A 115,343-nucleotide genomic window follows, 5' to 3' on the forward strand; every position below is an offset into this window, starting at 1 on the left:
TTCCACATTGTTGGATATACCTTCTGATTTTGCAGGAATCACACCCATTGATGCATTGGAAAAACCTGAGGCTGAGAAATTGATTATCCCTATCACGTGATGGAAAATCATATGAGAACATATGGCTATATCATTTTTGATAAAAAAATGCAATTAATGAGTCGGCAGATTTTTTAGTAAGATGAAACCGTAAATAGAATTTATTATGGACAAAATCATCATGATATTAAACTTTCTGGGCTGTCTTCCGGCAGCCCTTTTTGACATACTGGAATCTGCTGCATAATGAAAACAAAGGGTGACGACCGAAAGACGATCTCACCCATGGAAACTAATGGTACATCTTATACCGGCTTTTGGCGTCTACAAAGACTTTGAAGCGGTCTTATTAAGCAGAATCCCCTGCAGATCAAACCGCTGGTGTATCATTGCCTAGTAATTATTTCTTCATGGATCCAGGTATTCCATCAGAAAAAATTACATTTAGATTTCATATAACGAAAAAATAGTGTATCATTAACGATAATTATAACCTATAAAAAAATAGCGTTCCTTATTATAGTATTGGTAGATGGTATCAAATGTTTTCTACTGAAAATGGGGAGGGAATGAGAAAAATATGAGTAAAAAACTTTTTGAAAGGTGTTACCGGAATTACGTTACCAGCTTCAGAATCAAAACAGCTCTTTTTATATCGGTTCTTATCGTATATATCATAGCCAGATTGCTTTAAATCAGGAACCCCAAATAACTAAGGCGTACATTATAAAACACTGATTGATGTAATAAGTAACCGGGAAATTTACAGGAATTTTCTAATGGTGGAGGGAAGCTTCTTCGCTAAGATATTTTTTTGCTAAAGGAATGAGGCTTCCCCCTGCTAAATTTCCTGCAGAAATAACCAGGATATACAGGAGTGCTTTTTCATTCCAGGCATTTCCCACGGTAAAATAAAACATATCTGCTATGCTGTGTTCATAACCGGAAAGAATAAATACCATGATCGGCATGATCAAAGATAAATATTTTCCAATACCGTCTTTAACGGTTTGATAGCCAATAACTGCAATACACATCATAATACCGCACATAACAGCCATGATAAAAGTACTGAACAGAGTATCTGAGAGTTTCATATTCACAAGTTCACTTGTATGATCTGCCAGCCTTACCAGTTTGGTATGTCTGAATATAATCCCGGTTCCCACCGTTCCTGCAAAATTCCCTATGTATACAATAAGTATTGTTTTTAAATAAGAGAGTTTTTCGTTAACAATATAACATACCTTTCCTGTATACAGATTAAATCCAAAGGTATATATGGTAAATAATCCGATCGAAAATAAAAAAGATCCGGCTATATGATTCTCAAGAGTTAAATAAATCACTCCGCCTATACTGATGGCAATTCCGGCTATAATCGCGTTAATAAATGTTTTCATTGGTGAATGCTCCCTTTTCTTTTTTAACTTTTGCCTTGGCTGCAAAAAGCCTTTTTGCATGGCCACGTCATATTATAGCATAAGAAAAGGGGTTTACAAGATCAATCTCCTTATTGACACAATTTATCAGTCACAATGCCCGTGGATTAACGGATAAGGGGAAAAGACATAAAAGAAGGCCAGCGCCTTCTGGCGCTGACCAGTATGTTCCGGCCTTTCAATAAGCGGCCGCGAGTCAAGCGGATATTCGCAATGACCAATGGGTCACAGCGCGCCCCGTATCACCAGGTGGACCCTCCGCGACCCTTACTTGATTCGGTTAAATACATTTCTATACATTAAAGCGGAACAGGACAACATCGCCATCCTTTACTACGTATTCCTTGCCTTCCAGGCGAACCAGGCCTTTTTCCTTAGCCGCATTGTAGCTTTTGCAATCCAGAAGATCCTGGTAATTTACAACCTCTGCGCGGATAAAGCCCCGCTCAAAATCGGAATGGATCTTACCGGCCGCCTGTGGTGCCTTGGTTCCTTCCTTAATGGTCCATGCTCTTGTTTCTGTAGGACCGGCAGTTAAGTAGCTGATGAGCCCCAGTAAATGATAGCTGGCTGCGATCAGTTTTTCCAGACCGGATTCTGTAAGCCCCAGATCCTCTAAGAACATCTTTTTTTCGTCTTCTTCCAGTTCTGCGATTTCCTGTTCGATCTGCGCACAGATCACAAAAACTTCACTGTTGTTTTCTTCTGCGAATCTACGTACCTTTCCCACATAATCATTGGAAGCTCCGTCATCCGCCAAATCGTCCTCGCAGACATTGGCAGCGAAGATCACAGGCTTAAAGGTGAGAAGATTAAGGGTGGAAATAAATTCTCTTTCATCCTCATCCTCAATTTCCATACTTCTAGCCAGATTTCCATCCTCTAAGTGAGCTTTGATCCTCTTTAAAATTACCAGCTCCTTTGCAAGAGACTTATCATTCATGGCGCCCTTGGTGGACTTGGAGATACGGCGGTCTAAGATTTCCAAATCGGAAAAGATCAGTTCCAAATCTATGGTTTCAATATCACGCAGCGGATCCACGCTTCCATCCACATGGATTACATTGGTATCCTCAAAGCAGCGGACAACGTGTACGATGGCATCCACTTCACGGATGTTGGAAAGAAACTGGTTGCCCAGGCCCTCCCCCTTGGAAGCTCCTTTTACAAGTCCTGCAATATCGACAAATTCTATTACGGCAGGGGTGATTTTTGCGGAATCATAAAGGGCGGCCAGCTGGCCTAAGCGCGCATCCGGAACGGGAACAACTCCTACATTGGGATCAATGGTACAAAAAGGATAGTTCGCAGATTCCGCACCAGCCTTTGTAAGAGAATTGAACAGGGTGCTTTTCCCTACGTTTGGCAATCCGACAATACCTAATTTCATAGCAATTACCTTCCTAATATTGTTTATATTCATGGTTGATTTTTATCTGCAACTAATATAGAATAGCATATTATCCGCAAAAATAAAAGAGAAAAACGCAAGAATCAAAGCTTTGTCGAATTATAGTTGAATATGTCGGGCGAATATGTTTGATTTTTGTGTTTTCACGGGGTAAAATAAAGAAAACATCGAAAGGAGAAGACGAATGGCAAATACGGCAGATATTAGTTTTGTTCATTTGGGTATTACAATCGACCATTTGCAAAACAGTATCTCAATATTTGGATTCCGCATTGCATTTTACGGGATTATCATAGGGATTGGAATATTGGCAGGTCTCTGGGTTGCAACAAGGGATGCAAAACGCAGAGGGCAGGACCCGGATATTTATCTGGATTTTGTTCTGTATGCAATCATAATTTCTATTATGGGAGCCCGAATCTATTATGTAATATTTGATTGGGACAATTATAAAGATGATCTGCTTCAAATTTTAAATCTCAGGGCAGGAGGGCTGGCCATCTATGGAGGTGTCATAGGGGCTGTCATAACTCTAACTGTTTATGCCAGGGTGAAGAAACTTTCCTTCTTTTCCTTGGCCGACACTGGATGCCTTGGATTGATAACCGGGCAAATTATAGGAAGATGGGGAAACTTCTTTAATTGCGAGGCGTTTGGCGGATATACCGACAGCCTGTTTGCTATGAGAATCAGAAGAGCGCTGGTTAACGAGAATATGATATCAAGAGAGCTTTTGAACCATTTGATCGTAAGAGACGGAGTGGAGTATATACAGGTGCATCCTACCTTCCTTTATGAGTCAGTCTGGAATCTCTTTGTACTGGCATTTATGCTTTGGTACAGAAAACGTAAGAGATTTGATGGGGAGATGCTTTTTATTTACCTGCTTGGCTATGGTTTGGGACGAGTGTGGATTGAAGGACTTCGCACGGACCAGCTAATATTCTTTAGTACTGGCATTCCGGTGTCTCAGGCACTGTCATTAATTTTGGTAGTGATATCTACTCTTGTGCTCTTCTGCAAACACAGACAGATACGAAAAAAGAGCAAAGGAGAAGTAATAAAATGATGATGTCAAAAGAAGAGTTAATACATGATATTGAAGAAGCAAGGGAAAGATTAAATAAAAGCATTGAGCATGATGAAGAAGATATTATTTATCACAGAAGTGTAGAACTGGATAAATTGATTGAACAATATATTGCCGCAGGCTATTGATACCGTAAGCCTGTGATGCGTTTTATGCAAGTTTAAGATAAACACGGAAGGAGATGGAGCTCTTTCCGTGTTTTTTTGTCCCTTTTTGACGATATTATCATAATTAAAACACTATGGATGTAAAAGAAGTGTAATACATGATTACAGCAAAAGCAATTTGACACAATTCACAGAGGGATGTAATATTTATCTAGGAATTGTCGAAAACTGTTACAAAGACAGTAACATGTGACCGGAGGTGGGGAAATGAAGCATTTGTCGTTCCGAATGAAATTGACTCTGGTGTTTATCATAACAGCCATGATCGAAGGGGCTATTATAGGGAGTCTCTCCTTTTCCCATAGCAAGGCCATTGTTGTTAAGAATAAAAAGCAGGAAATGTCGGATACCATTAACCGCATTGATATCAATATCAATGTTAAGGTCCGCTATATCATGGAGATCCTTGACAATGCGGTTGCCAGCCAGCTTGTCCGTGATGCATGCACCCCCGGCTGGGATGATGGGGATAAAGGGGTCAGCCGCACTTATCTTGATGATTACTGCAGAAGCCTCATCAAATCGGTTGGGGAACAAATGGATATTTCCATCATCAATGCCTCCCGGGTGATGTATACAACGGTCGATACCAATGGGGGCAGCTCTGAGGATATTTCGGGAGAAATATTCAAAAGCTATGATGATGCGGTGGGCGTCAGGAATAATAAGGCTGTCTGGACAGGCATTATGCCAAAGCTTTTTTCTGATCCAGGGGAAAAACGTCAGGCAGTTACCGTGGTCAGGGCCATTCGGGACAGAGAGGAAGGAAAGAATCTGGGGATCATGGTGATTGAGTTGGATCCGGACATGTTCAGCAATCTGCTTTTAGGAAATCAGGGGCTGTTTCAGTACCAGTACTTATTTATCTTAGACCAGAAAGGACAGGTGATCTGCAGCAATCCCAAGATAAACAATGGGTGGCAGGAAGAAATTAATGACCGGTTTGAGCGGGGGATCCGGCGCTCCACGCTGATGTGGAACGGTAAGGAATATTATGTCTGCGGGCAATATAACGGGATCACGGGCTGGAGATCCTATTCAGCCATACCCTTTGAAGGGCTGTTTCCCCAGGCAGGGGATTTATATAAAGCCATTTGGCTGGTAGGAGTTGTGAGTACCTTTGGTATTGCCGGGGTCATCGTTCTTCTGGTTTATACCATGGCAAGTCCGATCAAGCGTCTTTCAAAAGCAATGGGACAGGTACAGAAAGGAGATTTTGCCGTCCGGGTTCCAAATAAGAGAAAGGATGAAATCGGGGAACTGACAGAATCCTTTAATTACATGTTGGAAGAGATCAACACCCTGATCAGGCAGGTTTATCAGGAGAAAATCGCCCAGAAGAATGCGGAGGTACAGGCGCTTCAGGCACAGATCAATCCTCATTTTCTTTATAACACCCTGGATTCCATCAACTGGATGCTCATTGACAGGGGGGAATATGATATCAGCGATATCATCCTTTCCCTGGCAGGCCTTATGCGCTACAGCATAGAAGATGAAAATGCCTTTGTGCCTCTTGAAAAGGAAATCGGATATGTGCTTTGTTATTTAAAAATTCAAAAGAACCGTCTGGAAGAGCGGCTGGAATATTCTGTGGAAGCAGAGGAAACTCTGGCGGCTGAGCAGGTTCCAAAGCTTATTTTGCAGCCCATTGTGGAAAATGCCATCACCCATGGAATTGAGCCGAGGAACCGGAAAGGGAATATCCGCATTATCATAAAGGATTTTGGAGATGAAATGCTTATTTCGGTTGAAGATAATGGAATCGGCATGACCTCTGAACAGCTTGACCACCTGACAGATAAAGTTCCTGATATAGAAAAGGAAGGGCATACCGGAATCGGGGTCAGGAATGTGGACCGGCGTATCCGGCTCCATTACGGAGAATCCTACGGGGTTTCCATAGAAAGCACCTATGGAAAAGGAACCATTGTAAGCCTGCGCATTCCCAAAGACCATGAAACTCTGGCGGAAGCCGGAAGAAAGAAAGGAGAAAGCGATAGACATGAAGCTGATCATCGTGGATGACGAACCTAAAATCAGAAAAGGGCTTTTTAAGCTGCTGGATGCCCAGGAAAGCTTTCAGGTGACAGGGGTATTTGAAGACGTCCGGACGGCTCTTAAGGCCCTGTATGAATTGGAAGCCGACGTGATCATTACGGATATAAAAATGCCGGAAGTATCAGGTCTTGAGCTGATCCGCCAGATCCGGGAAAGAAATTTAAATATCCGCATCATCATTTTAAGCGGGTACAGCAATTTTTCCTATGCCCAGAAAGCCATTGAACTGGGAGTGACCAGGTATTTGTTAAAACCCACGGACCCGAGGGAGCTTCTTTCTGTGTTAAGAGAAGTGGAACGGGAGCTTTTTCCGGAAACTTCTGAAAAAGAAGAAGAGCAGGGCAGCCGGCAGGAGGGGGAAAATGAGGTTGGAAATTTATTGGTTTTAAAAGCTATCCAGTATATTGCGGTTCACTATGGAGGCAGAATTACATTAAAAGATATGGCAGGGGAGCTTCACCTCTCCCCCAATTACCTGTGTGAGCTTTTTAAGCGTCATACAGGAAAAAACCTTATGGAATACGTAACCGAATACCGGATGCAAAAGGCAAAGTCATACTTAAACCATGTGGAATATAAGGTGGCAGATGTGGCTGAAATGGTAGGTTACAAAGAGGCGAAATATTTTAGCAGTGCTTTTAAAAAAGCATATGGGATCACACCGCTGGAGTACCGGAACAGGCGGCAGAACCATTTGATATAGTTTTAACCGAATCAAACAGGTAGGCGGATTTTGAATATCTGCTTGATAAAAGACGGGAAAATGACTAAAAAGTCTCTCCTGTCTTTATTTTATTTGGTCATAATAACAAAAAACATAATATTTTGGTATAAATAGTAATCTGATAGAATTGCGATGCCAGCCAGAAAATGATAATCTATTATCATAAACAATTCACAAACATCTGTGAATAATACAAGTAACGGATAAGTGTCAGACATTATCGCGGACGTATGCAAAAAAGGAGGAACTTAGTATGAAGAAAAAATTTGGCGCATTGCTCATGGCGGCAGTAACGGCAGCAGCACTCGTACTCAGCGGCTGCAGTACTGGCGGGAAAACAGATGGCGCAGCGGAAACAAAGAATCAGTCAGGAGGGAAAAGCGCGGCAGATTATAAAATTGTCCTCATCCTTCCGGGGCCCATCAATGACCAGAGCTGGAATGCCACAAACTATGCCGGCTTAACAGCCTGCAATGAAAAGCTGGGCACTAAAATGGAATACGTAGAGAACGTGCAGGCATCTGATTATGAGTCAACCTTCCGTGAATATGCGGAACGGGGCTATGACCTCATTATGGCGGCTGGTTCCCAGTTTGATGAAGCGGTGGCAGCAGTAGCCCCCAATTATAAGAACACCACGTTCTGTGCGGTAAACGGTTCCAAATGTGTCGGAGACAATGTGGCCCCGATTTTCCCCAAGGAATATGAAGCCAGTTATATTGCGTCCATTCTTGCAGGAAATGTAACAGAAAATGGAAACTTCGCAACCATCGGAGGCTTCCCCAATGAGCCCATGGAGCATTTAATGGATGTGTATGAAAAGAATTCAGTTAAGATCGCAGAAAGCCGCGGAATTACCGGTGCAAAGGCTACAAGAGCCTATGCCAACAGCTGGAACGACGTAGCCCTTGGCAAACAGATGGCAGAGCAGATGATTGATAACGGAGCTGATACCATGTTTGTATACGCCAACGAAGTAGGCCTTGGAAGCATTGAGGCAGCTAAGGCAAAAGGCGCTAAATTTATTGGTTTTTCCAGTGACCAGACTACCATTGATCCCAATACCGTCGTAGCTTCTGTAAATTTCGATTTTAAGAATTTCTATATCTGGGCTCTGGGCCTTTATATGGATGGCAGGCTTTCCGGAAATATGGTTCATGAAGCAGGTATTAATGAAGATATCTTTGTACCGGTATATACCGATAATATTTCCCAGGAAGTAAAGGATGCGGTAGACCAGGGAATTAAGGATTTCAAGGATGGCAAGGTAGATTTACAGGCAATGTTTGAGAAGTAGGACATAACCGGAGGGCTGACGCAGGAGAAAAACAGGATTGTTTGAACCGCGCGGCCCTCATCGTTTGCGCGGGCAATGAGCCGGACGAATATGCTTGCATATTCATTTGGCGAATGCCGCATCAACTAAGAAAAAACCGCAAAGCGTGTTTTTCTTAGTAGGAAAAGGAGGAGCTTCGTGAATACACCATTTTTTGAATTAAAGAATGTATCAAAATATTTTGCCAGGGTGGTGGCAAACAAGGATATTTCTTTTTCTGTAAACAGGGGAGAGGTGCTGGCACTATTGGGAGAAAACGGGGCAGGAAAAAGCACGGTTATGAAGATCCTCTATGGCCTTTACCGGGCAGATGAGGGGCAGATCCTGATGGATGGAAAGGAACAAAGGATCACCTCCCCGAAAGACGCCATGGCTTTGGGAATTTCCATGATCCAGCAGCATTTTTCCCTGGTATCCGCCCATACGGTTACGGAAAATATTATTTTGGGCAATGTGAGCGGAGTCATTGATTACGAAAAATGCAAAAAGGAAGCAGAAGAGCTGTCGGCCCAGTACGGATTTCAAATTCCTGTGGATGCAAAGGTGGAGGAACTTGCAGTGGGAGTGCAGCAGAAGGTGGAAATTCTTAAGGCCCTCTATTTAAAGACAAGCCTGCTGATCATGGATGAGCCTACGGCAGTGCTGACGCCCCAGGAGGCTGAGACGCTGATGGAGTTTGTAAAAGAATATACATCCAGGGGAAATTCAGTTATCTTTATCACTCACAAGATGAAAGAGGTCATGGAGGTGGCGGACAGGATCATTGTTATGCGAAATGGAAGGCTTACAGGAGACCTTTCTGCAAAGGAGACCAATGAGGTGGAGCTGACCAGGCTGATGATGGGGAAAGAAATGGTGCCCCCAAAGCGGGAGCAGACAGAAGAGCAAAAAGAAAAAAAGGTCTGTCTGGAACTGTCCTCCGTCACCGTGCAGCGCAAAGGAGAACCACCTCTTTTAAGTAATCTGTCATTTCAGATTATGGAAGGTGAGGTCTTTGGAGTGGCAGGAGTGAGCGGAAACGGGCAGGAAGAGCTGTGCGAGGTGGTCTGCGGCGCCCTGCCTGTGACCTCGGGAAAAGTGCTTTTAAATGGTACGGATATTACCTCAACTTCTATAAGAGAACGCATTGACCTGGGAATCGGATACGTTCCGGTAGACCGTTACCGGGATGCCATGGTGGGAGAGATGACCCTGGCTGAAAATATGATGCTAAAAACAAGCTTTGATAAAAAATGGATCACCCACGGCTTTTTAAATAAGAAGAAACTTCAAAATGACACACAAAAAGCCATCAGTGAATTTGATATCAAGGCGCCGGGACCTGATGCCCAGATCAAGGGATTATCCGGAGGAAATCAGCAGAAGGTTATCCTTGCCAGGGAAGTAGGAAACGCAGGAAAAGTGCTGATCATGGACCAGCCCACCAGGGGACTGGATCTGGGGGCCATCAATAACATTCATAATAACATTCTGGCGGAGAGAAAGAATGGAAAGGGAATTCTTCTGGTATCCACGGAATTGTCGGAGATTTTCCAGCTTTGCGATAGGATTGCCGTTATTTACAAGGGCTCCTTTATGGGAATTTATGACCATGACCAGCTTAATACAGAACGAATCGGTCTTTTAATGGCCGGCTACAAAGAGGAGAAGGAGGCGTAAAGCATGAATACAAAAATCAGGGACATGATTGTGACAAATGCTGCTGCCATCATTGCCGGCCTGCTCTTAAGCGGCCTCATGCTTTTGCTGCTGCATATCAACCCGGTCGAAGTATTTGTATATTCCATCCATACCATGTTTACGGACAAATATACCATGGGGGAAGTGTTCTTAAAGGCAACACCCCTTATATTTACGGCACTGGCCTTTGCGTTTACGTTTAAAGCAAATCTGTTTAATATCGGCGCCCAGGGCCAGTTTTATATGGGCTCCATTGCCGCTATTGCCCTGTCCCTGCGGCTTGACGGAAAGGTCCCCACAGCAGTCCTTTTGATTCTTGTGTGCCTGACTGCGGCACTTTCAGGAGGGCTTATGGGCGCTTTGATCGGATTTTTAAAGGCGCGCTATAAAGCCAATGAATTCCTGGTCAGCATGATGTCCACCTATGTTGCTCTGGCTGTCATGAATTATCTGCTGCGTACATTTTTAAAAGAATCCAAGGGAGAGTATCCCCAGACAGACGCTTTAACAAGGGCGGCATGGCTTCCTGTTATGGTAAAAGGGACCAGGCTGCATATCGGATTTGTGCTGGCGGTTCTGTCTGCCGTTGGTATCTGGATTCTGCTTTATAAAACACCTCTGGGATACAGGATCCGGGCAGTGGGAAGCAATGCTTCTGCAGCCAGGATGTCAGGAATTGCTTCAAACAAAATCTTTGTGACCGCATTTTTTATCAGCGGCGCTCTGGCAGGCGCTGCCGGATTTACGGAAGTAAACGGTGTTCAGCATATGCTGATCCAGGACTTTAACAGCGGGGTCGGCTCCGCCGGTCTGGGTATTGCAATACTGGCAAATGCCAATCCCATTGGAATTATATTTGCTTCCATTCTGTTCGGCGCTCTGGGAGTCATGGGAAATTTAATGGGGCGTATGCCGGGAGTCAATGTTCCTGCAAGCATTGTTGATCTGATGCAGGGATTCGTCATGCTGTTCGTTATCATATCCTATTTCTTCCGGCATTATCTGGAAAACAGGAGAGAGAAGCGCAGACTTCAGAAAGGAGCGTGAAACAGGTTATGATCATAAGCTTATTAAAACGTGCACTGATGATGAGTACGCCCCTGTTGTTTGGTTCCATTGCGGAAGTCATAGCGGAGCGTTCAGGCATGATGGTTACCGCCATCGAAGGGATCTTCCTTATGGGAGCCTGGGGTGGATTTGTGGGAACCTATTTGACCGGCAGTGCATTTATCGGAATCCTTGCCGCCATCCTTTCAGGACTTGTTGCGGCAGCCGTATATGGCGTGGTTTGTATTTATCTGAAGCAGCACCAGGTTGTAACAGGCACGGCCATTAATGTGTTGGCAGCCGGAATCTGTACCTATTTACAGAGAGTGTTGTTCGGAGTCCCCACCGCGCCCCTTAAAATCAGCCCATTGCCTGAGATAGCCATTCCCCTTCTCAGTAAAATCCCTGTTATGGGCCCGGTGTTTTTCCAGCAGAATATATTGACTTATGTGGTATATCTGCTCATCCCGGCAGCCTATTTCCTTTTGTTTAAGACTTCCTTTGGCCTGACCATCCGTTCTACCGGGGAAAATCCGGAGGCAGTGGATGTGGCCGGCATCAATGTAAATGCGGTACGGTTTTTTACTGTCCTGCTGGCAGGAGTTATGGGAGGAATTGCAGGTGCATTTTATTCCGTAGGATATTTGGGAATGTTCACCACAAATATCATTGGCGGCCGCGGCTGGATCGCATTTGCCATATGCTTTTTGGGCAACTGGAATCCCAAAGGAGCTGTTGCAGGAACCGTGGTATTCGGACTTACGGAGGCCATCGCCATTTATATGCAGTCAGTGGGGGGAGGAAGCTACTTCCCCAATGAATTATTCATTGCCATGCCCTATCTGCTGACCATTATACTGACCGTTTCAAGAAGAAACTTTAATGTACCGGCTAAGCTGGGAGTTGCATACAGCAAAGAAAATTAATAGTGAAAAAAAGGCATTCCCTGATCAGTGTGTTACCGCTCACTGCCTCAGAGGATGCCTTTTTTCCATTATATGGAAATCCCGAAAAAAACAGCCATCCGCAGTTACATGAAAGCCAAATCAAATTAAAATTCTTCGAAATTGTTCTTGCTATTTCACTGTAAATGTACTAGAATTAAACCATAAGTGGAGGAAAGTGGTGTAAAGTGGTAGAAAATGGTGGGATAGTGGTCCAAAACTCTACCGCTGTACAAGCAGGTGATTGGTATGTTCATGGGTGAATACAATCATACAGTCGATGCAAAGGGGCGCCTCATTGTCCCGTCGAAGTTCAGAGAGCAGCTTGGAGAAGAATTCGTTGTGACGAAGGGTCTGGATGGCTGTTTATTTGTGTATGATAATGAAGAATGGACTGCCCTTGAAAATAAATTGAAAAGCCTGCCGCTGACCAACACCAATGCCAGAAAGTTTTCCAGATTCTTTCTGGCCGGAGCCAGCTCCTGTGAAGTGGATAAGCAGGGAAGAATCCTGCTTCCGGCAGTATTAAGGGAACATGCGGGAATTGAAAAGGATGCGGTTCTTGTAGGAGTGGGAAGCCGTATTGAAATCTGGAGCAAGGATGCATGGATAGCAGCCAATACCTATGAAGATATGGAAGAAATCGCGGAAGCTATGGAAGGACTTGGTATATGATGTTTGAACACAAGTCAGTGCTGCTTTATGAGACCATTGACAGCCTGAATGTTAAACCAGACGGAATCTATGTAGATGGAACGCTGGGAGGAGGCGGACACGCTTTGGAAGTGTGCAGGCGCCTTGGAACTTACGGAAGATTAATCGGAATTGATCAGGATGAGGCTGCGATTCAGGCGGCCACAGAACGGCTGAAGGCTTATGAAGATAAGGTGACGGTCGTAAGAAGCAATTACGAAAATATACAGACAGTATTAAAGGATTTAGGAATTGAAAGAGTGGACGGAATTTACCTGGACCTGGGGGTATCCTCTTACCAGCTTGACATGCCGGAAAGAGGATTTACCTACAGGGAAGATGATGCGCCTTTGGACATGCGTATGGATCAGAGGAATGAACAGACGGCAGCCGATATCATCAATACCTACAGTGAATTTGACTTATACCGGATCATAAGAGATTACGGAGAAGATAAGTTTGCAAAGAATATTGCAAAGCACATTGTAAGGGAAAGGCAGATAAAGCCTATCGGGACAACAGGGGAACTGACGGAGATCATTAAAGGAGCGATTCCGGCAAAGGTGAGGGCTGTGGGGGGACATCCTTCCAAGCGGACATTCCAGGCCATACGGATCGAACTGAATAAGGAACTGGAAGTTTTAATGAAGTCCCTTGATACCATGATCGATCTGTTAAACCCGGGAGGACGGCTGTCTATTATCACCTTTCATTCCCTGGAAGACAGGATCGTGAAAACCAGATTTAAGATCAATGAGAATCCATGCACTTGTCCGACCAATTTTCCGGTCTGCGTCTGCGGAAAAAAGAGCAAGGGCAAAGTGATTACAAGAAAACCCATTGTACCATCGGAAGAAGAAATTGAAGAAAATAAACGTTCAAAGAGTTCGAAACTTCGGGTATTTGAACGAATTTAACCTCATCCAGTAAGTCCCTGCTTCAATGCTGGAAAAGCATAAGTGGTGGGTGAGGACTTACTTGTATCAGAAGGGGTGCAAGCCCCTTCTGATAAGCTGCGATAGCAGCTATGAGGTTATGACCAAGTAGTGGAGCGGATTGCGAATATCCGCTTGACAAGGGAGGAAGAGAGAGTGGCTGCAAGAAAGAATGTGCGTTCCTATGGGAGCTCTGCTTACGTACAGGGTAATACTGTCCGTAAAGCCATGCCGGCGCCGGTGCCGGTCCGTACACCAGAAGAAAAGCGTCGTCCATCAGTAAACCATCAAGTCAGAAGAAACCGTGAAAAAGCCTTGCAGATGGATCTGCCTTATGTGATCATGCTGACCATTGCCGCAGTCTGCACCCTCTGCCTGTGCGTGAATTATCTGCATTTGCAATCCTCTATTACCGCCAGCATTCATGGCGTTGAGCTTTTAGAAGCAGAACTGGAACATTTGAAAACTGAAAATGATGCATTGGAAATGAACATCAATACTTCCGTCGATTTGGATCATGTGTATAAAGTGGCTACTGAGGAACTTGGTATGGTCTATGCGAATAAGGACCAGATCCTTCACTATGATAAGACGGAAAGTGAGTATGTAAGACAGAATGAGGATATCCCGAAGCACTAAAAAAAACAGGAGTAAAAAGAGTAAGGTGTTTCCCCGTTATATGCAGGAAAAGCTGGCGATTACTGTTCTGGTAATTACGCTGGCTTTGTTTGCATTAGTTATGACGCTTTATAATCTGATGACAAACAAAAAGGAAGATTACAACCAGATTGTGCTGTCCCAGCAGGAATACGACAGCCGCACCATTCCTTTTAAGCGCGGGGACATCATGGATCGTAACGGAACCTACCTGGCTACCAGCCAAAAGGTGTACAATTTGATCCTGGATCCCAAACAGATCATGTCGAATCAGGATTCCTATCTGGAACCAACAGTAACGGCCCTGGTGGAATGCTTTGGCTATGACCGGACGGAAATCATGAATCTGATACAGGAAAAAAAAGATAAGCAGTATGTGCGCTATGCAAAGCAGCTGGCTTATGACGATAAACAAAAGTATGAAAAGTACAAGGCAGAGCAATCGGCTGCACTGAAAAAAAGCGGGAAGTCCATTAAGGGAATCTGGTTTGAGGATGAGTATAAAAGGGTGTATCCCTATAATTCCATGGGCTGCAACGTTATTGGCTTTGCCAACGGTGACGGCATGGATGGGACAGGAGGGATCGAGCAGTTTTATAATACGACCCTTATGGGAACCAACGGAAGGGAATACGGATATTTAAATGACGACTCCAATTTAGAAAGAGTCATAAAACCGGCTGCTAACGGCAACACTGTGGTTTCCACCATAGATGTCAACATACAGAAGATCGTTGAAAAATATATTAATGAGTGGGAACAGAATACAGGAAGCAAACGGGTAGGCGTAATCGTTATGGATCCCAATAACGGCGAGGTCCTGGCCATGGCAAATGACAAGGCATTTGATTTAAACAATCCAAGAACCTTAAGGCCGGAGTACACCGATGATGTGCTGCGCCAGCTTGGGATCAAGGAAGCCATGGACGATTACAAGAGAAAGAATAAGGAGGCCCAGCCTTTAACGGAAGCAAACGTTTCAGAGCACTATACAAACGAAGAGATCATGTCCCTGGGTACCCAGGTGGCATGGAACCAGACCTGGCGTAATTTCTGCATAAGCGATGGATTTGAGCCGGGGTCAACAGAAAAGATCTTTACCATATCCGCAGCCCTGGAAGAAGGGGCCATTACCGGAAATGAAACCTATGAGTGCAATAAGTTCCTTGAGGTGGGAGGACATAAGATCAACTGTGTCAGCAGGTATGGACATGGCCTTATCACTGCTGAGGAAGGTCTGATGAAATCCTGCAACGTGGTCATGATGCGGATTGCCCAGCAGATGGGAAAAGAAAAATTCTATAAGTATCAGCAGATTTTCGGCTTCGGCTCCAAAACCGGGATCGATCTGCCTGGTGAAGCAGATAACAAGACTCTTGTCTACACCCTGGACACGGCTGGGCCTACGGATCTTGTGACCAACGCCTTTGGACAAAACTTCAGCACCACCATGATCCAGATGGCTGCCGCCTATTGCTCCGTGATCAACGGAGGCTCCTATTATGAACCCCATGTAGTGAGACAGATCCTTAACGAACAGGGTTCTGTCATTAAAAAGGCAGAGCCGGTCCTTGTCAGGGAAACGGTATCGGAATCAACCACCAAATTCATCAATGAAGCGTTGTTTAAGACCGTTAATGCACAGGGCGGAACGGGAGGAGCAGCAAAGGTGGAGGGATATAAGGTTGCCGGGAAAACCGGTACTGCGGAGAAGATCCCCCGTGATAAGACCAATTACGTGGTATCCTTCTGCGGCTATGCTCCATCAGACAATCCTCAGGTTTTAGTTTACGTTGTGGTTGATGAGCCTCATGTGGAGGATCAGCCTCACAGTACCTATGCCAGCCAGATTTTCCAGAAGATTATGAATGAGATTCTTCCTTATATAAATGTGTTCCCGGATACAGATGCAGGGGACTCACCATCGCCGGAGGATACGGCAAAGCTTCCTGAGCAGGAAGGCATAACAAGTGAAACAGAAAACTCTTCCCAGGAAGAAGCCGGGGCAGAAGAAACAGGCACAGAAGAAACCACAGGGCAGGTCCCTACCATGGAAGATGGAAAGCCGATTCCTGATGAGTATTTAAACCCTTCGGAAGAATATGTCAACAGGGAAGAAGGGGATGGCGGCTCCAATCTTCCGGCCGCACTTCCGAGCGAAGAGACCACGGCCCAATAAGGAACTTTTTTTAAAGAACTCATAAAAAGTCCTGAAATTCATATACTGTAGAAATAATGGTGATGGAGCAGTGCATGAGTTCAAATAAGACACATCACAGAGAAAAAATAGCCATCCTGTTTTTCCTGTTATTTCTTGCCATGACAGGACTTATGGGGCGGCTTATTTTTCTAATGATCTTTCGTTCTGAACATTACAGTGCCATGGCATTAGACCTTCATGAACGGGAAAGGACCATAAAAGCCGCCAGGGGAAATATCATTGATGCCAATGGAACTGTCATCGCCACCAACCGGACGGTGTGCACCATATCGGTCATACACAACCAGGTCAGAAAAAAGGATGAGGTTGTGGCAGTTCTTTCTAAGGAGCTGGGTCTTCCGGAGGAGGAAGTTCGGAAAAAGGTAGAAAAGTACAGTTCAAGGGAAATTATTAAGACCAATGTAGACAAGGCTATGGGAGATTTGATCCGGTCCTACCATCTGGAAGGCGTAAAGGTGGATGAGGATTACAAGCGTTATTATCCCTATGACACCCTTGCTTCCACGGTTCTTGGCTTTACGGGCGGAGATAATCAGGGAATCATCGGTCTGGAGGTAAAATACGAACAATATTTAAAGGGCCTTAACGGAAAAATCCTGACCATGTCCGACGCAGCCGGAATCGAAATTGAAAATGCGGCGGAAGACAGGATCGAGCCTGTGGCAGGGCAGGATTTATATATCAGCCTGGATGTTAATATCCAGCGGTATTGCGAGCAGGCCGCTTATCAGGTTCTGGAGAAAAAGGGCGCGAAAAGAGTGTCGATTATTGTTATGAATCCTCAAAATGGGGAGATTATGGCAATGGTCAATGCACCTGAATTTAATTTAAATGATCCGTTTACACTAAGTGCAGACGCCGGAGTTCCCGCATCTGACAAAGAAAAGCAGGATATGCTAAACAAAATGTGGAGAAATCCCTGTATTAACGACACCTATGAACCAGGCTCCACCTTTAAGATCGTTACCGCGGCCGCGGGGCTGGAATGCGGAGTAGTGAAGCTTGAAGATCATTTTTCCTGTCCGGGTTTCCGGGTCGTGGAGGACCGTAAAATCAGGTGTCACAAAGTGGGAGGCCATGGCTCGGAAAACTTTCTCCAGGGCATGATGAATTCCTGCAACCCTGTTTTGATTGACGTAGGACAGCGCCTTGGCGTGGATAATTATTATAAATATTTTGAGCAGTTTGGCTTAAAGGGAAAAACCGGGATCGACCTGCCAGGTGAAGCGTCCACCATCATGCATAAAAAAGACGATATGGGGCTTGTGGAGCTGGCAACCGTTTCTTTTGGCCAGTCCTTTCAGATTACTCCCATGCAGTTGATCACAACCGCTTCTGCCATAGTAAATGGCGGAAACCGGGTCACGCCCCATTTTGGAGTGAAGTCAGTGAGCACCGACGGAGCTTCGGTCCATAACTTTACCTATCCGGTAAAAGAAGGGATCCTGTCTCCGGAAACCAGCGAAACCATGCGCTACATCCTGGAACAGGTTGTGGCAGAGGGAAGCGGAAAAAGGGCGCAGGTCGACGGCTATCGGGTGGGAGGAAAAACAGCCACCTCCGAAAAACTTCCAAGAAGTCTGAAAAAGTACATTTCATCCTTTATAGGCTTTGCGCCGGCGGATAATCCTCAGGTGATTGCCCTCATTACCATAGATGAACCTCAGGGGATTTATTACGGCGGAACCATCGCAGCACCGGTGATTGCCGACATTTTTAAGAATATTCTTCCATACCTGGGAATAGAGCCAACCGAGGAAAAAACTGTTTCTGCGTTTCGAATCTATGGTTGATTATTCAGGCAAAAAGACGTATACTACTTACTGTGTACTTTTGAAATACAAATACATAAAATATTGAGGTGTGACATGATTAACGAAACGATTCTGGCAATCATCATAGCATTTGCCATCAGCGCCATGCTGTGTCCCATTGTAATACCATTTCTTCACAGGTTAAAATTTGGCCAGGAGGTCCGCAAGGAAGGGCCTGAAAGCCATTTGAAAAAGCAGGGTACTCCCACCATGGGAGGGCTTATCATATTGACCAGCATTATCATTACGTCGCTGTTCTATGTGAGGGAATATCCGAAGATCATTCCTGTGCTTTTTGTGACAGTTGGATTTGGTATCGTTGGGTTCCTTGATGATTACATTAAGATCGTGATGAAGCGGTCAGAGGGGCTTACGCCTGTTCAAAAGATGGCAGGGCAGTTAATCATTACAGGCATCTTTGCCTATTATCTGCTGCATTCAAAGGACGTTGGAACGGGAATGCTGATTCCCTTTACCGGAGGTTTTGAAAAAGGGCTGTATCTGAAATTGGGAATACTATTTGTACCGGCGGTATTTTTTCTTGTAATAGGGACTGATAATGGTGTGAATTTTACCGATGGCCTTGATGGCCTTTGCACCAGCGTGACCATTCTGGTGGCGACCTTCCTGACTGTGGTTTCTATCGGGGAAAATACCGGCATCAGTCCTATTACCGGAGCTGTTGTGGGAAGTCTTTTGGGATTTCTGCTGTTTAACGTTTATCCTGCCAAAGTATTTATGGGGGACACCGGTTCCTTAGGGCTTGGAGGATTCGTTGCTTCCAGCGCCTTTATGATGCAGATACCGATCTTCCTTGCCATTATCGGTTTTATTTATATGATGGAAGTATTATCCGTCATCATTCAGGTGACATACTTTAAGAGAACAGGCGGAAAGAGGTTTTTTAAGATGGCCCCCATCCACCACCACTTTGAGCTTAGCGGCTGGTCGGAAACACGGGTAGTAGCTGTGTTTGCAATCGTGACTGCGGTTCTTTGCATGCTTGCATACCTTGGATTATAGGAGAGAAACCATATGAATCAGAAAATATTAGTTGCCGGCAGCGGAAAAAGCGGCATCGCCGCATCCAGGCTGATTCTTAAAACGGGCGGTGAAGTAATTCTTTATGACAGCAATGCTGCCCTTAAAAAGGATGAGCTGCTTCATCAGTTTGATGAGGGAAGGATTTCAGTTTTATTGGGGGAACTTAAAAAGGAAGACCTTACAGGCGTAAGCTTATGCATCATAAGCCCTGGTATTTCCTTAGATGCCCCCTTTGTGGCTGTCCTTAAGGAAGCGGATATCCCGGTCTGGAGTGAGATTCAGCTGGCTTACCACCATGCCAGAGGAAAGCTGGCAGCAATTACGGGAACCAATGGTAAGACAACCACTACAACCCTTACAGGGGAAATCATGAAGGCATTCTATGAACAGGTATTTGTGGTGGGCAACATTGGAGTTCCATATACAGAGGAAGCACCAAAGACAACTGATAATTCGGTAACGGTTGCAGAGGTCAGCAGCTTTCAGCTGGAGACGATCACAGACTTCCGGCCGGATGTGAGCGGGATTCTTAACATAACGCCGGACCACTTAGATCGTCATAAAACCATGGAATGTTACATAAAAGTAAAAGAAAGCATCACATCAAATCAGAGTCCCCGGGATGTTTGTATATTAAATTATGACGATCCTGTTTTGCGTGAGTTTGGAAAAACCATCAAACCCAAGGTGATCTATTTCAGCAGCTGCCAGATATTAGAAGAGGGCTACTGCATGGATGGGGACAGGATTATCCGAAACCATGAGGGCGAGAGAACAGAGATCGCAGACATTCACGAGATACAGCTCCTGGGCCGTCATAACCATGAGAACATCATGGCTGCAGCCGCTATCTCTGCTGAAATGGGAGTGCCCATGGAGATCATCAGTCAGGTAATCCGGGAATTCAAGGCAGTGGAGCATCGAATTGAATTTGTTGCGGAAAAGGCCGGAGTAAAATATTACAATGATTCCAAGGGAACCAATACCGATGCAGCGATCCAGGCAATAAAAGCCATGCCAGGGCCTACGCTGCTCATTGCAGGGGGCTACGATAAGAATTCCCAGTATGATGAGTGGATCCAGTCTTTTGACGGCAAGGTGAAGTATATGGTGCTTCTGGGGCAGACCAGGGAAAAGATCGCCGAGTGTGCGGCCAGACATGGTTTTACCAACGTGATGTATGCGGAGGATATGCAGGAGGCGGTAAAAGTCTGCGCTTCTTATGCCAACAGAGGCGATCATGTACTCCTGTCACCGGCCTGTGCCAGCTGGGGGATGTTTAAGTGCTATGAAGAGCGCGGCGAAATCTTCAAGGAGTGCGTCCGAAGTTTGTAGAAGCAATGAGCCATGCAGAAACATATGTAAAATTTATGCGTGGGAGCTTGCTCACAAAGCAAAAATTTTACATATGTTTCTATAGGGCGAATGCCCGTCATGAATAATTTGGCGGCGCTTTTTTGCCAAATTATGAATGGCATGGCGGATGATATGAATGAATAGCAGTTGGCGAGGAGGAATGATATGGCAGAAAAAAGGCCAGTGAGGAAAAAAAATAAACCGCGCCGTTTTTATGATTACAGTCTTTTGTTTACTGTAATATTTCTGTCTGTTTTTGGTTTGGTCATGATTTACAGCGCCAGCTCTTACGCAGCCCAGCTTAAATTCGATGACGCCGCTTTTTTCATGATGAGGCAGGCCAAGATAGCCCTGGCGGGCTTTGTTATCATGATTGTGATATCCAAACTGGATTACCATTGGTATGCCAGGTTCGCTGTATTTGCTTACGCTCTTTCTTATGTTCTTATGATTGCCGTATCCCTGTTTGGGCGTAAGGTAAACGGAAAGAGAAGATGGCTGGGAGTGGGAAGCCTTTCTTTTCAGCCTACGGAATTTGTAAAAATTGCCCTTATTGTCATGCTGGCGGTTTTAATCGTCCAGATGGGAAGGAATATTAATACGAGAAACGGCGTACTTCTGGTGATTGTGACGACTCTTCCCATAGCGGGAATCGTGGCCGCAAATAACCTAAGTTCCGGAATCATTATCGTTGGAATCGCTTTTGTCATGCTGTTTGTGGCATGCAAAAAGAAATGGCCGTTTTTTGCCTGCGGTTTTGCAGGTGTAGGCCTGCTGGCTTTTGCCGGACCGATGGCTACTGTACTGGAAAAGCTTAATATCCTTCATGATTACCAGCTGAGCCGTATCCTGGTATGGCTGGAGCCGGAGGCTTATCCCTCCACCGGAGGCTATCAGGTGCTTCAGGGCCTTTATGCCATAGGCTCCGGCGGCCTGGTGGGCAGAGGCTTGGGAGAGAGCATACAAAAGATGGGATTTGTGCCGGAGGCACAGAACGATATGATTTTTTCCATTATCTGTGAAGAACTTGGTCTTTTTGGAGCAGTTTCCGTGATCCTGATATTCCTCTTTATGATTTACCGGTTCATGCTCATTGCCGATAATGCGCCGGATTTATTTGGGGCTTTGCTGGTTGTAGGCGTCATGGGACATATTGCCATACAGGTTATCTTAAATATTGCAGTTGTAACCAATACCATACCCAATACCGGTATTACCCTTCCGTTTATCAGCTATGGAGGTACCTCAGTCCTTTTTCTGATGATGGAGATGGGCATAGTCTTAAGTGTTTCTAACCAGATAAAGCTGGAAAAATAATGGGATGTGAAAACATTCTCTCACTTTTAACATAGGATAGTATATAAGAAGCCATGGGAGGTACCGGATTGTCAGTCATACAGGTCCAGGGGTTACGATCCTTAAAAGGTGAGATAAAAATTCAGGGTTCCAAAAATGCTGTTCTGCCCATGATGGCAGCAGCGGTTCTCCATAAAGGTACAACAGTGATTCATAATGTCCCCAGGATACAGGATGTGTTCTGTATGCTGGGGATACTTGAGCATATTGGTTGTATATGCAGCTTTGACGGCCATTCTTTGACAATTGACGCGAGGGATTTGACACAAGCGGAAATACCGGAGGAGTATATAAAAAGCATGCGTTCTTCTATCATGCTCTCTGGTCCGTTGCTTGGAAGAACCGGCAATGCGGTCACCAGCTTTCCTGGTGGGTGTTCCATAGGAGAGCGCCCCATTGACCTGCACTTGTCTGCCTTTCGGAAACTTGGTGCAAGCATCGAGGAGGAGGGGGATAAGCTCTTGGCGTCCGCAAATCGATTGATGGGCGCCGATATTTATTTTCCTTTCCCCAGCGTGGGAGCTACGGAAAATGCTCTGATGGCAGCCGTATACGCCCATGGGGTGACCGTCATCCATGGGGCGGCTAAGGAGCCGGAGATCATCACTCTATGTGAATTTTTAAACAACATGGGGGCTAAAATACATGGAACCGGTACTTCCAGGCTGGCAGTCACAGGCGTAAGGGAGCTTTGTGATTCGGAATTTACTGTGGCAGGAGACCGGATTGTTGCAGGAACTTATTTAATGGCTGTCATGGCAGCTGAGGGGAATATTGTAATACAGGGAATCCAGCCAGGTCATTTAACGTCTGCCTTCTCTCTTGCCGAAAAAATGGGCGGGTCGCTGAAGCGGTATGATAACATGGTTGAGGTATCCATGATCGGCCGTCCCGACTGCGTGGATGTTATGACGGAACCCTATCCGGGATTTCCTACGGACCTCCAATCCCAGTTAATGGCAGTCATGGCATCGTCAAAAGGTACGGGCAGGATAAAAGAAACTATCTTTGAGGGCCGGTTTGGGACTGCAAAGGAGTTGCATAAGCTTGGAGCTGATATTATAATAAAAGGAAAGCGGGCCGACATACATGGGCTTTATCCTCTGAAGGGAAACCGGGTTACGGCTACGGACTTGCGGGGAGGCGCGGCCCTGGTGGTTGCGGGGCTTGCATGTGAGGGTTTGACTGAGATTCATGAGTGCCATCATATTGAACGGGGATATGAAGACATTTGCCGTGACTTGAGCAGTCTGGGCGCAGCAATCAGAGGGATGGAATGAAAGATTTAAAAAGAAGCAGAAGAAAAATTAAATTTGGAATCGCAGCCGCCGTGATCTTTCTTGGAATTGTCATTTTTTTGTCGCTGCAGATCAGGGATATTACGGTGTCCGGTAATAAAAAATACACATCGGAGCAAATCGTTAATATTTTATTTAAGGACGGATGGGACCGGAATGCGGTTTTTTGTCTCTACAAGGATCGTTTTAAGAAGCATGAACAGATCCCCTTTGTGGAAGATTATAAAATCGTATTCCAGAGCCCGGTGAAAGTTGAGGTGATCGTTTATGAGAAGTCTGTGGTAGGCTATGTTTCCTATATGGGCAGCTATATGTATTTTGACAAGGATGGAATCATTGTGGAGAGCTCCAACGGAAAGCTTGAGGGAGTTCCGTGGATTACGGGTCTGCAGTTCGGGCATATAGCCCTTCACCAGCCCCTGCCGGTGGAAAAGGAAAAGATTTTTAGTGAAATACTGAACCTGACCGACGTTTTGTCAACAAAAGAAATTCTTGTTGACGAGATCCGGTATGATTCCCGGGGAGATGCCACACTTGTGATGGGAGATATCCGGGTTTTCCTTGGAAGCAATAACCAGATGGATGAAAAAATCTCTGAATTAAAGGACCAGCTTCCTGTTTTGGGAGGTTTATCAGGAACCCTTTATCTGGATACGTATGATGAGGCGGAAACAGTCACATCCTATCGATTTGTGAAAGATTAATGAATTTACATAATTTGCTTGGAATTTTGTTTAAAAAGTGGTTGATATTTTCGACGAAATCAAATATTATATTAATTAGGTTTATAGAGTAAGCTGTTTATGGTTAAAGGAGGATATAATCTTGTTAGAGATTAAGATAAATGAGGCGGACAATGCCGCAAGAATTCTGGTAATCGGTGTAGGCGGTGCCGGAAATAATGCGGTTAACCGCATGATTGATGAGAATATAGCTGGTGTGGAATTTCTGGGAATCAACACGGACAAGCAGGCCCTGCAGTTTTGCAAGGCTCCTACAGCCATGCAGATCGGAGAGAAACTGACCAAAGGTCTTGGTGCAGGTGCCAAGCCGGAGATCGGTGAAAAAGCGGCAGAGGAGAATGCGGACGAGCTGGCTCAGACCATGAAGGGTGCGGATATGGTATTCGTTACCTGCGGAATGGGAGGCGGTACCGGTACCGGAGCTGCTCCTGTTGTAGCTAAGATCGCAAAAGATATGGGAATTCTCACTGTGGGTGTTGTAACAAAGCCTTTCCGCTTTGAAGCAAGAACCCGTATGAGCAATGCCGTTGCAGGTATTGAGCGTTTAAAAGAAAGCGTAGATACATTAATCGTAATCCCTAATGACCGTCTTCTGGAAATCGTGGACAGACGTACTACCATGCCGGATGCATTAAAGAAGGCAGATGAAGTCCTTCAGCAGGCCGTACAGGGAATTACCGATCTGATTAATGTACCTGGACTTATTAACCTGGACTTTGCCGATGTTCAGACAGTCATGACGGATAAGGGCATCGCCCATATCGGTATCGGCAAGGCAAAAGGTGATGAGAAGGCTTTGGAGGCTGTGAAGCAGGCGGTTTCCAGTCCATTGCTTGAGACTACCATTGAGGGTGCTACTCACGTCATCATTAACATTTCCGGTGATATCAGCCTGGTTGAGGCCAATGAAGCGGCCAGCTACGTTCAGGAGATGGCAGGAGATGAAGCCAATATCATCTTTGGTGCAATGTATGATGAGAATGCTCATGATGAAGCCAGCATTACCGTGATCGCCACCGGGCTGGACATGCAGTCTGAGACTCCGGTATCCAAGGTTATGACGAATTTTTCCAATCCAAACTTTAAACAGCCGAAAGCAGCACCTCAGACCCAGGCCGTGAATCAGGAGGCAGCCGCAACTGCAGCAACCCCTGGATATAACCAGAATTATAATCCTAATTACGGGAATCCAAACTATTCCAATCCAGCTTACAGCAATCAGAATTATCCTAATAATAACAGCGGCTATAATAACCAGAGCTATGGAGCAGGAAACGCAGGAAACTATACGAAGCCAAATTATGCGGGCCAGAATAATGGTCAGGGTGCTTCCCAGGGAGGCGGACAGCCTTATCGTCCAACTGTGAATAAGGAAGTTCAGATCAATATTCCGGATTTTTTAAGGAATAAAAGATAAAACTTATCAGATTACATAATCAGGCAGGTTCCGATGAACCTGCCTGTTTTTGGAACACTATACGGGTATACCTATATGCAAAAAAACATGGGCAGGAAAGATGAAACACCCTGCGGGTATACCTATATGCCCAGAAAGCATGGGCAGGAAAGATGAAAGGAGTGGCAGAATGTCAGAGAAAGAACTGGATTGGGAGATCTCGGAGGATTATTATAACAGCGGGGAAAATGAAAGAAGCTTGTCTTTGGAAGACTTTATTACAGAATCAGACAGTCAGGCCTCCGGCCTAGAGCCTTCCGGTCAATCCGATGAATTGTTAAAAAAGACAATCGCAGATGTTCATCAGGTACTGGCGCTTGCTCAGGAAGGAAAAAACATTACTGAAATTGCTTTCATTACCGGCCTTCAGGAGAAATATGTTTATGATATACAGGTTTGTGCCCAGGGATTCAGAGAGGATGATGAGATTGCAGTGGCTCATCTGGTGCTGGGATAAAAGGAGGAATTTGGGATGATGAAAAAGATTTGTCCGGTATGTGATCTTCCGGTGAATGAGGTAAATTACTGTCCACGGTGCAGGAGGGTAATCCGCCAGCCCCTTTTGTGGAACTTAGATTATTATTTGAATGAGAGACGCCCGTCTTATGAAAACAGCCGTGATTTTCCCAAACCGGCTGGACCGGGAAACCAGCAGAAAGGGAATGTGCAGGGAAATCAGCAAAAAGGGAACCCGCGGGGGCCGGCCAGGCAGATGAATGTGCCTCAGAGGCCGGCAGCCCCCATGCGTCAGGAGGGGAGAACAACCGCCCCGCCCGCCTCGGGCCAAAATCCTTCCATGCCTTCCCAGCCAGGCCAGGCAAAAAAGAGGAGGAATCCCCTGGCACCTCTGGCAGGGTTCATTACTGTGATGGTTGTTTTAAATGGCATACCAAGAGTTATTGGAAGCCTGGCCCGGTTCGTAGAGGAAAAGAGCAATTACAGCAATTATGAGACTGCGGTCCCATACGATGATTCCGGTTTCACTGAGCTTGAAGAAGAGGAAGTAAAGGCTTCCGGAGAACCTTGTACCGGTTATGTCCATTTTCCGGTTGACGGAAGGCAGGTCGCAGCTTCCATGGGACAGTTTTTTTATGAAACAAACTATGGCTATGAAATAGAAGAGGGAGCTGTTTATTCTGACAATTACATGTTTGAAGAAGAGGACGGTCCTATATCCTATTATGAGACCGTAGAAAGTTTCTCTTTTGAGGATGAAGTAACCAGCCAGCTGGATACAGGCGATGATAATTACGTATACCAGTATGTGGATGTCAATTATGACACTGCTACCGGAGAACTTCATGATTATATCTCTTCCCTGAAAGACCGGGAAAATTCCCTTGTATTTTTAGAAGAGTTCTTAAGGCTCGTGGAAGCAGAGGCAGGAATTCCTCAGGAAGAAAGCAGCATTCCGGCCATTATGGAGCAGGCCGGGACAGGAGAATGGCAGGAAGATGGAGCATTCATTACGGAAGGGCTGTTTGATATCAACCTTTATCTTACCAAAGATGGGGTCAGGATTTACGTTTCTTACAGTAATCCTCAGGTAATGGAAAACCAGGAAACGTAAAAGGGCAGGTTGCGGGGCGTAGTTTTTTGTGGTAAAGTGTTAAATAAAAAAGAGATACCCTTCAGGTATCCCTTTATGCCCAAAGTACGTGGCAGTAGGAATGAAACGAAAGATAGGAGACAGGCCGCATGAAAATAAAAGATATATTGAGCCAGGGAAAGCCAACCCTATCCTTTGAAGTGTTTCCTCCTAAAACAGAGGATAAGTATGAGTCCCTGGAACAGGCTGCGGCAGAGATCGCAAAGCTGAAACCTGCTTTCATGAGCGTCACTTACGGGGCAGGCGGAGGAACCAGCCAGTATACCGTTGATATTGCCTCTACCCTGCATCACCAGCATCATGTGACGGCTCTGGCCCATCTGACCTGTGTATCCTCCACCAAAGAAAAGGTACACCAGGTCCTTGGAGAGCTGAAAGCCGCTGGAATTGAAAATGTGCTGGCTCTAAGGGGAGATATGCCTACCGGTGTTCCTGCTAAAAGAGAATACCACTATGCCTCTGAGCTGATCAGGGAGATAAAGGAAGCGGGAGATTTCTGCATTGGCGCAGCCTGCTATCCGGAAGGTCATGTGGAATCCACCAGCAAGACCATTGATATGGATTACTTAAAGCAAAAGGTGGAAGCAGGCTGTGATTCCTTTTAACCAGGGTCCGCTCCTTTTAAAAGGAACGGACCCATTTAAAATGAGAAAACGGAGGAACAGCAATGGAAATCAGCCGAAGGGAGATCCGGAGATATCTGGGATACGGGAAAAATGAAGGAGATGAAGCCGTAAATGCCCTGATCGAGGAATGTATCAGGGAGCTTACGGCTGCAGCATCACCAAAAAGCATAAGCCGGGTATATCCCCTTAAGCTGCTTTCTGATGACTGGATCGATTTTACCGTATTTAAGACAAGAAGCCGGAACTTAAGCCGGAATTTACAGGATTGTGAACAGGTGATCTTATTTGCTGCCACTTTAGGCGCAAGGGTGGATGTGCTTTTGCATAAGTATACAAAACTGCAGATGAGCAAGGCGGTCACCATGCAGGCGGCAGCTACCGCCGTGATTGAGGAATATTGTGATGAAGAGAACCGGAAGCTGAAGAAGGAGTATGAGGACAGGAAGCTGTACTTAAGGCCCAGATTCAGCCCGGGCTATGGAGATTTTCCCTTAGAGTGCCAGAAGGATATTACAGCAGTTTTGGAAACGCCCAAAAGGATCGGTATCATGCTGACGGACAGCCTTCTCATGACTCCGTCAAAGTCCGTTACCGCGGTGATGGGTGTCAGCGGACAGCCTTACCGCTGTGAGATAAAGGGATGTGAATCCTGTGGAAAAACGGACTGTGCATACCGGAGAGATTAAAAGATACGAACGCAGATGGAGGAATGTATGGCAGGGATTTTAGAAGAGATAAAAAAGAGGATGGTATTTTTTGACGGAGGAACAGGAAGCCTTTTACAGGCCAGCGGCCTTGAGCCGGGAGAACTGCCGGAAACCTGGAACGTGAAACAGCCGGATATTATAACGAAACTTCACCGTGATTATCTGGAAGCAGGTGCGGACATCATAAAGACCAATACCTTTGGAGCCAATGGGCTGAAATTCCATAAAGGTGCGGAATTTGATCTGGAAGAGGTGGTGACCGCAGCGTTGCAGAATGCCAGAAAAGCGGTGGAGACAGCTTCTTATCCGGCCGGAAAGGAAAAGGGGTATATTGCCCTTGATCTAGGCCCTACGGGAAAGCTTTTAAAGCCTCTGGGAGATTTAGACTTTGAGGATGCCTATGAGATGTTTTCCCAGGTAGTTAAAATCGGGGAACGGGAGGGAGCGGACCTGGTGCTCATTGAGACCATGAGCGACAGCTATGAGGCAAAGGCTGCTGTGCTGGCTGCAAAGGAAAACAGCAGCCTTCCCGTGTTCGTGACCATGATCTTTGATGATAAGGGAAAGCTTTTGACCGGAGGAAATGTTGAATCCACGGTTGCCCTTTTAGAGGGCCTGGGAGTTGACGCCCTGGGCATAAACTGCGGCCTGGGCCCGGTGCAGATGAAGGGCATATTAACGGATATCATGAAGGTGGTTTCCATACCGGTTATTGTGAATCCCAATGCAGGACTTCCAAGAAGCGAAGGCGGGAAAACGGTATATGATATCGATGCAGGAGAGTTTGCGGCTGCCATGAAGGAAATTGCAGAGGAAGGAGCCTGTGTGATCGGCGGCTGCTGCGGAACCACGCCGGAGCACATAGAGAAAACAGTGGCTCTTTGCAGGAATTTCCCTGTAAGGCTGCCGGAAAAGAAAAACCGTACCGTGATATCTTCCTATGCACAGGCGGTTGTAATTGACAATGACCCGGTCATCATCGGGGAGAGGATCAATCCAACGGGAAAATCCAAATTTAAACAGGCGCTTAGGGATCATAACCTGGAATACATTCTCAGAGAGGGAGTGGCCCAGCAGGACAATGGAGCACACGTCCTGGATGTGAATGTAGGACTTCCGGAAATTGATGAGCCTTCCATGATGGTGGAAGTGATAAGGGAGCTTCAGAGCATCATTGACCTGCCCCTTCAGATCGATACCTCCAATACAGAGGCAATGGAACGGGCAATGAGGGTTTATAACGGAAAACCTCTGATTAATTCCGTAAACGGGAAAAAGGAAGTGATGGAGGCCGTTTTCCCTCTGGTAAAACGGTATGGAGGCGTTGTGGTCGCCCTGGCCCTTGATGAAGACGGCATTCCGGAAACTGCAGAAGGCAGGATCACCGTTGCAAAGAAAATCTATGATAAGGCCGCAGAATATGGAATTGAGAAAAAAGACATTATTATAGATGCCCTCTGCATGACTGTCAGCTCCGACAGCAGAGGGGCACTGACCACCCTTGAAACCTTAAGACGTGTCCGGGATGAACTGGGAGGCAGAACCATACTGGGTGTGTCCAACATTTCCTTCGGGCTGCCCCAGAGGGAAATCATCAATGCCGCATTTTTTACAATGGCCCTTCAAAATGGCTTAAGCGCAGCTATCATAAACCCCAATTCAGAAGCAATGATGCGTTCCTACTACAGCTTTCGGACTCTTGCGGATCTGGACCCTCAGTGCAGCGGTTATATCTCAGTCTACAGCGGCCAGGTAGCCACTCTCGGTGAAACAGTGAGGCAGGGAAACTCTTCCCTGGCAGGAGGTACTTCCGGAGGTGAGATGACTCTGTCGGAAAGCATTGCAAAAGGCCTAAAGGACCGGGCATATACGGCAGTGACAGAACTCTTAAGGGACCAGGAGCCTTTAGTTATAATAAACGGGGAAATGATCCCGGCCCTGGACCGGGTGGGAAAAGGCTTTGAAAATGGAACGGTATTCCTTCCCCAGCTTCTTATGAGTGCGGAAGCGGCAAAGGCAGCCTTTGAGGTTATAAAGGAGAAAATGGCTGAGGGCGGCGTGGCTCAGGAGAAAAAAGGAAAGATCATCCTGGCTACGGTCAAGGGAGATATTCATGATATCGGAAAGAATATTGTTAAGGTCCTTCTGGAAAACTATGGTTATGATGTCATTGACTTAGGAAAGGACGTTCCGCCGGAAAAAATCGTGGAAACAGCGGTAAAGGATGAAGTAAAACTGGTAGGCCTAAGCGCCCTCATGACCACCACAGTTCCCAGCATGGAAGAGACCATCAGGCAGCTCAATGAGACCGCTCCTTTTGTAAAGGTAATGGTAGGAGGCGCGGTACTTACAGAAGGATATGCAAAGACCATTGGCGCCGACCAGTATTGCCGGGATGCCATGGCTTCAGTAAACTATGCAGAGGGAATTTTTCAGACAAAATAAGCCGTCTCATTGACAAATATAGAATGAATGGTATAATATCCACGAAAGCAATGAGTAGTGCGAAACAGGCCACGAGAAGATTTTCGTTGTGCTTGCACATAAGAAAATCTTTTCATGGCCTGTTTCATAGGACGAATGCCCGTGAGCGAACGAATCCTCCGGATTCGTTCGCTGCACTACGGATTCACGATATAAAAATCTGGAGGAACAAACATGAAAAAGATCATATTAACAGGGGACCGGCCCACCGGAAAGCTTCATATCGGCCATTACGTTGGTTCATTAAAGCGCAGGGTAGAGCTGCAGAATTCCGGTGAATTTGACGAGATTTTTATTATGATTGCGGATGCCCAGGCACTTACGGACAATTCGGATAATCCGGAAAAGGTTCGTCAGAATATTATTGAAGTTGCGCTGGATTACCTTTCCTGCGGACTGGACCCGAAGAAATGTACCCTTTTCATCCAGTCACAGATACCTGAGCTAACAGAGCTGTCCTTTTACTATATGAATCTGGTAACCGTATCCAGGCTACAGCGGAATCCTACTGTAAAATCAGAGATTGCCATGAGGAATTTTGAAACCAGCATTCCGGTAGGCTTCTTTACCTATCCCATCAGCCAGGCAGCTGACATTACGGCGTTCCAGGCCACCACGGTGCCCGTAGGAGAGGACCAGGAGCCAATGATTGAGCAGACCAGGGAAATAGTGCGTAAGTTTAATTCCGTGTACGGAGAAGCTTTAGTAGAGCCGGAGATTCTGCTTCCTGATAACAAAGCCTGCTTACGGCTTCCAGGTACCGATGGAAAGGCCAAGATGAGCAAGTCCCTCGGAAACTGCATCTATTTATCCGATCCGGAAGAAGAAGTAAAGAAAAAGGTCATGAGCATGTATACAGATCCTAACCACATCCAGGTTTCCGACCCAGGAGAAATAGAAGGAAACACAGTATTCACCTACCTGGATGCATTCTGCAAGGATGAAGATTTTGAAAAGTATCTGCCAGATTATAAAAATCTTGACGAGCTTAAAGACCACTACAGACGCGGCGGCTTAGGCGATGTAAAGGTAAAGCGGTTCTTAAACAGCATTCTCCAGGCGGAGTTAGAACCTATCCGCAGGAGAAGAAAAGAATACGAGGCCAACATCCCTTACGTATACCAGATATTAAAAGAAGGAAGCGAAAAGGCAGAGGCAATGGCAGCCCGTACCTTAAAGGGTGTAAAGGAAGCCATGAAGATCAATTATTTTGACGATCTGGAATACATTGAAGAGCAGGCAAGAAAGTATAAGGGCCAGGAATAGAGGCGTATATGAAGATTGTTTCCATTACCGAGATATTGGAATGCAATGAATTTATAAAAGGCAAAGGCCTGGAATTTAAGATTCATTTAAGAGATGCCTGCGGCAAACAGTCCTGCTGGATCGAATCAGTTCATGATAAAAACAGCAGCGGGCAATGGGAGGAGCTTTATAAGGCTTTGGAGGAGTTTTTTGGCAGGCTCCGGTTCCGGCTGGAATACGGAGAGGATAAAACAAACTTCTGGCTGTTGTAACGCGACCGACAAAAATGCCGGGGAAGTGCAAAGAAAAAAATCTTTGCACTTCCCCGGCATTTTTTGCAATGTAAATAATCCTTCTCAATATTTTACCCTGATACCAATTATCAACCTCACCAACCGGCCCATATGAGCCACCCTCCGAAGTAGGCCTGCCCGCTTTACCGGTCATACAAATATTCAATGAAAACCAGGTAATAAGTTCCGATTGTTCTCTTTAAATAAGTAATATTAATTAAGTATTTAACTTATATTAGTCATTCTAATAAAATGAAATTAATATAAATAATAAATAAAGCATTAAAACTTTATTAAATTTTCTTGAACAAATAACAAAAAAACTTTATAATTACATGGTAATTAAGAAACGTCAGTCTCTTAAAATAAAATCAAAAAGGAGCTTTACCATGGAGCAGTTCTTTAAACTCAAGGAAAATGGAACGAATGTCACAACTGAGGTTATAGCCGGAATCACCACATTTTTTGCCATGGCGTACATAGTTATAGTAAATCCTAATACATTAAGTCAGGCAGGTATGGAGTGGGGAGCGGTATTTTTAGCGACCATCATTTCTGCGATTATAGGTACCTTAATTATGGGCCTTGTGGCCAATGTACCATATGCTCAGGCACCTGGTATGGGATTAAACGCATTTTTTGTTTACACGGTTTGTTTTGGACTAAAATTCACATGGCAGCAGGCTTTATCAATGGTTTTCATCTGCGGACTCCTTAATATTTTTATCACTGTGACCAGTATCCGTAAGTATATTATTAAAGCCATCCCTGTAAGCCTGCAAAATGCCATTGGCGGTGGTATTGGTATCTTTATTGCATACATAGGTCTTTTGAATGCAGGTGCCATCAATTTTGCGGCAGGTGTTCCTGCAATGTCTGTGATCTCAACAAAAGCACTTATATTATTCATCATAGGTCTTGTATTAATCGTTGTATTGACTGTAATGGACGTAAAGGGCGGCATTTTAATTGGCATTGTCTTAACAACTTTGATCGGTATTCCATTAGGCATTACAAAAACAGGCGATACCGTTAATTTTTCAGAAGCCTTGTCAGTGCTTCCAACCACCTTTGGCGTAATTTTTACGGCAGACGGGCTTCCTGCCTTATTTAACGATATGGCAAAGCTTCCTATTGTACTAATTACTATTTTCTCTTTCAGCTTATCCGATACATTTGATACAATCGGAACCTTCATTGGAACAGGCCGCAGAAGCGGAATCTTTAGTGCGGAGGATGAAGCTTCCTTAGAGTTGGGCAAAGGATTTTCTTCCAAGATGGATAAAGCGTTATTTGCAGATGCCACAGCGACTTCCATAGGAGCCATTTTCGGCACCTCAAACACGACTACCTATGTGGAAAGTGCGGCAGGGATCGGAGCCGGCGGACGTACCGGCCTTACTTCCGTAGTTGTAGCTGCCTGCTTTGCCTTAAGTGCATTTTTATCCTCCTTTATCAGCGCTATTCCATCTGTAGCAACGGCGCCAGCCCTTGTTATTGTTGGGTGTATGATGATCTCTTCGTTCAAGGAAATTGATTGGACCCAGCTGGAAGAAGCAATTCCGGCTTTCTTTGCAGGCGTATTCATGGCACTTTGTTACAGCATTTCTTATGGAATTGCAACAGCGTTTATTTTCTACTGTATCGTAAAGATCTGCAAAAAGAAAGCAAATGAGTTGAATCCTATTATTGTAGTGGCAACAATTCTGTTTATCATAAACTTTATATTACAGGCGTTTTTATAATTCATATTTTAAAAACTGTTCTAAGAAAAGTAAGAAAAATCGGGTAATACAATTTCAAACTCAAGCTTTTGTCCCTGTGTAAAGCAGGGGCAGAAGTTTTTTCTTTTATGGAGAAGTCAGTAATAATTATCAATGCCAGTATTGAAGTTTCTGGTAAAATGTGCTATAATCACAATGTGAATTAGGAGCAACTAACTCATAATAATTATGGAAATAAGCCATATTAATGTAGTATGGCTGCCAAAGCGGTCCATTCCTGGGACATGGAATGAGGCTGCAGCTTACAGAACGGCATCAGAAAAGTTTTATATATGATGATCAATGATGAAACATGGAAATTGGAAGGAATTCCCTTAAGGGATCTTTTCCATTGTGGAAACCATTTAAAAGAAAAGGAGAAAAACCATGAATTATCTGGAGATTGAAAAAGTAATAGGAAGAGAAATTATTGATTCCAGAGGAAATCCTACCGTAGAGGCTGAAGTACATCTGGCAGACGGGACCATAGCCAGGGGAGCAGCGCCCAGCGGTGCTTCTACTGGTGAATTTGAGGCTTTGGAGCTTCGGGATGGGGACAAGGCCCGTTATGGCGGTAAAGGTGTCTTGAATGCGGTTCATAACATCAACACAGTGATACATTATGCAATCACGGGAATGGATGTTTCCGACATTTACGCCATTGACCAGGCAATGCTTTCTGCAGATGGGACAACGGATAAGTCAAGACTTGGAGCCAATGCTATATTAGCAGTGTCCATCGCCTGCGCCAGAGCAGCGGCTATGAGCATGGGAATCCCTCTTTACCGCTTCTTAGGCGGAATAACAGGCAACCGTCTTCCGGTTCCTATGATGAATATTTTAAACGGCGGAGCCCATGCAGCCAATACAGTAGATGTACAGGAATTTATGATCATGCCGGCAGGAGCCTCCAGCTTTAAAGACGGACTCCGGTGGTGTACGGAAGTATTTCATTGCCTGGCGTCCATATTAAAGTCAAAGGGCCTGGCTACGGCGGTAGGAGATGAAGGTGGTTTTGCACCGGATCTGGATAGCGACGAGGCTGCTATTGAACTGATTCTTGAGGCTATAAGAAAGGCAGGCTATGAACCCGGACGTGATTTTGTCCTGGCTGTGGACGCAGCTTCCAGTGAGTGGAAGGGAGCGAACAAGGGAGAGTATATCCTTCCAAAATGCGGTAAGCATTTTACTTCTGAGGAACTCATTGAGCACTGGAAAAAGCTTTGCGAAAAATATCCCATTTATTCCATTGAAGATGGACTTGATGAAGATGATTGGGAGGGCTGGGAAAAGCTTACGAAAGAGCTGGGCAGCAAGGTCCAGCTGGTTGGCGATGACCTGTTTGTAACCAATACGGAACGCTTAAAGAGAGGAATCATGAATGGATGCGGCAATTCCATCCTGATTAAGCTTAACCAGATCGGTTCTGTATCAGAAACTCTTGAGGCGATTAAGATGGCTCACAGCGCAGGTTACACGGCTATTGCTTCCCACCGTTCCGGTGAGACAGAAGATACCACCATTGCAGACCTGGCAGTGGCTCTTAATACGTGTCAGATTAAGACGGGAGCACCAAGCAGAAGCGAACGTGTGGCAAAATATAACCAGCTGCTTCGGATTGAAGAAGAACTGGGAGGAAGTGCAGTTTATCCGGGAATGGATGCATTCCATATCCGGCGGTCATAAAGAATGGGGGAAAGCCCGGCAGGTCTTAAAGGACAGACCTGCCGGGCCTGTTTTATAGAGTGGAAAAAGAATTGATGAAAGAGGCAAAAGATGATATGCTATAAGCCATAAGAAATCAAATGAGGATACGTTTGAACCATAAAGAGATGGAGGTCAGCCCTGGGGTCCCCCTGAAGATGGAAAATGGAGTAATCGATTGTATATACAGAAAAAGATAGAAAAAAATCGGGAATATACAAGGCCTTCTTTCAATACAATGAACAATAGCGTAATGGCGCCAAAGGCAGTCCTGAGCCGGGCTCATTGCCTGCAGAAATAAATGTATTTGAAAGAGAGATGAAAAAAGTTGGCAGAAGTAAAACGGATCAGGTGCGGGAGCGTGAACAGCTATCTGATTGAGGAACATGGAAGAGCCATTCTTGTGGATGCAGGAAGAAACGGATCAGAAGAAAAAATACTGGCACAGTGCCGGAAAACAAAGGTGGAACTGATCCTACTCACCCATGGTCATGTGGATCATGTGCAGAATACGGCCTATCTTAAGAAGAAACTGGGAGTACCGGTAGCCATTCATAAGGAGGATTTAAGCCTTATAAAGAATAATTTTATGGAACATCTCCGTTTTCAGGGGATGCTGGGAATGGCGGTTGCAGAGGTTTCAGCAAAAAGCTCAGAAACAGACCGGATACCTGAATTTACCCCGGAGGTTTTAATAAATGAGGGAGACTGGCTGAAGGATTATGGAATCAATGCCAGGATCATGGGGCTTCCCGGTCATACCAGAGGGTCCATAGGAATTGATCTTGATGGAAAAGCTGTCATTGTTGGTGATGCATTGATGAACATGTTTTATCCCGGGCTGTCCCTGGTGTACTGGGACAGGGCAGAGATGTTAAAAAGCGCGGATAAGATTAGCGCCCTTGGCGCAAGAAAGGTATATTTCGGCCATGGAGGTCCGGTGGAAAACCGGGCGTGGAACAAGGCAGGGATTTAGACAAAGGTTTAAGACGGTATGGTACGGATTTATCTGGAAAGGTATGAAACCTCCCAAGAAAAGAAAAAATGGGAGCAAGAGCACGAGCTTGGAAAAAAACTTCTTCATACGGGATTGAAGGATTTATATGGAATCGGTTCAGAATTACAGAATCAGCCGGTCATTTTACAAGGGGAGCATGGCAAACCCTATTTAAAGGACTTTCCTGACATCCATTATAACATCAGCCATACGGATGGCATGGTGGCCTGTGCAATAGGAGACAGGCAGTTGGGAATTGATGTGGAGAGGATACGGCCCTTTCGGCAAAATATCCTTAAAAAGGTTTTTTCTGATGCCGAAAGACACCGTATGGAGGAAATATCGGAGGAAGATCGTTCCCAGTACTTTTTTCAAATATGGACATTAAAGGAAAGCTACCTTAAGGCGACAGGCTTAGGTATTACCATCCCCCTGACTACCATTTCTTTTGAATGGAAGGAGGAGGCTTTTTTTGCATGCTCTGTTCCGGGCGCGTCTTTTCATCAGACCATGCTGGAGGGAGATTATGTTCTTTCCATATGCACCATAGGAGATGAGGAAATTAATTTTGGGCAGAACCTTGTTTTTTCTGACAAAGACGAAAGCCTTTAGACCGGGCTTTGCTTTCAGAAATTATAAGGCCTGAAAGGGTCGGCACGATTGTGCAGGCAGACTGGAAGCGTCCAGGCCCCAAAACAGAATATTTAATAAGTTCTTTGTATCAGCAAGTTTGTAAAAACCCAGATGGAAGGGGAGAATTGCCAGTACGGAAACCTTGAACAGAAGGCCATAAAAGAAAATGAGCCTTTGTGTTTCAACGGTCCCATGGCCGTATTCTCCTATTTTTTTGTGATTACGGAATAAGCGGCCCAGGTAACAGAGGCAGCCAGTCAAAGAGGGCTGTAAAATATGTCCTGCAGAATGCCCTTAATATTGAAAAATGGTATTTTGCCAAGAATAAGGCTTATGAAATCATAAAAAACGGGCAAAAATCTCATAAGGAATAAAAAGCAGATTGGAGGAAAAAACATGAAAACCATGACAGACAACTTTTTAATTTCCTTTTTACAGAGATTTGACGAGCACCCTTTTGATGTAAAGCTTTGCGGAGAGACCTATCATATCGGAGAGGGGAATCCGGCGTTTATCGTGAACATGAAAGAGGACATCCAGGGCAAGGATTTGCTGACCAGCACTTCTCTGGCACTGGGAGAGGCCTATATGAAAGGAACCCTTGATGTGGAAGGGGATCTGTTTCATGCGCTGAATCATTTCCTGGGCCAGATGGGAAAATTTTCAATGGATCAGGGAAAGCTTAAGAAGCTGATTTATTCATCCCAGTCCAAAAAGAATCAGGAAAAGGAAGTCACTTCCCATTATGATATCGGCAATGAGTTCTACCGCCTATGGCTTGACGATACCATGAGCTATTCCTGCGGCTATTTTAAAACAGAAAGTGATACATTACACGATGCCCAGTGCAATAAGGTGGAGAGGATATTAAAGAAGCTGTACTTAAAAAAGGATATGACTCTTTTGGATATCGGCTGCGGCTGGGGATTTTTGCTGATCAGGGCTGCCAAAGAATACGGGGTTCGGGGAGTTGGGATCACCTTAAGCAAAGAGCAGAAAAAGAAATTTGAAGAACGGATTAAGGAGGAAGGCCTGACGGGCAGAGTGTCGGTGGAATTAATGGATTACCGGGATTTAGAAACCTGGGGCAGGACCTTTGACCGGGTTGTCAGCGTTGGCATGCTGGAACATGTAGGAAGGGACAATTATGAGCTGTTCATAAAAAATGCAAAGACAGTGCTAAATCCCGGCGGATTGCTGCTTCTTCACTACATCAGCGCTCTAAAAGAATATCCCGGCGATCCATGGATGAAGAAATATATTTTTCCGGGAGGCACCATACCAAGCCTTCGGGAGATCATCAATATTTTAAGCGAACACCGGTTTTACACCCTGGACGTGGAAAGCCTTCGCCGCCATTATTGCAGGACACTGCTTTTGTGGGAAAGAAATTTTAATGACCACCGTTCAGAGATCGAGGAGAAAATGGGTACAGAGTTTGCCAGAATGTGGGACTTATATTTAAGCGCCTGTGCCGCCACTTTTAATAACGGGGTCATTGATCTCCATCAGATTCTTGTATCCAAGGGGATAAACAACCACCTTCCCATGACAAGGTGGTACGAATAAATTAGAATAGCCGTGGCTGCCCATGTGTGTCAGCCGCGGTTTTCTGTTTTTTACCGCACAGTGGATCAACTGTATGTCTTGCCTGTTTTGATGAGGAGAAATAGTTGCCGTATTTTGGAAAGCGTGTTATGATTCCATAGGATAAAACTGACAGGAAGTGGAAAGGGATCTTTGTGGAACAACATGAACAAAAGAAAAAAGAACTGGCTCCTGGTTCTGATTTATACAATCATGATTCTCCTTTGTTTTGGCATTGTCATGGTTGTGGATCATTTGGACACCTCCGACCGTGGCGGGAAGGAAACCTCAGGCAGTCCCTGTGAGGAAAGCTCAGACAGCCCGGGGCAGGAGGAAAGTACAGATGATAAAGACTATACAGCCCCTGAGACAGAAGCAGGCGGTGAGATGACAGAGCTGGAAAGTGAGAAAGAAATCAGGAAAAAAAGGCCGGATAAGCCTGCTGAGGGAGAAGAAACAGAGGAAGAGGCAGAGGAATATAAGCCTCCTGTGATCGTAGTCGCTTCTGATGTTCATTATTATTCTCCAGAGCTTACGGATTACGGTGAAGCATTTGAGGAGATGGAAAAGCGTGACGATGGAAAGCTGGTCCATTATATTCCACAGCTCATGGATGCATTTACGGCTGAAATGGAAGAGCTTAAACCCTCTGCCGTGATCTTAAGCGGGGATCTGACCCTTAATGGGGAAAAGGCAGGCCATGAAGCATTGGCGCAAAAGCTTGGGATACTGGAAGAAAAGGGCGTAAAGGTACTTGTCATACCCGGCAACCATGATATCAACAATTATTCTTCAGCCTCCTATTTCGGCAAGGAGAGAAAAGTGGCAGATATTGTGGATCCCGAAGGGTTTTATGATATTTACCGCCGGTTTGGGTATGACCAGGCAAGAAGCCGGGATGAGAATTCTTTAAGCTATGTTTACCAGCTGGATGAGAAAAACTGGCTTCTCATGATTGACTCTGCCCAGTATGAACCCCTTAACAAGGTTGGGGGAAGGATTAAAGAAGAAACCCTGGCGTGGATGAAGGAGCAGCTTGAAGAAGCAGGGAATCAGGGGATAACCGTGATACCGGTGGCTCATCATAACCTGTTAAAGGAAAGTATCCTTTATCCAACCGACTGCACTCTGGAAAACAGCCAGAATGTTATCTCCCTTTTGGAATCTTACCGGGTACCTCTTTACATAAGCGGTCATCTGCACTTGCGGAGGACGAAAAAGCATAAGCCGGAGCCGGGAGAGAGCGGGGATGTGTACCATATCAGTGAAGTGGTTGCAGACTCCTTTGCCATCTCCCCCTGCAGGTACGGCATACTTAAATGGACTGAAGATGAAAGGCTGGTTTATACCACCAAGGAAACGGATGTGGAACGCTGGGCAAAAGAAACGGAGATTTCCGATGAAAATCTTCTTAATTTCAAGGAATACGGGACAAAATTTCTTGTAGAGGTGGTCAGCAGCCAGATTTCCGGCAGGATCAAGAATCTGCCTGAGGAACAGGTGGAAAAGATGGCGGGATTGTATGGGGATATTAACAAGGCTTATTGTGAAGGGATTCCCGTTGATGCAAAAGAGATACGCTCAGAGGAAGCCTTCCGACTATGGCAGAGGAATCTGCCTGACAGCCGGATGTTTGATGAGATCGGCATGATTCTTAAGGATACAGGACGGGACCACAATACCTGGGAGTGTGAGCTTCAGAAAAAGGAGTGAACCGGAAAGGAAAAGCAGGGGACGCCTCTTTACATTATATTTCATGTCGTGATATAATGATGAAACAAAATTACACAAAGTTCGAGGTAGATTGTTTATGCAGGAAAATATTAGTGTATCCGGTGTTCTCTGCTCATCCTATGATTCGTTTTTTGAAGCGGAAAAAAAGATTGCGGATTATATCCTGGCAAATAAAAGTGAAATAATCGATATGACGGTAGCGGAGCTGGCCCTTGCCAGCGGAACCAGTGATGCCACCGTATCCAGATTCTGCAGAAGGTGCGGCTTTAATGGCTTTCATCACTTAAAGATCAATCTGGCAAAGGAGGTAGCGGAGGAAAGAGGGAATTCCATTGAGGTTTCCAATGATATCAGCCGGGACAGCATTGGCCAGTCCCTGCAGAATATATTGGCCAATAAGGTGGCGGAGCTGACCCAGACCATATCCATGATGGACCCGGAAGAACTGGACCGGATCCTGTCTGTGATCGAGCATGCCAGAACCGTACAGCTGGTGGCTGTGGGAAATACCATTCCGGTCGCCCTGGATGGCTCTTTTAAATTCAACCAACTGGGGATTCCAGCCGTATCCGGCACCATCTGGGAGACGCAGATGGCTTATACCTGCAATCTTAAGGAAGAGGATGCCGTTATCGTCATATCCAATTCCGGCTTTTCCAAGCGGCTGATGACCCTGGTGGCGGTAGCAAAGGAAAACCATACGCCGACCATTGCCATTACCAACAATCAGTCCTCCCCTCTGGGCCAGGCTTGTGATTACCATATTACCACGGCTACCAGAGAAAAACTTCTTTTAGGAGAGTTTTGCTTTTCCAGAGTATCCGCAACAACAGTGATGGAAATATTGTATCTGTTTTTATCAGTCAGCAAAGAAGGCTCCCATGAACGCATCAGGCGCCATGAAATTGCTATTTCTGATGATAAAAAATAAATCAGAATCGCCGGCAAAACCGGCGGTTTTTTATGGCTTTCGGGTCTTCTTCCATGTAAATTTAAAATTTATGTAAAGTTGAAACAGAAAACTTATGAATGAATACATCTAAGCCGATATAATTCAGTAAAGTCGATGGATTGGGCAATGGCAATGCAACAATTGCCCGGGAATAATTGAAAAGGGAGATTAAGATGAACGAAGGAAAAATACTATGGAAAAACAGGCTTTCAGTAAAAATTCCAGTTACAATGGCAATTATAATTTTAATTGTCATTGCTGCAATGTGTTCCTGTTTAAGTCTGCTGACGGGCAGAACCGTAACTAAAATGACGGAAAAAGAGCTGAATTATATTGCAGATGAAAATGCCAAAGAAGTGCGGTCGTATTTGGACAGCATGCTGGTATTTTCCCAGGCATTATCTTTAGAAGTGCAGAGATATCAGACACTTAATGCAGAAGAAGCAAATAAAATGCTGCAAAAATCTTTGCAGGGAGTATTAAATAATGACAAGATATTTTCAGCATATTTTGCTTTTGAACCAAATAAATTTATGCCGAATACACCAAAAGGACTTTCTTATTATGCCTTCCGTGATGGTTCCGGCACAGGATTTGATGTTTTAAATGATTATGATACATATGGAAATGCAGATTATTATTTGCCTGTAAAAACAAATTTATCTATTCATGTAACAGAACCATATGAATATCAGCTTTCTACAGGTGAAAAAGTTTGGCTGATTACATTGAGCTGTCCAATTGTAAGTGAAAGCGGTGAATTTTTAGGAGTTTCAAACTGCGATATTGATATGTCCAGTATTGCAGGATTAAGTTACGCAGACGGAGGATATAAGACTTCATACAGCTATATTGTTACAAGCAATGGAACTTGTTTGGCGCATACAGCAGATAAAGGAATCGTTGGCAGCGTGCCCCGGTCTGTTTCAGATTATGAAGCGATTATGAAGGCAGTAGCAAGCGGAACGTCGGCAACAGATAAAATCAAGAATTCCTATTCTAATGGGAAGACGGCATTGGCTATTCATAAAGCCCTTAATTTAGATGGGACTGATGTTAAATGGTCCAGTGCTTTTGTGGTGAATGAAAGTGAGGCCATGGGTTCCGTAACAAAGATCACTTTAGCATTAGCTGGTATTGGTATGATTGGTTTAGCTGTACTGATACTGGTCAGTGTTGTGACGCTAAAGAAAGGCCTTGCTCCGGTGGATTCTGTCATGGGGCTTGCAGAAAAGATGAGGAACGGCGATCTTTCTCACAGCAATGGGGACGTAATTTATAAAAAAGATGAATTAGGACTGTTAGCTAACATCTTTTCGGAGACTTCGGAGGTATTGGGCGGCTATATCAACGAAATTTCAGGGGTGCTTGAAAATGTGGCTTCAGGCAATCTGAATATTTCAATTGAAAGGGACTTTATAGGAGATTTTAATAAAATCAAGCTTGATTTATGCCGTATTTTAGATTCGCTAAATGATACCTTCAGCGAAATGAGAGTAGCGGCTGAACAGGTGGCAACCGGTGCAGAACAGTTTTCTGACGGTTCCCAGTCCCTGAGCCAGGGGTCAATTGAACAGGCAAGTTCAGTAGAAGAACTTTCTGCCAAGATCATGGAGATCACCAATCAGGTCAAGGAAAGTGCAATGTACGCCAATAATGCCAATAATAAGGCTGAGAGCGTTGGAACAGAGTTGGTAAACAGTAATAAACAGATGAATGAACTTCTTAAGTCCATAGGTGATATCACTGAAACCTCCAGCCAGATCGGAAATATCATAAAGACGATTGAAGATATTGCATTCCAGACTAATATACTGGCTCTTAATGCAGCGGTTGAAGCTGCCAGGGCCGGAGAAGCAGGAAAAGGATTCGCAGTTGTTGCGGATGAAGTGAGAAATCTTGCGTCAAAGAGTGCAGAAGCAGCTAAGAATACTACCGTTTTAATTGAAAGTTCTCTTCATTCCGTACAGGAGGGGGCTAAATTTGCTGAGATTGCAGCGGCTTCACTTGGAAATGTTGTGACGGGGGCCAGAGAAATTATTTCGGATATAGCTGAAATTTCAGAAAAAACAGAGGTGCAGTCTTCCTCTTTAGAAGAAGTTACAACGGGCCTTGAACAGATTTCAAGTGTTGTTCAGACCAATGCGGCCATCGCTGAGGAAAGCGCTGCTACCAGTCAGGAATTATCGGCACAGGCCCAGTTACTGAAAGAGCAGATTGCAAGATTTATAATAAAGAAAAAGGTCTTTTAATAAAATATCTCATTGAGAGTATATAGACGGCAGGTTTGCACAGGATTATGATGACTGTGTAAACCTGCTTTTTATATAGGTATTGGGTATGAATACTATAAACTCGTTCAGGAAATATTATAAAGTCAATTAGTATAAAAAGCAGGTTTATTTCTTCCGGATGACAGAGATAAGTTGTGCAAAATCCTGAAAAATATTAAGAAATAATATTTCTTGAATAAACTTATTGACGAAATAAAGTAATCGTATTATATTATAGGAGAGGGAAGAAATAAAATTTTATAGATAAAAGGAGAGGTGACATATGATTTACACCGTAACATTTAATCCGGCATTGGATTATGTCGTAAGGGTAGATCACTTCACACTTGGAGCAGTCAATAGAACTGAGCAGGAAAGCATCTATTATGGGGGAAAAGGACTGAACGTATCTGCGGTTTTATCGGCTTTGGGGTATGGAAATACCGCACTGGGCTTTGTGGCAGGGTTTACCGGAGAAGAAATTGAACGGGGAGTCAAGGGCCTTGGGTTTCAGTCGGATTTTATCCGGGTTGAAAAGGGGCTGTCCAGGATCAATGTGAAGCTTAAATCCCAGGAAGAGACAGAGATCAACGGCATGGGTCCTGAAATTACCGGAAAAGACGTAAAGCAGCTTTTTGAAAAGCTGGACCGTCTGACGGCCGGAGATGTGCTGGTCTTATCCGGCAGCATTCCCAAATCCATTGACGATGACATCTATGAGCGGATCATGAAGTCTCTGGACGGAAGGGGAGTCCGTATCGTGGTGGATGCAACAAAGGATTTGCTTATTAATGTACTTCCTTACCATCCCTTTCTCATTAAGCCAAATAATCATGAGTTGGGCGAGATGTTTGGCGTAACCCTTCATGGCCCGGAGGAGATCATCTGCTATGGAAAGCGCCTTCAGGAAAAAGGCGCCGGAAATGTACTGATTTCCATGGCAGGAGACGGAGCCATCCTGATTACGGAAGAAGGGGACGTGTTCCGGATGGGAGTGCCAAAGGGAACAGTGAAGAATTCTGTGGGAGCAGGAGATTCCATGGTGGCCGGATTTATTGCAGGTTACTTAGAAAACGGCAGCTATAAGCACGCCCTGCGCTTGGGAAGTGCAGCGGGAAGTGCCAGTGCCTTTTCAGAGGGACTTGCAGGCAGGGAAGACATTATGAGACTGTATGAAGAATTATCAAAGGAGGGGTTTTGATGAGAATTACAGAATTGCTGAAAAAGGAAAGCATTGAACTGGGAGTAAAGGTTTCCGGCAAGGAAGAGGCTATTGACAGGCTGGTGGGCTTAATGGAAGCCGGCGGAAGGCTTAAGGATAAGGCCGGATACAAGGAAGGGATTCTGGCAAGGGAAGCCCTGGGGAGTACGGCAGTAGGTGACGGAATCGCCATTCCCCATGCAAAGGTAGCGGCAGTAAAGGAGCCGGGCCTTTCCGCCATGGTAGTGCCGGGGGGCGTGGATTATGAAGCTTTTGACGGCTCCCTTGCCCATTTGATCTTCATGATCGCAGCACCGGAAGGAGAAGCGGATGTTCACCTGGAGGCATTATCCAGGCTTTCCACTCTTCTCATGGACCCGGATTTTAAGAACGATTTAATGAAAGCCCAATCAAAGGAAGAATTTTTACGTCTTATTGACGATAAGGAATCAGAACGGTATCAAAAGAAAGAAGAAAAAACAGAACCTGGGGCAAAGGCCCCCACCGGATATCAGGTTTTGGCAGTGACTGCATGTCCTACGGGAATTGCCCACACCTTTATGGCGGCTGAGAACTTGGAACAGCAGGGGAAGAAGCTGGGAATAGCGCTTAAGGCGGAGACCAACGGAGCAGAAGGCGCCGGCAATGTCCTGACAAAGGCTGAGATTGCAGCAGCGGACGGAATCATCATAGCTGCGGATAAGAAGGTGGATATGGCCCGTTTTGACGGAAAGCGGGTGGTTATGGCCACTGTAACGGAAGGCATCCAAAAGGGAGAAGAGCTGATCAAAAAGGCGGTCAGCAAAGAGACTCCTGTTTATCATCATTCCGGGTCTGCTTCCTCATCAGAGGAAAGGGAACAGGAACATGTGGGCCGCTCCATCTATAAGCATTTGATGAACGGCGTTTCCCACATGCTTCCGTTTGTTATTGGCGGCGGTATTTTAATTGCTCTGGCCTTCCTGTTTGACGATTATTCCATTGATCCTTCTAATTTTGGTAAGAACACTCCTTTGGCTGCTTACTTAAAGACCATTGGAGAGCAGGCATTTGGAATGATGCTTCCTGTTCTGGCAGGATACATTGCTATGAGCATTGCAGACCGTCCCGGCCTGGCTGTGGGATTTGTCGGCGGGCTTATTGCTAAAATGGGCGCCACCTTTGCAAACCCGGCAGGGGGAAGCGTGAACTCAGGCTTTCTTGGAGCTTTGTTAGCCGGTTTTATCGGCGGGTACATTGTGATCATGCTAAAAAAGGCATTCAGCAAGCTTCCAAAGTCCCTGGAAGGAATCAAACCTGTTCTTTTATATCCGCTCATCGGTATTTTACTAGTCGCCGTGGTAACCACCTTTATCAATCCTTTTATCGGCGCTATTAACGATGGAATTACGGGCCTGTTAAACGGTATGGGCGGTACCAGCAAGATCATTCTGGGCGCTGTGGTCGGCGGCATGATGTCCGTGGATATGGGCGGTCCTGTGAATAAGGCTGCTTATGTGTTTGGTACGGCACAGTTGGCGGAAGGCAATTTTGATATTATGGCGGCTGTTATGGCCGGTGGTATGGTTCCGCCTATTGCTGTTGCTCTCTGCACCACATTTTTTAAAAAGAAATTTACGGAAAAAGAGCGCCAGTCAGGCCTGGTCAACTATATTATGGGATTGTCCTTTATTTCTGAGGGAGCCATTCCCTTTGCAGCCGCTGACCCGATCCGTGTAATTCCTTCCTGTATCATAGGTTCTGCAGTAGCAGGCGGTCTTTCCATGGCTCTTGGCTGTACCCTTCGGGCGCCTCATGGAGGTATCTTTGTCCTTCCTACCATTGGAAATCCTTTTGGATACCTGATAGCCATTATCGTTGGTTCTGCTGCAGGCTGCCTTATATTAGCAGCGTTAAAGAAGAATCTGGAAACAGAATAAGGTATTTAAGGCGCCCCGGCATTGCGGCTGGGGCGCTTTGCTGCATTCTGGAAATGGGTGGATTTTTTTCCGGTTATGTTTTATAATCTTAAGAAGCAGGATTGAATCGTCAAAGAAAGGGGTTAAGCAGTAAGGATAACAGGAAGGAGAAAACGATGTATAAATGCTGTATATTTGATCTGGACGGTACCATTATTGATACCATTCATTCCCTGGCTTACAGCATCAGCCTGACCATGGAGCATTTTGGATATGGGCCGGTTGATGTGGATCACACCAAAAAATTTGTAGGCGATGGATTTAAAAAGCTGGTTGAACGGGCCCTTATTTATTCGGGAGATGAGAAACTGACCCATTATGAGGAAGCCCTTGCATTTTATGAGGATACCTTTGAGAAAAACTGCCTTTACAAGGTGGAGCCATACGAAGGGATGCCAGAGCTTTTGAAGTTTCTTAAAGATAAGGGAATCAAGATCGGGGTACTTACCAACAAAGGCCATGAACGGGCCGTTGAATGCGTGGAAGCTGTTTACGGCAAGGGATTTTTTGATTTAATTACCGGAGAGGGCAATGGGGTCAAATGCAAGCCTGATCCCTCGGGAGCCTTTATGACAGCAGAGCACTTTCACGCAAAGCCTTCGGAATGCCTTTATTTTGGAGATACCAATACGGATATGAGGACAGGCATTCATGCCGGAATGGATACAGTGGCCGTAACCTGGGGCTTTCGTGACCGGGCGGAGTTAGAAGCATTTCATCCCAGATACATGATTGGACATCCCGATGAGATTAAGCATGTTTTTGAATAAAATTTAAAAATAATGGGAAATTAAGGAGAGATATGTAAAAGTATCTCTTCTTTTTTTATTTGGCAAAGTGGGAGGAACTATGGCGAATCACTTAAAATGGGGATTGATTATGATAGCGGCTGTCTGGGCTGCGTTAATAGGGACTATGCTGGGATATACCTGGAACATCATGCATATGCCCCAGAGGGTACCAAATATTCAGATACCTCAGATGCAAAATCCGAATATAAGCATTGAGACCCAGGAAAAAATGGAGGGCTACTGGACCGTGGCGGTGTTTGGCGTGGATTCCAGGGAAGGAACTCTGGGAAAGGGTACCAGGTCGGATATGCAGATGATCCTTAATGTAGATCTTGGTACAGGAGAAATCCGTCTGGTTTCTGTTTACCGGGATACTTATTTAAGGATCGATGATAAGGAGCGGTATGATAAGATCAATGAGGCATATTTTAAAGGAGGCCATATACAGGCCATTGAAGCTTTAAGGGAGAATTTGGATTTAAGCATTGATGATTATGCATCATTTAGCTGGAAGGCTGTTGCTGATGCCATCAATCTTCTGGGCGGGATCGATGTGGATATCAGCCATGAAGAATTCCGGGTGATTAATGGCTTTATCACGGAAACTGTGGAATCTACAGGTGTAGGCTCCCATCATTTAAAGCAGGAAGGCATTAACCACTTAGATGGGGTCCAGGCAGTTGCCTATGCAAGGCTCAGGAAAATGGATACGGATTTTAAGCGTACCGAGCGGCAGAGAGAGGTGGTGGACCTGGCACTTAATAAGGCCAGGGAAGCGGATGCGGCAACCTTAACGAAGGTAGTTACCGCTGTGCTTCCCCAGATATCCACCAGCATCGGTATGAAGGATATGCTTCCCCTGATGAAAAATGTAAAAAGGTTTCATCTGACTGAAACGGAAGGCTTTCCGTCAAAGCTTAAGGATGTGATGATCGGAAAAAGAGACTGTGTTGTTCCTGTGACTCTGGAGTCAAACGTAATAAGGCTTCACCAGTTTTTGTTTGATGAAGAAAACTATGAGCCTTCCGATACGGTAAAGGAGATCAGCAGACAGATCGAGCTTCGGATAAAAAATAAGGGTTAAAAGGGTGTTTGGCCTGTAAAGGGCAGAGGGTAGTTTCTCCTCTTATGTCTTTTACAGGCCTTTTCCTGTTCAAATAAAAAACTGTCCTTTTCCTTCCGTTTAAAATGTGCTATACTATGCAAATGGAATCAGATAGGAGATGAAAAATGAATAAAAACAGCTTAAAAAAACTCCTGTTTTTATGCCTGGCCATTCCTTTTGCAGCCGTGGCCTTATGGGGATGCAGCAGAAATGACAGGCCCTCTGATACGGGAGAGCATAAGCTCAAGGTCGTGACGACCCTGTTTCCATACTATGATTTTACAAGACAAGTAGCCGGTGACAAAGTCGAGCTGACCATGGTAGTTCCGGCAGGAATGGACAGTCACTCGTTTGAGCCAACTCCTGCAGATGTACAGATCATCCGGGAGGCAGATGTTTTAATATGCAACGGGGGAGCCCTGGAACACTGGCTATCCCAGGTTCTTAATGCGGTTGATTCCGGTTCCATTACCGTTATTACGGGAATGGACTATGTAAATACGGTACAGGAAGAACTGGTGGAAGGGATGGAAGAGGAAGAGCACCTGCACCAGGAAGACGGGGATGACCATGACGGGGAGATAGAATACGATGAGCATATCTGGACGTCCCCTGTAAATGCCATGACTCTGGTGGAGGCCATCCGGGATACCCTTACGGAAAAGGATCCTGAAAACCGGAGTTATTATGAAGAGAGAGCAAAGGCCTACCTTGATAAGCTTAAAAAGCTTGACGGAGAGTTTTGCAGGGTGGCAGAGAATAAAAAACGGGATATGATCGTTGTGGGAGATAAATTTCCTTTCCGTTATCTGGCGGATGAATATGGCCTGTCCTACCGGGCAGCGTTTTCCGGCTGCAGCACGGATACGGAACCAAGTGCCAGAACCATTGCCTATCTTATCGATAAAATGCGCTTAGAACAGATTCCGGTGATCTATTACCTGGAGCTTTCCAGCCACCGGGTGTCTGAGATCATTGCAGAAGAGACAGGGGCAGAACCCCTTTTGCTTCATTCCTGCCACAATGTTTCAAGGCGGGAGTTTGACAGCGGTATTACTTATCTTGATCTTATGGAGCAGAATGTGATTAATTTAACAAGAGGATTGGATGAATGAGCCCATTAATACAATGCAGTCATGTGGATTTTGGATATGAGAACCAGGATGCTGTGGTGGATGTGACTATGGACGTTAATCCAGGGGAGTATGTCTGCATCGTGGGAGAGAACGGTTCCGGAAAGAGCACTTTGATGAAGGGGCTTTTAGGGCTGTTAAAGCCTACGAACGGTGTTATATCCGTGTCTGATGAATTAAAAAAAAGCGGGATCGGCTATTTGCCTCAGCAGACTGCAGCCCAGAAGGATTTCCCGGCAACGGTTTATGAAGTGGTCTTATCCGGCTGTTTAAGCCGCAGAGGAATCTGGCCCTTTTATTCAGGGATGGAAAAAAGGCTTGCGGTTCAAAATATGGAACGGCTGGGAATTAAAGCCCTTGCCGGAAAATGCTACCGGGAGCTGTCAGGGGGCCAGCAGCAGAGAACCCTGATTGCAAGGGCTCTCTGCGCCACTGATAAGCTTCTGATCATGGATGAGCCTATCACAGGTCTTGACCCCTCTGCTATAACGGAATTTTATGAGATAATCCGCAAATTGAACCGTGAGGAAGGGGTTGCCATTCTGATGGTATCCCATGATATCGCCAATGTAGTGAAGCAGGCGGATAAGATCCTTCATTTAAAACGGGAGGTCCTGTTTTACGGACCCACTGAGGAGTATTTAAAAAGCAATGCAGGATTTATTGATACAGGAGGTGCGTAAAGATGGGAATAATCGGTGAAATGCTGTCCTATCCGTTTCTGGTAAGGGCCCTGGCAGGAGGAATCCTGGTTTCCTTATGCGCATCCTTATTAGGCGTCAGCCTGGTGCTGAAACGGTATTCCATGATTGGTGACGGACTGTCTCATGTCTCCTTTGGAGCCCTGTCCTTTGCGGTGGCCTTTGGCTGGTCCCCTTTAAGGATATCTGTGCCGGTGGTGGTGGTGGCCGCATTTTTCCTTCTGCGCATCACAGAGAATGGAAAGATAAAAAGTGACGCAGCCATTGCCATGATATCTGCCGTTGCCCTGGCAGCAGGCATTATCATCACCTCCATGACAACAGGAATGACAACGGATGTGAGCAGCTATATGTTTGGAAGTATACTGGCCATGAGCAAAGAGGATGTCCGTTTAAGCGTGATCCTGTCCTTTCTTGTGCTGGGCCTGTTTTTGATTTGCTATAATAAAATCTTTGCTGTGACCTTTGACGAAAGCTTTGCAAGGGCAACGGGAGTGAGGGTATCCTGGTACAATGTTCTGATTGCGGTTTTAACCGCAGTTACCATTGTTCTGGGAATGAGGATGATGGGAGCCATGCTGATTTCCAGCCTCATTATTTTTCCGTCCCTTACCTCCATGCGTGTGTTTAAAAGCTTCCGGGGAGTGGTTATATGTTCAGGGATTTTGTCGGTCGTGTGTTTTGTGATCGGTATAATGGCCTCCTACCGTTACTCCACCCCGGCGGGAGCCAGTGTGGTAATGGTGAATTTGGCGGCATTTCTGGTTTTCTCAGCTGCAGGCTATGGGGTAAGAATGAGCCGGGCCGATAAAAAAGCGGGCCACAGGACCGCAGGAAAAGAGGAAAGTCAGTGAGATGAACATGGAAGAAAAACAATTAAAGCGCGCCAGACGGCACGTAAGCCAGACGCAGTTTATTGCTTATGGATTTTTTTGTCTGATCATGACAGGAGCCCTTCTTTTGATGCTTCCGATTTCCAGCAGGGATGGGCAGTCTGAAGATTTTTTAAGCTGTCTGTTTACCGCTACCAGCGCCTCCTGCGTGACAGGACTGATTGTCAGGGATACCTGGACCCAGTGGTCCTTGTTTGGACAAATGGTGATTATGACGATGATACAGATCGGAGGTCTTGGATTTGTAACGGTGGGCGTGTTTATATCCATTGTGCTCAGACGGAAGATCGGATTAAAAGAGAGAGGGCTTTTGCAGGAAAGCGTCAATACCTTGCAGATCGGCGGTGTTGTAAGGCTGGCAAAAGGGATCATAAAAGGAACTGTTCTCTTTGAAGGAACAGGAGCCATCCTTCTGGCCCTTCGTTTTATTCCCAAATACGGGTTCTGGCGAGGAATGTTTTATGGCATTTTCCACTCCATATCAGCCTTCTGCAATGCAGGATTTGATTTAATGGGACATCAGGCGCCCTATAGTTCCTTTGTCTCCTATTATGACGACTGGCTGGTGAATCTGGTCATTATGTCCTTGATCATCATAGGCGGTATCGGTTTTATCGTATGGGAAGATATATATAAGAACAAGCTTCACTTTAAAAAATATATGCTGCATACCAAAATGGTTTTGGTGAGCACTGGGGTTCTGGTTTTTGGAGGCGGATTCCTTTTCTATCTGCTGGAAAGGAATAATCTTTTGGTGGGGATGAATGCCAGCGGGCAGATTTTAACGTCCATGTTCAGTTCTGTAACAGCCAGAACAGCCGGTTTTAATACCACCGATACAGCGGCGCTGACCGATGGAAGCAAGCTGCTCACCATAATCCTCATGTTCATCGGAGGAAGTCCCGGGTCAACGGCGGGAGGAATTAAGACTACGACGATCTTTGTCCTTCTTATGTGCGTACATTCCAATATCAAGCAGACCTACGGGGTCAATATTTTCGGAAGGCGTCTGGAAGAGACGGTCATTAAGCGGGCAGGCGCTATTTTGACAATCAACCTGTTTTTGGCTCTTTCCGCAGCTCTTGCCATTATGGCCATTCAGCCTCTGGGATTTTCGGATATCCTGTTTGAAACGGCATCAGCCATCGGAACCGTAGGAATGACCACAGGCATTACCAGGGATCTTTATCCTGTATCACGGGTAATTATCATTATCCTCATGTACAGCGGAAGGATCGGAAGCTTGTCATTTGCCCTGGCATTTGCCCAGAGCCATCGTAAAGCCCATGTGGAACAAGTAGCGGAAACCATCAATGTAGGTTAAAGGAAAAGGAGTGAAATCATGAAATCAATATTAATTATTGGACTTGGCCGGTTTGGCCATCATCTGTGTCTTAATATGGCAAGACTTGGAAACGATGTCATGATCGTGGACCAGAAAGAAGAGTGTCTGGAAGACCTGCTTCCTTATGTGACCAGCGCAAAGATCGGTGACTGCACCAATGAAACGGTCTTAAAAAGCCTGGGAATAGCCAATTTCGATCTGTGCTTTGTATGCATCGGAACGAATTTCCAGAGCAGTCTGGAGATCACAAGCCTGGTCAAGGAGCTGGGGGGCAGGAGAGTCATCAGCAAGGCAAACCGTGATATTCATGCCAAATTCCTGCTGAGAAACGGCGCGGATGAGGTCATTTATCCGGACAGGGACATTGCAGAAAAGCTGTCTGTCCGCTACAGCACGGATCATGTGTTTGATTATATTGAGCTGACACCGGAATATTCTATTTATGAGATTCCTCCTCTTCCGGAATGGGTTCATAAGACCATAAGGGAAATGGATATCAGAAACCGGTATCATATCAGTGTCCTTGGAATCAAGCGGGAAGGCAGGGCCCAACTCATGCCGCCGGCAGATTATGTGATTCAGGCTCAGGAGCATTTGATGGTAATTGGAAAAAGAGAGCATATTGAGCATATATTAAAGGAACTAAAGTAAGGAAGCAATAGGAGGTTTGATATGCCTGCATGGTTAGCTTCTAATGGTTCAACGGTTTTAGCAGCCCTTGTCATTTTGGTGCTGGTGTGTATTTCAATCAGACAATTCATTAAAAATAAGGGGAAAAGCGGCTGCGGACATTGCGGCGGGTGCTGCAGCCATTGCAGCGGAGGCTGCGGTCAATCCGTCTTTGGAAATGCGGATGAGGAAAAGAAGGAATTATAAAGAGGAAAAGGCGGAAGGAGGATGCCCCTATGTTTTAGGGCATCCTCCTTCCGCCTTTTCTATTATTTTAAATCCAATTTTAAGTCTCCGAATTTAATCCAGCCGATTTTTCTAAGTATTTCACCAAAGAGCAGAGTGAGAAGGGCAGGGAGGATGAAGCAGACCATCAGGATTCCAAGCCACATGAATGTACCGCCTTTCATTGCAGTGTAAACTCCGATAGGGCCTACCAGGCCGCAGGTGCCCATGCCGGAGCCTGCCGGTATGTTTTTTAGCTGGAATACCATGGTTGCTATGGGACCGGTTATCATGGAAGCCAGGGTGGGGGCGATCCAGATCTTTGGATTCTTTACGATGTTTCCCATTTGCAGCATACTGGTGCCAAGGCCCTGGGCCATAAGGCCGCCTACTCCGTTTTCCCGGAAGGAGAGTACGGCAAAGCCGATCATCTGTGCACAGCAGCCTGCTGTGGCAGCACCTCCTGCCAGGCCGTCAAGGGATAAGGCGATGCAGATGGCAGCGCTGCTGATGGGCAGGGTCAGGGCGATGCCGATGAGAGCGGATACCAGGATTCCCATAAAAAGTGGCTGCAATTCGGTAGCTGTTTTCACAAGGACGCCAAACCAGTTCATGAAGCCTGCCACGCCCGGTCCTACGGATTGTGCTATAAGGACTCCGGAAATGATGGTTACTCCAGGTGTGACCAGAATGTCCAGCCGTGTTTCCTTTGAAACGATCTTCCCAAGCTCCGTGGCAACCACTGTTGCAGCAAGAGCGCCTACAGGTCCCCCCAGAGCATTGCCGGCAATCCCCACGGTTGCTGCGGAAAAAAGGACAAGGGCAGGGGCGTGAAGGGCATAGGCAATGGCAACGCCCAGGGCTGCTCCGGTGGCAGCTTTTGCGTAGTCCGCGATCACGTTAAAAATAGTGAGATTGAATTGCTGGCCCAGAGTACCGAATATGGTTCCGATCAAAAGAGACGCAAAAAGGCCAAATGCCATAGCACCCAATGCATCAATGAGATAGGTCTGGACAGTAATTGTGACGTTTTTCCTTTTCAGGAACTCTTTTACGCCGCATTTTTCCATAATAAAAATCTCCTTTAAATAGTATGGTGCACACATTTGACCTTTGTCAAAGCAGTTGACATGTATTCTACCATAAAATAACCGGATTGCAAATATTTATGCAGAAATTTGTAAAAATTGATAATTTTTAAACAATATCTGCTGGAAAAACCCATGGGCCGCTGCTTGACTTTGTTTAAGGTTTGTGACACAATAAATAAATGTAATTTCATGTAAAACTCTGGAAAGAAAAGAGGTACCTATTGATATGACGAAAATTGATATTATTTCCGGTTTTCTTGGAGCTGGAAAAACGACTTTTATTAAGAAACTGCTGCAGGAAGCCATTGCCGGAGAGCAGGTTGTCCTGATTGAAAATGAATTTGGTGAGATCGGTATTGACGGAGGTTTTTTAAAGGATGCGGGGATCGAGATCCGGGAAATGAATTCCGGCTGTATCTGCTGCTCCCTGGTAGGTGATTTCGGTAAATCCCTTGAAGAGGTGCTGACAAAATATCATCCGGACCGTGTGATCATTGAACCGTCAGGCGTTGGTAAATTATCCGATGTCATGAAAGCGGTTGTTGATGTGGCTTCTGAGGTGGAAGTGACCTTAAACAGTGCCGTCACCATCGTGGATGCGCAGAAATGCAGGATGTACAGAAAGAATTTCGGAGAGTTCTTCAATAACCAGATCGAGAATGCAGGAACCATCGTATTAAGCCGTACCGATATCGCTCCTTCCGACAAGGTGGATCAGGCAGTCCAGATCATCCGGGAGCTGAATCCAAAGGCTTCTGTTGTGACGACTTCATGTGAAGAACTGAGCGGTAAACAGCTTTTGGAGATCATAGAACAACCGGATACCATGGCAGAGGATTTGATGAAAGAAGTGAGAGAACACCGCCATCATCATGAAGAGGGCTGTGGCTGCGGTCATGACCACCATCACGATCATGTGGAAGCATGCGGCTGCGGAGGTCACCATCATGACCATGAGAAAGAAGAGTGCGGCTGTGGAGGCCACCATCATGACCATGAGAAAGAAGAGTGTGGCTGTGGCGGCCACCATCATGACCATGAAGAAGAGGAGTGCGGCTGTGGCGGCCACCATCATCATGACCATGAGGAAAAAGAGTGCGGCTGCGGAGGCCACCACCATGACCATGGAGAAGAAGAGTGCGGCTGTGGCGGTCATCACCATGACCATGGAGAAGAATGCGGCTGTGGCCACGATCATGACCATCATGCGGATGAAGTATTCAGCAGCTGGGGTCTTGAGAATGTAGCTCCTATGAGCAAAGAAGAGCTGGACAAAATTCTTGATGAGCTGGCTTATGGAGATGAATTTGGAGATGTACTCCGTGCCAAGGGCATGATTCCAGGTGAGGAAAAGGGTACATGGCTTTACTTTGATCTGGTTCCGGAGCAATATGAGATCCGAAACGGAGCACCGGAATATACCGGCAAGGTTTGTGTGATCGGAGCGAATTTAAAGGAAGAGGAACTTCAGAAGTCCTTTGGAAAATAAGCAGAATGAAGGGACCCCTTACAGGGATACCTATATCCCTGAGAAAAAGGGTAGGAAAGAGGAAACTATGAGCAACACGGATACAATGGAAGACGACTTTATGCCGGTATTCCTTATAAATGGATTTTTGGAGTCCGGAAAGACCCAGTTCCTTCAGTTCACCATGGAGCAGGATTATTTTCAATCTGATGAGAAAACGCTGCTGATTGTTTGTGAAGACGGTGAAAGCGAATATGACCAGTCCCTGTTAAAGCGCACCAAGACAGCAGGTATATTTATAGAGAGTATAGAGGAACTGAACCCGGACAGGCTTTTAGAGCTGGAACTGCTTTATAATCCGGAACGGGTTTTGATCGAGTGGAATGGAATGTGGAACTTAGATGACCTGAAGCTTCCCGATGATTGGAGAATCTATCAGCAGATCACCCTGATCGATATGTCCACCTTTGATTTGTACTCAGCCAATATGAAACCTTTGCTGTATTCCATGGTCCGTAATTCGGAGATGGTCATTTGCAACCGCTGCGACGGAATAGAAGACTTATCCGGTTACCGTCGGACCCTTAAGGCTATGTGCCCTAAGGGAGAGATTGTATTTGAAGATTCCGAGGGAGAGATCAATGAGATCCCGGAGGAAGATCTTCCCTATGATATGAGTGCAGACGTGGTGAGCATTTCACCGGAAGCCTATGGAATCTGGTATATTGATTGTATGGAAAGACGGGACCGTTATGAAGGAAAGACCGTGGAGTTTACTGCTATGGTTTTAAAGACTCCCGATTTTCCGAAAAATTATTTTGTACCCGGACGTATGGCAATGACCTGCTGCGAGGATGATATGACCTTTTTGGGCTTTGTCACAAAGGCAAGGGAAGCCAAGGAGCTGGAAACAAAGCAATGGGTACGTGTAAAGGCAAAGATTGCATATGAATTCTGGAAGGATTATGAAGGAGAAGGCCCTGTATTGTATGCGGAATCTGTGGTTCCGGCTCAGCCAATTAAGGGATATGTGCAGTTTTAGGAAGAAAAGATTGTTTCCCACAGTATGATTTTGGGATGACAGAAAGCCGCCCTGCTGACAGAAAATCAGCAGGGCGGCCTTATTGCGTTATGGAGATTATTTTATCTATCCCGAAGTTCAGTAAAATGCTGCATACACGGGCAAATGGCTCACTTTGTTCGTAGTGGCACCATGAGGCCGCTACACAAACAAGCACCGCCTGATTCCGTATTTATCAATTAAATCTGTCATCAGTATAACAAAGTCCGGCTGTTTTTTCTATCCTTTAGAAATGACTTCTCTCTTTTCCTCCATCTTGTTGGAGAAAGTTTCCTCCCCTCATTTGGGAGCAGGTGTTTGTACTGCTGGAAAAGAACTTGACGGTAAAACTACCCCGCCCTTATACTTAAAACAGTATCGCCGGAGCCATAACAATTTCTCCGGTGAGAAAATAAAATATGGTATGAACGAATGGAGAAAGAGTATGGTGGAGATCAAAACAGAATTACCGCAGATATTTGACAGCTTTGCTCAGGCAAGGCAGAATGGATTTCTGACAATGAAGAAAATCAAGGATAGTGGAAAGGGGGTGGTCGGGCAGTTCTGTACTTATACTCCTCTGGAAATTTTTATGGCTGCCGATCTGGTCAGCGTAGGGCTTTGTGCCACCAGTGACGAGACCATACCGGAGGCGGAGAAAGTCCTTCCGGGCAACTTATGTCCACTGATTAAATCCAGTTACGGCTTTGCCATCACGGATAAATGTCCTTATATGTATTTCTCCGACCTTGTGGTAGGAGAAACCACCTGTGACGGTAAAGTAAAGATGTACGAGCTGCTGGGGCAGATAAAAAACGTTCATATCTTAGAACTGCCCAAACGGCAGGACACGCCCCAGGCAAAAGCGCTCTGGTATGCGGAGCTTGTGCGGCTTAAAGAGCGGGTGGAAAAGGATTTCCAGGTTACCATCACCGATGAGAAACTGCGGGAAGCCATCCGCAGGCGCAATGCAGAGCGGAAGGTTCTGAAAGAGCTGTACGAGCTAAGTACCATGACACCTCCACCGGTCACCGGCCTGCGACAGCTTCAAATCTTGTTCGGCTCTCAGTTTAAGTTTAGCTGGGAAGAAAAGATTGCGGAGATTAAAAACGCAGTGAACAGCATCCGGCAGGCATATGAAGCGGGAGAACGTCCTGTATCGGAACAGGCTCCCCGAATCCTGATCACCGGATGCCCCATAGGCGGTGTAACGGAAAAGGTGGTAAAGGTCATTGAGGATGCGGGCGCAGTGGTCGTAGTCTTTGAAAACTGTACCGGTGCCAAGCAGATGGACCGGCAGTGTAAAGAGGAAGGGGATCCTTTGACCAACATTGCAGATCATTACCTGCAGATCGGCTGTGCGGTGATGACACCGGATACCAACCGTTTTGAATTGCTTGACCGGCTCTGTGATCAGTTTAGAGTGGATGGCGTGGTGGAAATGACGTTACAGGCCTGTCATCCGTATGCAGTGGAGGCTCATACGGTTAAAATGCATATGCAGAAAAGGAACATCCCCTATCTGCAGCTGGAAACAGATTATGGAACAGCAGACATGGGGCAGCTTTCTACCCGGGCAGGTGCATTTGTGGAGATGCTGTAGGGATGAAAAAGATAAGTATAGGTATTGATTGTGGTTCTGCAGCATGCAAAGGTGCCCTTCTGCGGGAGGGGGCCTTTGCTTCATTCTGCGTAAAGCCAACTGGCTGGAGCCCTAAGGAAACGGCGCGCCAGGTACTTGAGGATCTGCTGGAACAGACGGGAACTGTCAGGGAAGATGCATATATTGTTGCAACCGGATACGGAAGGGTGGGGATTGATTTTGCAGACAAAGCGGTGACTGAAATCACATGTCATGCCCTTGGAGCGGAATATCTCCTGCCTGGAGTACGCACCGTCATTGACATCGGCGGACAGGACTCCAAGGTGATCTCAGTAAAAAGCGGCAAAGTACTGTCCTTCCAGATGAATGATAAATGTGCTGCGGGTACCGGACGCTTTCTGGAAATGTCGGCCCACCGCATGGGAGTTGACATTTCCGGCTTTTCTGCATTGCTGGAAGCCGGAAAGAGCTGTACTCTCAGCAGTATGTGTGCGGTTTTTGCCGATTCTGAAATCGTGTCCCTGCTGGCTGAAGGAAAAAGCAGGGAAGAGATAGCGGGAGGCATTGTTCATTCTGTGGTTTCACGGACAATATCATTGGCCGCCCGCCTGGAAGCAGAACCTCCCATCCTGCTGACAGGCGGCCTGGCCGGCCTTGATAAGCTGCGGGCCGCATTGGAGCTGCAAATGGGAAATCCTGTTTTCACGTCTCCTTTATCCCGCTTTGCCGGGGCAGCAGGAGCCGCAGAATGGGGCAGGCAAAAACAAAGGTGACAGGCTCGTTAAGGTGTCATCCTCTTCTAAAAACAGAAAACCAGCGTCTCCTGCCTGACAGGACACGCTGGTTTTCTGTTTTTTGTTTTTAACGGATTACATTGGAGGAACCGGTGTCGGTCTTGCCGGATCAAAAACATCAGGAACATTAAATAAGTCCGTTAAGCTGTTGGGATAATAAAACATCCGGTATCCGTCAAGGTTTCTGCGGGCCTGGCGGAAGTAGTCAGTGCCCATCTGCATCCAGGTCGGCTTGCTGGCGTCTACGTTACAGAAATAACGGAAGCCAAGGGATTTTAAATATGTAAAACGTTCATTATCATCGGTGTAAGGAGTCCAGCTTCCGATATCGCTTCCAAAGGGGAAGAGGATAATATCTGTCGGTCCGATCAGGGATTCAACGTTGCGTTCCCATTTGTCACTGTCCGCCTTAAAATGCTGCATGGATATGGTTCCCATATTCCGATGGCCCCAGCTGTGGGAGGATAGCTCCCAGCCATGATCCTTTAAGGCCTGTGCCACCTTTGCAGCCTGTTCCCGGTCTGCTTCATAATTGGGATTGGTGGTCTTATAGGATTCATCTGTCCGATATCCCAGGATCCCGTTATAACCGGTAAATGCCAGGATTCCCCGGGCTCCCTTGTAGGAAAAGCCGGGATGGGTTTTTATAAAGTCTTCAAGAATCGGTACCAGATCATAGTCGCCAACAGAAACGCTGCCGTCAGCCATTGTCATCTCGCAGGTGGGATATCCATCTTCTCCGATGACCATGCGGGTGGCAAACCCGTCGTCCTTCATATATTCGTAATAGCACACATCATCCTGTGATAAGACAAAAGCTTTCTTTCCCGGAGGAAGCATGATATCACCATAAACGAATTTTGGATTTCCATTCTCATCTTTCGTCTCATAAGCCAGGTCATGGATCTTTACAAGAACATATCCCTTGTCATACATGGACTGCATCATTTTAAGAAATTCCGATTTGGTGGTCATCATCTGGTTGTAGCCCCCCTGTTTTGAATCCCCGTCAAAGGCTTTTGAAGTATCCATAATAAGGGAATGGAAAAAAACATGGGTGACATCCTGAGGATTGAACCGTACCAGGGCTTCCTTGGCGGTATTATAACCGGCAACTGCAGAAGTCACTTCTTCTCTTGTGCTGAAATCCGGGTCAGACTGGAGAAGACTGATCGCCCCGTCATAATCATATTCCAAAGAAAGGGCTTCTGCCTGGGAAAGAAGGGCTTTTAATTTCTCTTCGCTGGATGGTTCACTTTCTGTGGCCTCTTCAGGGGAAGAACCTGGTGTTCCGTCTCCGGAAGGAAGCTCTGCGACTGAAGTATCGGCAGGCAACGCCTTATATTTTAACTTTTTGTTAATCATAATTCCGCATAGAGTCAATACGGTAACGATTAAAATTCCAAGGAGAACGATCAGGATAACCTGCATTGTATTGTTCCGGCCTCCGCCAGAATTTCGTCCACGAAAATCATGTCTGTTCATAGCTCAACCTCTTAATTCTGTAGTATTGGGGCAGTATTGATAGATTTTAAACATACCCGGTACAAGTATAGCATACTTTGTCAGAAGATGAAACGAAAAGATGGTAATTATTTTTGGAAAAAATGGCATATGTACGGGAAGCAGTCCCATACAATGATACAAAGGAATTTTAGGGGATCGTGTATCATATGAAGAGAGTTACGGCATTTATATTAAGCTGTCTTCTGCTATTTTTCTGTTTATGCTTTCCGGCAGCAGGGCAAGAGCCGGATGTGGCGGTAGCCTCGGACATGATTATCCAGGCAGAAGAGGCGAAAAAGGTGAATGAGTCGGGCGGTCCGGCTTTGCAGTCACCCAGCGCCGTTTTGATGGAAGCGTCAACCGGTCAGATTATCTATGAAAAGAACGCGGATGAAAAAAGGAGTCCTGCCAGCATCACGAAAATTATGACCTTGATACTTATTTTTGATGCGCTTGATTCCGGCAAAATCAAGCTGACGGATGAAGTGGTGACCAGCGCTCACGCAAAGTCCATGGGAGGCTCTCAGGTTTTTCTGGAAGAAGGAGAAGTACAGACGGTGGAAACCCTGATCAAGTGCATCGTAATCGCTTCAGGGAATGATGCCTCCGTAGCCATGGCGGAATACATAGCAGGAACAGAAGATGAATTTGTTCGGATGATGAATGAACGGGCGGCAGGACTTGGGATGACAAACACTCATTTTGAAGATTGCTGCGGACTTACCGAATCCGGCACCCATGTGACAACGGCCAGGGATATTGCGGTTATGTCAAGAGAACTGATTACCAAATATCCCCAGATTCATAACTATTCCACCATCTGGATGGAGAATATTACCCATGTAACAAAGCAGGGAACAAAGGAATTCGGCCTTTCCAATACCAATAAGCTTTTAAAGATGGCTACGAATTTTACTGTGACCGGTTTAAAGACCGGCTCCACATCAGTGGCAAAGTATTGTCTTTCCGCAACAGCGGAAAAGGAGGGGGTACGCCTCATTGCTTCCATCATGGCGGCTCCGGATTACAAGGTCAGGTTTGCCGATGCCCAGACCCTTTTGAACTATGGATATGCCAACTGCAAGCTGTATGAAGATAAGGAAATGCTTCCTCTCCCCGAAATGGTGGTGGATAACGGAGTAACGGATCAGGTGACCTTGCAATATGGAGGATCCTTTTCTTATTTAAGCCTTAAGGGAGAAGATTTCTCCACCATAGAAAAGAAGCTGGAACTGGAACCTTCCATCTCTGCACCGGTAGAAGAGGGACAGAAGGCTGGAAACCTTATTTACACCCTTGGAGGGCAAAAGATAGGAGAAGTCCCCATCTTAACTGCCGAGGCAGTCAGAGAAGCCAAATTTACCGATTACTTTAAGCGCCTTTGGAGGGCCTTTAATCTGTAAGATATTCATGGAATAAACAATGCCCTGTAAGCGGTACACAAAAAAGAACCTGTGTACCGCTTACAGGGTATTTTGTCGTATGCTTAAAAGAAAGAGCTGATGTATCTTGACGTTTTCTCTTCTTTCTGTAAAAATATTGACGGAAGGCCAAGGAAAGGATAAGATTAGTTAGTGCATGGGAGAAAACGAATCAGGGGAGGAACACAGGTGGGAGATCGATTGCTTGCCCTTTGGTATCAGATGTCTTTGAAGCGGAAGCTGTATGTGATCATTGGAAGTGTGGGGATCATTATGGCGGCTTCCATCTTCATCAATCTGAAAGTGGCATATATTTTTATAAACGATGTGAGCATTATCATGGATGACAACCTGGCCTGTTACAAGTTCCAGGAGTCCATGAAAAATGAGAGCGTATTGTTTGCCCAGCTGCTGGCAAACAATACTGCGGAAAATAAAGCAGCATACCAGTCAGCCTGTCAGGAGACCAGGATGTATTTAAACAGCCTGCCCTATGATTATGATAAAATCGGGGAAGAGCGTTATGGGATCACCTGGAACATCATCAATTGTTATGATACCTATGAGAAGCAGCGGGAAAAAGTGGTGGAAATGAGTCAGAATGACCCTGGCTATATCAAGGAACTGTATATAACATACAATATGCAGAAATATCTGGATAATTATGGGACACGCCTGACCAAGGTGGTTTTAATGGGCGGGAATGATTACTACGAGATCCAGATCCCTGTGCTTAAGCGCATGCCCTACATTCTGGTTGCCATCAGCATTGTCGCTTTTTTTGTGCTTATGCTTCTTTTGCGATTTATTACGGGCAGCATTGTAAAAACAGTGGTGCAGCTGGCCACGGTTTCAGGTAAGATCGAGAAAAACGATTTTTCTTCCCCTGACGTCCACTGGGATGGAAGGGATGAGATCGGGCAGCTGGTAAGCGCATTCAACAAGATGAAGCATGCCACACGGGACTATATCACAGCCACAGAAGAGAAACGGATGATGGAAGAAAAGCTGTACCGTCAGGAATTGGAAAGGACAGAGCTTGAGAAACGGTTTTCCATGGCCCAGCTTCAGCTGATCAAAAGCCAGTTAAATCCCCACTTTCTCTTTAATACGCTGAACATGATCACCAGGATGGCGCAGATGGAAGAAGCACCGGTGACCGAGGAAATGCTGGTTGCCATCAGCAACCTTCTTCGTTACAGCCTCCGTACATCCAGTGCCTTTGAGCCGCTTGAACAGGAGTTAAAGGTGATCAGGGATTACATGTATATCCAAAAGATGCGTTTTGGAGACCGGATTCAATGGAAAATCCACTGCAGCACGGACTTATACAAGGAAGAGGTTCCGGTTTTTATGCTGCAGCCTCTGGTGGAAAATGCGGTAATCCACGGCATACAGGAAAAGGAGAGCGGAGGAAGCATTGACATACGGATCGAGAAAAGAGGAGAGCTTTTATGGATATCCGTAGCGGATACGGGAAAGGGAATGGACCCGGAAACCCTTGCTGCTATCAGGGGAGCCGTTGAAACAAAGGGGACCGGGCTTGGAATCGGGCTGGGAAACATATACAGAAGGGTTTCTTATTATTATGAATACGGGAAGGTAACCATTGACAGCGGCGAAAACAGCGGCACAGTGGTACAGATAGAATTTGGCCGGAGAAGGGATAAGATGGATCATGTATCAGTTAATGATAGTGGAAGATGAGATGATTGAGCGGATTGTACTCAAAAAAATGCTTCAGAAGAAGTTCGGAGGGGAGTGTCAGGTTCTTGAAGCGCAGAACGGAAATGAGGCGGTGGAGATTTTTAAAAGGGAGGATATTCAGGTGGTGATCCTGGATATTGGGATGCCGGGAATGAATGGAATCCAGACTGCGGAAATCATGAGGAAGCAAAAGAAGGATTGCTGCCTTATTTTTCTGACAGCCTATGACCGCTTTGATTATGCAAAAAAGGCGATCTCCATCAGAGCTATGGAATATCTGCTGAAGCCTTATTCCCAGAAAGAGGTTTTGAATGTGGTTGAAGAGGCCCTGCGGCTTGCCGGTGAGCGGGAGGAGAAGCAGGAATGTGCCGAAGCGCCGGCTGAAGAGGAAAAGGCCCATCAGGTCCTGGACGATGAGTCTGATTTTAACGGAAGCCGTTTGTCTGTGCTGACATCCATGGTGGAGGAATACATCCGGTCCAATTATATGAATGATATCTCCATGAGTGAAACAGCCCGGGCCGTGGGATATTCAGAGCCTTATTTTTGCAGGATGTTCAAGCTGCAGTTTGGACAGAGCTTTACCTCCTATCTGGCGGAATACAGGGTCGGGGAAGCCAAAAAGCTTCTGGTCCAGCCCAATGTAAACGTGAAAGAAGTAGGGGCCAGGGTAGGCTATCTGGATTCCAATTATTTTACAAAGGTTTTCAAGCGATTGGAAGGGATGAATCCCTCAGAGTACAGAATGGAAAGACTGAAGGACCTTCAAAGTTAAACGGATTGTAAAAATACCTGTCACCGTAGAGTGGCAGGTATTTTTATGTCCATTTAACTGAAAAGACAAAATTCTACTATGGATGATAAAAAGTTACGATAGAATCTGCCAGGGGCTGCCGGTATAATGAATTCAAACACAGAAAGTGTATACAAAGCAGAGAGGAGGATGGGGCATGAAACAGGAACTGTTTCGAATGGAAGGGATAAGTAAAAGCTTCCCCGGAGTCAAGGCTCTCGATAAGGTAAATCTGTCGGTTAACAAGGGGGAGGTTTTAGGGCTTGTCGGTGAAAACGGAGCCGGTAAATCCACCCTGATGAAGATTCTATCCGGTGTACACCGGGCAGATGAAGGTGAAATATTCATTGAAGGAAATAAGGTGGTCATAGATTCCGTTGCAAAGGCCCATGAGCTTGGTGTGTGCATCATCATGCAGGAGCTTAATATGTGCGGTCATCTCAGTGTGGCAGACAATATCTTCATTGGCAGGGCTCATAAAAAGGGAATTTTCATCGATGACAGCAAGATGCATGAGGAAGCGAAGAAGATCCTTGATGATCTGGGTATTGAACTAAATACCTATGCCCATGTGGGAAGTTTAAGCATTGCCCAGCAGCAGATGGTGGAAATTGCAAAAGCGATCAGCTTTAATTCGAAAATACTGGTTCTTGATGAGCCGACAGCAACCCTTACGGAAAAGGAGATCGAGCAGCTGTTCGGTATCATCCGCCGCTTAAAAGAAAAGGGAGTGGGCATGGTTTATATTTCCCACCGAATGGCGGAGCTTAATCAGATCTGTGAACGGGTTACGATCATCAGGGATGGTCAGTACATAGGCACCAGGAATCTTAATGAGATCACCATGGATGAGCTGGTGAACATGATCGTGGGCCGTTCCTTGGAGGATAAGTATCCTAAATATAAGCGTAACATCGGAGAAATAGTTCTCGAGGCCAGAAATGTCCGCAGAGGCACAAAAGTGAATGCGGATTATTTTTATGTGAGAAAGGGAGAAATCCTTGGAATTTCCGGACTGGTGGGAGCGGGAAGAACAGAGCTTATGCGCTGCATCTTCGGTGCGGATCAGGCGGATTCCATGGAACTGACTCTGGAAGGAAAACCCATCAAGGTAAATTCCGTGATCCAGGCCATTAAGCATGGGATCGGATATGCAACGGAGGACCGGAAGCGGGATGGTCTGGCTCTTGGCCTTGACATCAAATATAACACCAACATGGCCCATCTCCCAAACCTTACCCGTTATGGATTTATCAATGACAGGGAAGGGCTTAAGAATGCGGAAAAATATGTGGAGCTTCTGCACACCAAAACCCCCAGCGTGCATCAGCTTTGCGGGAATCTTTCCGGAGGCAATCAGCAAAAGGTAGTTTTGGCCAAATGGCTGTGCAATGATGTAAAGGTGCTGATCGTTGACGAGCCAACAAGAGGAATCGATGTAGGAGCCAAGTATGAGGTGTATGAGCTGTTTAACAAGCTGAGCGCCCAGGGAGTGTCCATCATCATGATTTCTTCGGAGCTGCCGGAAATCCTTGGCATGAGCGACAGGATTCTGGTCATCCATCAGGGAGAGATCAACGGGGAATTGGATGCAAAGACCGCTACTCAGGAAGATATCCTGTATCTTGCGGCAGGTTATAACAAACTAGAAGGAAAACCGGCGCCGGTGCTATCAGGCGGCGGTAATAGAAAGGGAGAGTAAGGATGGGAAACTTAAAAGCAAAGGGACAGGACAAGAAAGGCGGTTCGTTCAACAAGCTAAATGCAGCCACACGCCGGGCAATCTACTCATTATGCATCCTTGTGGGACTGTTTGTGCTGTTTTCGATTCTTCAGCCTGCTAAATTTTTAGCTCCGGCCAATTTGCAGAACCTTCTGCAGCAGATCGTTACCTATACCATCATCGGCTGCGGCCTGACCTTCTGTCTGGTCTGCGGAGGAAACGATTTATCCGCCGGTGCTTCCATGGCATTGTCAGGCATTATTATGGTATCACTTCTGATGCAGGGACTGCCTCTTGTGGTATGCATCGTGCTTTGCCTGGCCATGGGTATTATGACAGGTATTATGAATGGGTTTTTTATAGAAATTCTGGGCGTTGTGCCCTTTGTTGCAACTTTGGCAACCCAGTGGGTATACCGGGGAATGGCAAACGTGCTGGTAAACGGTGCGCCCCTGTATACGACCAACATTCCTTCTAAAGCCATACAGAAACAGTTTTACGTTCTGGGCGGCGGAAGGATCGGAGGGGATGGACTTCCTTACAGCGTTATCATCACTCTGGTATATGCTTTGGTTTTAGGGATCGTTCTTGCAAAAATGCGGATTGGACGCCAGATCTATGCCTGTGGTTCCAACTTGGAGGCTGCGAAGCTTTCCGGCATTAATGCAGTAAAAACCCGTATGTTTGCATATTGTATTTCCGGTTTGTCCGCAGCGATCTGCGGAATCCTGGTTGCTTCCCGTCTTTCCAGTGCCCAGCCTACGGCAGGAAACGGATATGAGATGGAAGCCATTGCAGCGTCCGTGTTAGGAGGAATCTCTATCCTTGGCGGAGAAGGAACGATTCTTAATACAGTAATCGGAGCCTTGATGATGGGAGTAATCAGGAACGGACTGAACTTAAACGGTGTCAATTCGTTCTGGCAGCAGATGATCGTAGGTATTATCCTGCTGATCGCAGTGGCATCCCAGACGGCGAAAAAGAGCGGAGACTTAGGGGCAATCAAGCGGTTTTTTGGCTTGAAAAAATAATAACAATCAATTCAGGAGGAAAAGAAGAATGAGAAAAGTAACGGCAGTTTTGTTGGCAGCGGCTATGGCAGTTGCCGGTCTGACCGGCTGTGGAAGCCAGTCAAGCAGCGCTACCACCGCGGCAGCAGAATCCAGCCAGGGGGCAGCTGCTGAAAAGACGGAGGAATCAAAAGATTCAGCCAAGAGCGAAAAAGCAAAGAGCGAGAAAACCATTTACGTAATTGTAAAGGTTCTTGGAAACCAGTACTGGAGCGTGCTTCAGGCCGGCGCAGAGCAGGCTGGTAAGGAGCTGGGCTGTAACGTAGTAGTAGTAGGAACCGCTCTGGAGTCAGATATTGAAGGCCAGCTTACCCTGCTGCAGAATGCAGTATCCGCACAGGCAGATGGAATCGTTATCGCTCCTCTTGACAGTGTATCTCTTGACGCCCCTATTACAGAAGCGTATAATTCAGGTATCCCTGTAGTTCTGGTGGATACGGTGATCAACAGTGAAAACTACAGCGCAGCTCTTCTGACCAACAACGTGGAAGCAGGAAAGGTTGCTGCTGAGGAACTGATCCGCAGACTGAAAGATCAGGGAGTTTCTGAAACAGAAGATGCTCAGGTCGCCATTCAGGTTGGCTCCACCGGTTCTCAGACCATCAATGACCGCGTTAAGGGCTTTAACGAGTACTGGAAGGATAATGCACCTGAAAAATGGCAGGTTTTAAACAACGATATTAAGGTGAACGATGGAGATATCAGCAAGGCAGTAGGCTTTTGCCAGGACTTTATCACCACATATCCGAACTTAAAGGCAGTGTTTGGTCCTAACAACGGTTCTACCGTAGGCTTTGTAACCGGCCTTACAGAAACCGGACGCACCGACATCTCCATGGTTGGATTTGATTTCTCTGCGGAAATTGAAACCATGATCCGCAGCGGCGAATACGATGTGTCTTCCGTAGTACAGCGTCAGTTTTACATGGGATATGACGGCGTAAAAACAGCTCTTGAGCTGTCCGATGGAAACCAGGTTAGAGAAAAGACTGTAGATACAGGCGTTATCCTGGTAAATACTGAAAATGTGGATGATTCTGAGGTACAGAGCATCATCAATCCATAATTAAAAAAATCATATAAATATCAAACGCTTCCTCTGTGCCCAGGGGAGGCGTTTTGGGGGTAGAAGGAATGGACAAACAGATTGTAAAAAGGGTGGCCTGGTTCTTTTTTGTAGTGGCTGCCGCTTGCTTTTTTTTCATTTTCCTGAAATTAATAAATCAGGGGAATGCCCTTTTCATGGGGAGCCGGAAGGAGGCACCGGAATATGTGTTTTCCTATGCGGATAACCAGCCGGAGGATTATCCCACGGTACAGGGTGCAAGAAAATTTGCGGAGCTGGTGCAGGAAAAGACATCCGGAAGGATCAGGATCAATGTGTTTGCAGGCGGTGAAATGGGGAACGAAAATGAAGTGGTGGAGCAGCTGCAGTACGGCGGAATCGATTTTGCCCGGGCTTCGGTTATGATGCTGACCGAAATAAAACCTAAGTTTAATGTGCTGCAGCTTCCTTATCTGTATCGGGATGAAACCCATATGTGGAAGGTGTTGGACGGAGAGATCGGAGAGGAATTTAAGGAGGAGCTTAAAGGAAGCGGTCTGGTGGCTCTTTCCTGGTATGATGCAGGCGCCAGGCATTTTTACAATTCCTCCGGTCCCATAGAATGTATGGAGGATATGAAAAAAATGCGCATTCGCGTTGCCAATTCCGATATGATGTCGGCTATGGTGGAGGCTCTGGGAGCAAGGGCAGTGCCAATGGCTTATTCTGAAGTATATGCGGCTCTGGAGACCAAAAGCATTGATGGTGCGGAAAACAACTGGCCTTCCTATGAAACTATGAGGCATTATGAGGTGGCGAAGTACATCACCCTGGATGCCCACAGCCGGATCCCTGAGATGCAGCTAGCCTCTCAGGCTACCTGGGAGAAGTTAGGCGAGGCGGACAGGGAAATCATTTCGGCCTGCGCAGAAGAGTCCGCCAGGTATGAAAGAAGGCTGTGGGAGATACGTGAACAGAGTGACAGGGAGAGGCTGACAAAGGCCGGCTGTGTTATCACGGAGTTAAGCGGGAAGGAACAGGTGCGCTTCCGGGCGGCCGCCATGACGGTTTATCAGATGTATTGCATCGAATACATTGATGTGGTGAACCGGATCTCCCAGATACGGTGACGGATTGTTTTTGGAAACAGGATAGGGAAATCATAATGGATGCGTTCAAGTTGAATTGCTTGAATGCATCCGTTTTTTAGTTTCTCTGAAGGGGAGGTTGAAAATTTTTTAATAGATGTTGACAAGTAATATTATATCGCATATAATATATATTATACGACATATAATATAGGGAATGAAACAATATTATATATCAGTTCAATAGAAGAAAGGAAGGTGGGAAATCGTGGAACCAAAACGTTTGTACCGGTCTGTAAAGAACAGAGTCCTCTGCGGTGTATGCGGTGGCATTGGAGAATATTTTCAGGTGGATCCTGTTATGATAAGGCTGATTTGGGTTCTTTTGATGTTTCTTCAGTCATGGCGCCATTTGTTCCGTTCGTTCATGGGATTTTCCCTGGTGGGAGGAAGCCTGGTTCTCTACATTATTGCTGCGGTCATCATACCCCAGGCGCCAAAGGATCAAGCACAATAAGGTTCTTTCATGTATCAGGAATACACCCTTCGGGTATACCTGTATGCCCAGAAAGCGTGGGCAATAATTAAAGATACACCCTTCGGGTATACCTGTATGCCCAGAGAACGTGGGCAATAATTAAAGATAGGAGTGGGCACATGGTTTTTAACACAGGAGCAGCATTATTGGACGCCATTGTCCTTGCGATAGTGTCAAGGGATCAGGAGGGTACCTATGGTTATAAAATCACGCAAGACGTGAGAAACGTCATTGAGATTTCAGAATCAACCCTTTATCCGGTACTCCGAAGATTGCAGAAGGAAGAGTGTCTGGAGGTTTATGATCTGGCATTTGACGGAAGAAACCGAAGATATTATAGGATTACGGAAAAGGGAAGGGTTCAATTGAATCTCTATAAAGGTGAGTGGGAAAGCTACTCCCAGAAGATATCCCGGATTTTTGAGGAGGCACATATATGAGCAGGGATGAGTTTATGAGAGAGCTGGAATATCTGCTTTCGGATATTCCAGATAATGAAAAGGCGGATGCCATCGGATATTACAGGGATTACCTGGAAGAAGCAGGTCCGGAAAATGAAGAAAAGGTAATCAGGGAGTTTGTAAGCCCTGAGCGCATAGCGGCCATTATCCGCTCGGACATATCCGGGAATTTAAAGGATGGGGGAGAATTCACGGAGACCGGTTATCAGGATGAACGGTTTAAAGATCCAAATTACCAGATGGCAAAGCGGTATGATCTTCCTGAGGTATCTGATGATAATCAAAACGGTCACGAAGGACCGGATAAAAAACATGTCAGGCGAAGAAGGGGCATGGATGGGAATAAGGCGGTGAAAACTGTTTTATGGATCATTTTAATTCTTGTAGCTTCGCCTATGCTGGTGGGAATAGGAGGAGGTCTTGCAGGATTGATAGGAGGAATATTTGGCTGCCTTGTGGCAGCAGTCGTTGGAGTTGGAGCCCTGACCTTTGCCTTTCTTGCGGCCGGGGTTTGTATGATCTTAGCCGGTGTTGTCTCCATGGTGATTCATCCCTTAAGCGGAACCCTGCTTTTAGGGCTGGGAATTTTGCTTCTTGGCCTGGGACTGATAGCCCTGGCTGTCTGCAGTGCTTTTTATGGAAGCTTTCTTCCGTTTCTTTTCAGGAGCTGTGTGAACGTCCTTAGCAGATTATTTCACGGAAGGAGAGGTCGTTTATGAAGAGGTTTGTAAAGATATGTTTGATCGCCGGAAGTGTCTGCGTCCTGATCGGCGGGGGAATTTCAGCCGTATCCGCTGTGCTCGGAGGAAGTTTAAGTGAAATAGTACCCCAAAGAGCCCTTGAGTGGAGAAGAGAGATTTCAGGAGTTAACCTGGATGGTTTCTGGGAAGGGGTAAATTTTGACGATATTTACATTCCCGAAGTTTCTAATAAGGAAGAAAAAGGCCAGGAAATTTTTTCTTCTCCTGAAGTAAAAAAACTGGATATAGTAATACGGTCAGGAAATGTTGTTTTTGTAGAGGGTCCCAGGGGAAGTGAAGTAAAGGTTTTCTGCAACAGGGATAAAACCTGTTTTAACCTGTACGAAGATAATGGTGATCTGGAGCTTCAGGAATATGATGGCTGGGAAAGAAGGGAAGGCCCGGAACTGCTTTTTACGGTCCAGGTACCAAAGGATTACCGTTTTTCCGAAGTTGAATTAAAATCCGTTCATTCAAACCGGTTTTTAGACGGGGAGGGTTCCGGCCCGGCCATGATGGCCAGAGTTCTGTCTGCGGATGAATTGAATATTGAAGCACAGGTGGGCGCCGTAAAAATCGACAGTGGCAGCGTGGGAGACCTTTACGTGAAATGCAATGCAGGTGCCGTGGAGTTTTCCGGAACAACTTCCGGAGACATTGAAGCGGAATGCCAGGTGGGCGCCATAAGGCTTGAACTTGCCGGGAAAAAGGAAGATTATAATTACGATATCAAGTGCAGTATGGGAGCTGTAAAGATCGCAGATGAAGGCAGCGCGGCTTTAAAGGGCAGAAAGCAGACGGATAACGGAGCCGGAAAAGATATGGAACTGGAATGCAAGACAGGAGCCATCCAGGTGGATTTTATGAATGAAGTATAATACGGCTTATGATAAGGTTAAGCTTTTAACCCCAACCGCTGATCAGGAAAACACCCTTCTTTTCATAATAATATAATTTTAGGATTTACAGGTCAAAGGACAGAAAGGAGATACAAAAATGGAAGACAATCAGAAAAAATTATACCGATCTGATACAGACAAAATGCTTTGCGGTGTATGCGGCGGAGTTGCGGAATATTTTAACGTGGATGCTACCCTGATCCGGCTTTTATGGGCAGTGCTGGCCTGCTCAGGCCCAGGCATTGTAGCCTATTTTATTGCGGCAATCATCATTCCCAGAAGATAAAAAGAGATTTGCAAAGACAGAAAGCAGGAAAAACAGGCTGCAGCGGACCAGAGTTACGCTGCGGCCTGTTCTTTTGAAAATACTGGATTAAATATACGTTTAATTCTCCTGGCAGGGGGCATACTCTCTTTAGATTTAAGAAAAGGAGATGTAAAAAAATGTCAAAGGGAAAGAAAAACGAACCATTTGATCCTCGCAATATGAAGCCGGAGGAAGTACTTAAATTTGAGATTGCCACAGAGCTTGGTCTTGGTGATAAGGTAATACAGAGCGGATGGCGCAGCCTGAGCGCAAAGGAAAGCGGCCGGATCGGAGGCCTGATTACAAAAAGAAAAAGAGAAATGAAAAACGAAGCTCTGTCAACGGATGAAAAAGCATAGGGAAACAAAGAGGAAAATGAAAACTCAGGAATTTTCTTGCACCAAAAGGGAAAATATTTTATAATGTACCTCACAGAGGAAACAACCAGTAAGTACCACCCTGATGCCCGGAACCCATGGGCAGGAAAGATGCAGGAAGATGGAGAAAAAGGAATTAAGAAGCGGATTCACTACGGGAACCTGTGCCGCTGTTGCTGCCAAAGCAGCGGCGGTCATGCTGTTGACCGGGCGTGAATTACAACATATGAAGCTTATGATGCCTAAAGGAAGGTCGGCTGATCTTCCTGTTTTTCATGTTGCCATAAAACAGGATAAAGCAGAATGCGCTGTTAAAAAGGATGCAGGGGATGACCCGGATGTGACGCATCAGGCCATGGTGTTTGCTGCCGTTAAGTATTCCGACGAAAAGGAAGTGGAGCAGGCTGCCGGGATCTACCGCAGGGACGGAGAGGAGGGGAAAGGCCCTCTTTTCCTCATTGCCGGCGAAGGAATCGGCTGGGTAACAAGGCCGGGATTATCCTGTCCTGTAGGCATGCCGGCCATTAACCCGGTTCCCCGTGACATGATATTCCGGGGGGTGGAGGAAGCCAGGAGAGAAGCGGACTTTGATGGTTCTTTAACAATCACCATCTGGATGCCGGAAGGAAAAAAACTGGCGGAAAAAACCTTTAATTCCAGGCTGGGAATTGAAGGCGGTCTTTCCATACTGGGGACAACAGGAATCGTAAAGCCCATGAGCGAAGAGGCGCTGATTGCCACCATACGCTTAGAATTACATATGAGGGCAGTGGCAGGGCTAAAGCGGGTGATCCTGATTCCGGGAAATTATGGAGAAGCTTTTATTCAGGAAACCCTTGGCCTTGATCTAAAGGCTGGGGTGATCTGCAGCAATTTTATAGAGATAGCTTTAAATGCGGCAGGCGAAGAAGGATTTGACCAGATCTTGTTTGCAGGCCATATAGGGAAACTGGTTAAGACTGCAGGAGGCGTACCCAATACCCATTCAAAATATGGAGACCGCCGTATGGAAATATTGTGGGAATGCACTGCCCCTTTCTCCGATGACAGGGACGAATTAAAAGATAAGATTTTGGCAGCCAATACCACGGAGGAGGCCGCAGGAATCCTTAAAAGCTGTGGGATGTTAGAACCTGTCATGGAAGAGGTTGTAGACAGGATCCAGAGGTATATGACTCTCTGGTCAGGAGGGAGAAAGGTGGAAGTGGTGACATTTTCCACGATGTACGGTATACTGGGAATGAGCCGGGGAGCAATGGAGCTTATCGGATTGTTTTCCGGGTCAGCGGCCGGGCGGAAAGAACAGGAGGAATAAACAATGGCTGGAATCATGTACGGAATCGGAGTAGGACCGGGAGATCCGGAACTTATGACATTAAAGGCGGTAAAAAGGATCAGGGAATTAAAAGTCATTGCCATTCCCCATAAAAATAAAGAACAGTGTACTGCGTATCAGATCGCAAGGCAGGCAGTGCCGGAAATTGAAGAAAAGGAATACCTTTATCTGCACATGCCCATGACAAAGGATGAAAATGTGCTTAAGGAAAGCCATGATCTGGCGGCAAGGACGGTAATGGAGTATCTGGAAAAGGGAGAGGATGTGGGATTTATCACCCTTGGGGATGTAAGCATTTATTCCACCTTCGCTTACCTTATGGAACGGCTTTGGAAGGAAGGCTATGACACCCGCTTAGAAAGCGGAATCCCATCCTTTTGCGCCGTGGCGGCAAGGCTTGGAATCTCTCTTGTATCAGGGGCAGAGGAGCTTCATATTATACCGGCCTCTTACCAGGTAAGAGATGCTTTAAAGCTTCCGGGTGTAAAAGTGTTTATGAAGGCAGGCAGACAGATGGAAGCGGTGAAAAGAGAATTAAAAGACTGTGGAGCCGGCGCCATAATGGTGGAAAATTGTGGAATGGCGGATGAACGGATCTATGGTTCCCTGGAGGAGATTCCAGAGGATGCCGGTTATTATTCTTTGGTGATTGTGAGGTAATTATGGTACATATCGTAGGAGCAGGTCCGGGGGCACCGGACTTAATTACAGTTAGGGGCAAGGAACTGCTTGGCAGGGCGGATGTGATCATTTACGCAGGTTCCCTGGTAAATCCGGCCCTTCTGGAATACAGAAAAGACCGGTGTCAGGTTTTTGACAGTGCTAAAATGACCCTTGAAGAAGTGATTGCTGTTATAGAGAAGGCAGAGCGGGAAGGAAAGATGACGGTAAGGCTCCACACCGGAGATCCCTGCATTTATGGTGCGATCAGGGAGCAGATGGATGAGCTGGCGGAAAGAGGAATCCCATATGAAGTATGTCCGGGAGTCAGTTCTTTTTGCGGTGCAGCCTCTTCCCTTAAGATGGAATATACCCTGCCAGGTGTGACCCAAAGCGTGATCATTACCCGCATGGCAGGCAGGACGCCTGTGCCGGATCGGGAATCCATCGCTTCCTTTGCAGCCCATGGAGCCACTATGGTGATCTTTTTAAGCACCGGAATGCTGGACCAGCTTTCAGAGGAGCTGATAAAAGGCGGGTATCTTCCGGATACGCCTGCCGCCATTGTATACAAGGCCACCTGGGAGGATGAAAAGACCATACTCTGTACGGTGGAAAGCTTAAGCGCAAGCGCCAGACGGGAGAATATAAGGAAGACGGCCCTGATTCTTGTGGGCAATGCGGTTGCCCAGAACTGCTACCAGCGTTCCAAGCTTTATGACCCGGTTTTTACTACGGAATACCGGAAGGGAACGGGGGAGGAATGATGAAGCTTTCCATCATCTGCTTTACGGAGGCAGGGGCCAGGCTGGGCGTAAAGCTTTTAAAAGAATTTTTAAAAAACGGGCAGCCCTGTGAAGTTCATGGATCAGAAGGGCTTTGTAAGTCCTTCCCTGGAGGGGATCTCATGATCCCTGTTTCCACTTCCCTGTCAGAATGGACAAAGGAACAATTCTTACAGAAGGAAGGCATCGTGTTCATAGGAGCAGCAGGCATTGCTGTCCGGGCAATTGCACCCTTTCTAAGGAGTAAGGCAGAGGACCCGGCTGTGGTGGTCATGGATGATATGGGCAGATTCTCCATTTCTCTTTTGTCCGGCCACCTGGGAGGAGCCAATGAACTGGCGGAGCGGCTGGCAGGCATGGTGGGCGGTCAGGCGGTGATTACCACTGCAACGGACATCCATGGCAGTTTTGCTGTAGACTTATTTGCCAAGGAGCAGGGGCTGGTCATTACAGAGTTAAAAAAGGTGAAAATGATCTCCTCCGCCATCTTAAAGGGAGAAAACGTAGGATTTTACTGTGATTTTCCGGTTTCAGGAAAGCTTCCTACAGGGCTTGTCCCAGGGAAAGTATGGGGAACAAATCTTTGGATCACCATAAAGGATGAATCTCAGGAGGATTTCCTTATGGAGTCCTTAAAGCTGGTTCCAAGGCTTCTGGTTCTGGGAATCGGATGTAGAAAAGGGGTCCCTGTTGAGACCATCGAAAGAATCATTGACCAGGTTTTCAAGGAATGGAACTTATCTCCGGAAGGACTGGCCGCATGTGCCAGCATTGATATAAAGAAAGAAGAAGAGGGGATCTGCCGGTTTGCTGCTGCAAAAGGAATTCCGTTTTATACTTTTTCAGCGGCCGTGCTTGAGGAAACGGAAGGGGAATTTTCTTCCTCTTCCTTTGTAAAGCAGGTCACAGGAGTTGATAATGTATGTGAGCGGGCGGCCCTTGCCTGTGTAAAGGAATTGGGTGGCGGCAAACTTCTGGTAAAAAAGCAGGCGGCAGACGGAGTAACGGCAGCGGTAGCTGTAAAGGATTGGGTGTTGGATATGCAGGCATATCCCCTTGATCCAATAGGAGGCAAATGATGACAAAATCAGGAAAGCTTTACGTGGTAGGGATTGGACCGGGTTCCTATGAGGATATGACCATAAGGGCCATAAAGGCACTGAAAGAAAGTGAGGTCATTGTAGGGTATACTGTATACATAGATCTGATTAAGGAGCATTTTCCTCATAAGGAAATGCTTACCACGCCCATGCGCAGGGAACAGGACAGGTGCCAGATGGCCATTGATGAAGCAAAAAAAGGAAAAACCGCGGCAATGGTCTGCAGCGGAGATTCAGGTGTTTACGGCATGAGCGGATTGATCCTTGAGATGGCCCGGCAAGAGGAGAGCCTTGAGATTGAGATCATACCCGGTGTGACTGCGGCCTTAAGCGGAGGAGCCGTTCTGGGCGCTCCTCTGGGCCATGATTTTGCGGTGATCAGCTTAAGTGATCTGCTCACCCCCATGGAATTAATTGAAGACAGGCTTAGGTCTTCCGCTCAGGCGGACATGGTCATCTGTCTTTATAATCCTTCCAGTAAAAAGAGGGCCGGTTATTTGAAACGGGCCTGTGAGATCGCAATGGAATATAAAAGCCGGTCAACAATATGCGGCTTTGTAAAAAATATTGGCAGGAAAGAGGAAGAAATGGCGGTCATGACCCTGGAGACACTAAAAGATACCCAGACAGATATGTTTACCACCGTTTATATAGGAAATTCCATGACAAAGTTGATAAATGGCAGAATGGTAACACCGCGAGGATACAAAAATGTGTAAGGTTTTAATTTTCGGAGGCACCACGGAGGGCCGGATTCTGGCGGAGTATTGCCATGAAAAGAAAATAAACGCATGGGTCAGTGTGGCCACCGGATATGGAAGAGCGGTACTTTTGGAAAGTGAGTATCTCCATATTCATGAAAGCCCCATGGCTGCCCATGAGATGGAAACGTTTATAGAACAAAACGGCATCACCCTTGTGCTTGATGCCACCCACCCCTATGCCACGGTGGCAAGCGAGAACATACGCTCCGCCTGCAAACGGACAGGAACTTCCTGCTTAAGGGTCGTAAGGGAGCCTTCTGATGAGGGGAAGCCAGGAGAACAGGGGGAAGGAAAGGTCCTGTGGGTCAGTGACCTTAAGGAAGCAATTCTTGCCTTACATGAAATACCTGGAAATATTCTTGTCACAACTGGAAGCAAGGAGCTTTCCTCCTTTACCGAACTGGATTCCTGGGAGGAACGGGTTTTTGCCAGAGTCCTTCCTGGCCTATCCGTAATCTCTGCCTGTGAGCAGATGGGATTTAAGGGGAAACACTTAATTGCCATGCAAGGCCCTTTTACAGCCGAGATGAACCGGGCAATGATAAGACAGTATGATATTCGCTGTCTTGTGACAAAAGAAGCGGGAAATGCAGGAGGCTTTCCGGAAAAAATGGAAGCAGCGGCAGACTGCGGGATAACGGCAGTTGTCATCGGACGTCCTGGAAAGGAAGAAGGAATTACGGTCAGGGCTGCAAAGGAGCTTTTATCCGATTATATAGAGGAGAGATTCCAGCCTCAGGCAATGCAGGAGATTTATGCCCAGCCTGAGAAGCGAAAAGTATCCCTGATCGGAACCGGTATGGGCGGAGAAGATCAGATGACCGTAAAGGCATGGAAGGAATTGCAGCAATGCGATGCGGTTTTCGGGGCAGAGCGGATGCTCTCCGGCATTTCTCCCGTAATTCCCCATGCCGTTAAAATACCCTTTTATACAAGCAGGGACATCCTGCCCTGGCTTGAGGAGCATGAGGAGTTTGTTAGAATCGGAATCCTGTATTCCGGTGATACAGGCTTTTACAGCGGGGCCAAAAAGATGGTGGAAGCATTGGGCCAGGAACCATATTGCCAAAAATTTGACACGGTGGTTCTTCCGGGGATATCATCGGTTTCCTACCTGTGCTCCCGGCTGAAAACGGACTGGGAGGATGTGCGGCTTGCGAGCCTTCATGGCCGGACCTGTGACATCATAAAGGAATTGACCCTTAATCCCAGGGTATTTGTCCTGCTGGACGGAATCAATACGGTGAAAAGCCTGTGTCGTCTTCTTAAGGAGCAGGGACTTCAGAAGGTCAGGCTGTCCGTAGGAGAGAGGCTTTCCTATCCGGATGAACGGATAACCGTTGGAACGCCGGAGGAGCTGGAAGGGCAGGATTTTGATCTGCTGTCGGCTGTATTAATAGAGAGGCAAGGTTGAAAGAAAAACGTTCTTTAACCTTTCGATTGTGAACCAACTGGATATGCAGGCATATCCAGTTGATACATTAGGAGGCAATGAATGAGAGATGAACTGTTTATCCGGGGAGATGTGCCCATGACAAAAAGTGAGGTAAGGGCTGTTTCCATATCAAAGCTGGAGCTGGAACCGGATTCAATCCTGTATGATATAGGGGCCGGGACCGGCTCCGTATCCATAGAAGCGTCCCGGTATCTTACAGACGGACGGGTCTATGCAATTGAAAAGAAGGCGGAAGCCATTGACCTTATAAAGGCCAATAAGGAAAGATTCAGGGCAGGCTGCCTGGAAATCATTGAAGGGGCTGCGCCTGAGGCATTAACGGTTCTTGAAGCCCCTTCCCACGTATTCATCGGAGGAACCTCCGGCACCATGGATAAAGTGCTTTCTCTGGTTTTAAAGAAGAATCCAAAGGTCAGGATCGTAATCAATGTAATTGCCTTGGAATCCCTGGCAGAAATCCTTTCCTGGCTGAACATGCATTCTGTCACCGCAGAAATCGTACAGGTTCAGATATCCAAAGGAAGGCAAGCCGGAGACTATCATCTGATGATGGGCCAGAACCCGGTCTATGTGGTTTCTTTTGGCGGGGAAGGGAGGAACAATCTTGAATAATTCCTATCCCAGGCTGATGCTTGCCGCCCCTAAAAGCGGCAGCGGAAAGACCATGATGACCTGCGGGCTTTTAAATGCATTTCTTATACGGAAGCTGTCCTGCCGTTCCTTTAAATGCGGCCCGGATTATATTGATCCCATGTTTCATAAATACGTGCTTGGCATTGACGGCGGAAATCTGGATACCTTTTTCCTGGATAAAGAGCAGGTCAGAGAGCAGTTTTCAGACCAGGCAGGAGAAGCAGGAATTTCTGTTATTGAAGGCGTTATGGGGTATTATGACGGAGTGGGAGGAGATACCACTGAGGCAAGCTCCTATGAGGTGGCATGTGCTCTGGATACGCCGGTTGTCCTGGTTTTAGACTGCAAGGGAGCCAGCCTGTCCCTTGCCGCAGTAGTGAAGGGTTTTCTGGAATACAAGGAAAACAGCCATATAAAGGGCGTGATCTTAAACCGGACGTCTTCTGTTATGGCAGAACGGCTGAAGCCGGCCATAGAAGAACTGGGAGTACATGTTTACGGATATCTGCCGGAATGTAAGGAGGGGGCTTTGGGAAGCCGTCACTTAGGCCTGGTGCTTCCGGGGGAATTAAAGGGCTTAAAAGACCAGCTTGATCAGCTGGCCATGAAGCTGGAAACCACAATAGACATCAATGGGCTTATTAAGCTGGCTCAGGATGCCAGGCCTTTGCCGCCGTCAAGAGCCGGATTAAAGAGCCGGGTTTCTGAGGCGCCCTTAGAAAGAGAAGTACTGATAGGAATGGCGTCAGATGAGGCTTTCTGCTTTTATTATCAGGAGAATTTAAGGCTTCTTAAAGAAATGGGAGCAAAGCTCATACCCTTCAGCCCGATCCGTGATAAAAGGCTGCCGTCCGGGATTCTCGGCCTTTTGCTTGGCGGAGGCTATCCGGAGCTTTATTGCCGGGAGCTGTCGGAAAATGAATCCATGCTCCGGGACATAAGGCAGGCGTCAGAGCGGGGCCTTCCTATACTGGCTGAATGCGGGGGATTCCTGTATCTCCATGACCAGCTGGAAACAAAGGATCATGAAACATATCCAATGGCCGGTATCATCCATGGAAAGGCATTCTGGGCAGAACGCCTGCTTCGGTTTGGCTATATTGAGACATTTCCCAAAGCAGACACCCCATTCTTGAAAAAGGGTGAGTCCATCCGCGGCCATGAATTCCATTATTGGGACAGTACGAATAACGGGGACTGTATGGAAGCAAAGAAACCAGGCGGAAGAAAAAGCTGGGACTGCGTTCATGGGAAAGGTAATTTACTGGCTGGCTTTCCCCATTTTTATTATCCTTCCAACCCTGCACTGCCAAAGCGTTTTGTGGAGGCCTGCCGGGAGTTAAGGGAAGGAGAAGAATAAACAATAGAATAGTCTTTGACTTGGAAAGGTTTCAAACAATGAATGAAGAATTAAGTACATATCTTTCGCAGATCCGGCCTCTTAGCGCCTCCTCTATGGAGATCGCCCGTAAACGGTGGTCCCAGGTAGCAAAGCCTCTTAATAGCTTAGGCGTTCTGGAAGATGATATCATAAAGATGGCGGGCATAAGGGAAACGTCAAAGGTGGATATGGAGAAACGGGCCCTTGTCATCCTGTGCGCAGACAATGGGATCGTGGAGGAAGGCGTCACCCAGACCGGCAGGGAAGTTACTGCTCTTGTGGCTGAGAACATGACAAATGGAAACAGCAGCGTCTGCATCATGGCGGACCGGGCAGAGGTGGATGTATTTCCTGTGGATATAGGGGTTGCCAGGGATTTGAATTCCGGTTTCCGTCACCCTCTTCTTTGCAGAAAGATCGCTTACGGGACAAAAAATTTCCGGAATGAACCTGCCATGAAACGGGAGGAGGCAGTCCGTGCCATAGAAACCGGCATCAAGCTGGTGGAGGAACTGGCAGAAAAGGGCTATCAGCTCATTGCTACCGGAGAAATGGGAATCGGAAATACCACCACCAGCAGCGCGGTCGCCTCCCTTCTATTAAAAAAAGCGCCGGAAGCACTGACCGGAAGAGGGGCAGGATTAAATGACGAGGGCTTAAAGCGGAAGCTTGGAGTGATAAAAGAGGCGGTAGAACAATATGGCCCGGTATGCCGGGATACGGTGGATATACTTGCAAGTGCAGGCGGATTTGATCTGGCAGGGCTTACAGGCGTATTTTTAGGCGGTGCTATTTACCGGATACCAATACTGGTGGATGGATTTATTTCCGCTGTTGCCGCACTTTCGGCTGACCGCATTTATCCTGGCTGCCGGAACTTTATGCTGGCTTCCCATGTTTCAGCAGAGCCTGCAGGCAGGCTGCTCCTTGATGAGCTGGGGCTTGAACCCTTCATACAGGCAGGAATGTGTCTGGGAGAGGGGACCGGAGCGGTGGCAGCGATACCCCTTCTTCACATGGCGGTTGGTGTTTATAATTCAATGAGCTCCTTTGAAGACATACAGATTGAAGCATACAAACCCATGGGAGGCGTATCATGATCACTCTGGTTATTGGTGGAAGCGGAAGCGGAAAATCAGAATATGCGGAAAGCCTGGTAATGAGTCTGGGACAGGGGCGGCGGATTTACATTGCCACCATGAAACCCTGGGATGAGGAATGCAGGCGCAGGATTGAACGCCACAGACAGATGAGGGCAAAAAAGCAGTTTGAAACCATAGAATGTTACCGCAATTTAAAGGGACTCAAGCTGGACATAAACAGGCAGCCCACCGTAGTTCTTTTAGAATGCATGTCAAATCTGGTATCCAATGAGCTTTTTGGTCTGGGGGAAGAGGGGGAAGCCCCATGCCTGGAGGGAGCTTTGGCAGCAGCGGAGATTTTGGAAGGAATCGGGAAAATAAAGGAAAAGGCTGAACATATTGTCATCGTGACAAATGAGGTTTTTTCCGATGGTGACAGCTACAGCAGTGAGACCATGGCTTACCGGAAGGTTCTTGGCCAGATCAACCAGAAAATAGCAGAAGTTTCTGATGTGGTGATTGAGGTGGTTGCCGGAATCCCGGTCGTGGTGAAGAAATGAATCAAAATCGTTGTGCAATGGCTTACCCAAGCTGCAGCACAGCGGTTTTTTTAACGATTAAAAACAGCGAAAAGATTGATCCGGCAGGCGAACGGAAAAGAAGCTTGAGTAAATAATGAAGTTTGTTATATAATATGGCGGGATGGAGGTCTGAAATGTATAAACTACTGATAGTGGAAGATGAAAAGTCAATTGCATACGGAATTGCAAACAGCATTGAATGGGAAAAATGGGGATTTGTTATCAGCGGCGTCTGCGGCAATGGAATAGAAGCGCTGGAACAAATCGAAAAGGACAAACCCCATGTGGTGCTTTCTGATATCCGGATGCCGGAAATGGATGGGGTGGAGCTGATGAAGCATTTGAGCCAGCATTACCCGGAAATCAAGATCATTATCCTAAGCGGATACAATGATTTTGAATATTTGCAGATGTCCATTAAAAACCGGGTCATGGAGTACTTATTAAAGCCCACGGACCTTGATGAATTTGAAGTGACCTTCCGGAAAATAAAAGAACGTCTTGACGAGGAAGGAAAAAAGGAATTAGAAGAAAGAGAATTAAAGTCAGCCTATGAAGAGAGCAGGAGCTTAAAGCTTAGAAGTACGTTCAATGCTTTGATCAAGGGATATGGCTATCATGAGGAAGAGATGGAGGAAGAATTCTTCCGCAAGGGAGAAAACTGGTACGGTGTGATCCTGATCCATCTGGATGTGCCAAATACGGAAGATAAAAACGCCTTCTATCAGGATCAGATAAAGGTGGAGAAGATATTAAACGAAAAGTTTTCAAAAGAAGGGATTGCCGGAACCTATGTCCTGAACTTTGAGGAAAAGATAACCGGGATCTTAAGTGCCGGAGAAGAACTTCAGGAAGAGGAACTGTATTCTTGTGTCAGGGACATGGCAGAAGTGATCATGGGGGAGAGCGGCATTCCCATTTATGCCGGTATCAGCAATTTTTATACAGATTTCCAGATGCTTCCCCAGTGTTATGAACAGGCAAAATGCTGTGCCAGCCAGAAGATCTACAGCGAGGGAAAGAACCTGGTCATGACCTATAAGGAGATACAGGAAGCAGATTTTGATTACTATGCGGTTTCTTTTGATACAGGCCAGATTTTAAAGGAAATCATGGAACAGAAAGAAAATAAGGCAGAGGAAATTTTAAATGGGATTTTTTCTGAATTCAAGGGAAAGGTGATTCTGGATTATGATTACATTAACCGCTTAAGCCTTGAGCTGCTGTTTAATCTGTCCCGGGCATTATTGCGCTATGGCGTCCGGCTGGAGAAAGTGATGAAAAGGCTGGACTGCACCTATACCGGTATTTATCCCTTAAAAAGCCTTCAGGAGAAAAAAGAATTTTTATCCCGGATACTTCGGGAGGTTTCAAAGGAAATGGCGGATATGAAGGGAGAATGGAAGAGCCAGAGCAGCCTTGCCCAGAAGATCAGGGAGATTGTGGATGAGGAGTATGATTCCAATCAGATTTCCCTGGAATACGTGGGGTCAAAGGTGCATAAGAATTCTGCCTACATCTCCAAAATATTTAAAAATGAATTTGGGTGCAATTTCAGCGATTACATCATTACAAAGAGACTGGAAAAAAGCAAGAAGCTTCTTGCGGATCCTGCAAGGAAGATCTATGAAATTTCCGAGGAAATGGGCTGGGCCGATGTATCCAACTATATTAAGCTGTTTAAGAAAAAGTACGGGATAAGTCCGAAAGAGTACCGGAACATTATCCAGCCGGAGGGAGGAAGTGCAGAAAAAAACAATGAAAATGAATAAGGGAAAGGGGCAGGCAAAGAAAAGAAATATCGGATTAAAGCGCAGGATGCTGTATGGCATTCTCCAGGTGCTTATCCCGGTTATTGTGATCATAACCATACTGTTCTGGCATACGCGAAAGGTTATGAGGCAGGAGTACATGCGCACGACGCAGGGCCGGGTCACGGATATTGCCAATAAGATTGATGCAAAGCTTCAGGACATTTACAGCGTTTCCGATAATTTTGCGGCCAATGACCAGCTTGATGAATACATTGAAAAAGAATATTCCCCACAGGAGCAGTTGTATAAAAAGCTTGATATTGTGAAGATTTACAGCAACATTTTCGGAGCTTACGATATGCTGAACCAGCGGGTGAGGATCAGCGCCATATATACGTACAAAGGAGAATTATTTAATTTTCTGGACCCCAATAATGATACAGAAGAGGTGATTCAGAAACTGCGGGCCATGAACATTGAGGACCCTGACCTCCTGATGAAATTCCGCTGGTATCCCCTTCAGGACAATTTCCTTCTCAGCGACATGCCAGGGGAGGTCCGGGCCAGAAAGGCCGTAGTGGGCATACGAAGGATCTATTCCTGGACAAAGGGAAGATATGAGTATGTGCAGCTGTTTGCCTTAAAAGAACGGGATATCTATGATCAATATGCGGAGCTGGCAAAATCCATTCCAGGTGATATCTATGTGATCACAGAAGATGGAAAACTGATTTCCTCCAGTAATGAAAAGGCTGTTGAGGCAGGAGAGATTTCAGAAAAGCTGAAAGGAAAGATCCTGGATCAGATGGGAGATTTAAAAGAAGGATGGGAAGCTTTCGGAAATCAAATGATCCAGGTAAAGGCTTCCGATGTAAATGACTGGAAGATCGTTATGGTAGTTCCCATAAAATCAGTCACAAGGGAAGTGGATGTGCTCTACTACAGAATTTTCATGGTCATGGTGGCATGTGTGGGCTTTTGCGCCATGATGATATTATATTTATACAAGAGCTTCATGGACCCCATTGGAAAGCTTAACGCTTCCATGAAAGAGGTGTACGGAGGAAATTTAAACGCCTATGTTGAGGTAAAACAGAAAAATGAAGTGGGAGATATGATCCGCTATTACAATTCCATGCTGGAACGGATCAATACCCATATCATTGAAGGGCTGCAGTCTGACCGGAAGAAAAAGGAACTGGAGCTGGAAGTGCTCATGAGCCAGATCAATCCCCATTTTCTCTATAATACCCTGGAAAATATCGTATGGATGTCCAATGAGGCAGGAAGGCCGGACATTGGCCGGACAGCTGCTTCTCTTGGAAGAATGTACCGATTATCCATCAGCGGAGGACAGGTCATCGTTCCAATGGAACATGAGATCGAACATCTTATGGCTTATGTAAAAATTCAGAAAAACCGTTATAAGGATGAGTTTGAATTCGATCTTCGGACGGATATGCGGCAGATCCATGAACTGTTTTCCCTAAAAATAATTATGCAGCCAGTGGTGGAAAATTCCTTCCTCTACGGTATGACAGGTTTAAAGCAGCCCATGATGATCCATCTTACGGTCAAAGAAAAAGGCCAATGGGTCGTGATAAAAGTTATGGATAATGGCCGAGGAATGGACAAGGAGAAATTAAGGGAAATACGGGACCAGATCCGATTTGGAAAAGCAGGAAAGGATGAAGAGGAGCAGAACCGGCGCAGCAGCGGCATCGGACTTCACAGCGTAGAATCCAGGATCAAGCTGTACTTTGGAGTGGACCGGGCTGTTTCCATCTACAGCAAAAAGGATGCAGGAACCCTGACCGTTATACGGATCCCAAGGATTACCGTAGAGGATATTGACGAGCATGGCAATTTAACCTCATCAAGTAGCGAAGCGGATTGCGAATATCCAATTCAGGAAAAGTAAATAAAACAGGTTAAAAATCGAAAATAACCAACAAATACAAAAATCGACCTATGTTTATTGGGAAAAAATCCGTTAGAATAGAAGTAAGAGAAAGGTTTTTATTCCTATGAGCCTTTCTACCTAAAATAAAAAGCGGGAGGCAGGCCCATGAGCAAGGAAAAAACACCAGTATTTAAAACAAAGGAAAAGGCATCCATAGCCCAGAAAAAAGAGAACAGGTATGGGTGGCTGTTTATTTCGCCCTACCTGATTTTTTTCACTGTTTTCACCGGCATTCCTTTTGTAATTGCAATTGTGATGTCGTTTTTAAACATGAAATATATTACAAGGTTAGACAATCTTAAATTTGTAGGGCTTCAAAACTTTATAAAAGTATTCACCAACAAGGAAATTATGGCTTCCCTCATAAGAACCTTCCAATATTCCCTGGTATATGTGCCTCTTATCATGATCCTTGGATTTGTGCTGGCATTTATGTTAAATAACGGGGTCTATATGAAAAAGGCCATGCGTTCCCTGGTATTCATGCCTTATGTATCCAATATGGTGGCAGTGGCCGTAATCTTTAAAGTACTGCTGGGAAATAACAGTCCTGTGATTGTTGCTTTAAGAAATATGGGATTTGATCCGCCCTTACTTTTACTGAACTTAAAGCTGGCTCTTCCTACTGTGGCTATGATTTCCGTATGGAAGGGCGTTGGCCTTAACATGGTGGTTTATCTTGGAGCACTGCAGGAGGTGCCGGCTGAGCTGTTAGAAGCCGCCCAGATTGACGGTGCAACAAAATGGCAGCGGATTCGCAGCATCATCATACCTATGATTTCCCCCACCACCTTTTTCCTGGTAATCAGCTCCATTATCGGTTCCTTCCAGAACTTTACCTGTATACAGGCTCTTACTGAGGGAGGTCCGGGACAGGCGACCACCGTTATGTCCGTAAATATTGTCCGTACTGCATTTACAAAATATGAAACCAGTCTGGCAAGTGCAATGGCTTTCGTCATGTTTGCACTGGTCATGATCGTAACGCTGATCCAGTGGCGCGGACAGAAAAAATGGGTTAATTATTAAGGGAGGGAACATCAATGACAAGCAAAAAGAAAAGTTTAAAGATAGCACTTACAGTTTTCATCCTGTTGATCGGGCTGGTATCTAATTTTCCATTCCTGTTCATGATCTCCTCTTCCTTTAAGGTCAGCGGAGAGGTCATGAAATTTCCGTGGCATTTGATTCCGGAAAATCCCACCCTGATGAACTTTCAGGCATTATTAACAAATGGTATTTATAACTTTCAGAAATGGTATTTAAATACGGTTGTCATGACGGCCCTTACCATTGTAATTAAGATATTTTTTGTAAGCTTTACGGCATATGGATTTGCAAGGATTAAATTTAAGGGAAAAGATGCAATATTTCTTGTCCTGCTGTCAGCCATGATGATACCCAGCGATATCATGATTTTACCCAGATATATGATCTTTAAAAATCTGCATATCCTGGATACCATGTGGTCATTGATCCTGCCAAGCTGCGTTGACGTGTATTTTGTATTCCTGCTGCGCCAGTCCTTTGTTTCAATTCCGGACTCCTTAAGTGAAGCGGCTAAAATTGACGGATGCGGTCATTTCCGCATTTACTGGCAGATCATTTTCCCATTGGCAAAACCGGCTATTGCGACCATGGCACTATTTTCCTTTACATGGTCCTGGAACGACTATATGGGACCGTATCTGTACATCTCAACCATGGATAAGCAGATGCTGTCCGTTGGAGTAAAGCTTTTCTCCTCCGGCCTGATCCAGGATTACGGAAGTCAGATGGCTGCCGCAACGGCTGTGCTTCTGCCCATTCTGATAGCTTTCCTGTTTTGCCAGAAGTTTTTCATCGAAGGCGTTGCTTCCTCCGGTGTAAAGGGATAACAAATGAAATGCAAGGCAGGTTAAAATGCCTTTGGAATTAGAAATGACGAGATAGAAAGGGGATATAAGATGGAAAAAAAACTTACCGGAAGAGTCACTGTTCCCACGGACGTGGATATGATTCAGGAGACTAAGGAGATTGCAAAGCGATGGGGAGCCGATGCTCTGCGGGATTGTGACGGGACCAATATGCCGGATGAGCTTAAAAAAATGCCTGTCAAGATCTACTCCACCTATTATACTACCAGAAAGGACAACCAATGGGCGAATGCAAACCCGGATGAAGTCCAGCAGGTATATTTGATGACAGAGTTTTACACCGCAATGGAAGAAGGAGAGCTTCGCATTCCTTTGATGAAGCATCTGTATAAGGATCAGTTAAAGCCAAATACCATTCACGACATCAAGCGCTGGTGGGAGGTCGTGGACCGCACAACAGGAGAACCCTTAGCAGCGAATGCATGGGAATATAATGAAAATACCCAGGAAGTCATCATTGTAAAGCCCGAGAGGTATCACGATTATACCGTAAGTTTCCTGGCGTTCATCATCTGGGATCCGGTTCATATGTATAACTTTATTACCAATGACTGGCAGGATGTGGAGCATCAGATCACCTTTGACGTGCGCCAGCCTAAGACCCAGGGCCATGTGATCGAAAAATTAAAGCTCTGGATGGAGGAAAACCCGGACAGCAATGTGGTGCGTTTCACAACGTTTTTCCATCAGTTCACCCTTGTATTTAATGAATTTGCAAAAGAAAAATTCGTTGACTGGTTTGGATACAGCGCCAGTGTCAGCCCTTATATTTTAGAACAGTTTGAAAAAGAGGTAGGTTATCCCTTCCGTCCGGAATACATCATTGACCAGGGGTATCATAACAACACCAACCGGGTGCCGTCAAAGGAGTTCCGGGATTTCCAGGAATTCCAGCAGAGAGAGGTTTCTAAGCTCATGAAGGTCCTTGTGAACATCTGCCATGATTGCGGCAAGGAAGCCATGATGTTTTTGGGAGATCACTGGATCGGAACGGAACCGTTTGGAGAGTATTTTAAAAACGTAGGACTGGATGCGGTAGTGGGAAGCGTGGGAAATGGAACCACTCTTCGCCTGATTTCCGATATTCCGGGAGTAAAATATACGGAAGGCCGTTTTCTGCCTTACTTCTTCCCGGATGTATTCTGTGAAGGAGGAGACCCGATCAAAGAGGCAAAAGTAAACTGGGTGACCGCAAGGCGGGCCATCTTAAGAAAACCGGTTGACCGGATCGGCTACGGCGGATATTTAAAATTAGCCCTGGATTTTCCAGAGTTTATCCAATACATTGAGGAAGTCTGTGATGAATTCCGTCTTCTTTATGAAAATGTGGGAGGACAAAGCCCATACAGCCACTTTAAGGTGGGAGTGCTGAACTCCTGGGGAAAGATCCGTTCCTGGGGAACCCATATGGTAGCCCATGCCATTGATTATAAGCAGACCTATTCCTATGCCGGAGTGCTGGAAGCCTTAAGCGGAATGCCATTTGATGTGGAGTTTATCAGCTTTGAGGACGTGATCGCAGATCCGGATGTATTAAAGAAATGCAGGGTAGTGATCAATGTGGGCGATGCCTACACAGCTCCCAGCGGCGGGGCTTATTGGACCAATCCCAAGGTCAGCAGCGCTGTAAAAGCCTTTGTAGCCCTTGGTGGCGGATTCATCGGAGTGGGAGAGCCGTCAGCTTGTGAATACCAGGGCAGGTATTTTACCCTGGCAAACGTCCTTGGCGTAAACAAAGAAGTGGGCTTTTCTATGTCAACTGATAAATATAACTGGGAAGAGCACAGTCATTTTATTACAGAGGAATCTTCCGGGAACATTAATTTCGGGGAAGGGATGAAGAACATCTATGCTCTTTCCGAAGCGGAGATCTTAAAAAAGGACGGGGAAGATGTCCAGATGGCTGTCAACCATTTCGGAGACGGAAGAAGCGTATATATCAGCGGAATCCCCTATTCCTTTGAAAACTCCAGAATGCTTTACCGGGCAATTTTCTGGGCAGCAGGCATGGAGCAGGAAATGAAGAAATGGTATAGCAGCAACTATAATGTGGAAGTCAATTATTATCCGGCTACCGGAAAATATTGTATTGTAAATAATACTTATGAGCCTCAGGAAACCGTGATTTATGACGGAAATGGCAAAGAGTGCCCGATGCAGTTAAAGGCAAATGATATTTTGTGGTTTTCATCTTCACAAAATTAGAAAGGACCCATGATCCTTATGCAGACAATGGAAACACTTGAAACCTATGAGGCTGTCACCATAGAGGAAGCACGTCATGCGCTGAATCATGTGGTCACCAGAATTAAAAATAATATTTCAAAATTTTATGATAGTTTCCCGGCGGCAAGCAGCGTCAACCAGATCTATCCTGGGACTGAAAATGATGATTGGACCAATGGATTCTGGACCGGACAGCTATGGCTGGCATATGAACATACAAAGGAGGCGGCTTTTAAAGAAGCCGCCCTTCATCAAATACCAGGCTTTCAGGAACGTCTGGTCAAAAGAATTGTAGTAGATCATCATGATATGGGATTTTTATATACACCCTCCTGTGTGGCAGCGTATAAGCTTACCGGTGACAAGCTGGCAAGAGAAACTGCCTTGATGGCAGCAGATAATCTGATGGGGCGGTTTCAGGCTAAAGGAGAATTTTTCCAGGCCTGGGGAAAGCTGGGCGATCCCAAAGAATACCGGTTAATTATTGATTGTCTTTTAAATATGCCGCTGTTATTTTGGGCGTCAGAGGAAACAAAGGATACAAAATACCGTGAAACTGCCCTTCGTCATATCCGGACCAGCATGAAATATGTGGTCCGTGAAGATTCTTCTACATACCATACCTATTATTTTGACCCGGAAACAGGAAATCCGGTGAGGGGAGTAACGGCACAGGGGTACCGGGACGGCTCCATATGGGCGAGAGGCCAGGCATGGGGAATTTATGGTTCGGCAATCGCTTATAAATATTGTCCTGATCCAATGTATATAGAAAGCTTTAGAAAGATCACAGCATGTTTTCTGGAGCATTTACCAGGGGATCTGGTACCTTATTGGGATTTTGATTTTACAGACGGCAGTACGGAACCAAGGGACTCTTCTTCCGGGGCAATCGCAGCCTGCGGAATGCTTGAAATGGCAAAATATTTAGAACCGGATGAAGCAGAGGATATGCGGCAGCATGCAAAACGTTTGATAAAGGCGCTGACACAGCATTGTTTATATCATTCCGGTGAAAATACCAACGGAATATTACTTCATTCTACTTACGCGAAAAGTTCTCCTTATAACACGGTAAAGGATAGTGGTGTTAATGAATGTACCCTGTGGGGAGATTACTTTTATACAGAAGCATTGATACGCCTGACAGAACAGTGGGAGACCTACTGGTAGAAAAGAGAGTAAAAATGAATCAATTAGATGAAAGGCTTATAAAAATTGTTCCGTCTGACAGACAGGTCATGCTGCAGAAAACAGAATTTTATGCATTCTTTCATTTTACGGTGAATACTTTTACCGGAACGGAATGGGGATATGGAACAGAGTCAGCAGAGGTCTTTAATCCGGATCAAATGGATGCAGACCAATGGGCAGAAGCCGTTAAGGCGGCAGGGATGAAAGGAGCGATCCTTACCTGCAAGCACCATGACGGATTTTGCTTATGGCCCAGCAAATACACCGATCATTCTGTGAAGTACAGTCCTTATCTGAATGGAAAAGGAGATATTGTAAAGGAAGTGGCAGAAGCCTGTAAAAAGGCCGGCCTGAAATTTGGTGTTTATCTTTCTCCATGGGATCGGAATCAGAAAACCTATGGACAGGGAAAAGCGTATGATGATTATTTTGTGGCACAGCTTATTGAACTGCTTACCGGATATGGAGACATTTTCAGCGTTTGGTTTGACGGTGCCTGCGGAGAAGGCCCTAATGGCAAAAAACAGGTCTATGACTGGCGGCGTTATTATGATACCGTAAGAAACTATATGCCGGGTGCCTGCATTTCCGTAAGCGGGCCGGATGTCCGGTGGTGCGGCAATGAGGCAGGTGATACCAGGCCCAGTGAATGGAGCGTTGTACCATCAGATTTATCTGTAGCGGAGCGGGTGGCAGCTTTAAGCCAGCATGCAGATGATCCGTCTTTCCGTCAAAGGGTAATAAGCAGTATGGAAGAGGATTTAGGAAGCAGGGAACGTTTAAGACAGGAACAACACTTAATCTGGTATCCGGCAGAAGTGGATGTATCCATAAGGCCGGGCTGGTTTTATCATCCGGAAGAAGATGATAAAGTCCGGTCCCTGGAAAACCTGATGGATATTTATGAAAAATCCGTAGGGGGAAATACCACACTTCTTTTAAATATTCCTCCCATGCCAAACGGGCTCCTTCATGAGGAAGATGTAAAAAGGCTGCAGGAGCTGGGCAGGGAAATACAAAAAAGATACGGGAATAACCTGGCAGAAGGAACCGAAATTCTGGTCAAAGAAGAAAATGAGTGGAATCCGGTAAATGGTGTACAAACGGATGACTATGAAACTTACTATCAGGGAAAAGGTCCTAAGGCAGAATTTAAGATTTCCTGGAATGCTCCCCAAAAGATTTCAGCAGTTATTTTAAAAGAAAATATATTAAAAAGCCAGAGAATTGAGGCTTTTGAAATTTTATCCATGAAAAATGGAATCCTTGTAAGTTTATATAAGGGAACTACCGTAGGCTATAAAAAGATCGCCCGCTTTCCCCAGATAGAATCGGATATACTGATTATACAAATTTTAGATTCAAGGATAGAGCCGACTCTTTCGTTTATTGGTATATATGGATAAAAAAATCGGTTTTTGTTAAAAAAAATCCATAGAATGATAAAAATAACATATAAAGTTAAAATACAACCTATGTAAATCAGATAAAATGTCAGCTATAATGGGATTATAAATAAAAGGAGGGTAACAGATATGAAATTAAAAAGTGCATTAAGACGCGGCACTGCTTTAAGCTTAGCTGCAACCATGGTTTTAAGTACGGCCGGATGTGGTAAAAGCAATAATACTAATGGCAGTACGGACAGTAAAGCAGCAGAAACAACTCAAAAGACAGACAGCGACAAGCCATTTGACGGTGTAACAGTAAAATGGGCTCTGACAGATAATGCTGCAACCAGTACGGAAACAAAAGAAATGATAGCATTAATCAAAGAAAAAACAGGTATTAATGTAGAATTTTTCATTACTCCTACTTCAAAAGCAGGAGAAATGGACAAGGTGCTTGTAAGCCTGATGGCCGGAGAAGATATGGACATTATAGGCAGAACTCCTCTTCAATTAGAAGAATTCTACAAAGCTGCTGTTTTAGAGCCGATTGATGAGCTTGCAAAAGCAGATAATTATGATATGGACACTTTGTATGGTGGCCAGACTGTAAAATTTGAAGATCAGACCTATGCAATTCCAGCAGAAAAAGATATTTGGCTGACCTATTATAACAAGAAGATCTTTGATGAAGCAAACGTACCTTATCCTACCGCAGAAGACTGGACCTGGGAAAAATATGTAGAGACAGCCCAAAAGCTGAACGATCCTGATAAAAATGTCTGGGGCTCCTTTATGAGTGATGACGTTGCATGCAACTATATGCTGGCAACACAGAAGGGAATATCTGCTTACAAGGCAGACGGAACTGCTAATTTTGATGATCCGGCATATGCCGATGCCATGAAGTGGTTCTTCAGCCTGGGCAATGAGTTGAAGATTCAGCCTAACTGTCTGGATCTGGCTTCCGGCACATATCCATATAACTCCTTTATGGTAAATGGAAACATTGGTATGTACGTATACGGCGGCTGGGTAGCAAGTGCTTTATCTGATAAGGTAAAATACCCAAGAGACTGGGAACTTGGAATCCTTCCAATGCCTTATCCGGAAGGAACTGATCCATCTTCTTTAACTATTACAAGCTGCTATGCGATTCCCAAGACATCCAAGAACAAAGAAGCAGCATTTGAAGCAATCAAAACTATTTGTGAAAACAAGTATACCTTAGGCTACGGACGTGTTCCTGCCAAAATCTTAACAGAAGACGAAGCAAAAGCCTATATCGAAAGCAGCCTGCTTCCTAAATTTAAAGATGACAACTTAACAGTGGAAGACTTTATGGCAGGCTGGTTTGATAACAGCAGAGCATACTTAAGTGAAAAGATCATGGGTACTGCTGATACGACCATTGGACAGATTTATACCGAGGAAGGCCAGTTATACGGCCAGGGACAAAAATCACTGGAAGATACCATGAAATCAATTCAGGACAGAGCAAATGAAGCGATAAAAGAAGCACAGAAATAATGAGAAAGCGCTGCCATGGCATTTGGCAGCGCTTTCTTTTCCGTTTAGAAAGAACCGGCAGGAAAGGGAAGAGCAATGGAAGAACTGATTTATCTTCTCCCCAGAGAGGGGGATTTTTATAAAGCGAATATGCACTGCCATACAACGGTTTCCGATGGAAAGCTGACGCCTGAGCAGGTGAAAGAGGAGTATGGGAAAAGAGGCTATCAGATCGTGGCCTTTACGGATCACGGGAAATATTGCCCTCACCACGAGCTGACCACAAAGGATTTTCTGGCTCTGGCAGGCTTTGGAGCGGAGCTAAGGAAAGGACCTATGGACAGGGAGCAGGCCCGGGGAGGAGCTTTTCACATTAATTTCTATGACAGCAGTCCGGATGAGATGCAGGAAGAGAAGGCAGGAGCATGTGGGAAGGAAGCCGGAAATTATGATTATTCCGGCATCAATGCCTGCATAAAGAAGATGAAGCAGCTGGGCTTTCTGGCATGTGACTGCCACCCATACCGGTCCACGCAGAATTACGAGGATTATACAGGGCTTGAAGAGCTTTTTGCCATGGAGGTCTATCATTACCGCAGCGATCTTTTAGAGCTGAACGGTTACAGTCCCCAGGCTTATGATGAGATGCTGCGCTGCGGGAAGAAAATTTACTGCCTGGCGTCAGACGGCAACCAGAATGAATATCCCCTGGGCCATCCGTTCTGTGATTCTTTTGGAGGCTTTATAAGGATCAAAGCCAAGGAGCTTACCTATCCGGCAGTGATGGAGGCCTTAAAAAAGGGTGATTTCTACAGTTCCATGGGTCCTGAGATCCATGCCCTCTATATCGAAGGCAGGGACCTGGTGGTAAAAACCAGCCCGGTAGAGAAGATTTACATGAAAATGGAAGGCAAGAACTGCCGCATGAAAGCAGCGCCTCACGGAGAAACAGTGAATGAGGCAAGATTTCCTTTAACGGGAAGAGAAGGCTACATCCGTGTGGTATGCCGCAGTGAAAACGGGCTGTATGCAAATTCCAATGCATATTTCCTGAAAGACCTGCCCTTAAAATTCATCACAGATCAGGAGACATAAACTTGGACAGAATGATACAACAAAAAAAGATCAAGTCAGAAAAAATGCAGTCCATGCTGTTCTGGCTATGCTGGGCGGCTTATTTTTCTACATATCTTGGGAGGCTGAATTATTCCGCCTCTTTAACGGAAATTATCAGGGTGGAAGGATATGAAAAAGGAGCGGCAGGTTTTATAGGAACCGCATTCTTTTTTTCCTATGGAATTGGACAGCTTTTCAGCGGAATACTGGGAGATAAGAAAAAACCTTATAAGATGATCTTCATAGGGGTTCTGGGTTCGGGAATCTGCAATGGGGCAATGGGACTATCCGGATCTGTCTGGCAGATGGCGGTGGTATGGTGTATCAATGGCTTATTTCAGTCCTTGATCTGGTCGCCGATCATTAAACTGTTTTCCAACTGGATTCCCACATGCAACCAGAAAAAATTCTGTGTAAACATCAACAGCAGCGTTCCCATAGGCACGTTTGCAGCATATGGGCTGACTGCGCTCATTGTATGGAAATTTCATTGGAGAACGGTCTTTTTCTTTTCTTCCCTGTGTCTGGCAGCCATCAGCCTGATCTGGTTCGTGGGCAGCCGCAAAATAAGAAAAGATGTGGAAGAAAACGGAATTTTAGAAGACCAGATCCTTGTTTCCCAGGATAAAAAACAGGCAGAGGCTTCCATGTGGGAGCTGGTTTTAGTTTCCGGTATGATTTTCTTTTGCTTTGGACTGATGTTTCAGGGAGTTTTAAAGGATGGAGTGACCACCTGGATTCCCACCTATATCCGCGAAGAATTCCATATGGAATCCGTAATCTCCATTATCAGCACCACTGTCATACCGGTGTTAAACTTAAGCGGAGTTTATCTGGCTTCCATTGCAAACAGGAAGATTTTTAAAAGCGAGATTGCCACATCTGCTTCATTTTTTGTTCTATGTGCGGCAGCGCTGACTCTGTTAAGGCTTTATAATGGCGGATCCGTGATAACTGTGCTGATCTTATTTGGCCTGGCAACCACGGCAATGATGGCAGTGAATACCATGCTGGTCAGCATGGTACCCATATATTTCGCCCCTTACGGGAAATCCTCCACTGCTTCCGGGATTTTGAATTCCTCCGCTTATGCGGGAGGAGCGGTCTCTGCCTATGGAATCGGAGTATTGTCTGAGAAAGCGGGCTGGGATGCCACCATTTTGATCTGGATTATCATTGCCCTTTTGGGAGCCGCGGTATGCACGGCCGGAAAAGCCCGGTGGAAGCGGTTCCTTCAAAACGGCATTTAACCGGATCAGGCAGGGCTGCGGATTGCGAATATCCGCTTGAAGGATGGGAGGAAAAAAGGTTGAAAGACAGAATTTATTTATTGCCGGAGGCCGGAAGGTTTTATAAAGCAAACCTTCACAGCCATACGGTCATATCAGATGGAAAAATGACGCCGGAAGAGGCCAAGGAAAACTATAAGAAGCATGGGTATCAGATTATGGCCTTTACGGATCACAGGATCTACCGGAACCATGAAGAATTAAACGATGAGGAATTCCTGGCCCTTGCTGCTGTAGAGGTGGACATCAATGAGATAAGCCCGGACAGACTGCGTCCGGAAGATAAGACGTATCATATTAATTTGTACGATACGAAGCCCGGATATGAGCGGGCCAGAAAAGAACAGGGAATCTGCCCGGAATGCAAGTATGGGGACTTTGATTATATTAACGGATATCTGGAAGAGATGAAAAAACTGGGGTTTCTCCCCTGCTATAACCATCCTTACTGGTCCCTGCAGAACTACAACGATTATAAAGGCCTAAACGGGCTTTTTGCCATGGAAATCTATAATTACGGCTGTGAGCATGACGGACTGTACGGTTATAATCCTCAGGCCTATGATGAAATGCTTCGCCTGGGCAAACAGCTGTGGTGCCTGGCAACAGACGATAATCACAACGGCCATCCGTTTGATAATCCTCTGTGCGATTCTTTTGGAGGCTTTAACATGATAAAGGCGGAAAGCCTAAGCTATGACGCAGTTATAAATGGGCTGGTAAAAGGCCATTTCTACAGCTCCATGGGGCCGGAGATAAAAGAGCTTTATGTGGAGGGCAAAGAGCTGGTGGTAAAGACCGGGCCGGTTCAGGCTATCTGTGGGATCACGGACACCACCAGATCCTGCCGCAGAGCTGCCGTACAGGGAGAACCCCTTACAGAAGCAAGGTTCCTTCTTCAAGGGAACGAAACCTATATCCGTGTGGAATGTAAGGATGAGAAGGGGCTTTTTGCCTGCAGCAATGCCTATTTTCTTTCCAATCTGGAGTGACTCTGAGTACCACAGAGGCAGCCCATTTGATAATGCGTCCATTTTCCCGGACTTTATAGTAAATAACATCCATAAACACAAAGGGATTATTTGTTGAAATTGTAAGTTACAATTTCCAGGATAAAAAGTTCCTTTCCGATGAGAATTCCGTTATGAATTTCTTATTGGAAAGGAACTTTTTTTAATTTAGCAATTGCATCCAGAAGTAAGTAATCGATTTACCTGGCAGTGGGAGAGATACAGCCGAAGAAAGAGGGGCTATTATTGGAATTGGAAGGAGGCTCAGGCAAAATTCTGGCTTAATTACATTGAGGATATGCAAAAATGATAAATAAATAAAATATATACTTAGCTAACTATTGATTTTTGTATTGCAACATGTTATATTATTAACAAGTTAAAATTATTATCCAATACTTATTAAAAAGGAGATGGCATTATGTTGACGACTTTTAAAGCAACAGCTAAAACATTACCTGAAGGCTTACAGGTAGAAACAAATTCAAGAGGTTTTAAAATCCTTCTTGACGAGCCGGAAGATCTGGGTGGTACGGATACTGCTATGAACCCTGTGGAAGCCCTGTTATGTGCTCTGGGCGCATGCCAGTCCATCGTAGCAAAAGCATTTGCGGCTGCCCACAATATTACTTTTGAGGAATTCCATGTTGAGCTGGAAGGGGATCTTGATCCGGATGGATTTATGGGACTGGCAGATGTAAGAAATGGTTTTCAGGAGATTCGTTTTGTAATGCACTTTAAAACAAACGAACCAAAAGAAAAAATAGAAGAGTTTGCAAAATTTATTGAGAATACCTGCCCTGTAGGTGATTGCTTATCTAACGGTGTAAAATTAGTTTTATCCGGTGTGGCAATTGATTAAATAGTATTGAAAGGAAAAAGAGCCTATCTTATAAAATTGGCTCTTTTTCTATAGAAAAGGAGAAAACTTATGCTTATTAAAATGTCAATAATTCCTGGTGGAAAAATGGGCAAGGTAGGTAAAATCAATGTGAAAACAGGCGATAAGATCGCTGCCGGTGATATACTTGTGCAAGTTGAAACAGCCAAAGGAAACCGCCAGATTAAAGCCGCATCAGATGGAACTGTTTGTAAAATATTATGTGAAGAGGGCATGGACATTGCATCAAATGCTGATATGTTTGAGATCGCTGAGGATTCTGCAGATAAAGAAGCCACGGCAGCAAATTGTGATTGCGCCTCACAGGGAGCCGCTAAAGAAGCGACTGCCGATTTACTTATAATAGGTGCTGGTCCCGGCGGATATGTAGCCGCTATTTATGCTGCTAAAAACGGCTTAAAAGTTACTCTGGTTGAGCAATCAGCATTAGGCGGCACCTGTCTTAATGTGGGCTGCATTCCTACAAAAGCCCTTGTTAAGTCTGCAGAAGTCTGCCACAATGTAATGAATGCGTCAGTCTTTGGGATTGAGGCAGGGGGCCCGATTTCAGTAAATATGAAACAGGTAATTGACCGCAAGGATAAGATAAAAGACAGACTTGTTTCCGGAATTGATTTTCTTATGAAAAAAAATGAAATCAATGTAATTTCCGGCCAGGCATCATTTATGGATAAAAACACAATAACAATAAAAGGCCAGGAAAATTATATCATAAAGGCACAAAATATTATTGTAGCAACAGGTTCAAAAATTTCAAACATTGCCATTCCGGGTATCGAACTTCCTTTTGTTCTGAACAGCACAACAGCGTTATCTGATTGTAAGCTTCCTAAATCCATAACCATTATTGGCGGTGGCGTAATCGGAATGGAATTTGCATTTATTTATAAAAACTTCGGTGTTGATGTCCATGTGATTGAATTTATGGACCGGCTGCTGACCATGGTCGACAGTGATATTTCAAAGGAGCTGCAGGATATGGCAGAAGAAAGTAACATTCACATTCACACCGGTTCAAAGGTCAAGAAAATTCAAAGTTCCATCGATGGTATGGCAGTTGTTACCTATGAAAACAATGCCGGGGAACATTTAGTGGTAAGTGAAAAGGTATTGGTGGCTATTGGCAGAGAGCCTAATCTGGATGGATTATCCATTGAAAAGAGTGGTGTTTTGTTAAACGAAAACGGAAGAGGGATCCAGGTAGATCATTCCATGCGTACAAATATTGACAATATTTATGCAATTGGAGATGTGACAAATATCATTCAACTGGCTCACGTAGCTTCCCATCAGGGGATTATTGCTATTGATAATATATTAGGAAAGCATAAAGAAATGAATTATTCAGCAGTCCCTAATGTAATATTTACTTCACCGGAAATCGCAAGTGTGGGCATGGGGGAAGACGAAGCAAAAATCAAAGGCATTGACATGGAAATAAGTAAATTTTCCTTTGCCGGAAACGGAAAAGCTTTGACCATGAATGAGGCGCGGGGGTTTATAAAACTGATCAAAAACAAGGTGACGGGAAAAATAATAGGCGGGTCAGTAATAGGCGCCGATGCTTCTTCTTTAATCAGCTCATTGACACTAGGGATTGCCAATGGATTTACTGAAAAAGAAATCACTGAAACCATATTCCCACACCCTACTACCAGTGAAACCATTCATGAAGCCGCACTGGATTTTGGAATTGGAGCCTTGCATCAATAATGAAAAAAATAGTAATATCCGAAGAATTTGATCCCTGTTTTAATATAGCTGCAGAGCATCAGCTGTTTTTATCCTCCCAGGAAGATATCCATCTGTTTTTATGGCAAAACGATTCTTCTGTCATTATAGGAAGGAACCAGAACCTGTATGCAGAATGCAATCTGGGTTACTTAAGGGAACATAACGTAAAAGCAGTCCGCAGGTTTTCCGGGGGCGGTGCGGTGTACCATGATAAAGGCAATGTTAATTTTACTTTTATTACAAAAGAGGCATCAGCCGGCCAGGATCACTTTATCAAGCTCATACAGTCTGCAATGCAGCGGCTTGGGATCGACTGCGAATTTAGCGGCAGAAATGATTTATTATTCAAAGACCGAAAATTTTCCGGTCATGCATATTATACGGACGGCGATAATTACATGTATCATGGTACGGTTATGGTCAATGTAAATTTTGAGCAGTTGGAAAATGCCCTTACACCGTCAAAAATAAAGTTAAAGTCCAAAGGGGTGGAATCCGTAAGGAGCAGAGTCATAAATCTATCAGAAATAAACAGTGAAATCACTGCACAGTCAGTTATTCAGGCATTTATTGAGACCTTTGAATGCAAAAATATTGAATATATTAATAAAAATAATTTCCAGCCGCCATTAGAGAAAATCCTCTCCTCTGACAATTGGATGTTTGCCCAGTCACCTAAATTTGATGTGGAGCTGGAACGTAACTATTCATTTGGAAATATGTCTGTGTATATCTCAATCGCTGATGACATGATTCAAAATGTAAAAATAAGCACTGACAGCCTGAAGCTTTATGATTTTAAAGCCTGTGAAAAGGAACTGTATCAAACCCACTATAATGAACAGGCGGTATGGGACTGTATAGAGAGGTACCTCTCGAATCATCTTGAATTTTCATAATATAAGGAAAAGATTTTGAAAAACATTGTGCACCAGGTAGTTTTATGTTAATATATGATATAAAAAAATCAGATGGTGAGTATTATGTTTAATTTAGATGATTGTATTGCTTTTGTTACTTGTAAAGGTGCAAAGGATTTAGCAGATTCTTTAGAAAAGAGGCTGAATAATTTTAATATAACAAGAAGCCAATGGATTGCATTATATTATATCAAAAATAATAATATGATCACCCAAAAGCAGTTGGCCGATAAAATGTCTCTAAAAGAACCTAGTGTTGTAAGGTTAATAGATAAAATGGAAAGGTATGGCTGGGTCAACCGCATCAGCAGCAACGATGACAAAAGAATGAAATTTTTAATTTTAACCGATAGCGGCAAAGAAATTGAAACAGCCATGCTGGATGTTGCAGAAAAATTTAAATCTGATGTGCTTAACGGCATATCTTTTGAAGACCTGGATGTATTTAAATCAACACTTAACAAAATGCTTGAAAATATTGAGGATGACAGCAAATAACAAACCCTTCAGCCTCTTCAAGGTGCAACAGGGAAATTTACAGGGGTAATGCAGGCCGCCAGCTTAGCTGGCGGCCTTGACTTTGCCCTATTATAATCCGCACAATCTAATATCAAAGTCTTTCCACCTTAAAAAGCAATAAACAAATTTAAATATACATAAAAACAAAATTGAAAAAAATTCTCATCTATGTTATGATAATAATATAACAGCATCCTGACACCAAAAACACAGTTTGAAGTAGAAGGTTCGGCATATGAGGAGTCTTTGATTTGCCGCGTCTTGATGGCGTGGTTTTTTGCGTTAAGAAAGCATTCATTGCCTGGATAAAAGAACGGAGGAAGAAGCATGGAAACGAGAATTGCCGTAATCGGTATTGTTGTAGAGGAGGAAGAATCTGTGGAACTGCTCAATGAAATCCTTCATGAATACCGGGAGTATATCATCGGCCGCATGGGAATCCCCTATCCGAAAAAGCAGGTAAGCATCATAAGCATTGCTGTGGATGCGCCTCAGAGCATCATTTCCGCACTGACCGGAAAGATCGGGAAATTAAAGGGAGTCAGCTCCAAGACGGCCTATCAGGGAGTGAAGAGTTAAGAAAGATAAGGAATAAAACAGCTGTTTCCAGGGCAATAACCTGTGAAATTAATAAACCACTGACGGAAAAGCAAACGCTGACCCTAAAGAAAGGAAGAATTACTATGTATGATCCGAAATCGCTGAAAGCAGAGGAATTCATTTCCCACGAAGAAATTCTTGAAACTCTTGATTATGCGGAGAAAAACAAAACCAATGTAGAACTGATTGACCAGATTATTGCAAAGGCAAGGCTGAAAAAAGGCCTGACCCATCGGGAGGCATCTGTCCTCTTAGCCTGTGATATTCCGGAAAAAATACAGGAAATCTATGATCTGGCAGAACAGATCAAAAAGGATTTCTACGGAAGCCGCATCGTTATGTTTGCCCCTCTCTATCTTTCTAATTACTGTGTAAATGGCTGTACCTACTGTCCATACCACTTAAAAAACAAGCACATTGCCAGGAAAAAGCTGACACTGGAAGAAGTGGAAAAAGAAGTCATCGCCCTTCAGGACATGGGCCATAAGCGGCTTGCCATTGAAGCAGGTGAAGATCCTGTGAACAATCCCATCGAATACATCCTGGATTGCGTTAAAACCATATATTCCATCAAACATAAAAACGGCGCCATCCGCCGGGTCAATATAAACATTGCGGCAACTACGGTAGAAAATTACCGGAAGCTGAAAGAGGCAGAGATCGGGACCTATATTCTCTTTCAGGAAACCTACCACAAGGAAAGCTATGAAAATCTTCATCCAACAGGACCCAAGCACGACTATGCCTACCATACTGAAGCCATGGACCGGGCCATGGAGGGCGGGATTGACGATGTAGGCCTTGGTGTCCTTTTTGGCCTGGAGCTGTACCAGTATGAATTTGCAGGACTTTTAATGCATGCAGAGCATCTGGAGGCGGCCCATGGTGTAGGACCTCATACCATTAGCCTTCCCCGTATCAAGAAAGCCGATGACATTGACCCCAATGCCTTTGACAATGGGATCGATGATGAGATATTTGCAAAGCTTTGTGCTTTGATCCGGATTTCGGTTCCTTATACCGGAATGATCGTTTCCACCAGAGAAAGCCAGAAGGTAAGAGAACAGGTGATCCGTTTGGGGGTATCCCAGATCAGCGGCGGTTCCAGAACCAGTGTTGGCGGTTACCAGGAGGAGGTCCGTCCTACAGATACAGAGCAGTTTGACGTATCGGACCAGCGTACCCTTGATGAAGTGGTCCATTGGCTCATGGATATGGGCTATATTCCTTCTTTCTGTACGGCCTGCTACCGGGAAGGGCGTACGGGAGACCGTTTTATGAGCCTTTGCAAAAGCGGTCAGATCCAGAACTGCTGTCAGCCCAATGCCCTGATGACATTAAAAGAATATTTGATGGATTACGCTTCCGAAGATACAAAAAAAGTCGGTGAGGCCCTGATCGCAGCGGAGCTGAATCATATTCCAAAGGAAAAGGTGCGTGTGATCTGTGAAGACCATTTGAAGAATATAGAAAAAGGAATCAGGGATTTCCGTTTCTGATCCCGGAGGCAGCCGCCAAGGTTAAGCAAGCCTGATTTTGGCGGCGGCCATGGCGAAAGTTGACGGTAGGAAGAGGTGACAGGTATGGGACTTAATGAAACACCATCCTCTGAGCGGGTGCATATTGGCTTTTTTGGCCGCCGCAATGCAGGGAAATCAAGCGTTGTCAATGCAGTGACAGGGCAGGAACTGTCCGTTGTATCGGAAGTAAAAGGAACTACTACGGATCCTGTTTTCAAATCCATGGAGCTTCTTCCCATGGGACCGGTGGTCATCATTGATACGCCGGGCTTTGACGATGAGGGCGCTCTGGGAGAGATGCGGGTAAGGAAGACAAAGCAGATCTTAAACCGGGCTGATTGTGCGGTCTTAGTTGTGGATGGGGCCGTTGGGAAGACAAAAACCGATGAAGAACTGATCCTTTTGTTTAAGAAAAAAAAGATTCCCTATGTAGTTGCTTATAATAAATGTGATCTGACGGGATCCCAGAACTATGACGACGGACTTTCTGTCAGCGCGTCGGAAGGCCTGTTCATTCACGAATTAAAAGAACGGATCGGCAGTCTTGTAAATACCGGGGATACAAAAATGAGGATCGTAGGAGATTTACTGAATCCATATGATCTGGTTGTTCTGGTGATCCCCATTGACAAGGCGGCGCCCAAAGGCCGTCTTATCCTGCCTCAGCAGCAGGTGATCCGGGATATTTTAGAGGCCGGTGCCATATCCGTGGCAGTGCGTGAAACGGAATTAAAGGAAACCTTAGAAAGGCTGGGAACCAGGCCTGCCCTTGTCATTACGGACAGCCAGGTCTTTGGACAGGTAAGCAAGGATGTGCCGGAAGAGATCCTTCTCACCTCCTTTTCCATCCTGCTGGCCAGGTATAAGGGCTTTTTGGCGGATGCCGTGAAGGGAGTGGCAGCCATCGGCGATTTAAAAGATGGGGATAAAATCCTGATTTCCGAGGGCTGTACCCATCACAGGCAGTGCGATGACATTGGAACCGTAAAGCTTCCCCGCTGGCTTTTGCAGTATACGGGGAAAGAGCTTTTGATAGAAACTTCCTCCGGACGGGAATTTCCGGAAGACTTGTCAGCCTATAAGCTGATCATCCACTGCGGCGGCTGTATGCTTAATGAAAGGGAGATGGATTTCCGCAGAAAGTGTGCGTCAGATGCAGGTGTGCCATTTACTAATTATGGAATTGGGATCGCTTATATGAAGGGGATTTTAAAAAGGAGCTTAAAGCCGCTTCCTCATTTGGAAGAACTGCTGCATTAAAGTGCCGGGCCTCATTGACTTACAGTTTTATTTATGATAAGGTAAAGAGAATCAGATATGGGGGAGTAGTCAGCATGCGCCGGCTAAAAAGGCCTTCTATTTTATCAGCATGCAGTTAAATCAACATCCTGAACAGTAATGTTCTGGTTTAATTTGAAAAGACAAGACCTGTGTCCTAATTTAGGGCAGGTCTTGTCTTTTCGTTGTATATGACGGCTTCGCCGATAAAAAGGAGTACCAATAAGAAGGGAGATTAAATATGAGCTTTTTGTTGTCAGGTCTTACCTCTGTTACCGTTCCACAGCTAATCATGTATCTTGTCGGTTTTTTGCTGATCTATCTTGCTGTCAAAAAAGGGTACGAGCCGTCGCTCCTTCTTCCCATGGGATTTGGGGCCATACTGGTCAACCTGCCCATGTCCGGCGTGATCGATCAGACTCTTCCCGGCATAGGAAATACCCATGGCATTATCCAGTGGCTGTTTGAATCAGGGATCGAAGCCTCGGAAGCCCTGCCTCTTCTCCTGTTTATCGGGATCGGGGCCATGATTGATTTTGGGCCTCTGTTATCCAATCCCATTATGATGCTGTTTGGTGCAGCCGCCCAGTTTGGTATTTTTTTAACGATTTCCGTGGCTGTTTTGCTTGGGTTTAACCTTTCTGACGCAGCCTCCATAGGTATTATCGGTGCTGCCGACGGCCCCACCTCTATCCTGGTATCCCAGATACTTAAATCAAATTACATCGGACCGATTGCAGTAGCGGCTTATTCCTACATGGCTCTGGTCCCCCTGGTCCAGCCTTTTGCCATTAAGCTGGTTACCACTAAAAAAGAACGGCTGATCCGGATGCCTTATAATCCCATGACAGTTTCTAAGAGAATGCGGATCCTGTTTCCTATTGCAGTGACCATGATTGCCGGATTTGTGGCTCCTCAGTCTGTTTCTCTGGTAGGTTTTCTGATGTTTGGAAATCTGCTCAGAGAATGCGGCGTGCTGAACAGCTTATCAGATGCGGCACAGAATATTCTTGCAAATTTGATCACCCTGCTTTTGGGAATCACTGTTTCGTTCAGCATGAGGGCAGAAGCGTTCGTTACCTGGCAGACCCTTATAATTCTGGGTCTTGGCCTTGTTGCTTTTGTGTTTGACACCATTGGAGGAGTGCTGTTTGCCAAGTTCATCAACCTGTTTAGAAAGAATAAGATCAATCCCATGATCGGCGCAGCCGGTATTTCCGCTTTCCCCATGTCGGCCCGTGTTGTACAGAAGCTGTCCATCAAGGAAGACCCCACCAATCATCTGCTGATGCATGCCATTGGGGCCAATGTTTCCGGGCAGATTGCCTCTGTATTGGCAGGCGGAATTATTTTAAACCTTTTAACCACATTATTATGATCAGCAGCCTTATATGGGAATCTCTGCTGCCTGATAGAAAGGAGCCAGTTATGCTTGAAAAATTTCTCCTGTCACTGGATATTATGTGGAAGGGAATGCTTAGTATATTTGTAGTTATCATCATTATCACACTGCTCATTATGGGGTTTCGGTGGGTTGAAAAAAATCTTTTAGATAAAAAAGATGAGAAAAGTAATTTATGAAATACCATGAAGAAAGGGGTAAGGTCACAGAGGATTGACAAACTGTCAAAACTGTATTATGATAACTTTGGTTTTATATAAATAACCTGTTCTTTGCCACCGGGTAAAGGATTTTAAGGTGTTCTGAAATATTCCGTTAGGTCGTAGAAGGAATATTTTTAGAACACCTTTTTTATGTTGAAAGGAGGATATGGGATGGAACAATCTGTCTTAAAAAACTACGCCAAATATGTGAGCCTTAATATTCTGGGAATGATCGGGCTTTCCTGCTATATACTGGCAGATACCTTTTTTGTATCAAAGGCACTGGGCGCTGCAGGCTTGGCGGCACTGAATTTTTCGATTGGGATTTACAGCCTGATTCATGGTACCGGATTGATGATCGGTATGGGAGGTGCCACCCGTTACAGCATTCTGAAATCCCAGAATGAGGGAAAACGGATAAATACCATTTTTACCGCCAGTTTAAAACTGGGAATTCTGACAGGAGTGCTGTTTGCAATCACAGGAGTCCTGGGTTCCGGGCCTCTGGCTGTATTATTGGGAGCGGACGCAGCTACACTGCCTCTGACTAAGGCGTATTTAAGCACCATACTCTACTTTGCGCCTTTTTTTATCCTGAATAATATCATGCTGGCATTTGTAAGAAATGACAATAATCCTAAGTTGTCGATGATGGCGATGCTGGCAGGAAGCCTTTCCAATATAATTTTGGACTATATATTTATGTTTCCGTTGGGAATGGGGATGTTCGGTGCAGCCTTTGCCACAGGCCTGGCACCCGTCATCAGTCTTGTGGTTTTATCTGCCCACTTTATAAGAGGTAAAAGCGGTCTCCGGTGGTTACGAAGCAGAATTCAGTGGAAGGCTGTCCATGATATCCTTGGTCTTGGTCTGGCTGCATTTATTACAGAGGTATCTTCGGCTATTGTCTTGATTACCTTTAATTTAGTCATTCTGGAACTGGAGGGAAACTTAGGTGTTGCATCTTACGGGATTGTGGCCAATATAGCACTGGTAGGAATCTCAGTTTTTACTGGAATTGCACAGGGAATACAGCCGCTGGTCAGCAAAGCTTATGGCTCAGGGAACGGTATTATCATAAAAAAACTGCTTCAATATGCGGTTGTCACCTCCCTGGCAATAGCGACAGCAATTTATTTTCTGGTATTTATCTGTTCGGATCAAATGATCAATGTGTTCAACAGTGAGCAGAATGCCGCAATAGCACGTCTTGCCAGGGAGGGGCTTAAGATCTACTTTGCCGGTTTTTTCTTTGCGGGAATCAATATTATTGTATGCATGTATTTAAGTGCTGTCGAGCGTGGGATGAATGCCTTTATTGTTTCCGTGGCGCGGGGCTGTGTTGTTCTTGTTCCCATGGTGCTTATGCTGAGCCGGATTTGGGGAATGACGGGGGTATGGATGGCATTTGTTATGACGGAAGGTTTGGTGAGTGTTCTTGGCATGATATTAATGTTTTGGAAAAAGGGGAGTGGTATTCTCCGTCCGTAATACAGATATTTGATGGGTCCCTGAAGAAAGCATATGAGCCGGGGACTGTCAAGGATATAAAACCGGAAAACCCGGTTATAATGAATATGTAAACATAAAGAGAAACGCTGCTTTGTTTGATGAGCAGCGTTTCTCTTTATGTTTTAGGTGCATAGCAAAGCAGATTACACCAGCCGGTACAACCCCAGATATCGGAGTTACCAGTAATTTTCATGGTCAGAATAAGTTTACTGAATAAGTCCACTGCAATAAGTTCACAAACATTGTTAAGGTGATTATCTGGTTATAATTTATTTCTAGATTGGATTGGTTTGGACTATGCGGGTGTAATGGAAATTTTCATATCATATGAAAACAAAGACAGTACTTTTGAATGGAAATGACATTTTTCTTATTCTGTGATATGATAATTTTATGTGCCGGGCGTGCCGCCTGGTTTCAGTATTATGAGGAGGAGGAATATGAATCTTTTTGGCAGCTTAGTTATTGCGTTTTCCATGTACTCCCGTATCCCAATGCCCCAGATGGAATGGACAAAAGAGCGGATGAAATATGTCATGTGCTTTTTCCCTTTTATCGGAGTGGTCATGGGTCTGCTGGAATTTGCGGCCGTTCTAGGCTGCAATGCTCTGGGCTTTCGCTATTTCGGACAGATACTTCCGGTAGTGATTCCCATTCTGGTAACAGGAGGCATACACATGGACGGATTTCTGGATGTGGTGGATGCCAGATCCTCCCACGGAGACAGAAAGAAAAAACTTGAGATATTAAAGGATCCCCATACAGGCGCGTTTGCCATCATCGGCTGCGGTGTGTACCTGGTTCTCTATCTGGCTGCCTTTTTGGAAATGCGTCCGGTCATGATACCGGCTTATTGCCTGACATTTGTGGTTACAAGGGCTTTAAGCGGACTGTCTGTTGTTACATTTCCCATGGCTAAGGAAAGCGGGCTGGCAGCCTCCTTTTCCGGAGCTGCCCAGAAGAGAACAGTGGCCATTACCATGGTCATGTACCTGGCAGCGGCGGGATGGGGAATCTGGCATCTGGGAGGAATGCTGTCTGCTGCCGTGGTCCTTTCCATCGCTCTTCTTGTTTACTGGTATTATTATGCCATGGCAAAGCGGGAATTCGGAGGCATTACCGGCGATCTGGCAGGATATTTTCTGCAGATGTGTGAGCTGGCTCTTGTGGCAGGACTGGCCCTTGTTTCCCATCTGGTATCATTATAAAAGAGCGGAGAGTAAACACCCTATGAGTAAACTTTATGCCCCAAAAGCGCGGGCAGGAAAGAGGAAACACCCTACGGGTATACCTTTATGCCCAAAAAGCATGGGCAGGAAAGAGGAAAGCATGATATTGATTATAGGCGGAGCATTGCAGGGAAAGCTGGCCTTCGCCATGGAGCTGGCAAAGAGTGCCGGAAAAATGGCGGAAACCGAAGGGAAAACGCCTTTTAATCCCCTGTTTGTGAACAGCTTGCCCCGCATCACCGGGCATCAATTGGATATGCAGGCATATCCGCTTGATTCATCAGTATGCAAAGGTGAGAAAGGTGAAGAGTATGAGATCGCAGAAGGCAGCAGGGACAGCTTTGAAGCTGCCATGACATGCCGGGTCATCCATGGCCTTCACGAGTATATAAGACGGCTTTTAAAAGAAGGAAAAAGCGTTGATGCCTTTCTTGAGGCGGTCCAGGGGCAAAATCCCGATGTCATTATTACCTCCAATGAACTGGGCTGCGGCATCGTGCCTTTTGATCCGGAAGACAGGGAATGGAGAGAAGTGTCAGGAAGAGCATCAGTAAGATTAGCCAGGACTTCCAGGGAAGTTTACCGTATGGTATGCGGAATTGGGACCCGGATTAAATAGACAAAAGGTCAGGGAATGAAATAATGATACGACTACATTTAGCAGCAGTGCTGACAGGATGCTTTCTGGATCTGTGCGTTGGCGATCCCCGTTTCCTTTGGCATCCGGTATGCGGGATTGGCTCTCTCATAAGCTGGCTGGAAAAAAAGCTCAGGAAAAGGTTCCCCAAGGATGAAATGGGGGAAAGAAGAGCTGGTTTATGGCTGGTGATCCTTGTGCTTTTGGTCACAGGCACCACGTCTGCGGCAATTCTTTGGACTGCTTACTTCCTTTCCCCTTATGCGGGGTTTTTCATAGAAAGCGTGATGTGCGGTCAGATGATGGCATGGCGTTCCCTGAGGGAAGAAAGCATGAAGGTTTATAAGGCCTTTTCCAGAGGGGATGTGGAAGGAGCCAGGCAGGCCGTATCCATGATCGTGGGCCGGGATACAAAAGCCTTGTCTGAAGAAGGAATCATAAAGGCGGCAGTAGAAACCGTGGCGGAAAATACCTCCGATGGAATCGTGGCTCCTCTGCTTTTCATGGCTCTTTTTGGAGGAGTGGGAGTGTTTTTATACAAGGCAGTAAACACCATGGATTCCATGGTGGGCTATAAAAATGAACGGTATCTCTGGTTTGGACGGGCAGCGGCCAGGCTTGATGATATCTGCAATTTCATACCGGCCCGATTATCAGCGGCTCTTATGATAGGAGCAGGATATGTGTGCCAGTTTATTTACGGAATGAGAAAGAAAGAAAACCCATACAGCGGCAGGAATGGCCTCATGATATTTAAAAGGGACCGCTTTAATCACAAAAGTCCTAATTCAGCCCAGACGGAAGCAGTCTGCGCAGGGGTGCTGCAGATCCAGCTTGCAGGGGATGCCTGTTATTTTGGAAAGCTATATGAAAAGCCCACCATTGGAGATCCTGTAAGACCGGTGGAATACAAGGATATTCCCAGGGCCAATCATCTTATGACGGTTACTTATGTGTTGGGGCTGATTCCTGTATGTTTGCTGTTCCTCTTGACTTTTTAAGACAATCATATTTTAACTGGAGAAAAATAATATGGAATACCAGCATGGTGGAGATATTTATACCAATAATGTTACAATAGACTATTCAGCCAACATAAATCCCCTGGGGCTTCCCCCTGGGGTAAAAGAGGCTCTTTATCAAGCAGCCGGCAGCTGTTCCTGTTACCCGGACAGCAGGTCCATGAGGCTTCGTAAGGAGCTTGCAAGGTTTCACGGCGTTTTGGCAGAGAACATCATCTGCGGAAACGGGGCTGCGGATTTGATCTTTCAGGTTGTACAGGCATTAAAGCCGAAAAATGCCCTGCTGATCGCTCCCTCATTTCTGGAATATGAACAGGCCCTTAAGGCATCTTCCTGCAATATTTCGTATTTTAGCTTAAAAGAGGAAAACGGGTTTCGGCTGTATGAAAAGGAACTGATAGACTGGCTGGAAAAAGGCGGGATTAATGTCCAAATGCTGTTTTTATGCAATCCCAATAATCCCACCGGCTTTGGGGCGGAAAAGGAAGGGATGGCTGCAATTCTTAAATATTCCAGGGACCGCGGGATCTTTTGCGTGGTAGATGAATGCTTTAATGAATTCCTGCAGGAGCCGGACCGGTATTCGGTCCTTGATCTCATAGGACGCGGCGGATATGAAAACGTCTTCCTTTTAAAGGCATTTACAAAACTATACGCCATGGCCGGGCTGCGATTGGGCTATGGGATATGTACAGGAAAAAAGGTTCTGGACCAGATGAATCTCATACGGCAGCCCTGGAGCGTTTCAAGCCTTGCCCAGGCGGCAGGAGAGGCAGCGCTTATGGAGACGGAATACGTAGAGGAAACAAGGCAGATGATTGCCAGTGAACGGGAGTATTTAAAAACAGCCCTTTCTTCCCTTGGATTTCAGGTTTTTGATTCCATGGCTAATTATATTTTTTTCAGGGATTTGAGGCCAGAGGCCCTTACCCGGGAAAAACTGCTTTATAAGCAGCTTCTGGACCGGAAAGTCCTGATACGTTCCTGCTCCAATTACAGAGGGCTTGATGATACCTATTACCGGATCTGTGTCAAGCAGCGGGAGGAAAATGAAGAATTTCTTTCCATATTGAAATCCATAGTGACAGAAGGGAAATAACCAGATGGCAAAGACGATCATGATACAAGGAACCATGTCCAATGCAGGAAAAAGTCTGATTGCAGCCGGCTTATGCCGGATATTCAAACAGGATGGCTACCGGGTGGCACCTTTTAAATCCCAGAACATGGCCTTAAATTCCTATATTACAGAAGAGGGGCTGGAAATGGGAAGGGCCCAGGCGGTCCAGGCGGAGGCAGCCGGAGTAAAGCCGGAGGCGGCCATGAACCCCATCCTGTTAAAGCCCACCAATGACATTGGGTCCCAGGTAATTGTAAACGGCATATCCATTGGTAATATGCCTGCAAGGGAGTATTTTGCATACAAAAAAAAGCTGGTGCCCGAGGTTGAACGGGCATTCCATAAGCTTTCAGAGGAATACGATATCATCGTCATAGAAGGAGCCGGAAGTCCGGCTGAGATTAATTTAAAGCAGGATGATATCGTAAATATGGGAATGGCAAAAATGGCAAATGCCCCGGTGCTTCTGGTGGGAGACATTGACCGGGGAGGTGTGTTTGCACAGCTTTACGGAACCGTAATGCTTTTGGAACCAGATGAAAGAGCCTTGATCAAAGGCCTGATCGTCAATAAATTCCGTGGGGATAAATCCATTCTGGAACCAGGACTGGATATGATTGAGAAACAGCTTTCCATCCCGGTTGCCGGTGTGGTTCCATATATGGATGTGGAGCTGGAAGAGGAGGACAGCCTTGGAAACCACTTGGCAGGAACGGCCAGAACGGACCGGACCGCAGTGGAAATCGCCGTGATCCGGATGCCCAGAATTTCCAACTTCACGGATTTTCAGGTTTTCACTACCATACCATGGGTATGCCTGCGCTATGTGGACCGTGTTTCTGATCTGGGAAATCCGGACCTGGTCATTTTGCCTGGCAGTAAAAATACGATTGGAGATTTGCTTTGGATGCGGGAAAGCGGTCTGGAGGCGGCAATCCTTAAGCTTCAGGCAAGGGAAGTCCCTGTATTTGGAATCTGCGGCGGCTTTCAGATGCTTGGAGAAAGCATCTCCGATCCCTTCCAGGTGGAATCCGAAGCGGCTGCCATGCCGGTACGGGGCATGGGACTTTTACCGGTCCGTACCGTGTTTGGAAAGGAAAAGACCAGAACAAGAGTAGCAGGCTCCTGCACCAGCGTAGGCGGAATCTTTGAGGAACTGTCAGGCATGGAGGTGGAAGGTTATGAAATCCACATGGGAGAAACCACCAGATCCGTGCCGCCCCTTTCCTATGTCATGGAATCCCAGTCAGGCTCCCATTTAGCCAAAATGGACGGCTGCCAGAGAGGAAACGTGTACGGCACCTATATCCATGGCTTTTTTGATAAAGAAGGGATTGCAATGACCATTGCAGAAGCATTGGCAAAAAAGAAAGGCCTGACCATAGAGCCGGATGGCGGCTTTAACTACCAGGAATACAAGGAAGAGCAATATGAGCGTCTGGCCGCCCAATTAAGGAACAGCCTTGACATGGAAAGGATCTATGGGATAATGTTCACGAAAGCAATGAGCAGTGTGAAATAGGGCAGGAGAAGATTTTCGTTGTGCTCGCACATAAGAAAATCTTATCATGGCCTATTTCATAGGGCGAATGCCCGTGAGCTGGTAAAACCTACGGTTTTACCAGCTCCACTGCGGACTCACAAGGAGAAACAAATGAAATTTAAAGAACTGGAACAGCTGCTACCCGAACAAATAGAAAAAAGAAGTTTTGAACTGATAACCATGGAGCTTGGAAAAAAAGTCCTTGATCCGGAAAATGAACTGGTGAT

The 115,343-nt window shown here is 45.6% G+C and carries 102 protein-coding genes and 1 pseudogene (2 of these 103 running past the window's edge); 99 read left to right on the top strand and 4 right to left on the bottom strand.

The window, feature by feature from the left end; all coding sequences use genetic code 11:
* A protein-coding gene (locus tag ABFV83_RS04410; RefSeq protein WP_349947730.1) for a hypothetical protein crosses the window boundary here: on the top strand, positions 1-100 show its 3' portion. The gene continues 1,421 nt to the left of window position 1, outside the view; only the last 100 of its 1,521 coding nucleotides appear in the window; the start codon falls outside the window, past its left edge; it ends in the stop codon at positions 98-100.
* Between the two features lie 715 nt (positions 101-815).
* On the opposite strand, the gene ABFV83_RS04415 is transcribed toward ABFV83_RS04410, so the two are convergent.
* Complete coding sequence (locus tag ABFV83_RS04415) at positions 816-1,502, bottom strand: formate/nitrite transporter family protein (RefSeq protein WP_349947731.1); 687 nt, start codon at positions 1,500-1,502, stop codon at positions 816-818.
* Positions 1,503-1,773: 271 nt separating this feature from the next.
* A complete protein-coding gene (gene ychF, locus ABFV83_RS04420; RefSeq protein ID WP_349947732.1) occupies positions 1,774-2,871 on the bottom strand; it encodes a redox-regulated ATPase YchF in 1,098 nt (365 codons plus the stop codon).
* A 205-nt stretch (positions 2,872-3,076) separates the two neighbouring features.
* On the opposite strand from ychF, the gene lgt reads away from it, so the two are divergent.
* The 44 genes and pseudogenes from lgt (at position 3,077) to ABFV83_RS04640 (ending at position 54,124) form a co-directional block, all read left to right on the top strand.
* The gene (gene lgt / locus ABFV83_RS04425) at positions 3,077-3,961 is read left to right on the top strand and encodes a prolipoprotein diacylglyceryl transferase (protein ID WP_349947733.1); all 885 of its coding nucleotides are present in this window, start codon (positions 3,077-3,079) and stop codon (positions 3,959-3,961) included.
* Positions 3,958-4,110, top strand: a complete 153-nt coding sequence (locus tag ABFV83_RS04430) for a Spo0E family sporulation regulatory protein-aspartic acid phosphatase (protein ID WP_349947734.1) — start codon at positions 3,958-3,960, stop codon at positions 4,108-4,110. The genes lgt and ABFV83_RS04430 overlap by 4 nt, the downstream gene beginning before the upstream one ends.
* Before the next feature lie 246 nt (positions 4,111-4,356).
* Positions 4,357-6,177, top strand: a complete 1,821-nt coding sequence (locus ABFV83_RS04435) for a sensor histidine kinase (RefSeq protein WP_349947735.1) — start codon at positions 4,357-4,359, stop codon at positions 6,175-6,177.
* Positions 6,155-6,913: a response regulator gene (locus ABFV83_RS04440; protein ID WP_349947736.1), complete on the top strand. Its 759-nt coding sequence runs from the start codon at positions 6,155-6,157 to the stop codon at positions 6,911-6,913. Before ABFV83_RS04435 ends, ABFV83_RS04440 begins: the two co-directional genes overlap by 23 nt.
* A gap of 274 nt (positions 6,914-7,187) precedes the next feature.
* On the top strand, positions 7,188-8,231 hold the full coding sequence (locus ABFV83_RS04445) for a BMP family protein (RefSeq protein ID WP_349947737.1): 1,044 nt from the start codon (positions 7,188-7,190) through the stop codon (positions 8,229-8,231).
* A gap of 177 nt (positions 8,232-8,408) precedes the next feature.
* Positions 8,409-9,929, top strand: a complete 1,521-nt coding sequence (locus ABFV83_RS04450) for an ABC transporter ATP-binding protein (protein WP_349947738.1) — start codon at positions 8,409-8,411, stop codon at positions 9,927-9,929.
* A 3-nt stretch (positions 9,930-9,932) separates the two neighbouring features.
* Positions 9,933-10,997 carry an ABC transporter permease gene (locus ABFV83_RS04455; protein ID WP_349947739.1) on the top strand — a complete coding sequence of 355 codons (1,065 nt, stop codon included), beginning with the start codon at positions 9,933-9,935 and terminating at the stop codon, positions 10,995-10,997.
* Between the two features lie 8 nt (positions 10,998-11,005).
* Positions 11,006-11,923 (top strand): ABC transporter permease, encoded by a 918-nt coding sequence (locus tag ABFV83_RS04460; RefSeq protein WP_349947740.1) that lies wholly within the window; start codon positions 11,006-11,008, stop codon positions 11,921-11,923.
* Positions 11,924-12,190: 267 nt separating this feature from the next.
* Positions 12,191-12,616, top strand: coding sequence for a division/cell wall cluster transcriptional repressor MraZ (gene mraZ, locus ABFV83_RS04465; RefSeq protein ID WP_349947741.1), 426 nt, complete (start codon positions 12,191-12,193; stop codon positions 12,614-12,616).
* Positions 12,613-13,551, top strand: coding sequence for a 16S rRNA (cytosine(1402)-N(4))-methyltransferase RsmH (gene rsmH / locus ABFV83_RS04470; RefSeq protein WP_349947742.1), 939 nt, complete (start codon positions 12,613-12,615; stop codon positions 13,549-13,551). Before mraZ ends, rsmH begins: the two co-directional genes overlap by 4 nt.
* Positions 13,552-13,725: 174 nt before the next feature.
* Positions 13,726-14,208 (top strand): cell division protein FtsL, encoded by a 483-nt coding sequence (locus tag ABFV83_RS04475; protein ID WP_349947743.1) that lies wholly within the window; start codon positions 13,726-13,728, stop codon positions 14,206-14,208.
* Between the two features lie 40 nt (positions 14,209-14,248).
* Positions 14,249-16,405, top strand: a complete 2,157-nt coding sequence (locus ABFV83_RS04480; RefSeq protein WP_349947744.1) for a penicillin-binding transpeptidase domain-containing protein — start codon at positions 14,249-14,251, stop codon at positions 16,403-16,405.
* Between the two features lie 74 nt (positions 16,406-16,479).
* Positions 16,480-18,240, top strand: a complete 1,761-nt coding sequence (locus tag ABFV83_RS04485) for a penicillin-binding transpeptidase domain-containing protein (RefSeq protein WP_349947745.1) — start codon at positions 16,480-16,482, stop codon at positions 18,238-18,240.
* A gap of 75 nt (positions 18,241-18,315) precedes the next feature.
* Entirely contained in the window at positions 18,316-19,284 is a 969-nt protein-coding gene (mraY, locus tag ABFV83_RS04490) for a phospho-N-acetylmuramoyl-pentapeptide-transferase (protein ID WP_349947746.1), read from the top strand.
* Positions 19,285-19,296: 12 nt separating this feature from the next.
* Positions 19,297-20,640, top strand: coding sequence for a UDP-N-acetylmuramoyl-L-alanine--D-glutamate ligase (gene murD, locus ABFV83_RS04495; RefSeq protein WP_349947747.1), 1,344 nt, complete (start codon positions 19,297-19,299; stop codon positions 20,638-20,640).
* A gap of 186 nt (positions 20,641-20,826) precedes the next feature.
* A complete protein-coding gene (locus ABFV83_RS04500) occupies positions 20,827-21,978 on the top strand; it encodes an FtsW/RodA/SpoVE family cell cycle protein (RefSeq protein ID WP_349947748.1) in 1,152 nt (383 codons plus the stop codon).
* A gap of 68 nt (positions 21,979-22,046) precedes the next feature.
* Entirely contained in the window at positions 22,047-23,297 is a 1,251-nt protein-coding gene (gene murA / locus ABFV83_RS04505; RefSeq protein WP_349947749.1) for a UDP-N-acetylglucosamine 1-carboxyvinyltransferase, read from the top strand.
* A complete protein-coding gene (locus tag ABFV83_RS04510; protein ID WP_349947750.1) occupies positions 23,294-24,019 on the top strand; it encodes a cell division protein FtsQ in 726 nt (241 codons plus the stop codon). Before murA ends, ABFV83_RS04510 begins: the two co-directional genes overlap by 4 nt.
* A 121-nt stretch (positions 24,020-24,140) precedes the next feature.
* Positions 24,141-25,475 (top strand): cell division protein FtsZ, encoded by a 1,335-nt coding sequence (ftsZ, locus tag ABFV83_RS04515; protein WP_349947751.1) that lies wholly within the window; start codon positions 24,141-24,143, stop codon positions 25,473-25,475.
* A 169-nt stretch (positions 25,476-25,644) separates the two neighbouring features.
* Complete coding sequence (locus ABFV83_RS04520) at positions 25,645-25,971, top strand: hypothetical protein (RefSeq protein WP_349947752.1); 327 nt, start codon at positions 25,645-25,647, stop codon at positions 25,969-25,971.
* Positions 25,972-25,986: 15 nt separating this feature from the next.
* Positions 25,987-27,084, top strand: coding sequence for a hypothetical protein (locus ABFV83_RS04525; RefSeq protein ID WP_349947753.1), 1,098 nt, complete (start codon positions 25,987-25,989; stop codon positions 27,082-27,084).
* A 128-nt stretch (positions 27,085-27,212) separates the two neighbouring features.
* A pseudogene (locus ABFV83_RS04530) lies at positions 27,213-27,719 on the top strand (methylenetetrahydrofolate reductase); the annotation flags it as partial.
* A gap of 71 nt (positions 27,720-27,790) precedes the next feature.
* The gene (locus ABFV83_RS04535) at positions 27,791-28,435 is read left to right on the top strand and encodes a vitamin B12 dependent-methionine synthase activation domain-containing protein (protein WP_349947754.1); all 645 of its coding nucleotides are present in this window, start codon (positions 27,791-27,793) and stop codon (positions 28,433-28,435) included.
* Positions 28,436-28,462: 27 nt separating this feature from the next.
* On the top strand, positions 28,463-30,901 hold the full coding sequence (locus ABFV83_RS04540; RefSeq protein WP_349947755.1) for a homocysteine S-methyltransferase family protein: 2,439 nt from the start codon (positions 28,463-28,465) through the stop codon (positions 30,899-30,901).
* 213 nt (positions 30,902-31,114) lie between these two features.
* Positions 31,115-32,206, top strand: a complete 1,092-nt coding sequence (gene trpS / locus ABFV83_RS04545) for a tryptophan--tRNA ligase (RefSeq protein ID WP_349947756.1) — start codon at positions 31,115-31,117, stop codon at positions 32,204-32,206.
* A gap of 8 nt (positions 32,207-32,214) precedes the next feature.
* Positions 32,215-32,457 (top strand): hypothetical protein, encoded by a 243-nt coding sequence (locus ABFV83_RS04550; RefSeq protein ID WP_349947757.1) that lies wholly within the window; start codon positions 32,215-32,217, stop codon positions 32,455-32,457.
* Between the two features lie 410 nt (positions 32,458-32,867).
* Positions 32,868-34,223 carry an NCS2 family permease gene (locus ABFV83_RS04555; RefSeq protein ID WP_349947758.1) on the top strand — a complete coding sequence of 452 codons (1,356 nt, stop codon included), beginning with the start codon at positions 32,868-32,870 and terminating at the stop codon, positions 34,221-34,223.
* Positions 34,224-34,628: 405 nt separating this feature from the next.
* The gene (gene eno, locus ABFV83_RS04560) at positions 34,629-35,927 is read left to right on the top strand and encodes a phosphopyruvate hydratase (protein WP_349947759.1); all 1,299 of its coding nucleotides are present in this window, start codon (positions 34,629-34,631) and stop codon (positions 35,925-35,927) included.
* Positions 35,928-36,273: 346 nt separating this feature from the next.
* The gene (locus ABFV83_RS04565; RefSeq protein WP_349947760.1) at positions 36,274-36,921 is read left to right on the top strand and encodes an MBL fold metallo-hydrolase; all 648 of its coding nucleotides are present in this window, start codon (positions 36,274-36,276) and stop codon (positions 36,919-36,921) included.
* An 18-nt stretch (positions 36,922-36,939) separates the two neighbouring features.
* Positions 36,940-37,554 (top strand): 4'-phosphopantetheinyl transferase superfamily protein, encoded by a 615-nt coding sequence (locus tag ABFV83_RS04570; protein ID WP_349947761.1) that lies wholly within the window; start codon positions 36,940-36,942, stop codon positions 37,552-37,554.
* Between the two features lie 417 nt (positions 37,555-37,971).
* Positions 37,972-39,144, top strand: coding sequence for a cyclopropane-fatty-acyl-phospholipid synthase family protein (locus tag ABFV83_RS04575; protein WP_349947762.1), 1,173 nt, complete (start codon positions 37,972-37,974; stop codon positions 39,142-39,144).
* A gap of 183 nt (positions 39,145-39,327) precedes the next feature.
* Entirely contained in the window at positions 39,328-40,875 is a 1,548-nt protein-coding gene (locus ABFV83_RS04580) for a metallophosphoesterase (protein WP_349947763.1), read from the top strand.
* 97 nt (positions 40,876-40,972) lie between these two features.
* Positions 40,973-41,827 carry a MurR/RpiR family transcriptional regulator gene (locus ABFV83_RS04585; RefSeq protein WP_349947764.1) on the top strand — a complete coding sequence of 285 codons (855 nt, stop codon included), beginning with the start codon at positions 40,973-40,975 and terminating at the stop codon, positions 41,825-41,827.
* Positions 41,828-42,021: 194 nt separating this feature from the next.
* On the top strand, positions 42,022-44,100 hold the full coding sequence (locus ABFV83_RS04590; protein ID WP_349947765.1) for a methyl-accepting chemotaxis protein: 2,079 nt from the start codon (positions 42,022-42,024) through the stop codon (positions 44,098-44,100).
* 304 nt (positions 44,101-44,404) lie between these two features.
* Positions 44,405-45,322, top strand: a complete 918-nt coding sequence (pfkB, locus tag ABFV83_RS04595) for a 1-phosphofructokinase (RefSeq protein ID WP_349947766.1) — start codon at positions 44,405-44,407, stop codon at positions 45,320-45,322.
* The gene (locus ABFV83_RS04600) at positions 45,322-47,241 is read left to right on the top strand and encodes a fructose-specific PTS transporter subunit EIIC (protein WP_349947767.1); all 1,920 of its coding nucleotides are present in this window, start codon (positions 45,322-45,324) and stop codon (positions 47,239-47,241) included. The genes pfkB and ABFV83_RS04600 overlap by 1 nt, the downstream gene beginning before the upstream one ends.
* A gap of 155 nt (positions 47,242-47,396) precedes the next feature.
* Positions 47,397-48,050 carry an HAD family hydrolase gene (locus tag ABFV83_RS04605; protein WP_349947768.1) on the top strand — a complete coding sequence of 218 codons (654 nt, stop codon included), beginning with the start codon at positions 47,397-47,399 and terminating at the stop codon, positions 48,048-48,050.
* 79 nt (positions 48,051-48,129) lie between these two features.
* Positions 48,130-49,155 carry an LCP family protein gene (locus tag ABFV83_RS04610; protein WP_349947769.1) on the top strand — a complete coding sequence of 342 codons (1,026 nt, stop codon included), beginning with the start codon at positions 48,130-48,132 and terminating at the stop codon, positions 49,153-49,155.
* A gap of 146 nt (positions 49,156-49,301) precedes the next feature.
* Positions 49,302-50,291, top strand: a complete 990-nt coding sequence (locus ABFV83_RS04615; RefSeq protein WP_349947770.1) for a metal ABC transporter substrate-binding protein — start codon at positions 49,302-49,304, stop codon at positions 50,289-50,291.
* Entirely contained in the window at positions 50,288-50,992 is a 705-nt protein-coding gene (locus ABFV83_RS04620) for a metal ABC transporter ATP-binding protein (protein ID WP_349947771.1), read from the top strand. The genes ABFV83_RS04615 and ABFV83_RS04620 overlap by 4 nt, the downstream gene beginning before the upstream one ends.
* A gap of 2 nt (positions 50,993-50,994) precedes the next feature.
* Entirely contained in the window at positions 50,995-51,864 is an 870-nt protein-coding gene (locus tag ABFV83_RS04625) for a metal ABC transporter permease (RefSeq protein ID WP_349947772.1), read from the top strand.
* Between the two features lie 7 nt (positions 51,865-51,871).
* Complete coding sequence (locus tag ABFV83_RS04630; RefSeq protein ID WP_349948858.1) at positions 51,872-53,227, top strand: TrkH family potassium uptake protein; 1,356 nt, start codon at positions 51,872-51,874, stop codon at positions 53,225-53,227.
* 18 nt (positions 53,228-53,245) lie between these two features.
* Positions 53,246-53,899, top strand: coding sequence for a TrkA family potassium uptake protein (locus tag ABFV83_RS04635; RefSeq protein WP_349947773.1), 654 nt, complete (start codon positions 53,246-53,248; stop codon positions 53,897-53,899).
* Positions 53,900-53,920: 21 nt separating this feature from the next.
* Positions 53,921-54,124, top strand: a complete 204-nt coding sequence (locus ABFV83_RS04640) for a FeoB-associated Cys-rich membrane protein (RefSeq protein WP_349947774.1) — start codon at positions 53,921-53,923, stop codon at positions 54,122-54,124.
* 62 nt (positions 54,125-54,186) lie between these two features.
* Here ABFV83_RS04640 and ABFV83_RS04645 read toward each other — a convergent pair whose 3' ends face one another.
* Positions 54,187-55,212 (bottom strand): PTS sugar transporter subunit IIC, encoded by a 1,026-nt coding sequence (locus tag ABFV83_RS04645; RefSeq protein ID WP_349947775.1) that lies wholly within the window; start codon positions 55,210-55,212, stop codon positions 54,187-54,189.
* A 247-nt stretch (positions 55,213-55,459) separates the two neighbouring features.
* On the opposite strand from ABFV83_RS04645, the gene ABFV83_RS04650 reads away from it, so the two are divergent.
* The 4 genes from ABFV83_RS04650 (at position 55,460) to ABFV83_RS04665 (ending at position 60,137) form a co-directional block, all read left to right on the top strand.
* Positions 55,460-56,722, top strand: coding sequence for a CobW family GTP-binding protein (locus ABFV83_RS04650; protein ID WP_349947776.1), 1,263 nt, complete (start codon positions 55,460-55,462; stop codon positions 56,720-56,722).
* 85 nt (positions 56,723-56,807) lie between these two features.
* Entirely contained in the window at positions 56,808-57,743 is a 936-nt protein-coding gene (locus ABFV83_RS04655) for a GTP-binding protein (RefSeq protein ID WP_349948859.1), read from the top strand.
* Between the two features lie 466 nt (positions 57,744-58,209).
* Complete coding sequence (locus ABFV83_RS04660; RefSeq protein WP_349948860.1) at positions 58,210-59,364, top strand: double-cubane-cluster-containing anaerobic reductase; 1,155 nt, start codon at positions 58,210-58,212, stop codon at positions 59,362-59,364.
* Positions 59,365-59,366: 2 nt separating this feature from the next.
* Positions 59,367-60,137 carry an acyl-CoA dehydratase activase gene (locus ABFV83_RS04665; protein ID WP_349947777.1) on the top strand — a complete coding sequence of 257 codons (771 nt, stop codon included), beginning with the start codon at positions 59,367-59,369 and terminating at the stop codon, positions 60,135-60,137.
* 96 nt (positions 60,138-60,233) lie between these two features.
* On the opposite strand, the gene ABFV83_RS04670 is transcribed toward ABFV83_RS04665, so the two are convergent.
* A complete protein-coding gene (locus ABFV83_RS04670) occupies positions 60,234-61,643 on the bottom strand; it encodes a polysaccharide deacetylase family protein (protein ID WP_349947778.1) in 1,410 nt (469 codons plus the stop codon).
* Positions 61,644-61,831: 188 nt separating this feature from the next.
* Between ABFV83_RS04670 and ABFV83_RS04675 the strand changes: the two genes are divergently transcribed.
* From ABFV83_RS04675 to ABFV83_RS04920, 50 genes are all read left to right on the top strand, one after another.
* Positions 61,832-63,067, top strand: a complete 1,236-nt coding sequence (locus ABFV83_RS04675; protein ID WP_349947779.1) for a D-alanyl-D-alanine carboxypeptidase family protein — start codon at positions 61,832-61,834, stop codon at positions 63,065-63,067.
* Positions 63,068-63,274: 207 nt separating this feature from the next.
* Positions 63,275-64,792 (top strand): sensor histidine kinase, encoded by a 1,518-nt coding sequence (locus ABFV83_RS04680; protein ID WP_349947780.1) that lies wholly within the window; start codon positions 63,275-63,277, stop codon positions 64,790-64,792.
* Complete coding sequence (locus ABFV83_RS04685; RefSeq protein ID WP_349947781.1) at positions 64,764-65,567, top strand: response regulator; 804 nt, start codon at positions 64,764-64,766, stop codon at positions 65,565-65,567. Before ABFV83_RS04680 ends, ABFV83_RS04685 begins: the two co-directional genes overlap by 29 nt.
* A gap of 175 nt (positions 65,568-65,742) precedes the next feature.
* A complete protein-coding gene (locus ABFV83_RS04690; RefSeq protein WP_349947782.1) occupies positions 65,743-67,287 on the top strand; it encodes a sugar ABC transporter ATP-binding protein in 1,545 nt (514 codons plus the stop codon).
* A 2-nt stretch (positions 67,288-67,289) separates the two neighbouring features.
* Positions 67,290-68,339, top strand: a complete 1,050-nt coding sequence (locus tag ABFV83_RS04695; protein WP_349947783.1) for an ABC transporter permease — start codon at positions 67,290-67,292, stop codon at positions 68,337-68,339.
* A 28-nt stretch (positions 68,340-68,367) separates the two neighbouring features.
* Complete coding sequence (locus ABFV83_RS04700; RefSeq protein ID WP_349947784.1) at positions 68,368-69,444, top strand: ABC transporter substrate-binding protein; 1,077 nt, start codon at positions 68,368-68,370, stop codon at positions 69,442-69,444.
* A gap of 68 nt (positions 69,445-69,512) precedes the next feature.
* Positions 69,513-70,553 carry a TRAP transporter substrate-binding protein gene (locus tag ABFV83_RS04705; RefSeq protein ID WP_349947785.1) on the top strand — a complete coding sequence of 347 codons (1,041 nt, stop codon included), beginning with the start codon at positions 69,513-69,515 and terminating at the stop codon, positions 70,551-70,553.
* A gap of 226 nt (positions 70,554-70,779) precedes the next feature.
* Positions 70,780-71,028 (top strand): PspC domain-containing protein, encoded by a 249-nt coding sequence (locus ABFV83_RS04710; RefSeq protein ID WP_349947786.1) that lies wholly within the window; start codon positions 70,780-70,782, stop codon positions 71,026-71,028.
* Between the two features lie 140 nt (positions 71,029-71,168).
* A complete protein-coding gene (locus ABFV83_RS04715) occupies positions 71,169-71,489 on the top strand; it encodes a PadR family transcriptional regulator (RefSeq protein ID WP_349947787.1) in 321 nt (106 codons plus the stop codon).
* Complete coding sequence (locus ABFV83_RS04720) at positions 71,486-72,229, top strand: hypothetical protein (protein ID WP_349947788.1); 744 nt, start codon at positions 71,486-71,488, stop codon at positions 72,227-72,229. Before ABFV83_RS04715 ends, ABFV83_RS04720 begins: the two co-directional genes overlap by 4 nt.
* Positions 72,226-73,128, top strand: a complete 903-nt coding sequence (locus tag ABFV83_RS04725) for a DUF4097 family beta strand repeat-containing protein (protein ID WP_349947789.1) — start codon at positions 72,226-72,228, stop codon at positions 73,126-73,128. Before ABFV83_RS04720 ends, ABFV83_RS04725 begins: the two co-directional genes overlap by 4 nt.
* 118 nt (positions 73,129-73,246) lie before the next feature.
* Positions 73,247-73,435 (top strand): PspC domain-containing protein, encoded by a 189-nt coding sequence (locus tag ABFV83_RS04730; protein ID WP_349947790.1) that lies wholly within the window; start codon positions 73,247-73,249, stop codon positions 73,433-73,435.
* Positions 73,436-73,593: 158 nt separating this feature from the next.
* Positions 73,594-73,815, top strand: coding sequence for a small, acid-soluble spore protein, alpha/beta type (locus ABFV83_RS04735; protein WP_349947791.1), 222 nt, complete (start codon positions 73,594-73,596; stop codon positions 73,813-73,815).
* A 139-nt stretch (positions 73,816-73,954) separates the two neighbouring features.
* A complete protein-coding gene (cbiD, locus tag ABFV83_RS04740; RefSeq protein WP_349947792.1) occupies positions 73,955-75,148 on the top strand; it encodes a cobalt-precorrin-5B (C(1))-methyltransferase CbiD in 1,194 nt (397 codons plus the stop codon).
* A 3-nt stretch (positions 75,149-75,151) separates the two neighbouring features.
* Positions 75,152-75,829, top strand: a complete 678-nt coding sequence (cobI, locus tag ABFV83_RS04745; protein ID WP_349947793.1) for a precorrin-2 C(20)-methyltransferase — start codon at positions 75,152-75,154, stop codon at positions 75,827-75,829.
* Positions 75,830-75,831: 2 nt separating this feature from the next.
* Positions 75,832-76,596, top strand: coding sequence for a precorrin-4 C(11)-methyltransferase (cobM, locus tag ABFV83_RS04750; protein WP_349947794.1), 765 nt, complete (start codon positions 75,832-75,834; stop codon positions 76,594-76,596).
* The gene (locus ABFV83_RS04755; protein ID WP_349947795.1) at positions 76,596-77,693 is read left to right on the top strand and encodes a cobalt-precorrin 5A hydrolase; all 1,098 of its coding nucleotides are present in this window, start codon (positions 76,596-76,598) and stop codon (positions 77,691-77,693) included. The genes cobM and ABFV83_RS04755 overlap by 1 nt, the downstream gene beginning before the upstream one ends.
* Positions 77,693-78,433 (top strand): precorrin-3B C(17)-methyltransferase, encoded by a 741-nt coding sequence (gene cobJ / locus ABFV83_RS04760; protein WP_349948861.1) that lies wholly within the window; start codon positions 77,693-77,695, stop codon positions 78,431-78,433. Before ABFV83_RS04755 ends, cobJ begins: the two co-directional genes overlap by 1 nt.
* Complete coding sequence (gene cobK, locus ABFV83_RS04765) at positions 78,426-79,892, top strand: precorrin-6A reductase (protein WP_349947796.1); 1,467 nt, start codon at positions 78,426-78,428, stop codon at positions 79,890-79,892. The genes cobJ and cobK overlap by 8 nt, the downstream gene beginning before the upstream one ends.
* Before the next feature lie 81 nt (positions 79,893-79,973).
* On the top strand, positions 79,974-80,546 hold the full coding sequence (gene cbiT / locus ABFV83_RS04770; RefSeq protein ID WP_349947797.1) for a precorrin-6Y C5,15-methyltransferase (decarboxylating) subunit CbiT: 573 nt from the start codon (positions 79,974-79,976) through the stop codon (positions 80,544-80,546).
* Complete coding sequence (locus ABFV83_RS04775) at positions 80,539-81,927, top strand: cobyrinate a,c-diamide synthase (RefSeq protein WP_349947798.1); 1,389 nt, start codon at positions 80,539-80,541, stop codon at positions 81,925-81,927. The genes cbiT and ABFV83_RS04775 overlap by 8 nt, the downstream gene beginning before the upstream one ends.
* A 38-nt stretch (positions 81,928-81,965) precedes the next feature.
* Positions 81,966-83,048 (top strand): nicotinate-nucleotide--dimethylbenzimidazole phosphoribosyltransferase, encoded by a 1,083-nt coding sequence (gene cobT / locus ABFV83_RS04780; protein WP_349947799.1) that lies wholly within the window; start codon positions 81,966-81,968, stop codon positions 83,046-83,048.
* Positions 83,045-83,590, top strand: a complete 546-nt coding sequence (locus tag ABFV83_RS04785; protein WP_349947800.1) for a bifunctional adenosylcobinamide kinase/adenosylcobinamide-phosphate guanylyltransferase — start codon at positions 83,045-83,047, stop codon at positions 83,588-83,590. Before cobT ends, ABFV83_RS04785 begins: the two co-directional genes overlap by 4 nt.
* A gap of 155 nt (positions 83,591-83,745) precedes the next feature.
* Positions 83,746-85,383, top strand: a complete 1,638-nt coding sequence (locus ABFV83_RS04790; protein WP_349947801.1) for a response regulator — start codon at positions 83,746-83,748, stop codon at positions 85,381-85,383.
* Positions 85,355-87,286: a histidine kinase gene (locus tag ABFV83_RS04795; RefSeq protein WP_349947802.1), complete on the top strand. Its 1,932-nt coding sequence runs from the start codon at positions 85,355-85,357 to the stop codon at positions 87,284-87,286. The genes ABFV83_RS04790 and ABFV83_RS04795 overlap by 29 nt, the downstream gene beginning before the upstream one ends.
* A gap of 147 nt (positions 87,287-87,433) precedes the next feature.
* Positions 87,434-88,357, top strand: a complete 924-nt coding sequence (locus ABFV83_RS04800) for a sugar ABC transporter permease (protein WP_349947803.1) — start codon at positions 87,434-87,436, stop codon at positions 88,355-88,357.
* A gap of 14 nt (positions 88,358-88,371) precedes the next feature.
* On the top strand, positions 88,372-89,205 hold the full coding sequence (locus ABFV83_RS04805) for a carbohydrate ABC transporter permease (RefSeq protein ID WP_349947804.1): 834 nt from the start codon (positions 88,372-88,374) through the stop codon (positions 89,203-89,205).
* A gap of 69 nt (positions 89,206-89,274) precedes the next feature.
* The gene (gene gnpA / locus ABFV83_RS04810) at positions 89,275-91,449 is read left to right on the top strand and encodes a 1,3-beta-galactosyl-N-acetylhexosamine phosphorylase (protein ID WP_349947805.1); all 2,175 of its coding nucleotides are present in this window, start codon (positions 89,275-89,277) and stop codon (positions 91,447-91,449) included.
* 18 nt (positions 91,450-91,467) lie between these two features.
* Positions 91,468-92,643 (top strand): glycoside hydrolase family 88 protein, encoded by a 1,176-nt coding sequence (locus ABFV83_RS04815; RefSeq protein ID WP_349947806.1) that lies wholly within the window; start codon positions 91,468-91,470, stop codon positions 92,641-92,643.
* Between the two features lie 14 nt (positions 92,644-92,657).
* Entirely contained in the window at positions 92,658-94,070 is a 1,413-nt protein-coding gene (locus ABFV83_RS04820) for an alpha-L-fucosidase (RefSeq protein WP_349947807.1), read from the top strand.
* Between the two features lie 129 nt (positions 94,071-94,199).
* Positions 94,200-95,582 (top strand): ABC transporter substrate-binding protein, encoded by a 1,383-nt coding sequence (locus tag ABFV83_RS04825; RefSeq protein ID WP_349947808.1) that lies wholly within the window; start codon positions 94,200-94,202, stop codon positions 95,580-95,582.
* A gap of 75 nt (positions 95,583-95,657) precedes the next feature.
* Entirely contained in the window at positions 95,658-96,656 is a 999-nt protein-coding gene (locus ABFV83_RS04830; protein ID WP_349947809.1) for a PHP domain-containing protein, read from the top strand.
* 11 nt (positions 96,657-96,667) lie between these two features.
* A complete protein-coding gene (locus tag ABFV83_RS04835; protein WP_349948862.1) occupies positions 96,668-97,927 on the top strand; it encodes an MFS transporter in 1,260 nt (419 codons plus the stop codon).
* Positions 97,928-97,986: 59 nt separating this feature from the next.
* Positions 97,987-98,958 carry a PHP domain-containing protein gene (locus tag ABFV83_RS04840; RefSeq protein WP_349947810.1) on the top strand — a complete coding sequence of 324 codons (972 nt, stop codon included), beginning with the start codon at positions 97,987-97,989 and terminating at the stop codon, positions 98,956-98,958.
* A 439-nt stretch (positions 98,959-99,397) separates the two neighbouring features.
* Positions 99,398-99,838, top strand: a complete 441-nt coding sequence (locus ABFV83_RS04845) for an OsmC family protein (protein ID WP_347843625.1) — start codon at positions 99,398-99,400, stop codon at positions 99,836-99,838.
* A gap of 69 nt (positions 99,839-99,907) precedes the next feature.
* Positions 99,908-101,590, top strand: coding sequence for a dihydrolipoyl dehydrogenase (lpdA, locus tag ABFV83_RS04850; RefSeq protein WP_349947811.1), 1,683 nt, complete (start codon positions 99,908-99,910; stop codon positions 101,588-101,590).
* The gene (locus ABFV83_RS04855) at positions 101,590-102,510 is read left to right on the top strand and encodes a lipoate--protein ligase (protein WP_349947812.1); all 921 of its coding nucleotides are present in this window, start codon (positions 101,590-101,592) and stop codon (positions 102,508-102,510) included. Before lpdA ends, ABFV83_RS04855 begins: the two co-directional genes overlap by 1 nt.
* A gap of 84 nt (positions 102,511-102,594) precedes the next feature.
* A complete protein-coding gene (locus ABFV83_RS04860; RefSeq protein ID WP_349947813.1) occupies positions 102,595-103,029 on the top strand; it encodes a MarR family transcriptional regulator in 435 nt (144 codons plus the stop codon).
* A gap of 348 nt (positions 103,030-103,377) precedes the next feature.
* Positions 103,378-103,629 (top strand): TM1266 family iron-only hydrogenase system putative regulator, encoded by a 252-nt coding sequence (locus ABFV83_RS04865; RefSeq protein ID WP_349947814.1) that lies wholly within the window; start codon positions 103,378-103,380, stop codon positions 103,627-103,629.
* 104 nt (positions 103,630-103,733) lie between these two features.
* Positions 103,734-105,149, top strand: coding sequence for a [FeFe] hydrogenase H-cluster radical SAM maturase HydG (gene hydG, locus ABFV83_RS04870; RefSeq protein ID WP_349947815.1), 1,416 nt, complete (start codon positions 103,734-103,736; stop codon positions 105,147-105,149).
* An 84-nt stretch (positions 105,150-105,233) separates the two neighbouring features.
* A complete protein-coding gene (gene hydF, locus ABFV83_RS04875) occupies positions 105,234-106,430 on the top strand; it encodes a [FeFe] hydrogenase H-cluster maturation GTPase HydF (protein WP_349947816.1) in 1,197 nt (398 codons plus the stop codon).
* Between the two features lie 259 nt (positions 106,431-106,689).
* On the top strand, positions 106,690-107,826 hold the full coding sequence (locus ABFV83_RS04880) for a sodium ion-translocating decarboxylase subunit beta (protein WP_349947817.1): 1,137 nt from the start codon (positions 106,690-106,692) through the stop codon (positions 107,824-107,826).
* 50 nt (positions 107,827-107,876) lie between these two features.
* Positions 107,877-108,029, top strand: coding sequence for a hypothetical protein (locus ABFV83_RS04885; RefSeq protein WP_349947818.1), 153 nt, complete (start codon positions 107,877-107,879; stop codon positions 108,027-108,029).
* 195 nt (positions 108,030-108,224) lie between these two features.
* Positions 108,225-109,544 carry an MATE family efflux transporter gene (locus tag ABFV83_RS04890; RefSeq protein WP_349947819.1) on the top strand — a complete coding sequence of 440 codons (1,320 nt, stop codon included), beginning with the start codon at positions 108,225-108,227 and terminating at the stop codon, positions 109,542-109,544.
* Between the two features lie 461 nt (positions 109,545-110,005).
* A complete protein-coding gene (locus ABFV83_RS04895; protein WP_349947820.1) occupies positions 110,006-110,773 on the top strand; it encodes an adenosylcobinamide-GDP ribazoletransferase in 768 nt (255 codons plus the stop codon).
* A 121-nt stretch (positions 110,774-110,894) separates the two neighbouring features.
* A complete protein-coding gene (locus ABFV83_RS04900; protein WP_349947821.1) occupies positions 110,895-111,413 on the top strand; it encodes a bifunctional adenosylcobinamide kinase/adenosylcobinamide-phosphate guanylyltransferase in 519 nt (172 codons plus the stop codon).
* A 23-nt stretch (positions 111,414-111,436) separates the two neighbouring features.
* Entirely contained in the window at positions 111,437-112,432 is a 996-nt protein-coding gene (gene cbiB, locus ABFV83_RS04905; RefSeq protein ID WP_349947822.1) for an adenosylcobinamide-phosphate synthase CbiB, read from the top strand.
* Positions 112,433-112,463: 31 nt separating this feature from the next.
* Positions 112,464-113,552, top strand: coding sequence for a threonine-phosphate decarboxylase (locus ABFV83_RS04910; RefSeq protein ID WP_349947823.1), 1,089 nt, complete (start codon positions 112,464-112,466; stop codon positions 113,550-113,552).
* A 4-nt stretch (positions 113,553-113,556) separates the two neighbouring features.
* Positions 113,557-115,095: a cobyric acid synthase gene (locus ABFV83_RS04915; RefSeq protein WP_349947824.1), complete on the top strand. Its 1,539-nt coding sequence runs from the start codon at positions 113,557-113,559 to the stop codon at positions 115,093-115,095.
* 132 nt (positions 115,096-115,227) lie between these two features.
* Positions 115,228-115,343, top strand: the beginning of a protein-coding gene (locus ABFV83_RS04920; protein WP_349947825.1) for a precorrin-8X methylmutase. 517 nt of this gene lie beyond the right edge of the window; the window shows 116 of its 633 coding nt (coding positions 1-116); its start codon is at positions 115,228-115,230; its stop codon lies beyond the right edge, outside the window.

The organism is Lacrimispora sp. BS-2 (genome assembly GCF_040207125.1).
Classification (GTDB): Bacteria; Bacillota; Clostridia; order Lachnospirales; family Lachnospiraceae; genus Lacrimispora.

Excerpts from the sequence above, each read along its gene's own strand:
- ABFV83_RS04415 (WP_349947731.1), bottom strand. The coding sequence starts at position 1,502 with ATGCAAAAAGGCTTTTTGCAGCCAAGGCAAAAGTTAAAAAAGAAAAGG.
- ychF (WP_349947732.1), bottom strand. The coding sequence starts at position 2,871 with ATGAAATTAGGTATTGTCGGATTGCCAAACGTAGGGAAAAGCACCCTG.
- lgt (WP_349947733.1), top strand. The coding sequence starts at position 3,077 with ATGGCAAATACGGCAGATATTAGTTTTGTTCATTTGGGTATTACAATC.
- ABFV83_RS04430 (WP_349947734.1), top strand. The coding sequence starts at position 3,958 with ATGATGATGTCAAAAGAAGAGTTAATACATGATATTGAAGAAGCAAGG.
- ABFV83_RS04435 (WP_349947735.1), top strand. The coding sequence starts at position 4,357 with ATGAAGCATTTGTCGTTCCGAATGAAATTGACTCTGGTGTTTATCATA.
- ABFV83_RS04440 (WP_349947736.1), top strand. The coding sequence starts at position 6,155 with ATGAAGCTGATCATCGTGGATGACGAACCTAAAATCAGAAAAGGGCTT.
- ABFV83_RS04445 (WP_349947737.1), top strand. The coding sequence starts at position 7,188 with ATGAAGAAAAAATTTGGCGCATTGCTCATGGCGGCAGTAACGGCAGCA.
- ABFV83_RS04455 (WP_349947739.1), top strand. The coding sequence starts at position 9,933 with ATGAATACAAAAATCAGGGACATGATTGTGACAAATGCTGCTGCCATC.
- ABFV83_RS04460 (WP_349947740.1), top strand. The coding sequence starts at position 11,006 with ATGATCATAAGCTTATTAAAACGTGCACTGATGATGAGTACGCCCCTG.
- mraZ (WP_349947741.1), top strand. The coding sequence starts at position 12,191 with ATGTTCATGGGTGAATACAATCATACAGTCGATGCAAAGGGGCGCCTC.
- rsmH (WP_349947742.1), top strand. The coding sequence starts at position 12,613 with ATGATGTTTGAACACAAGTCAGTGCTGCTTTATGAGACCATTGACAGC.
- ABFV83_RS04480 (WP_349947744.1), top strand. The coding sequence starts at position 14,249 with ATGCAGGAAAAGCTGGCGATTACTGTTCTGGTAATTACGCTGGCTTTG.
- ABFV83_RS04485 (WP_349947745.1), top strand. The coding sequence starts at position 16,480 with ATGAGTTCAAATAAGACACATCACAGAGAAAAAATAGCCATCCTGTTT.
- mraY (WP_349947746.1), top strand. The coding sequence starts at position 18,316 with ATGATTAACGAAACGATTCTGGCAATCATCATAGCATTTGCCATCAGC.
- murD (WP_349947747.1), top strand. The coding sequence starts at position 19,297 with ATGAATCAGAAAATATTAGTTGCCGGCAGCGGAAAAAGCGGCATCGCC.
- ABFV83_RS04500 (WP_349947748.1), top strand. The coding sequence starts at position 20,827 with ATGGCAGAAAAAAGGCCAGTGAGGAAAAAAAATAAACCGCGCCGTTTT.
- ABFV83_RS04510 (WP_349947750.1), top strand. The coding sequence starts at position 23,294 with ATGAAAGATTTAAAAAGAAGCAGAAGAAAAATTAAATTTGGAATCGCA.
- ABFV83_RS04520 (WP_349947752.1), top strand. The coding sequence starts at position 25,645 with ATGTCAGAGAAAGAACTGGATTGGGAGATCTCGGAGGATTATTATAAC.
- ABFV83_RS04525 (WP_349947753.1), top strand. The coding sequence starts at position 25,987 with ATGATGAAAAAGATTTGTCCGGTATGTGATCTTCCGGTGAATGAGGTA.
- ABFV83_RS04535 (WP_349947754.1), top strand. The coding sequence starts at position 27,791 with ATGGAAATCAGCCGAAGGGAGATCCGGAGATATCTGGGATACGGGAAA.
- ABFV83_RS04540 (WP_349947755.1), top strand. The coding sequence starts at position 28,463 with ATGGCAGGGATTTTAGAAGAGATAAAAAAGAGGATGGTATTTTTTGAC.
- trpS (WP_349947756.1), top strand. The coding sequence starts at position 31,115 with ATGAAAAAGATCATATTAACAGGGGACCGGCCCACCGGAAAGCTTCAT.
- ABFV83_RS04550 (WP_349947757.1), top strand. The coding sequence starts at position 32,215 with ATGAAGATTGTTTCCATTACCGAGATATTGGAATGCAATGAATTTATA.
- ABFV83_RS04555 (WP_349947758.1), top strand. The coding sequence starts at position 32,868 with ATGGAGCAGTTCTTTAAACTCAAGGAAAATGGAACGAATGTCACAACT.
- eno (WP_349947759.1), top strand. The coding sequence starts at position 34,629 with ATGAATTATCTGGAGATTGAAAAAGTAATAGGAAGAGAAATTATTGAT.
- ABFV83_RS04570 (WP_349947761.1), top strand. The coding sequence starts at position 36,940 with ATGGTACGGATTTATCTGGAAAGGTATGAAACCTCCCAAGAAAAGAAA.
- ABFV83_RS04575 (WP_349947762.1), top strand. The coding sequence starts at position 37,972 with ATGAAAACCATGACAGACAACTTTTTAATTTCCTTTTTACAGAGATTT.
- ABFV83_RS04580 (WP_349947763.1), top strand. The coding sequence starts at position 39,328 with ATGAACAAAAGAAAAAAGAACTGGCTCCTGGTTCTGATTTATACAATC.
- ABFV83_RS04585 (WP_349947764.1), top strand. The coding sequence starts at position 40,973 with ATGCAGGAAAATATTAGTGTATCCGGTGTTCTCTGCTCATCCTATGAT.
- ABFV83_RS04590 (WP_349947765.1), top strand. The coding sequence starts at position 42,022 with ATGAACGAAGGAAAAATACTATGGAAAAACAGGCTTTCAGTAAAAATT.
- pfkB (WP_349947766.1), top strand. The coding sequence starts at position 44,405 with ATGATTTACACCGTAACATTTAATCCGGCATTGGATTATGTCGTAAGG.
- ABFV83_RS04600 (WP_349947767.1), top strand. The coding sequence starts at position 45,322 with ATGAGAATTACAGAATTGCTGAAAAAGGAAAGCATTGAACTGGGAGTA.
- ABFV83_RS04605 (WP_349947768.1), top strand. The coding sequence starts at position 47,397 with ATGTATAAATGCTGTATATTTGATCTGGACGGTACCATTATTGATACC.
- ABFV83_RS04610 (WP_349947769.1), top strand. The coding sequence starts at position 48,130 with ATGGCGAATCACTTAAAATGGGGATTGATTATGATAGCGGCTGTCTGG.
- ABFV83_RS04615 (WP_349947770.1), top strand. The coding sequence starts at position 49,302 with ATGAATAAAAACAGCTTAAAAAAACTCCTGTTTTTATGCCTGGCCATT.
- ABFV83_RS04620 (WP_349947771.1), top strand. The coding sequence starts at position 50,288 with ATGAGCCCATTAATACAATGCAGTCATGTGGATTTTGGATATGAGAAC.
- ABFV83_RS04625 (WP_349947772.1), top strand. The coding sequence starts at position 50,995 with ATGGGAATAATCGGTGAAATGCTGTCCTATCCGTTTCTGGTAAGGGCC.
- ABFV83_RS04630 (WP_349948858.1), top strand. The coding sequence starts at position 51,872 with ATGGAAGAAAAACAATTAAAGCGCGCCAGACGGCACGTAAGCCAGACG.
- ABFV83_RS04635 (WP_349947773.1), top strand. The coding sequence starts at position 53,246 with ATGAAATCAATATTAATTATTGGACTTGGCCGGTTTGGCCATCATCTG.
- ABFV83_RS04640 (WP_349947774.1), top strand. The coding sequence starts at position 53,921 with ATGCCTGCATGGTTAGCTTCTAATGGTTCAACGGTTTTAGCAGCCCTT.
- ABFV83_RS04645 (WP_349947775.1), bottom strand. The coding sequence starts at position 55,212 with ATGGAAAAATGCGGCGTAAAAGAGTTCCTGAAAAGGAAAAACGTCACA.
- ABFV83_RS04650 (WP_349947776.1), top strand. The coding sequence starts at position 55,460 with ATGACGAAAATTGATATTATTTCCGGTTTTCTTGGAGCTGGAAAAACG.
- ABFV83_RS04655 (WP_349948859.1), top strand. The coding sequence starts at position 56,808 with ATGGAAGACGACTTTATGCCGGTATTCCTTATAAATGGATTTTTGGAG.
- ABFV83_RS04665 (WP_349947777.1), top strand. The coding sequence starts at position 59,367 with ATGAAAAAGATAAGTATAGGTATTGATTGTGGTTCTGCAGCATGCAAA.
- ABFV83_RS04670 (WP_349947778.1), bottom strand. The coding sequence starts at position 61,643 with ATGAACAGACATGATTTTCGTGGACGAAATTCTGGCGGAGGCCGGAAC.
- ABFV83_RS04675 (WP_349947779.1), top strand. The coding sequence starts at position 61,832 with ATGAAGAGAGTTACGGCATTTATATTAAGCTGTCTTCTGCTATTTTTC.
- ABFV83_RS04685 (WP_349947781.1), top strand. The coding sequence starts at position 64,764 with ATGTATCAGTTAATGATAGTGGAAGATGAGATGATTGAGCGGATTGTA.
- ABFV83_RS04690 (WP_349947782.1), top strand. The coding sequence starts at position 65,743 with ATGAAACAGGAACTGTTTCGAATGGAAGGGATAAGTAAAAGCTTCCCC.
- ABFV83_RS04695 (WP_349947783.1), top strand. The coding sequence starts at position 67,290 with ATGGGAAACTTAAAAGCAAAGGGACAGGACAAGAAAGGCGGTTCGTTC.
- ABFV83_RS04700 (WP_349947784.1), top strand. The coding sequence starts at position 68,368 with ATGAGAAAAGTAACGGCAGTTTTGTTGGCAGCGGCTATGGCAGTTGCC.
- ABFV83_RS04705 (WP_349947785.1), top strand. The coding sequence starts at position 69,513 with ATGGACAAACAGATTGTAAAAAGGGTGGCCTGGTTCTTTTTTGTAGTG.
- ABFV83_RS04715 (WP_349947787.1), top strand. The coding sequence starts at position 71,169 with ATGGTTTTTAACACAGGAGCAGCATTATTGGACGCCATTGTCCTTGCG.
- ABFV83_RS04720 (WP_349947788.1), top strand. The coding sequence starts at position 71,486 with ATGAGCAGGGATGAGTTTATGAGAGAGCTGGAATATCTGCTTTCGGAT.
- ABFV83_RS04725 (WP_349947789.1), top strand. The coding sequence starts at position 72,226 with ATGAAGAGGTTTGTAAAGATATGTTTGATCGCCGGAAGTGTCTGCGTC.
- ABFV83_RS04730 (WP_349947790.1), top strand. The coding sequence starts at position 73,247 with ATGGAAGACAATCAGAAAAAATTATACCGATCTGATACAGACAAAATG.
- ABFV83_RS04735 (WP_349947791.1), top strand. The coding sequence starts at position 73,594 with ATGTCAAAGGGAAAGAAAAACGAACCATTTGATCCTCGCAATATGAAG.
- cbiD (WP_349947792.1), top strand. The coding sequence starts at position 73,955 with ATGGAGAAAAAGGAATTAAGAAGCGGATTCACTACGGGAACCTGTGCC.
- cobI (WP_349947793.1), top strand. The coding sequence starts at position 75,152 with ATGGCTGGAATCATGTACGGAATCGGAGTAGGACCGGGAGATCCGGAA.
- cobM (WP_349947794.1), top strand. The coding sequence starts at position 75,832 with ATGGTACATATCGTAGGAGCAGGTCCGGGGGCACCGGACTTAATTACA.
- ABFV83_RS04755 (WP_349947795.1), top strand. The coding sequence starts at position 76,596 with ATGAAGCTTTCCATCATCTGCTTTACGGAGGCAGGGGCCAGGCTGGGC.
- cobJ (WP_349948861.1), top strand. The coding sequence starts at position 77,693 with ATGACAAAATCAGGAAAGCTTTACGTGGTAGGGATTGGACCGGGTTCC.
- cobK (WP_349947796.1), top strand. The coding sequence starts at position 78,426 with ATGTGTAAGGTTTTAATTTTCGGAGGCACCACGGAGGGCCGGATTCTG.
- cbiT (WP_349947797.1), top strand. The coding sequence starts at position 79,974 with ATGAGAGATGAACTGTTTATCCGGGGAGATGTGCCCATGACAAAAAGT.
- cobT (WP_349947799.1), top strand. The coding sequence starts at position 81,966 with ATGAATGAAGAATTAAGTACATATCTTTCGCAGATCCGGCCTCTTAGC.
- ABFV83_RS04785 (WP_349947800.1), top strand. The coding sequence starts at position 83,045 with ATGATCACTCTGGTTATTGGTGGAAGCGGAAGCGGAAAATCAGAATAT.
- ABFV83_RS04790 (WP_349947801.1), top strand. The coding sequence starts at position 83,746 with ATGTATAAACTACTGATAGTGGAAGATGAAAAGTCAATTGCATACGGA.
- ABFV83_RS04800 (WP_349947803.1), top strand. The coding sequence starts at position 87,434 with ATGAGCAAGGAAAAAACACCAGTATTTAAAACAAAGGAAAAGGCATCC.
- ABFV83_RS04805 (WP_349947804.1), top strand. The coding sequence starts at position 88,372 with ATGACAAGCAAAAAGAAAAGTTTAAAGATAGCACTTACAGTTTTCATC.
- gnpA (WP_349947805.1), top strand. The coding sequence starts at position 89,275 with ATGGAAAAAAAACTTACCGGAAGAGTCACTGTTCCCACGGACGTGGAT.
- ABFV83_RS04815 (WP_349947806.1), top strand. The coding sequence starts at position 91,468 with ATGCAGACAATGGAAACACTTGAAACCTATGAGGCTGTCACCATAGAG.
- ABFV83_RS04820 (WP_349947807.1), top strand. The coding sequence starts at position 92,658 with ATGAATCAATTAGATGAAAGGCTTATAAAAATTGTTCCGTCTGACAGA.
- ABFV83_RS04825 (WP_349947808.1), top strand. The coding sequence starts at position 94,200 with ATGAAATTAAAAAGTGCATTAAGACGCGGCACTGCTTTAAGCTTAGCT.
- ABFV83_RS04830 (WP_349947809.1), top strand. The coding sequence starts at position 95,658 with ATGGAAGAACTGATTTATCTTCTCCCCAGAGAGGGGGATTTTTATAAA.
- ABFV83_RS04835 (WP_349948862.1), top strand. The coding sequence starts at position 96,668 with ATGATACAACAAAAAAAGATCAAGTCAGAAAAAATGCAGTCCATGCTG.
- ABFV83_RS04845 (WP_347843625.1), top strand. The coding sequence starts at position 99,398 with ATGTTGACGACTTTTAAAGCAACAGCTAAAACATTACCTGAAGGCTTA.
- lpdA (WP_349947811.1), top strand. The coding sequence starts at position 99,908 with ATGCTTATTAAAATGTCAATAATTCCTGGTGGAAAAATGGGCAAGGTA.
- ABFV83_RS04855 (WP_349947812.1), top strand. The coding sequence starts at position 101,590 with ATGAAAAAAATAGTAATATCCGAAGAATTTGATCCCTGTTTTAATATA.
- ABFV83_RS04860 (WP_349947813.1), top strand. The coding sequence starts at position 102,595 with ATGTTTAATTTAGATGATTGTATTGCTTTTGTTACTTGTAAAGGTGCA.
- ABFV83_RS04865 (WP_349947814.1), top strand. The coding sequence starts at position 103,378 with ATGGAAACGAGAATTGCCGTAATCGGTATTGTTGTAGAGGAGGAAGAA.
- hydG (WP_349947815.1), top strand. The coding sequence starts at position 103,734 with ATGTATGATCCGAAATCGCTGAAAGCAGAGGAATTCATTTCCCACGAA.
- hydF (WP_349947816.1), top strand. The coding sequence starts at position 105,234 with ATGGGACTTAATGAAACACCATCCTCTGAGCGGGTGCATATTGGCTTT.
- ABFV83_RS04880 (WP_349947817.1), top strand. The coding sequence starts at position 106,690 with ATGAGCTTTTTGTTGTCAGGTCTTACCTCTGTTACCGTTCCACAGCTA.
- ABFV83_RS04885 (WP_349947818.1), top strand. The coding sequence starts at position 107,877 with ATGCTTGAAAAATTTCTCCTGTCACTGGATATTATGTGGAAGGGAATG.
- ABFV83_RS04890 (WP_349947819.1), top strand. The coding sequence starts at position 108,225 with ATGGAACAATCTGTCTTAAAAAACTACGCCAAATATGTGAGCCTTAAT.
- ABFV83_RS04895 (WP_349947820.1), top strand. The coding sequence starts at position 110,006 with ATGAATCTTTTTGGCAGCTTAGTTATTGCGTTTTCCATGTACTCCCGT.
- ABFV83_RS04900 (WP_349947821.1), top strand. The coding sequence starts at position 110,895 with ATGATATTGATTATAGGCGGAGCATTGCAGGGAAAGCTGGCCTTCGCC.
- cbiB (WP_349947822.1), top strand. The coding sequence starts at position 111,437 with ATGATACGACTACATTTAGCAGCAGTGCTGACAGGATGCTTTCTGGAT.
- ABFV83_RS04910 (WP_349947823.1), top strand. The coding sequence starts at position 112,464 with ATGGAATACCAGCATGGTGGAGATATTTATACCAATAATGTTACAATA.
- ABFV83_RS04915 (WP_349947824.1), top strand. The coding sequence starts at position 113,557 with ATGGCAAAGACGATCATGATACAAGGAACCATGTCCAATGCAGGAAAA.